The following is a 115343-nucleotide window of genomic DNA, read 5'->3' as shown; positions in this document are numbered from 1 at the left end:
GAAAAGGAATGGTTGTTTTGATGCCTTCAATCACAAACTCATCTAAGGCACGTTTCATTTTATTGATGGCCTCTTCCCTTGTTTGGGCTGTTGTAATGAGCTTAGCAATCATAGAGTCGTAGTTTGGCGGAATCACATAACCTGCATAAACATGCGTATCCAATCTAACACCATGTCCTCCTGGAGCGTGCAAAGTTGTGATACGTCCTGGTGATGGTCTAAAATCGTTAAATGGATCTTCGGCGTTAATACGACATTCAATAGAATGCAAGTTTGGTGTGTAGTTTTTTCCAGAAATTGGCACACCAGCTGCCACTAATATTTGTTCACGGATCAAATCGAAATCAATCACTTGTTCTGTAATTGGATGTTCTACTTGGATACGTGTGTTCATTTCCATAAAATAGAAATTACGGTGTTTGTCTACCAAGAACTCCACAGTTCCAGCCCCTTCGTATTTAATATACTCTGCTGCTTTTACAGCAGCCTTACCCATTTTATCACGCAAGGCCTTGGTCATAAATGGCGACGGCACTTCTTCGGTTAATTTTTGATGACGACGTTGTACAGAACAGTCACGTTCTGACAAGTGACAAGCTTTACCTGTAGAATCACCTACAATTTGAATTTCGATATGACGTGGTTCCTCGATGAGTTTTTCCATATACATATCGTCATTTCCAAAGGCAGCTTTGGATTCTGTTCTGGCAGACTCCCATGCATTCTGAAGATGTTCAGGTTTCCAAACGGCACGCATACCTTTTCCACCACCACCTGCTGAGGCTTTGAGCATCACAGGATACCCAGTTTCTTCGGCTAGTTTTTTACATTCCTCGAAATCTTCAATAATGCCTTCACTACCAGGAACACAAGGTACACCAGCTGCCAACATCGTGGCTTTTGCATTTGCCTTATCTCCCATACGATCAATCATCTCTGGAGAAGCACCTATAAATTTAATATCGTGCTCTTCACAAATCTTCGAGAACTTCGCGTTTTCTGACAAAAACCCATAACCAGGATGAATAGCGTCTGCGTTTGTAATTTCCGCAGCAGCGATGATATTGGATATTTTAAGATAGGATTCACTACTTGCAGGAGGCCCAATACAAACTGCTTCATCAGCAAACTTGACATGCAAGCTTTCTGCATCAGCTGTTGAATAAACAGCAACCGTTTTGATGCCCATTTCTTTACAAGTTCGAATAACACGCAGTGCTATTTCTCCTCTATTAGCTACTAATATTTTTTTAAACATAACGTCTTAAGATTTAAAATTTCAAATTCCAAACTCCATGATTATAGGAATTATGCTTTGGAACTTTAAATTTGGTTATGAAGGGTCTACTAAAAACAAAGGTTGATCAAACTCAACTGGAGAGGCATCATCTACTAAAATCTTAACGATTTTTCCGGAGACTTCAGATTCAATCTCATTGAAAAGTTTCATTGCCTCAATAACGCAGAGGACATCACCTTCACCTATAGAGCTACCTACCTCAACAAACACAGGTTTGTCTGGAGATGGCTTTCTGTAGAACGTCCCAATAATTGGTGACTTAATGGTAATGTATTTTGAATCTTCGGTAGCTGCTGGAGCAGCTTCGGTAGCGACAGGTGCAGCTGGTGCCGCAGGAGCTGCAGCAGGCATGGCTTGAGCTACTGGAGCATTCATTGGTATCTGTTGAACATAAGTGGTTGAATCCCCTTTGTCATCAGCACCAGTTCTAATAGTGATTTTAACATCATCCATTTCCAATTTAACCTCACTTGCACCTGATTTGGCGACAAATTTGATTAAGTTTTGAATTTCCTTAATATCCATAATTATTAGTCTTATTAATTAGTTAGTTTCAATTGATTAGGAATTGTAAGCCCATGTTAAATAAATAGAGCCCCAAGTAAATCCGCCTCCAAAAGCTGCGAATATAATTTTATCGTCTTTTTTTAGTTGTGATTCATAATCATGCAACAACAATGGCAGCGTAGCAGAGGTGGTGTTTCCATATTTATGGATGTTCATCATCACCTTTGTTGGATCCAATTCTACTCTGTTGGCTGTTGCTTCAATTATGCGCTTGTTTGCTTGATGCGCTGCCAACCAAGCGATATCGTCATTCGTTAATTGATTTCTTTCCATAATGCGTTCAGTCACATCTGCCATATTAAAGACAGCGTTCTTGAATACGGTTCTTCCTTCTTGGAATACATAGTGTTTTCCTTCTTTAAACGTATTTTCATTTATTGGATACGAGGATCCTCCGTAAGTCGCCTGAAGAAATTCACGTCCTTCTCCATTACTTCTTAATAGCTCGTCTTGTAATCCTAAACCTTCTTGGTTGGGCTCAAATAAAACAGCACCTGCGCCATCACCAAAGATGATACAGGTTGCTCTGTCTTTATAATTGATAAATGAAGAGTTTTTATCGGCTCCAATAAGTAAGACGTTTTTATACTTACCTGATTCTATATAGCGTGCAGCGACAGACATTCCGAATAAAAAACTGGAACATGCGGCTTCCAAATCAAAAGAGAAAGCATTGGTTGCACCAATATTCGTTGCTGTATAAGCCGCTGTTGATGCTGCTTTCATATCAGGTGTTGCCGTGGCAACAATAACTAGTTCGATATCTTTTGGATCAATCCCTTTCTTATTGATAAGGTCTTGAGCGGCTTTGATCGCCAAATAAGAAGTTCCTTTGCCGTCTTCCTTTAGTATTCTGCGTTCTTTAATTCCTGTTCGAGCGGTGATCCATTCATCATTAGTATCAACCATAGTCTCTAGAATTTGGTTAGTTAATACATATTCAGGAACATAAGCGCCTACTCCAGTAATTGCAGCTGTGATTTTACTCATATTGTATTTTTAAAATCGTCTCCAAAAAGACAAAAATCGTCAAAAAAAGGTAAAATTTTAATGAATTTACTAAATTTTGAACGAATACGATGCAAATTAAGTCGTTTTTAAGACTTTGAAAAATTAATCATAAAAAAAACGCTCATTGCTGAGCGTTTTATTATATGCGTGCATAATAGTTATGCTAAATTTTCTTCTTTTTCTGAGTTATCAATCAATACTTGACCTCTATAATATAATTTACCTTCATGCCAATGAGCTCTGTGGTAAAGGTGTGCTTCTCCTGTTGTAGGACACGTTGCAATAGTAGGAACTGCTGCTTTGTAATGTGTTCTTCGCTTATCTCTTCTTGTTTTAGAAATCTTTCTTTTAGGATGTGCCATTTTATATGTTATTTATCCGTTAATAGTTTTTTTAATGTATTCCAACGAGGGTCAATCTCCTCTGATGTTTCTTCTTTTTCTTCTAAGCCTTTTGGGCTTAATTCTTCTAGTTTTTTAAGTATGTCTGAGTCCAATGTGCCATCTTCTACTCCAGGATGCACCCGTTTGGCAGGCATAGACAATATGATTAACTCATAAATATATTGAGCAACATTTATTTCGTACTCGCCATGTGGCAATATCACGATATCTTCAAACTCATCATTATATTCATCTCCAAACTTAACAACCAACTTAAACTGGCCATCAACGGCTTGATTATAGGGCTCGTTTGTAAGGTCACAGTTGACATTAACACTTCCAGAAACTTCAAAATGCAACTCCAATAGTGTTGATTTTTTTTCTAAAAGCAATGTTGTCTCTACAGCTACATCATTAAAATCATCATACTCAAAATGTTCAAAGAACTTTTTATCAATCTGATAATCAAAATGGTGCTTTCCAACTTTGAGACCAACATACGGTATCGTAAATTCCTTCAAGGGCTTCATCATCGCATTCATTTTGAGCCTGCAAATATATAAATTTTAATTAATTAAACGAGGGTTATAAACAAAAAATGTTTATATCTTTTTAGGTGCCTTTTTTAAAGGGTTCTTAGAGTATTTTTTATATTCCTTTCTGTTTTTAAAGACTTCGATCGCAGTAAATACCGCTGCCTTGAACGACCCGTTATCTGCGTCTCCTTTACCCGCGATTTCAAAGGCAGTTCCATGGTCTGGCGACGTTCTTACTTTTGTGAGACCAGCCGTGTAGTTAACGCCATGACCAAACGCAATCGTTTTAAAAGGTATTAGGCCTTGGTCGTGATATGCTGCAATGATGGCGTCAAAATTTTTGTAGTTACCCGAACCAAAAAAACTATCGGCTGAGTAGGGACCATATACCATTTTTCCACTTTCCTTAATTTTTTGTAGGGTAGGTCTTAACACCGTATCATCTTCCTCACCTATTACACCGTTGTCTCCAGCGTGTGGGTTAATCCCCAACACGGCAATTTTAGGTTTACTTATGCGGAAATCAGATTTTAAGGAATTGTAAACAGTGTCTACTTTCTCATTAATAAGCTCCGTTGTAATATACTGTGGCACATCTTTTACGGGAACATGATCTGTAAGTAAACCCACTTTCAAAGTTTCAGTGACCATGAACATCAAGCTCTTTCCACCTAATTTTTCTGCTAGATAATCGGTATGTCCCGGGAATTTAAAGCTATCTGATTGAATGTTGTGTTTATGAATTGGCGCTGTCACCAAGACATCAATAACGTCATTTTTTAAGGCTATTGTTGCTGCTTCCAACGATTTTATAGCAAACGCTCCAATGGTTACATCTTCTTCTCCAAAATTTATAGTGACATTGTCTTTCCAAACATTCAGGACGTTTACTTTACCATCCAATATTTGGTCGGTATGATTAATTCCATGGAAATTAATACTGCTTTTAAAATGCTTCTTAACAAAAGACATGGTCTTGATAGATGCAAAAATTACTGGCGTACAAAACTCTAACATTCTGGTGTCTTCAAATGTCTTAATGACAATTTCAGAACCTATGCCATTAAGATCACCAATCGAAATTCCCAATATTATTTTTTTGTCTTTTTCCATTTAGATGTTATCTATTGTCCGTAATTTTATATTTGCAAATTTAACCAATTATTCGACACTATGTTTACAGGAATTATTGAAGATTTTGGCGTTGTCACCAACCTAGTCAAAGATCAAGACAATTTACATATCACTGTTCAAAGCGACATGACTCCAGCATTAAAAATTGATCAAAGTGTTGCGCATAATGGCGTTTGTTTGACTGTGGTAGCCATAGATGGTGAAAATTACACCGTTACTGCTATCCAGGAAACAATACGAAAAACCAATATTAGTGACTTAAAAATTGGTGATATCATAAATTTAGAACGTGCCATGAAACTCGGTGATCGCTTAGACGGTCACATTGTTCAAGGACATGTGGATCAAATAGGGACGTGCGAAAACATTAAAGAAGCCAATGGGAGTTGGTTGTTTACATTTAGCTACGACCAAAGTTTAGGTAATGTAACTATAGAAAAAGGTTCGATAACCGTGAATGGCGTAAGTCTAACCGTTGTCAATTCTGGTAATAACACGTTTAGCGTTGCAATTATACCCTATACTTATGAGCACACAAATTTCAAACAACTTAAAAACAACTCAAAAGTTAATTTAGAGTTTGATGTCTTAGGGAAATATATCAAAAGGTTATATGAAGCTAGACTGTAGTGATCTATTCTTCAGAGGTGTTCTTCAATGCTTTTTTGATTCCTAAGATACTACCTAAAATTAGAGCAATAGTCGTAAAACCATCAATTGGTAATCCAGGTGGTGGTGGTGGCATTGGAGGAGGTGGATCTCCACCTTGAGCAGCACATACAAAACTTATTAACACAAATAAGATAGAGGCTAGCATTTTCTTGTTTTGTATTCTCATTAGGCGTAAATGTATAAAAAAAAAGGTCTCAACAAAATTTTATAGCAAAAAAACATCCATAAAACGCAAAAAAAATCGACCAAATACCGATTGTAGGGGTTTTTGCGTTAAATAAATACTAAAACCAAATATATGCTTTTTTATGATATTCTAAAGAAAAAGTCAAAATTTTTAGTTTTAAATAATTGTTATGTTGCGTTTTACAGCTATACATACGTAACTTTTTTCAATGCGGTTTTAAAAAATAATAAATGACATTGCACTTTTATTTAGCGATGCATTTGGTCTAGGACCTCAATAACCTCCGTCTTTTTTCGAACAGAGACTGGAACGTTTTCTCCATTTTTAAGCATTAAGTAACCGCCATCCGTTTTTATAAAGGCGCTGATGCATTGCATATTAACCAAATGACTTTGATGCACTCTAATAAATCCACAAGGTTTTAAAAGGTCTGCAAAATACTTTAGTGTTTTAGTCACAAAAATCTTTTGACCGTTCTCCAAATAAAACATCGTGTTGTTGCTATCGGATTCACAACGCACAATATCATCTAAACTGACAATGATAATTTTATCAAGCGTATGTAAAGAAATTTTATCTGGTTTTTTTTCAGGTGCTGACAAAGTCTCCTTGAGAATTTCCAAGCGTTCCTTAGATGGTTGAATATGTTGCTTAGCCCTTTCAATCGCCGTTGATAATTCTTCATTTGAATAGGGCTTGAGTACATAATCAATAGCTGCAAATTTGAAAGCTTTAATCGCAAATTCATCACTAGCAGTGACAAATATAATCTTGGACTTTAGGTTTGGAAAAATCTCGAGAATATCAAAACCAGTACCATCACCTAACATGATATCCAAAAAAAGAATGTCTGGCTGAGTCTTTCTCAAGAGTTTTGCCGCCTCTACCACACTTTGTGCCGTATCAATGACGTTAATATCTGGATGCTGCTGCTTGATATCACTTTTTAAAAGTGCCAAGGCATCCTTCATGTCTTCTATTATAATTGCTGTCAACATATTTAATAATCGGTTTCTAATGGCAATTGAAATGATATCCTTGTACCACCTATAGTGCCATCCTCATTCTTTATTTCTGAAATTTTTAAAGCGCCTTTTCCTGAAATAGATTCAAGTCGTTCTTTGGTAACCGTAAGTGCCATTGACTGATGATCTGTTTTTTGTTTTTGCTCTTGTGATTTAAAGATTCCTACACCATTATCAATAATGGTTACGTGCAAAAAGTTAGATGCTTCTTTAAAATGCAAGGTCAGTTCACCATCTCGAGGACTATTTAAAATGCCATGTCTTATCGCGTTCTCAACAAACGGTTGTATGAGCATAGGTGGTACCAAAAGTTCCTCTGGATCAATTTGAGAATCTAATACGATGTCATAAGAAAATGAACGTTCTGACATGAGTTGCTCAACTTCAATGTAATGCTTTAAAGTGCTAATCTCTTGATCTAGACTTATAAGGTCTTTTCTAGAATTCACGAGTGTTTCCCGAAGTAAGGTTGCAAAACTATTAACTGTTTTATTCATTTTGTCGGGTTTTGACAAAGCCATCGCTTTAATTCCATTAAGGACATTAAAAATAAAATGAGGATTCATTTGCAGTCGCAAAGCTTTTTGTTCTAATGATAATAAATGGTTTTCTAATTTTAACCGCTCTTTTTCCTTGGCGTTTTTCCTTTTAAGCCTTTTAACGTATTGAAATACCAAGAAAGCAATAAAAAGACTAACCATGGCAATGATCACCCATTGAAACCATGGTTTTTTATACATAGGTGGTTCAATGTAAAATGAGAAGCTTATAGCATCACTTTGCTTCCACCTATAGTTTCTGGATTGTACCATAAAGTTATAAGCACCAAAATTAAGCTCTGCAAAATCTTGTGTTTCGTTAGTCGTCCATGGACTCCATTCATTGTTATTTAATTTGTAACGATATTCTACGCCATTGGGATGATCTAAATCTATCGTCTTATAGGAAAAGCTAATTTGTGTTTGTTCAGGAGGTAATTTTAAAACTTTGTCATTATTAGTCCAGGTCCCTAAGTTCAGGGAGTCTAAACTCTTATAGGCTACTTTTACATCCTCTAAATACAGTTCTGGTTTTTTCGTGTCTTGTGTGCTCTCCATTGGTCGATATTCAGTAAGACCATACAACGCGCCAAACCATAAATGACCTTTATTGTCTTTATCAACGGCATTTAAACAGGTTTCCATTCCTAAAAAACCGTCATTTCTTCCGAAGAAAAAAGCGTCCTTAATGATGTTGTCCTTATCGAGTTCTAACTTATCAACACCACGTTCTGTACCAACCCATAAATAGCCTTGGTTATCAAAAATGAGCTGATAGATATTTTCAGAAGTTGTTTTTTTAATACCTGTCAGTTTTTTAAAGTTGGAAAATTCATCATCTCTAGACCACCAAATACCTTTTCCAGCGGTACCAAGGAACACCGAGTTTTTATCGAACAGTATGGTATTAATTGGAGTGCTTTGATTCAACACATTCCCTAAATGCGTAATGTCGTTGTTTTTTAAATATCCTAAATGTCCATTCTGTGTCGAATACCAGAGTCTTCCTGTTGGATCTTTCACCATATCTTTTATGAATAAATCTTGAATTCCGTCTACTTTGGCATAGATCTTTTTAATCGTCAAGCTATCCGTTTTTGGGTTATAGTTAAATTTTACAATACCACTTGAGTAGGTGGCCGCATAAATAGCATCTTTATCTACATGAATTTTTCTAATCCAATCATAAGGAAAGCCATTTTCAGTATTTAATACTTTTGAGACAAACACTTCCTTGGGCAATTTCGACTTCCTGTTTTTTAGTGTATCAACCACAAGAGAGTCTTTAATATAGCTTCCGTGGAATAATAATCCGCGACCATCAGAACCAGCCCATAAGTTTCCTTTTTGATCAGAGGTGATGGTTTTTATTTTTACCTCGGAAAACGTTTGAGGTATGTCTATATCATGAACGCCAAAATTATCAATCCGCATCAGTCCGCTTTCAGAATTGGAAATCCAAATAGCATTGTTATCATGATGAACCGCATACACGCGATTGCCATTGAGTCCTGTTTCTGTATCAAAATGCTTAAAATTATTCTGAAAATACTTGTACAATCCACCACCTGAAGTTCCTATCCATATATTAGATTGCCGATCCTGAAATATTTGTCTAACGTTTGGTACTGAAAGTCCGTTAGCACTATTTAAAAAGAACATGTCGTTATATGACTCTGTATTCAAAACCGAAATACCCTGACTATCTGTAGCAAGCCACAACTCATCACTATTTAAAAGGGTCGTACTATTAATTCGTAAGGGCTCACGTAATAGCAATTGATCATCAAAACTAGAAGAATCAAAAATGATAGTTCCATCGTCAAACGTCGATGCAAAGATTTTTTGGTTCACTCCTAATAATGCTGTAAAATCATTCCGTTCAAGCTTTTCAAGCGTATTCGCTTTATCTTTTAGACTTTTGAAACGCCATAAACCATCTTGGCTCGCTATCCAATACTGTTGGTCGTAAAACATAAAATCCTTGATAGATATGTCATCGAGTTCTGAGTTCAGTTTAATTTTTTCTGCGGAAAAAGCCTTGTTGACTAAGAATATCCCATTTACTGTTAGGGCATATAAATTTCCTTGTACCACACATAGTTTGTTCACTTCTGGCAAATCGATATGCTCAAACCGGTTGTTTTTCAATTTTACCGAAACCCCTAATTGTGAACCTATATATAAAGTATTGTTATTAATGACCAGAGACGAAATATAATTAGATGCTAAACCATGAGTTTCATTAAACACCTTAAACTCGGTACCGTCAAAACGCGCTAAACCACCACCTTGAGTTCCAACCCACAGGTATCCTTTCTCGTCCTGGACAATTGCATAAACCTGTGATTGCGGCAAACCATCTTCGAGGGTATAGGCGCGTAATTGTTTGTTTTGGGTGAACGCTAAGCACAATATTCCGAAGAAAAAAGAAAGAAGAAGATATGTGGTTTTATTTTTCAACACAATTTATTTATGGTATTGCAACTTACAATTTTGAACGCATTTTATAAGGTTGAAGTATCTACAATTTTTATGAATGTCAAAAAGCGCTGCACTCCATAAGAAGGTACAGCGCTCAAAACATGAATTACAACATCAACTCATTATTAATTATCCAATTCGCAGGTAAACGCATAGCTTTCTTTATCTGACTTTACTTTTTCCAAAGCAACCAGTGTAGAGGTTTGCATGAGTTTATTATTCTTAAAAACGATAAACGAAGTGGTTTTTTCATCATTACAAGGTTCACCTTTGGTACTGCAAAGACTAATCACATCAACGCCGTAGGTATTGGCTTCTCTATCAATGAGATTGACTAAATCATGTGATAAATCTTCCGACTTTACAAATATCTTGTCAAGTTCTACGCCATTTCTTACAGCTCGAAGTTGGAAACGTTTGTATCCTTTATAATCTTTACCAGCCTCTCCAAATACAAATTTTATCTCAGGATTGATCTGACTGACCATGGTTTTTTGAGAGATGAGTCCTCCCCAGATCCAACCCACTTGCGGACCCATTTTTATTTTATAGAATCTGCTAGTCACGCCATTAATGGTTTGAGGATTTTCGCTTTTTGCCAATAATCTTACACGAGTTCCAATAGTAATGGTCGTTAATTTTTCACAGTGCACAGAGGCACAATCACGTAATGCCACATCATCTGCCATTAAATATTGTGTGGCTTTAGTAGCAGAGTTCGTGTACACATCAAATTCAACTTCTTTTGATTGTCCGTAGATATCTGAAGCGATTAAGAATACGGCTACTACCAATATGCTTTGGAAGATTCTCGCCATGGTGTTTTGATTTTTTTCAAGTGTTTGGGTGTTCTTTAAAGTTTTCATAGTATTCTGTTTTAATGGGTTTATACTTATTTGATACTTCAAAGATAGCTGGAGACTCCAGTGAAATTTGGACGCTTTTAGTATTCGTAGGGAATGGATTAGAATTCGTTCTAACCATAAAAAAAGCCTCACATTGCTGTGAAGCTTTAGTCTTATTAAAAGTGGTCCCACTTGGGCTCGAACCAAGGACCACCTGATTATGAGTCAGGTGCTCTAACCAACTGAGCTATGGGACCAATAAGGCTGCAATATTACTACATATTTTAATACTCTACAAGAAATTTACAGCAATATTATCCGTCGATATCTTGACATAACTCAATGAGAACGCCATTTGTCGCTTTGGGATGTAAAAATGCAATCAACTTATTATCTGCCCCTTTTTTGGGTGTCTCATGAATCATTGTAAATCCTTCGTCTGTTAATCGTTTGATTTCAGCTTTAATATCGCTTACCGCAAAGGCTATATGGTGAATGCCTTCGCCCTTTTTTTCAATAAACTTGGCTATCGGACTCTCCTCCGAAGTTGCCTGCAAAAGTTCAATCTTATTTGGACCCGATTTAAAAAAAGAGGTCATGACACCTTCACTTTCAACGGCTTCTATTTTATAATGTGGTTTACCAAAAAGTGCAGCAAATAGTTCATTTGACGCTTCCAGATCTTTAACGGCTATTCCAATATGCTCTATTTTCTTCATGTTATTTCGATTCATTTTCCGAAGAATTGTCGGAAATCATAGGATAAGGTATGGATTTTGTTATCAAAAATAAAATATTCATCTAATATCAGCTACTTTTGCAGATGATATTAAATAATAAGTATAAAGTCGTTATATTGAAATGAATACTGATGATGAAAACGGCTTAAATTTTTGATTATGGAAGAAACACAAAGACAAAAAAAAATAGGAGGTATCCTCCAGCAGGATTTAGCAGAAGTATTACAAAAGGCCGCAACCGATGGTGGCCTGAGAGGTGTTATTATCTCGGTAAGCAAGGTGAATGTAACCACCGATTTATCAATTGCTAAAGTATACCTGAGCATTTTTCCCAACAAGGATGGAAAAGAGCTACTCAAAGGGATTCGATCTAATACGCCTTTAATTCGTCACGAATTAGCACAGCGCACCAAAAACCAACTTCGTCGTATGCCAAATTTGGAATTTTTTATTGATGACTCCCTAGAATATATTGAAGGCATAGAAAAATCACTTAAAGGCGAAGACAATCCTATTAAAAACGAAACGCTATTAGATAAACGCAAAAAGAAATAGGTGAACGTTGCCCTCTACATAGCCAAACGCTATCTGTTTTCCAAGAGTAGTAATAACTCCATAAACATCATGACGCTTATTGCGGCTTCGGGCACTGTTATTGCCTCTGCTGCTTTGTTTATTGTCCTTTCAGGTTTTGCTGGTCTTAAAAATTTTAGTCTTGAATTTTCTTCATTTGTAGATCCCGATTTAAAAATAGCACCTTTAAAGGGTAAATCATTTACCCTGTCTGAAGAAGAATCTTTAGCCATCAACAACATTTCGGATATTGCTTCCTATTCTAAAACAATTGAGGAACGTGTGATTCTAGAGTTTGACAACAAGCGTCAAATCGTGACGATGAAAGGGGTAGATGAAAATTTCACAAAAGTCACGGCCATTGATTCTATGGTTTACTACGGAAATTGGCTCGAACACGGCACCGATCAAATCGTTACTGGTGGTGGTATTGCCAACAAATTATCCTTTGGTGTTCTAGACCTTACGCGACATCAAAAAATTTATGTACCTAAGCCTGGAAAGGGGCAAATAACCTCTGTAAAAGGGGCTTTCAATTCCATCAATGCCTATAATATTGGACTCTTAGATGTGAATGAAGATATTAATAACGAATATCTTTTCGCTGACATCGAAACCGCACGTTACTTACTGAACTACAACAATGATCAAATATCTTCCATAGAGTTAAAATTAAAAGTGAATGCTGATGAAGCTCAAGTGAAAACCAACTTAAAAGCCATCTTTGGAGATACGGTCATCATAAAAGACAGAACCCAACTCAATGATGCGCTTTACAAGATGCTAAACACCGAAAATGTAGCAGTATATCTTATTTTCACATTAGTAATTATCATCGCGCTTTTTAATGTGGTAGGCGCTTTAATCATGATGATTCTAGACAAAAAGGAGTCATTGAATACCTTATTTAATCTAGGTGCCACTACTAAAGAAATTCGACGAATTTTCTTTCTTCAGGGGAGTTTAATGACTGTTTTATCTGGAACGATAGGGTTGCTATTAGGTTTTGTGCTTGTTTTTCTTCAGAAACAATTTGAATTCATCATGCTTACGCGATCGTTACCGTATCCAGTCGCGTTAAAACCTATCAATTTTATGATTGTCATTGTTACGATTTTCGTTCTGGGAATTCTAGCATCAAAACTAGCCTCACAGCGCATTACAAAAGCATTGGTTAAGTCTTAAGCAAATTGGTAATCTTTGAATTTTTCCAATACCTCATCAAAGGCAGCAAATACATCTTTGGAATCATCACTAGTCACCATTTTCATGCGATACTCCTTGAAGTTAGGAATCCCTTTGAAGTAATTGGTATAATGGCGACGTGTTTCAAATACTCCTAGCTTTTCACCTTTCCAATCAATAGACATCTGAAGGTGTCTTCTAGCCGCATCTACGCGTTCAGACATGGTAATTGGCGCTAGGTGTTCTCCTGTTTCAAAAAAATGCTTGACTTGTTTAAAAAACCATGGGTTTCCGATGGTAGCTCTTCCTATCATACAGCCGTCTAAGCCAAAGCTATCGCGCATCAGCATGGCCTTTTCAGGTGAGTCTACATCGCCATTTCCAAATACAGGAATATGCATTCTTGGATTATTCTTTACAGCAGCGATGGGTTTCCAGTCGGCTTCACCTTTATACATTTGGGCACGTGTTCTACCGTGAATTGAAATGGCTTGACAACCAACATCCTGAAGACGTTCCGCAACCTCCACAATTTTGATAGAATCGTGATCCCAACCAAGTCTCGTTTTTACAGTCACTGGCAAGTTGGTGCGCTTGACCATTTCCGCAGTAAGGCTTTCCATCAAACAAACGTCCTTGAGAATTCCTGCACCTGCGCCTTTACTAACCACCTTTTTTACAGGACAACCAAAATTGATGTCAATAATATCAGGATTAGATTTTTCAACGATATCAATGGTTTGAAGCATACTCTCCATATTGGCACCAAAAATCTGGATGCCAACAGGACGCTCTTTTTCATAAATATCTAACTTCATAACACTTTTAGCTGCATTACGAATTAGACCTTCACTTGAGACAAATTCCGTGTAAACAACATCAGCACCTTGCTCCTTGCATAGGGCTCGAAACGGTGGGTCACTAACATCTTCCATCGGTGCCAAAAGCAATGGGAAATCAGGAAGCTCTATATCGCCAATTTTTACCAAACTCAATTTATTTTTTGCAAAATTACAGCTTTTTAAATTCTATTCAAGTGTCGACTGTTTAAAACCCACAAACCATAAATGCCCAAGAACAATTCGGCAACCGTTCCGAAGAGATATCCAGAGGAAGGTAGCCCATCTAATAATAAGCTTAACAGTCTGCCCAACCCAAGACCAAGCATAAAAACCATATTCGTGATGATGGCTGTTTTGAGATAATGAGGTTTTACAATCCCTAAAGCCCAAATCATTGAAAAGCCCAAATACAATCCCATAATGGCTTTGTGAAAGTTATACTCGTCCATGGTCTTAGGGAATAATTCAAATTGCAAATCTGGAAAGAACCCATATAGAAACGCCACAGGTATGACAATGACCAATGAAATTATCAAATGGATTTTTGTGATGATATCATTCTTAGTAATAAGCATCGTGTCTAAAACTCCAAGTCGGCCTCCACTTCTGAATCACCACGTTTAACAGTGACTTTCGTTTTATCGCCAGAGTCAAATACCGACAATGCGCGCATATAACTCATCATATCAGTAACTAGGCTATCACCTAATTTAATCACAATATCCCCTTTTTGTAAGCCTGCCTTCTGTGCTGGTTTATCTTCACTAACACCATCAATACGCATTCCTTTGCCATCAAACAAGTAATCTGGAATAACCCCTAAACCAACTTTAAACCTAGGAACATCTTCACTCTCATTTTTCGTTTTTCTAAAAGGCAGTTTTCCATTATCGTCTAAATCTGAAATGATATCAAAAATATAGGCAGAAATAGTATTCATACCCTCAAAATTTAATTTTTCAGTATCATCACTAGGCTTATGGTAATCCTCATGCTGACCAGTAAAAAAATGTAATACAGGCATCTCACTGTTATAAAAAGACGTGTGATCACTTGGACCAACACCCGATTCGTTTTCAATAATTTTGAATTTTGAATTGTTGGCATTTACAACCTGTTTTAAAATAGGAGAGGTTCCAACACCATAAACGGCAAGTGTGCTATCCTGTTTTAAGCGCCCTACCATATCCATATTGATCATGTAATTGGCTTTTGATAAATCTATGGTTGGGTTTTTAGTAAAATAGTTGGAGCCCAACAATCCCATTTCTTCACCAGAAAAAGCCATAAACAAATAATTATTGCCTGTGTTCGCAGATTTTAGCTTTTCAGCAAGATTCAACATGACGGCAACACCGCTGGCATTATCATCAGCGCCATTGTGGATTTCATTGTTTTCTCCTCTAAATAAAGACCCTTCAGCGCCATAACCTAAGTGGTCAAAATGCGCCCCAATAATAATGGTGTTTTCAGCCTTGTTATCCAAAAAAGCGACCACATTAGTTCCTGTGATTGTGCTATCGCCATCCTTAACTGTATAATTCACTTCTTGATGTGGATCTGTTTTCGGCTTAAAGGAGAAGGTTTGAAAATAACCATTGGTGCCTTTAGCGCCTATGCCTAATTCTTCAAATCGTTTAGCGATGTAATCAGCAGCCTTTTTCTCACCATCACTACCTGTCTGACGTCCTTCAAGTTTGTCATCAGCTAAAAAAGTTACGTCCTCCTTAATGGTAACAGATTTTACTTGGCTTTTAGGCTCTGATTTACAACCCATCAAAACCGTCAAAAAAAGTAGAAATATTAAGTTTTTCATGTCTATTAATCTTAATTTTGTACAAATTTAGTCAATAATACCATGAAACACCTATTACTTTCCATCATAACATTAACCATTCTAAGTTGTAAAGATCAAAAACAAGTAGTTACCGAAAAAAAGATAGAGACCTCAGTCGTTGAGGTAGAAGTTGACTCTTTGATCTATCCAGAAGAAACACATTTTAAGTCTATTCGTCAAGTGACTTTTGGAGGTGATAATGCTGAAGCCTATTGGAGTTTTGACGATAAGCAACTGGTGTTTCAGTCTAATAATAAAAAGTGGAACGTTGGTTGTGACCAAATGTTTTTAATGAATGCAACTGATACGTTTACGGATAGCATTGCTCCACCCATGATCAGCACAGGAAAAGGTCGTACTACCTGTGCTTACTTTCTACCCGATAATCAGCATATCATTTATGCGTCGACGCATTTAGAACAAGACGCGTGTCCCGAAACACCATTGCGTAAAAACGGTAAATACATTTGGCCAATTTACGATAGCTATGACATTTTTGTTGCCGATTTAGAAGGTAATATTGTCAAGCAATTAACAAGCGAACCTGGCTATGATGCAGAACCCACCGTTTCACCAAAAGGTGATAAAATAGTATTCACTTCTACAAGAAGTGGTGATTTAGAATTATACACCATGAACATCGACGGCACAGATGTCAAGCAAATTACCAACGAACTGGGTTATGATGGTGGTGCCTTCTTCTCTCCCGATGGAACTAAGTTGGTCTTTAGATCATCACGCCCAAAAACCGAAGAAGAAATCAAAGCCTACAAAGATTTGTTAGCCGAAGGATTAGTTGAACCTACTGAAATGGAACTTTATATCTGCAATGCCGACGGTAGTGATTTACGTCCGCTTACCGAATTGGGTAACGCCAATTGGAGTCCGTTTTTTCACCCTTCTGGAGAAAAAATCTTGTTTTCATCTAATTTTGAGGCGGATCGTGGTTTTCCTTTTAATCTTTATTTGATAGATCTCGATGGTAAAAACATCGAGCGCGTCACACACGGCGAAACTTTTGATGCCTTTCCTGTATTTTCTAACGATGGGAAGTATTTAGCGTTTTCATCTAACCGTAATAATGGTGGTGGTAGAGATACCAACCTGTTTATTGCTGAATGGCAAGATTAGACCAACACGTTTGTGCTTATTTAATACGATCACGCTCTTCTAAATCTATGCTGCGTGCATTTGTTTGAAGTTTTGTGTTTCCGAATTTATAACGGAAACCTAATCTTATATAGCGATCATCAATATCAACAAACTGTTTACTAAATTGGTTTTGGTATTGCGTACGAACTGCAAAGTCATGTTGATTAAACAAATCGCTCACCGATAATGAAATAGTCGCTTTTTTCTTGAAGAGACTTTTGGAGATGGCAAATTCTGAAAACAACCTGTTCTCAACAACTTGAAACCCTTGCAGGTTTTTACCTACCCAAGTGAGTATTAAATTGGCGTTTAGGCTATTGTCTTTAAGAAAATTAAAATCATTTTGTAAAACCGAATAGTTCGACCATTGATTATTGGTAACGACCCCTTGTCCAAAATCTGCTTGCTCTTCTATATTATAAAAGGATGTCACGGCATAAACAGACCAGCGGTCAGTGACATTGAAACTCGTTAAAAAATCAAATCCAAATTCGACAGTTTTATCAAAGTTCACGGAGATAAACTCAATAATATTGGTATCGTTATTTTGTCTTGGGATTTCATGGATAGCACCATCATAATTTTTATAATAGGCTTCTACCGTTAGAAGATCATTAAATAATGAACTTCCCAAAACATAATGATCTGTAAATGTTGGCACTAAAAAAGGATTTCCAGAAACCACATAATTTTCATTAATAAAAAACCGAAACGGGTTTAATTCAGCATAGCCTGGTCGAGCAATACTTCGCTTATAATTCGTGTATATACTGTAACCTTCTTTAATATTGTATTGAAAACTGACGTTGGGAAATAATTCTAAATAGTCTTGACTATTAGTTAAACCAGTAAGTGGAGATTTTCCTTCAAGATTTGTTTGCTCTACACGAAGTCCAGCATTCAAACTGAAAGTGTCCGTGTTTAAATCGTAATTCATATAACCAGCATAAATATACTCATCATAATTGAAGGCATCAGAATTAGCAGCATCCAAGGTCTCATTCCCTGTGTTTAAATTGATGTCAAATTGAGCAATATCGCTTTCCGTTTGAATTGAAGAAAATTTTAATCCTGTCTGAAAATTAGAATTATCATTGATAGGAAGGCTATAATCTACCTTCGTAGCAAGGATTCCTGTATCCTGATTTGCCAAGGTTTTAAAGGACGAGGCGGTTGTAAAGTCATTATTTTCATCAAAAAATTCACTCAAAACACGTTGGTTCCTTTCGTAATTGTAAGTCGTGACATGTGCGTTAAACGCTAGCTCACCTTTTTTGAATTGGTGGCTATAATCGAGATCAAATCCCAAATTGTATTTATTATCTCTAGATAAATTATCAGCAGTAAAACGAGATAAAAAATCGCCATTGACATCCGTAATATTTGTGGCATTCGCTATTTTATATTTAAAATAGGGCAAGTATAGCATGGTTGAAGAGAAGCTCAACGTATTATGATCATCAATAAAATAATCGAAATTAAGATTGAGGTTATGAGTTTCAGACCAAGTATTTCTATTAATGAGAGAACGCCAAGACTCGTCTAGGTTGTTTGAAACATCTAAATAATTAATGGTATTATCGCCATCTCTATTGATCTTATCTTTGGCGTAAGAATAATTCACATTAAAGCTAATGTCCTTATTCTTAAAAAAATGACTTGTTCCTGGATTGTATCTCGGAAAAACACCTTGCGTATAATTTGTAAAAATGCTTCCTCGATATCCTGTAATCAAATTTTTGGTCATGATAATATTGATGACCACACCACTTTCAGCATCGTAATTTGCTGAGGGGTTGGTGATCACCTCCACAGATTTAATGCTGTTAGCGGAAGATCCCTCCAATAATTGGTTGAGGTCGTCTGCGGATAAGTGTACTTTTCGATTATTGATATAAATAGTTGGTGTTGAATTTTTCACTGAAATGTCATCACCCATAACCAGCACACTTGGAGTGCTTTTGAGTACTTGAAGCATATTACCTTCAACCAATGCGGTGTTTTCAATGTCAAACACTAACCGATCTGCTTCTCTGGTCAATACAGGTTTCTTAACATTGATACTTACCTCATCTAATTGTTCCGAATCTTCAGCAAGCACAATAAATTTAAGGTCTAAATGCCCATTCAAATCAATAATTTGACGGTATTCCTTATAGCCTAAATAGCGCACATTAATAAGGTAAGTATTGGCTCGAAGATTCTTAATTTCAAAGAAACCTTTGTCGTCTGTTGAAGTCCCCTTTAACGCCTCACTTCCATCTTCCGTCATGATTATCACATTCGCAAACTCGATGGGTACGTTGTTCCTGTCTACAATGGTTCCTTCTACTGAAAAATCTTGACTATAGCTCAGTACTGAGCACATCAAAAAAGGAATTAAATAAAGTAGGGTTTTCAAATTAGTTAGGGTTTTATCTTGCAATATAACATTTGTTTTTAAAATGTATTTACGGATTTTCCACACTTATTAAGGTTTTTGTAAACATTAATAGCGTTTTATGCATAATAATTCAATTATATTTGCAAATCTTTATTGAGACGAATTTAGAGGTTATGAAGCACATTAGAAATTTTTGCATTATTGCACATATTGATCACGGTAAAAGCACACTTGCTGATAGACTGTTGGACTATACTGGTACTGTTACAGCAAGGGAAAAGCAAGATCAGCTTTTAGACAATATGGACTTAGAGCGTGAGCGTGGTATTACCATTAAATCCCATGCTATTCAGATGGAATATGTTTTTGAAGGACAAGATTATATTCTGAATTTAATTGATACACCAGGCCATGTCGATTTTTCTTATGAGGTATCTCGTTCTATTGCGGCTTGTGAAGGCGCTTTGTTGATTGTTGATGCTGCTCAAAGTATTCAGGCTCAAACCATTTCCAATTTGTATTTGGCCTTAGAGAATGACTTGGAAATTATTCCAGTATTAAATAAAGTGGATTTGCCGAGTGCCAATCCAGAAGAAGTAACCGACGACATCGTTGATCTTCTTGGCTGTGATCCAGAAGAGGTGATTCATGCCAGTGGAAAAACTGGTTTCGGTGTTGACAATATTTTAAAAGCCATTATTGAGCGTATTCCTGCTCCAAAAGGCAATGTGGATGAACCCCTTCAAGCACTGATCTTTGATTCGGTTTATAATCCTTTTAGAGGTGTCGAAACGTACTTTAGAGTGATTAACGGTTCTATTAAGAAGAACCAAGAAATTAAGTTTATTGCCACAGGAAAAACGTATGGAGCCGATGAGGTTGGAACACTTAAACTCAAACAATTTCCTAGACAAGAAATCAAAGCCGGAGATGTAGGTTACGTCATTACCGGAATAAAGGAGGCCAAAGAAGTTAAGGTAGGTGATACCATCACGGATGCTAAAAATCCAACTACTAACGCTATTGCGGGTTTTGAGGATGTGAAACCCATGGTATTTGCTGGAATCTATCCTGTTGATACTGAAGATTATGAAGAGTTGCGTGCCTCTATGGAAAAGCTACAACTGAATGATGCCTCTTTAGTTTTTACACCTGAAAGTTCTGCTGCACTTGGTTTTGGATTCCGTTGTGGATTCTTAGGAATGCTACATATGGAAATTATCCAAGAACGTCTGGAGCGCGAGTTTGATATGACCGTTATTACAACGGTTCCCAATGTGTCTTATCACGCTTTCACAAATAAAGATCCTGATGAGATTGTCATCGTTAATAACCCTTCCGATTTACCTGAGCCATCTACCTTAAATCGTGTAGAGGAACCTTATATAAAAGCAACGATTATTACAAAAGCCGATTTTGTAGGAAATGTGATGTCCTTGTGTATTGAAAAACGTGGCGTCATTACCAATCAAACCTATTTAACCACAGAGCGTGTCGAATTAAATTTTGACATGCCATTGGCTGAAATCGTCTTTGATTTTTATGATCGTTTAAAAACAGTCTCTAAGGGTTATGCCTCTTTCGACTACTCTCCTATCGGAATGCGTGCGTCAAAACTAGTACGTGTTGATATTTTATTAAACGGACAAACAGTAGATGCACTCTCTGCGTTGATTCATGCAGACAATGCCTATCATATTGGTAAGAAAATCACGGAAAAACTGAAAGAATTGATTCCTAGGCAACAGTTTGATATTCCAATTCAAGCGGCTATTGGCGCTAAAATTATCGCACGTGAAACCATCAAGGCGTTACGAAAAGATGTGACCGCTAAATGTTATGGTGGTGATATCTCACGTAAACGAAAACTGTTAGAAAAGCAGAAAAAAGGTAAAAAACGAATGCGTCAAGTAGGGAATGTTGAGATTCCACAACAGGCTTTTATGGCTGTTCTGAAGCTTAATGACTAACTTTCAATAGATAATAATAAACCGAAGCACAGCACTTCGGTTTTTTTTGTACTTTTAAATATGAGGAATTGGGGACACTTCATTGGTTGTGCTTTACTACTCGTATCTTATTTCAGCTCAGCCCAAATCTCGTCAATATCTGAAATTGATTCGATCTTAAAAAAAGCACATGGGTTTTTTAAAACGGATCAAGATAGCGCGCTTTATTATGCCAACATAGCCTATAACAAGAGTTTGGAACTGAACGATACTAGTGTAATTGCCAAGGCTATCATTCATAAAAACACTTACCTCATCACCCAGAAAAAATACGAGGAAGCTGAAGCGCTTTTTAACTACAACTTCAAACACATTGATGCGCTTTCTGAAACACTCAAGGGAGAAACGTATTATAATTTTGGTTCTGTAAAATACCTCAAAGAGGAATATGATCTAGCACTAGAGAACTATTTCAATGCGATACTTCACTATAAGAATGCCGAAGCTGAAAAAGGTCTGCAACGTTCCTATTTGCAAATTGGTGTGATCTACAGCAAACGCAATCGAAATGATTTAGCCGACTATTTTTACGAAAAATCAATGGCGTCTGGTGTTGACAGTCATCATATAGGAGCCAATGATAAGCTGCCAACTGCGCATCACGACAGTGAAAAGTTGGCCATGTCTAAAAAGATGTTGTCGGGAATTGATGATAAAGACCATTCGCGACTAGCTGCCATTATTTATTACAATATGGCGCAAAGTTACTTAGATCTAAAAGATTACGAAAATGTCATTGCCTATCACCTCAAATCCATAGCAGTCAAAGATCGTATACACTATAAATCACATCAGGATAAAAGTTACGCCTTTATTGGTGAGGCTCATTTTAAATTAGGAAACTACAGTGAAGCCATTGTCTATCTCAACAAAGCTTTAGAGGTTTCTAGTAAGCGTCAATTCAAGCTAAATGTGAGCAATCTTCTTTATAAGGCTTATGAACATGTAGGAGATTACAAAAACGCTTTGAGAGTTTCCGTGCTTCATAATTCCTTAAAAGACGCTTTAAACTTAAAAGAAGAAAATGAACGTATTGCTAAAATAACGGCAGAATTTGAAACCGAAAAACAGGCACAAGAAATTAAAATTTTGGCTGCCGACAATGACTTAAAAGCAGCGCAATTGAGCAATCAAAAAACGGTTTTAATCGCTGCAGGTGTTGGTGTGGTATTGCTGCTAATAGCCTTGTTTTTTGCTTATAAAACTTACCGAACGAAACAAAATCTTCAATTTTCGGAACTCACCCAAAAGCTGTTACAAATGCAGCTTAATCCCCATTTTTTATTCAATGCTTTAAATGGTATTCAATATTTTATCAAAAAAAATGACGTCACAAAATCTACAAAATATATCAGAAGTTTTAGTGGCTTGATGCGACATATCCTTGAAAATTCAGTTGAAAAATTTATCTCCATTCAGGAAGACTACGAAACAATTAAAGAATTCCTAGAACTACAACAATTAGTAACTAATCATACCTTTGATTATAACATACACATCGATGAATCTATTGATAAATCTCGTACTTGTATTCCACCTATGTTTACCCAACCATTTGTAGAGAATGCTATTATCCATGGTGTTTCCAACGTAAAAGAGGGACAAATAACTATCAATTATCTTTTAGAAGATACGCACGTTGTTGTTGAGATTATTGATAATGGCAAGGGCATTTCCACACCTAAAAATCAAGCTAATAGTTTACACAAATCTATGGGAACATCTATCACCAAACAACGGATGAATAACCTGTTAAAAATGGAGCGCTATTCCATTGATTTAGAAATTATTTCAGAGAACAATAACAACGAAAGTCAGGGTACCAAAGTAGTCCTTTCATTTCCCATTAAATACCTGTAATTCAATGACACACCGCTGTTTGATTATTGAAGATGACGCTTATACTGCCAAGGATGTAAGGGATACTATTGCGTCTCATTTTGATAATATAGAGGTGTTAGATATTGTCGATAACACCAGTGCCGCAAGGATAATCATTGAAACCCAGCATCCAGACATTGTTATTTCGGATATCAATCTAAAAGACGCTACCGTTTTCACCTTGTTACGGGAGTTTAATTCAATTGCATTTAAAATTATTTTTATCACCTCATATAGTAAATACGCAGTTGAAGCCTTTAAATTTAGCGCCTTAGATTTTTTGGAAAAACCGTTTGATGACGAAACCCTAATTTTGGCTGTACAAAACGCCATGTCTATCATTGATCAAGAAAATTACAACAAACAAATTCAGGCCTTTTTCCATAATTTTAAACCAAATCAAGATCGTAAAAAGCTCGTCTTGAAGAACATTGAAGCTATTCACATTGTTGATATTCAAGATATTGTCTACATAAAATCGGATAATAATTATTCTGAAATCTTTATCAATGACGGACGTAAAGTTGTGATGTCTAAACCTCTTAAATTTTACGAAACTCAACTTCAATCTTATGCATTTTTCAGAATTCATCAATCGTTTTTGGTGAATGTTAGTTTCGCTAAAACCTTTCACAAGAAAGACTCTGTTTTAGAACTCTCCAATCAATTGCAATTACCGGTCTCCAGTAATAAAACAGCCGCGTTAGTACAATGGCTGAGTCAACAGGGATAATTCTAATTGATACCTTTCAAATTCTCAAGTAGCGTATGTCAATTCTAAACACTTGCTTTTAAGAAGCATTTCTTCCCTAGTTTCATAATATCAAACAGACCAACTTTCAAATTCAAATATTATGAAAACCAAACCAATTTTTACCGTTTTATTGACCCTCATTGTCAGTTGTTTCTTTATAACATCAGCAAGTGGACAACATCTTATTGACAATGATCATCCACTTGATTTATTTGAGTTGGAGTCTGAAACTTTAGACATAAGAACGTATGAGGTGTCCCTTGATGACAACATTCAATACAATTTTGAAGATGCTCCCAAAAGCATCATGGCTAATGATGCTCAAGAACAAGCCGCATTTGTCCTTTCGATGCTTTCGTTTGGAGCAGGTGTCGGGTTTAATGATATTGAAACACTCTGGTGTTTAAGAGCAGAATATTATCTGAGATTGGCCTTACTTAATCGCTCAGCTGCCTATGGCAGTTTAGGTCTTGGCTATGATGGCTCCAGCGGTGATTTCTTCACAGCCACAGTTTTTAATGTGACCCTAAAAATGCTAATGTTTACACAACTCGTTAGACAATTTCAGCAAGTGCGTTTCATTTACGGGTTATTAGCTCAATATGGTTTTGGGAATTATAAATATGACGATGGATATAAACCAGACATTACGCGTTTAACCATTGGTGCTTTAGTAGGCTTTCAGATATTATTATCGCAAAGATGGTCCTTAATGCTTCAAAGCAATATTCTCAGCTATAGAGAGCAAACCACCAAATTTGACGGCGGAGAAGTCAAAGAAAATTCGACAGTTGGCTTATTTAACAAGCAGAACATCTTTTTCCTAACACTAGCTCTAAGTCTGGATTAACAAAACATTTTAAACATTTAAATTCAAAAAAAATGAAAACCATAAACATTCTCAGAAAAGCCATCTATCTCCTTACTTCTGTTTTACTAATTTCATTGAATTCCAGCTGTGCAGCAATTTTTGATGCTGAACTCAACGGTAATCAGAGCATTCCTTTTACACAGGAAGGGCTTCTCGATTTAAAGGCTATAAGTGATCGCTTGGATCAAGTTCAGAACAATCAGCTAGGAATTCGATATTATCCAAATCAATTTATTGACGCCTCTGCAGGATTTGGATTAAACGCAATTGAAGGTCAGAGCGAAACCTCCTTTTGTTTTGGCGCTGGCTATAATTATCGGTTATCTGAAGACAATTACAATCATGCCAGTTACGTAGGTGTTCATGGTGAGTACCTGAGTCAGAGCGCAGATCAAAGTGACCTCAGCCTTTTTCGAGTTGGCGCCAACTACACCTACTTCGATCGCATCACAAAAAATGGTGAAGTGGACTTAACATATGGTATTAAAGGCTATTATGAATCTGGAAATCAAGAGTTTTCAGGCTTCAAAGAAGCGATTACAGGCTATGGCGCCAATTTAGTTATTGGAGCAAATTATAATGTTTCTGACAATATCTCAATTGGTGTAGAGGTTCCATTTTTATCATGGTCTCAACGTACTTTTGAGTTTGATGGCGGAGACTTCGAGCAACAAAGTACTTGGCTAGGACTAAATAAAAACAATATGGTGATGGCAACGGCCAGATTCGGGTTTTAAGAATCGGCAACAGCTGTAACTTCATAAAACCTAAAGTATTAAAATTGATGACTTTGAATTTGGTCTTAATGAAGAGGTTTCGGTCTAACTTGAAGCCTCTTTGTTTTGCACATTTTCTACGTCAAATGGCTTTCCAAGATATACAAGTTGATAATCCTTTTTAATATCATTAATATTCGTGCTATATGATGAGATAATATGAAGTTCTCCCTTATTGTCTTTAATAAACAATGGAATGATATCTATGTCTTTGTTTGTAATTTCAATAAGACTCTCGTAATGTGCTTGATCTTCAAGCTCAATTTCCTGAATGGAAGGATAATTACGTGTCACTTCCATCAATCGGTTGTAATCATCGGTATGTGAAAACAAACCCTCTTTCGGATTATCCTCCGGGTTGTTCATTTCCGAAGCCGTCACTAGCCTAAAGGAACCGTTTTCACCAAAATCCTTACTAAACTTATTGATGGCATATTTATTAATTTCAGAATTACCAGTCATCGCCATCAAATAGCCAACATCATTTAACTCAATGTTATCCATTAAACTGTCTGAATAAATATTAGTACTTAAAGCTTCCAAACCTAACTCCTTCGCTTTAGCAATGTTGCTTTGGTTACTATCAATAAGCACCACATGACGGCCATTAGATTCTAAATAATGTCCGAGTAATCTCGATACTTTGGAGGCGCCAACAATTAAAATACCATTTGACTTGGTTAAAAATACACCGACTAATTTTGCAAATAAACGCGCAGTTGTCGCATTTAACAAGACGGTACCCAATACAATAACAAACACTAATGGTGTGATATATTCTGCATCGGCAACACCTTTACTTGCAAGCTTCAATCCGAAAAGAGAAGCAATACCGGCAGCTACAATCCCTCTTGGACCAACCCAACTCACGAATAGTTTTTCATTAAGTTTGAGTTTAGAACCTTGAGTGCTCAAAAATACACCTAATGGTCGGATTAAAAACACAACCACTGCAAACAGAATGGCCGTCTTCCAATTATAAATGAGTAATAATTCGTTAAAATTGATATTCGCGGCAAGGAGTATAAATAAGATTGAAATAAGCAAGACACTCAAAGACTCTTTAAAATACAGGATATCCTTGAGATAAGGCGATTTTGAATTACCCAGAACCATTCCCATCACTACAACGGCTAATAACCCAGATTCATGAGCAAATACATCTGATAGCACAAAAACACCCAATACTGCGGCTAAAGAGAATACATTCATTAAATAATGTGGTACCCACTTCTTATTTAAAATAAAGTTGACGGCATGTGCAAATGTAAATCCAAAAGTAGAACCAAAAAGGACAATTTTACCAAACTCAATAAGTGCTGTTTTTGTAAACTCTCCTCCAGCATCGACACTTATAAATTCATAAACCAATACCGCAACCAAGGCACCAATTGGATCGATGAGAATACCTTCCCATTTCAATACAGCAGACACATCTTTTTTCAAAGGAATGTTTCTCAAAATAGGCGTAATCACGGTTGGACCAGTAACTATAATTAGGCCAGCAAACAAAAAGGATATTTCCCAGCTTAAGTAGAATATAAAATGTGCGGCAACCGCTCCACCAAAAAACGTCACAATGGAGCCAATCGTTATCAGTTTTGTAATGACTGGGCCAACATTCTTAACCTCACTCAACTTTAGCGTTAAACCTCCTTCGAAAAGAATAATACTAATCGCTAACGACACAAAATAAAATAAACTTTCCCCTGGAAAAAGACCTTCGTTACCATTCCAAATAGGTTCTATCCATTTGGTACCATCACCTGAAAGAAATTCTGCGGCAATGGGTCCAACTAATAAGCCAATTAAAATAAGAGGTAAAATGGCAGGAATTTTAAATTTCCATGCAACCCACTGCGCTAATATACCTAAGATGATGATTCCTGCTAGTTCTAACATGCATTTTATTTTTGAAAGTTAAATATAAAAGAAACTATGATAACTCTTTCAAAAAATGACAGATTTCTACTACTCATAAGAAACCCACAGCTAATCATTCTTTTTACTAACTAAGCTCGAATTAATTTAATTTGGAAATTTACTGCATATAGTACGAACAACAAATACTGAGAATCCTGGAGCCTGATATAGCGCAAAGTCTTATGTGTCATCCTCGGTTTCAACTTTACCATACAACAAGAAAATTTAGAAAACATCAGAAATAAGGATCATCTGATTTTCAGTGCTAATACAATGAAAGATGCGTTATTTCTGGATGATTTCTTTTACCTTGAAACGAAAGAAGTTAGAGGTGTTTACAATGCAGTTCGAAACCATAACAAGAATTGAATTAATTGTAATAGCGTTTTGTAAAGGTGAATTTATTATCATAGAGGCGATTAGTACTTTTAGGTTGAGGTAAACACTTAAATTCTGTTATTTCTTAATAAACTGCTAAAAGGCATTTCATTGACCATGGTATTTATTATTTTGCAACTATGAATTTATATCCTATTAACGCTGGAAATTTTAAACTTGATGGCGGTGCTATGTTTGGCGTAGTTCCCAAGTCATTATGGACAAGAACTAATCCTGCCGATAACAATAACATGATAGATATTGCGGCACGCTGTTTGCTCATTGAAGATGGCAATCGATTGATTTTAATCGATACTGGTATGGGAAATAAGCAAAGCGATAAATTTTATGGCTACTACTATCTTTGGGGTGATGACTCCATAGATAAATCATTAGAAGCCCATGGTTTTCATCGTGATGATATTACCGATGTTTTTATGACGCATTTGCATTTTGATCATTGTGGTGGAAGCATCCAATGGAATAAAGACAGAACAGGTTATGAGCCAGCTTTTAAAAATGCCAACTTTTGGAGCAATAAAAATCATTGGGAGTGGGCTACTCAGCCAAACAGACGAGAAGCTGCCTCTTTTTTAGAAGAAAACATCCTACCCATGCAGGAGAGTGGTCATTTAAAATTTACAGCGCTTCCAGAAAAAGATGTCTTAAAAAACTCTGAATTAGGTTTCGATATTTTTTTTGCTGATGGTCATACTGATAAACAAATGATTCCTATGATTCAGTATCAAGATAAAACCATTTGTTTTATGGCAGATCTACTTCCTACTGTAGGTCATCTACCATTACCCTTTGTCATGGGTTATGATACAAGGCCTTTACTCACATTAGACGAAAAGGAACGATTTCTGAATATGGCTGCCGATCAAAATTTTTATCTTTATTTGGAGCATGATGCCCACAATGAGATTATTACCGTTCAACATACCGAAAAAGGTGTGAGACTTAAAGACACATTTAAAACTAACGATATTTTTAATTAAACATTATTATGAAATACTATTTTAAGCCCTTATTGTTTTCAATTTTCGCCGCAATTATTCTACTTGGCTGTGGAAGCTCTTCTGGTGTCATATCAACACCTATTGAAAATATAGACTCGTCACCGTTAAAGGTATCACCTCTTACGGATAGTGAAAAGAAAACGTGGTCTCATTTGGATTTAGCAACAGATACCATTCCGGGAATGAGCGTTGAAAAAGCCTATAAAGAGATTGTAAAAAATAAAAAAGGTCAAACGGTTATTGTCGCAGTTATAGATTCTGGAACAGATATCGATCATGAAGATTTAGACGATGTGCTATGGACAAATGAGGATGAAATTCCTAACAATGGAAAGGATGATGACAACAATGGGTATGTAGACGATATCCATGGCTGGAATTTTGTTGGAGATGGTTATAATGAACAATTGGAGTTTGTGCGTCTTTTGGCTTCAGGAGATAAAAGCAATCCGAGATATGCCGAGGCCGAAGCCGAATACAAGTCTGAATATCAGAAATATACTGGGTATAAAACGCAATATGAACAGATTCTAACACAAGTAAAAGCTGCTGATGATATATTAACCAGTCACTTCGGAAAAGCAGATTATACCAAAGAGGAGGTTGCTGCCATTAAAACTGAAGATCAAAAAATAGATCAAGCAAAACAGATTGCCCAGTACTTCTATAGTAATGATATTGAATCCCTAGCTTCCGCTAAAAAAGAATTGTCTGATGGTTTAGTGGAAATCAATGACCGCCTTAACTACAACCTTAATAAAAACTTCAGCGGACGTAAAACAGGAGATGATCCAAATGACATCAATGACATGCCTGGTTATGGTAACAATAATCCGAGACCCTCAATTAAAAGCGAAAGCCATGGAACTCATGTCACCGGAATTATTGCGGCAGAGCGCAACAACAGTATAGGCATGAATGGTGTAGCTAACAACGTTCAAATTATGGCCATCCGATCCACGCCTAACGGTGATGAATATGACAAAGATGTGGCATTGGCTATTAGATATGCTGCTGATAATGGTGCTAAGGTCATCAATGCAAGTTTTGGTAAGTCTTACTCGCCTCATGGCGAATGGGTACGTGATGCTATTAAATACGCTGCTGAAAAAGATGTCCTTTTTGTTCATGCAGCAGGTAATGATAGTGAAGATATTGACGTTGCTAAAAACTTCCCAAATGATGCTGTTGGTACAGGTCCAGAGGTAGCAGATAATTTTATCACTGTTGGTGCTCTTACTTATGATTATGGTTCTAATATGGTGTCAAGTTTTTCAAATTATGGAAAAGTCAATGTGGATGTATTTGCTCCTGGGAGTGATATCTACTCAACCATGCCAGAAAATGAATATGACTTTAACAGTGGTACATCGATGGCTGCGCCTAATGTAGCTGGTGTGGCGGCTCTAATTCGGTCTCAATACCCTAGTTTATCTGCTAGTCAAGTCAAAAAAGTTCTAATGGATTCTGGACTTCCTATCACGACCAAGGTTGCCATAGGTGAAAATAAAGACGTGAAATCCTTAGCTGAAATCTCTAAATCAGGAAGAATTGTAAATGCCTATAACGCATTAATTTTAGCATCTCAAATGGCTAATTCGAAATAATTCTACCCAAATAAATAAACTATGAAATTTAAATTAACCTCAATATTGTTTGTGTCTTTGATATGGCATTCTTTGAGTGTCAATGCACAAGAACAAACCATTATCTACAAATCAGATGGCTTTTGGCAACAGCAAGCTGATTATAAAATGGCTATAGATATGGATGTTGAGTCCTATCAATACGATGGAAAACAAACCATTACTTACACAAATAATTCACCAGATGTCTTAAATCGTGTGTATTATCATTTATACTTTAATGCCTTTCAGCCAGGAAGTGAAATGGATGCAAGATTGCAAAGTATTGTGGATCCAGATTCCAGAATGGCCAACAATATTGGAACTAAGGAAGCACCGGTATATGAGAGTCGTATTGCAAAACTCAAAGACGACGAGATTGGATTTATTAAGGTAAATAGCCTTAAAAAAGATGGTAAGCCTCTTGATTATACCGTTGAAGGTACAGTCATGATTGTAGATTTAAATGATCCTATTCAACCTGGTCAAACCGTCAATTTTGATATGGATTTTAAAGGACAGGTGCCTGTTCAAATTCGTCGAGCGGGACGTAATAATAAAGAAGGTGTGGCATTATCTATGACACAGTGGTATCCTAAACTTGCCGAATATGACAATGAAGGATGGCATGCCGACCCTTATATAGCGAGAGAGTTTTATGGCGTATGGGGAAATTTTGATGTTAAGATTACCATTGACAAAGATTATGTTCTTGGTGGTACAGGTTACCTTGAAAATGCAAACGACATTGGTTATGGCTATACCGATGAAAAAGTTAAAAAGCCCAAGGGTAAAACACTCACATGGCATTTTATAGCGCCAAATGTTCATGATTTTACTTGGGCAGCAGATCCAGATTACAAGCATGACACCATGCAAGTTCCAAATGGGCCTTTGCTTCACTTTTTATATAAGAAGACGATGCCTAAGGAAAATCTTGAGAATTGGAAAAAAATGCAGCCTAAAACCGTTGAACTAATGCAGTACTTTAGCGAGCATATTGGTACATATCCTTATGATCAATACTCCGTAATTCAAGGAGGTGATGGTGGTATGGAATATGCTATGTGTACACTTATCACAGGAATGCGCAGTTATGGTAGTTTAGTAGGTGTTACTGCCCATGAAATGGCACACACCTGGTTTCAATTTTTATTAGCCACTAATGAGTCTAAACATGAATGGATGGATGAAGGGTTTACAAGTTATATTTCAGACTTAGCAATGAAGGAGGTAATGCAAGAGCAAGGGAAACCATTGGAAAGGGCATTCAATCGATACCTTTCATTGGCGACTTCAGGATACGAGCAGCCATTAACAACACATGCCGATCGTTACAATTACAATCAAACCTATGGTATATCAGCGTATAACAAAGGTGCTGTGTTCTTAGCACAGCTTGGCTATGTTATTGGCGAAGACCATTTAAAAACAACGATAAAAAAGTATTATAAAGATTTTGCTTTTAAACACCCAAAACCTCTTGATGTCATTCGTACTGCTGAACGAGTCTCTGGACTAGAATTAGACTGGTATCTTATGGATTTTGCACAAACCACAAATATCATTGATTATGGTGTCACGAACATTGATGATAACAAAGTGACTTTAGAAAGAAACGGTGCCATGCCAATGCCTATTGATTTAGTGGTTACTTATACCGATGGCACTACAGAAGCCTTTTACATCCCATTGCGAATGATGCGTGGTGAAAAGCCTACATCAGCTACTGTGTTGGAAGATTGGGCTTGGGCATTTCCAAACTATACTTTCGAAGTTTCGAAATCTGTAGATTCAGTACACATTGATCCGAATAATGACATGGCTGATGTGAATAAAGAGAATAACGTCTTTTCGGTTTCAGAATAACTCATAGCCACCTTAACGGAAAGCCTCATCGAATGATGAGGCTTTTTTAATACCAAATTTCAGATTTGTAACTATTTGTCTTCGAAGTGCGTTCCCTATTATGTAATACGAGATATTTGAAACTTATTTGCCTATTTCTATATCCTAATAAATGAAAAATAGACTTTGCATAAAACCTTGCAATTCCCAAGTTCACTTTTAACCCGTTTTTATCGGAATTTAACCAAGAAATCCCAGGAAGAATCGCGAGTAAATTATCAAATTTTAAGCGTCTTAAAATTGCCGAAAGAAACAGTATGAAGGGTTGAATCGGTCTAATGATAAAAAAACCTTCCGCGCCTTTCGGTTGGTACAACGGCATAAATAATCTAGCGCTTACTGGTGATGTGATTTTTTTGCCGTCACATACAGCGAGCAATGTGCCCTTTTTTACTGGTTGAAAACTCTTGAAACCAGGTTCCATTGTAAAGGTTTCTCCTTGTTTGATTTGATGTAAATAAGTGACTTCAAAAATTTTAGCTATGGATTGCGCATTGCGCTGTAAGTTCTGGTAATGATTAAGAAATTGTGGACTGTTTTCTTTTGAGAGCATTTCAGTAAATACCAATGACAAATGAATAAAGGTAACACAGTTATCTACAGCTTCCTTCTCATCATGCTGACCTGATTCAAAACCCAATGACACGTAGCCTAGCTCATTTATATAACTCAATAGAGGACCATTTAAGTATTCTTCAATTCCTAAAACAATGGGTACGGGAAAAAGCTTTGAAAACTTTCTATTAATCAAAGCATCATTGATGGTAATAAATGGAAGTGTCTTACTAGAAGTCGTATGAAAATCTATAAAATAAAACGGTCCTGAATTTGAAGCAATAATAGCTTTCAATACCTGAAATACGTCGTTTCTCTCTATTTCTTCCGAATTCAATTCTGAATGACTTTGTCGGGCTTCTAGCTGTGATTTTGTCCATAATCTATTCAAATCTACATCCAAGTACCTTTGGTTTTTTTCTAGTGCCTTCAAATTACCGGAAACTCCATAAATAGTACCATTAATAATTTCAGGATTGAGTGTCTTTAAAGTGGCTTCCAGTGCAAAAACACCTGCGGTTTCATTACCGTGTAAACCGGCAAAAAAGACCATTGTAGGACCTTTAGAAGTTCCTTGCACATGATGAATAATACGACCGACTAATATGGTCTTATCAAGCGCTTTGTTTTTGACTAATGTCATAAAATTTATAAATCGTTCGTGGTGATTATTCCTATTAATTTTCTATTCTTAACCACAGGCAAACAACTGATGCGATTCTCAACCATAAGTGTTTTTGCCTCTTGTAATGATGCGTCTTGGTGAATAGTGATGACCTCATCTTGCATGAACATTTGGACGTTTTTGGTGCTTTCTTCAATTTCGTTGATATGATTTTTTATATCAGACCAGCTTAACAAACCAATAAGGTCTTTGTTCTTATCGATGACTGGTATATGATGAATGTGCTTCCATTGCATGATATGTAACACTAATTCTAAGCTGTCTTTGGCATCTACCGTGAGTAAGTCTGTGGTCATGACATGCAATACTTTTTTGTCGATATCAAATGTGGTATGGTCATTTTCATTTAACTCTCTCCAGGTTGAAACAGGAAAATCATGTTCCTGCTTTAAATACATATTAGCCGTTAAAACTTGCAGTGCCTCTTGGCGTTTTTTAGACTTCAGAAGGTTTCTATAACTTTTTATAAACCATTGGGAGCCATTGTTACTGTTGACTCTGTTTTTGATCACTGTTAAATAATATTCAGCGTCTTTTGGCGTGATTCCAACTTTATAAAGGCCTCTGTAAGCCATAGGTAAAAGTTCGTCCAGAATAAGTTCTTGGCTAGAAATGGTTTGGCCCTTCCAGTGAAATTGTGCTGCCATTCCATAGCGAGCGGCTGTAAAAAAATTGGTCTTCACATCCTTAAAATCCATAGTCTTATGTATATGATCTTCTGTTTTTGTTCGACCTACCATAATGCCTACCCAAAACATCATATTAGCTATCTCATCGGTCATTGTTGGTCCAGAAGGTAAGTATCTGTTTTCAATTCTAAGATGAGGCTTTCCATCTCCAACACCGTAGCACACGCGATTCCATCTATAAACAGTTCCATTGTGCAGACTTAAGGCCTTTAATTTTGGAATGATTCCTTGTTGTATCATTTCCATACTGTCTTTGGTAAATTCTGAGGTGAGAAGACTTCTAAATCTTGATATATTATCTTTAAAAATATCTGTAATGCTTCCTGTTTCCCAGTGATCTCCAAAACTCACGCGAGATTGCTTTTCATTCAGTAAAAATGAATTGGCTCTAGTGTCTACGCTTTGTGTGAATAGTGCGATTCGTGTTTCACTCCACAGTTCCTTTCCAAAGAGCATCGGTGAGTTTGTACAGACACTTAAAACTGGACCTGAAATAGCCTGAGCCCAATTATAGCTTTTAATAAAATCATCTGGATCTATTTGAAGATGGGTCTGAAAACTCGTATTGCAGCCTTCCAGCATCACGGTGTCATGTAGTAAATTCAGTTCATCAACGCCTTTAATGTGAATATCAAAGTCCTGTTTTCTGGATGCCTTAATCGCTTCATTCAACACATAATAACGCTGAATAGGCGTCATGTTTTCAATACCAATGTGCTTTAAGGATAACGTTGGCAGAATGCCTGTTAATGCAATTTTGGTGTTGAGGTTATTAGCTGCTGAAATTGCTTTTGATAACAACGTTTTCAACTGTTCATGTAAAAGGGAAAAACAATTAGAACCTAGTTCTAGTGGGTCTAAATTTATCTCGAGGTTATAATTTCCAATTTCCGTTGTAAAGTGCACATCATCGATTGCTTTCAAAAGTTCCAAAGCGTTATTGTTCGGTAAAAATTCAGGAGTTACTAAACAAAATTCCTGCTCCGCACCTATACGAATTGGTGTTTTTTCAATCATATCATGATCAATCATATAATCCAGAGCTTCAATATCCTTAGTAAGTTGATGGATATAATTGGCTTTATCCTTCTTTTTAGAAAGTTTAGTCACGTGTAAATGTCCCATAATAACGCGGTATTTATGTTATTAAAGTTACACCAATGTTAGCGCTTAAAATATGATTTTAATCATACAGCAATGGAATATATTGAGAAAGAATACCACAAATGTTTGAATTTTAATTACATTTATCACCACACTCATTATGGAATCTATAAATCAAAAAATAGCCGCGATAATTCACCATTTTCACTTTAATAATTATGCGTTTTCAAAACGTATTGGTGTTACTGGAACTACCATTGACAGTATTGTTAATGGGAGACCTCAAGCAAATGGTACTCGGAAAAAAACCAAACCAGGATATGATGTCCTTTCATCTATTATCAATGAGTTTGATATCAATCCTGATTATCTCTTCGGAAAAAGTAGCATCATGCTCAAAGCCGATCTACCTAAAAACCCAACATATTCTGGAATGCCGAAAATCATCGCCTCTTCAAACGATGATATCGAAAACATTATTTATGTTCCTGCAAAAGCTAGAGCGGGTTACTTAAATGGTTATGGTGATCCTGAATTTATGGAAAGTCTACCTAATTTTCATATGCCACAACTCCGCAATGGCACCTTTAGATGCTTTGAAGTTCAAGGGAATTCTATGCTATCCACTTTTTATGATGGTGATTTTGTATTTGGTACTTATGTAGAAGATTTGAAAGATCTTCGAGATGGTAGGGTTTATTTGGTCGTTAGTAAAAATGATGGTATTGTATTAAAACGTGTTATTAATCGCATAAAAGAAGAGGGTAGCCTTATTCTAAAAAGCGATAACCAAGATGGAAATTATCCAGATTTTAAAATTCCGGTGGAGGATATTCTCGAAATTTGGTATGTAACCATGTACGCATCAAAGCAAATGCCAGAACCTTCAGATGTTTATGATAAACTTAAAGATTTGGAACACAAAATCGCCAATCTCGAACATTTAATACCGAAAAACTAACATGTCGTTTTCTTACCCAAAAAAGGAAAAACTGAAAAGTCAAAAATTAATTGAGTTATTGTTTTCCGAAGGGAAATCTTTATCTGTTTACCCATTGCGCATGGTCTATCTCAAAACTGAATTTGACGAAGACACCCAATTCAAAACAGGGGTTTCAGTAAGTAAAAGACATTTTAAAAGTGCGGTCGATAGAAATCGCATCAAACGCCTGTTAAGAGAAGCTTACCGACTGAATAAAACCGTACATTTTAACAACATTTCGTCTTGTTATGCGTTAATGATTTTGTACATTGGTAAAGATGGAACAGATTTTGATTCCATAACTTTAAAAATGAATGAACTTTTAGCTGCTTTTTCTAAAAAAGTTGACTAATGATAAATGGTTGTAAATCATGAAAAAACTACTACAAAAAAGGCTAATCATCCCTCTTGTCGCCTTAACTATCTTCTTTAGTGGAACCGCTTTTAAAAGTGATTTCTTTGAGATTGCTAAACAGATTGAAATCTTTACAACGCTTTTTAAGGAGCTTAACATGAATTACGTGGATGAAACGAACCCGGGTGACCTCATGGATACCGCTATCAAAAGCATGTTGAATGATTTGGATCCTTATACGAATTATTACAATGAACAAGATGTTGAAGCTGCTAGAATTAATAACGCTGGAGATTACACAGGAATTGGAGCAAATGTATTAACACTTAAAGATAAATTAGTAATTGTTGAGGCTTACAAAGACTATGCTGCAGATAAAGCAGGTTTAAAGGCTGGTGACGAAATCATTAAAGTTGATAATGTCACAGTTGCCGATTTTAAGGATGATGCCGGAAACCTATTGCAAGGAGCTGCTGGAACCACCGTAAATGTGACTTATATCCGACAAGGACAAACGGAAACTACTACGATAAATAGAGAGGCTGTTGATATTCATGCCGTGCCTCATTTTTCAATGGTAAGTGATAATATAGGTTATATTGTTCTGAGAAAATTTAATGAAAAAACGTCTTCTGAAACCATTAGTGCCTTGCGTTCCTTAAAAAGTCAAGGTGCCGAAAAATTGATTTTAGATTTACGTGGTAATCCAGGAGGTTTACTGCGAGAAGCTGTAAATGTCACAAATATATTCGTGCCGAAAAATCAGTTGGTTGTGACTACTAAGTCCAAAGTAAAAAAATATAACAAAACCTATTACACACAAAAAGAGCCAGTCGATACGCAAATTCCATTGGTAGTTCTTATAGATGGTAGTAGTGCGTCTGCGAGTGAAATCGTTTCAGGTGCGTTACAAGATTTAGATAGAGCAGTTGTTGTTGGTGCACGTAGTTTTGGAAAAGGACTTGTACAACGCCCTAAAAAACTGACCTATGGTACCCAAATGAAAATAACCATTTCAAGATACTACACACCTTCTGGACGTTGCATTCAAGCATTAGACTATTGGAATCGTGATGAAAATGGTAAAGCAACACGTGTAAAACAAGAAAATTATAACGCTTTTAAAACCAAAAAAGGCAGAACGGTGTACGATGGTGGTGGTGTACAGCCTGATCTTGAATTAGATGCAACCAAACTCAGTACTATCACCAAAGCAATCATCAATGAAAATTTGATTTTTAAATATGCAACCGAATACTATTACAATCATCCTGCGCCTTCAGACTTAAAAACATTTGAATTACGGGATGCTGAATTCAATAGTTTTAAAAATTTCTTAATCGATAATGATTTTAGTTTTGAAACCGAAACCGAAAAAGCATTTGCTACAGCTTTAAATGTGGCTAAAGAAGAGCAACTAGCTGGCGAAATTAACGAGGACTATGCGAACTTAGTAAGCGCTTTGAATCAATATAAAAGCAAAGCTATTGACGCCAACAAAGCACAGTTATTATCATTACTTTCAGATGAAATCGTCAAACGATATTTCTATAGAGAAGGATTATATGAATACTATGTGGCGAACAATTTTGAAATTCAAAAAAGTGTGGAAATACTCAAAGATCCTACTAATTATTTAAGTTATTTGAACTGATAACAGACTTAATATTTGACGAAAACTTTAAAAAAACTATATTTAATTCCTGTTTTCGATAAAAAAATGAAGAACATACTATTAATATCATTTCTATTCACGCAACTTTTGATGGCTCAAGAGGAAATGCGTCATGAAGTGTATTTTGAGACAGATAAGTTTGAAGTGCCTCCTACTGAACACAATAGGTTGCTATTATTTTTATCCCAAATAGAGAGTATGGATATTGCAAAGGTTTCCATTTACGGATTTACAGACGATAGAGGTAGTGACAACTATAACTTAGTATTATCTCAAGAACGTGCCAATTCCATCAAAACTATTTTCTCAAATAATGAATTTGATGAGTCCGTAATTACCAACGTTGATGGAAAGGGTAAAATCTTATTGAAATTAGTAAAGGAAGATGATCTTAATAAAATTCGTGGTCTCAACCGAAAAGTAGAGATTATTGTGTCTTCAGTATTTCCTCCTAAACCAAAAGATTCTCCTGAAATTGTTGAAGCTAAAAAGCGTGAAGCCAAAGAAATTTTAAGAGGTGAATTGAAAGCTGGAGATAAATTTGAACTCAATAATATCCTATTTAAAACAGGCTACAGTAAATTACTACCTGAGTCTAAAGAAACACTCAAAGAGATTGCAGAAATCCTGGTAGAGCGAAAAGACATTTATTTCACCATTCAAGGTCATGTGTGTTGTACGAAAAACAGTCGTGATGCGATTGACCGTAAAACTAAAAAACGAAATTTATCTGTTGCTAGAGCTAAATATATCTATGATTATCTAGCAAAAAAAGGTGTTAGTACAAGACGTATGAAGTATGTAGGTATGCGTCGTAAATTTCCCTTAGGTGGTGAACCCAAATTAGATAGACGGGTGGAGATTTTAATTACCTATGTAGGCGATAGTAATTAATTCCTTCTAATCATACCAATATGTGGGATGCCATCCTCAAGATAGGGCTCTCCTACTTCAAAAAAATTAAGATTATTATAAAATGTCTTTAGGTAGGTCTGAGCTGATATTTTAATGTGACCGTCACCATAGGCGTCTCTTATCGCCTTTATAGATGCCTTCATTATAGCATAGCCATATTGATGATGGCGTTCATTTTCACGCACCACTACTCTACCAATGCTGGCGTTTTCAAAATAATCTCCTGGAGAAAACACGCGTGTATAAGCAACGAGATGAGCTTCTTTATAACCTAGAATGTGCAAGGCATTTTGATCTTTACCATCCATATCTTGATAGACACAATCTTGTTCCACTACAAAAACTTCACTGCGTAGTTGTAATAGCTGATACAGTTCTTGAGTAGTCAATTCTCCAAACGATTTGATTTTGATGTCTAATACCATAATTAAAATTTTAGACGATTAGTCCTGAACAATAACCTCTTTAGGATCTTCTTTATTGAATTCAGGTTGAATGGTGACATGATTAATATTAAATTGTTCATGTAAGATCGTTTCAATATCTGTAAGTAACTCATTAAACATGGTGGTTGTGATGTCTTCTTTAAGATCTAAGTGCGCTTCTAAGTGCAGTTCATTGTCACTCAAATTCCAAATATGCACATGGTGTAATTTACTCACTTTAGGCAATTTGTTGACGGCTCTCACAACTTCTTTGATATTAATGTCATCTGGAGTGAACAACATGAGCATTTTAGTAGACGTTTTTAACAAATCAAAACCTACCCAAATTAAATAGAGAGCTATCAGTAAAGTTAAAGCACTATCCACCCAAAATAACTGATAGTATTTCATAAGTAATCCTCCTATCAAAACAGCGACACTCGCTAACATATCTGTTAGTAAATGTAAATAGGCAGATCGCATATTAATATTATTTTTTGCATCGTTTTTCAACAATAACACACTAAATCCATTACCTAAAATAGCAATTAAAGACAACCAAATAACTAAACTAGAATCTATAGATTGTGGATTTTGAAAACGTTCAATTGCTTCAATAATCAGTAAGATGGCAACAATGATAAGTGTCGCAGCATTCACGAAAGCCGCTAAAATTTCCGCGCGTTTATAACCAAATGTTTTTTGTAGTGAGGCTTTTTTTTTGGAAAGCCTGTTTGCTACATAACTCACTATCAAAGATAAAACGTCACTAAAATTATGAAGGGCATCACTTAAAAGTGATAAACTACCAGATACTACACCACCAATGACTTGGGCCACCGTAATGATTATATTTAAAAGAATGGAAATTATAAGATTTCTTCCCTTTAAATCTTCGTGAGAATGATTATGGTTATGAGCATGTCCCATCTATGAGCAAGTCACAGGAATTTTATCAACGCGGTTTTGGTGTCTACCACCTTCAAACTTTGTATTTAAAAATGTATCTACAATTTGGATGGCTTGCTGTAAGGCTGTAAATCGCGCAGGAATACAACAAATATTAGCATCATTATGTAAGCGGGTTAACTCTGTAATCTCTTTAGACCAACAAATACCAGCTCTCACTTTTTGATGTTTGTTGGCAGTCATCGCTACACCATTAGCACTGCCACAAATCAGAATTCCAAAGGGTACTTTGCCTTCTTCGACATCTGTCGCTACGGGATGAACAAAATCTGGATAATCCACACTATCATTGGTGTCTGTACCATAGTTATTAACAGTATAACCTTTAGCTTTTAAATGTGCTACAATAGCTTGCTTATACTCGGTTCCAGCATGATCATTACCTATAGAAATTGTCTTCATATCAACGTGTTGTTTAAAACCCTAAAGTTACTAATTGCTGATAAATAATAGTGTCAAAAACATCATAACTTATTCAATTGATTTAGATTTAACTCACAATAGTCACTAAAGGCATTGTTAACTACTAAAGGGTTTTTATCTCATTACTTGTTAATATCTCATTGTAATTTGTAACAACTTTTTCTTGCGTTATTTAATTTATTTTTCAAACAAAAACAGGAATATAATAACCTAAAAAATTAGTCATTTTTTTTAGTGAAGTTATGAGCATCGAACTTAAAAGATACCAACATCAAAATTTTAAATAGTTATCAAATGTAAGTTGTCAACATCAGTTATAAACAGCTGTTAATAGCATTTGAAATTCGCTTAAAAATGAGGAATTTAAATGTAAAATTAATGTTAACTAAATATGAAGTAAAAGTCATAAGTCATATTTCAAAATAAAAGTTAAAAAAGTTATACCTCTATTAACAGCCTATAATCATCATCATTTATTTTTTAAAATTTTAAAAGAAAAAAGATGATATGTATATATATGTTGATAACCAAAATTGAAACTATAGAAAGTAGGATGTACAGATATTTTCGTTCCTAAATTTAGAAAATTAAAAAAATGATATTGCTTTCGTTAGCATTGTGAGGGTCGAGACAGTTTCAGATTAGTCAGGTTATCAACAAAGATTACTTTGTTATTTTAGTTGGTTTAACAATTGATGGAGATCTTATAGCGACTGAAGGAATGCATGATACACACGTTTAGATCACGGTACTTATGCAGATGAAGCTAATCCAATTCCGCTGAATTCCAATGAAGCATACGCTCATATTATGAGTCGTAAAAATATGTAAAGCCTTGTCTTATTTACATGGCTTTTTTTATTAAATTAACACTAATTAAACACTAATAAATAATTAAAGCGTAGATTTGTAGAAACTTAATAGCTTCTCTCCTCCTATTATTAAGTTGATTAAGAAAGAATTCCTAACACTTTTAGGAAACGAAAATGATTACAATTAAATAAATGACAAGAAAGAAAAAAAGGAAATCCTCAAACAAAAAGATTTCCAACCTTACAAATACTATTCTAAGTATTCTAAAAAAAGATAGAAACCAAACTTTTAACTATAAACAAATTGCTGCCAAGATTGGTGTTGATGATGCGAGCAGTAGAAATCAAATTATTAAAAAACTTCAGCAGCTAAAAGCGAAACAAGAAATTGAAGAAGTAGATCGTGGTAAATTTAAAGCGGTTGTTAATACAGAATACCATGTAGGAAAAGTTGATATGGCCTCTAGAGGATCTGGTTATATCATTAGTGATGATTTTGATGAAGATGTATATATAGCTTCCAATAATATGAACAAAGCACTTCATGGTGATGAAGTTGAATTTTACGCCTATAAGCGCAGAAAACGTGGTAAAATTGAAGGTGAGATTACCAATATTATCAAGCGTGCTAAAAGTGAATATGTGGGTGTCATACAAATCCATAAAAATTATGCCTTTGTTGTAGCCGACGGAAATAAAATGTACACAGATATCTTTGTACCTATTAACAAAATAAATAAGGCTGAGGAAGGTGATAAAGTTTTGGTTTCTTTAGAAGATTGGCCAGAAAAAGCGGATTCTCCCTATGGAAAAGTACTGAAAGTTCTCGGTAAACCTGGAGAACACAATACTGAGATCCATGCCATTCTGGCCGAGTATGGCTTACCAATGGAGTTTCCACATGAAGTCGAAGCATTTGCAAACACATTAGATACCTCTATTACCAAAGAAGAAATAGCCAAACGTCGCGATATGCGAAAGGATCTCACCTTTACGATAGATCCTAAAGATGCTAAAGATTTTGATGATGCTTTATCGTTTAAAGTATTAGATAATGGTTTGTTTGAAATAGGTATTCATATTGCCGATGTATCGCATTATTTGAAAGAAGATACGGTTTTAGATGATGAAGCTTATGAACGGGCGACCTCTGTTTATTTAGTAGATCGAGTCGTACCAATGCTTCCTGAAATTTTATCGAATGGTGCTTGTTCTTTAAGACCTCATGAAGAGAAATATACCTTTTCTGCAGTGTTTAAAATGAATGAAAAAGCCGAAATAAAAGATCAGTGGTTTGGAAGAACTGTGACCTATTCGGATGCGCGTTTTGCTTATGAAGAAGCTCAAGCCATTATTGAACAAAATAAAGGGTTACAATTGGTTGATGTATTAAAGCAACCTCAAAAGATTGATCAAACCATTCCGAAGGATGTATCCTTATCTGGAAACAGCTATCAAACAAGTCAAGATATTGCTCAAGCGACCTTGGCATTAGATCATTTAGCGAAGATCATGCGTCGTAAACGTATGAGTGCTGGTGCTATTTCCTTTGATAAAGTGGAAGTGAAGTTCAATTTAGACGAAGAAGCGAATCCTATTGGTGTGTTTTTTAAAACCAGTAAAGATGCGAATAAGCTCATTGAAGAGTTCATGTTACTAGCAAATAAAAAAGTGGCAGAATTTATAGGAAAACAAAATCCGAAAAAAACGTTTGTCTATCGTGTACATGATGAGCCTGATGATACTAAATTAGCAGCGCTTCAGAATGTGGTGGGTCGATTTGGTTATAAACTTAACTTTAAGGATCGAAAGAGTATTTCAAATTCACTAAACAACTTATTGAAGGATGTCAATGGGAAAAAAGAACAAAATTTAGTAGATACGCTTACCATTCGTTCTATGAGTAAGGCCGAATATACCACACATAATATTGGACATTACGGATTAGCTTTTGATTATTATACCCATTTTACATCACCCATTCGTCGTTATCCAGATGTCATGGTTCATCGCTTGTTACAGCATTATTTGGATGGTGGTAAATCAGCTAATGAAGAGGTTTATGAAGATAAATGTAATCATTCCAGTAATATGGAAAACTTAGCGACAAAAGCAGAACGAGATTCTATTAAATATATGCAAATCCGATTTATGGAAGACCATAAGAATGAGGAATTTGTTGGTGTGATTTCTGGTGTGACTGATTGGGGCATTTATGTAGAAATTATAGCAAATAAATGTGAAGGTATGGTAAGTGTGCGTGATATGAAAGATGACCATTACCAGTTTGATGAAGACCATTATGCTTTGATTGGTAAAAACTCTAAAATCATGTACCAATTAGGCGATGAAGTTGTTGTAAAAGTGAAGAGTACCGATTTGGTCAAAAAACACCTCGATTTTACGTTGATAGGAAAACATACATCTAACTAAATTGTAACGTTTACATTAAAAGTGATACTTATTTTAAAAAATAAACCATCATGATTTTAACCACAACAAATACTATTGAAGGCTTTAAGATTACCGAATATAAGGGTATTGTTACCGGAACTTCTTCAGAATTAAAAACAAAATTTTCATTCAAGTCTGATAAGAATATGAAAATTATTGAGGACTTAATGAATGAGGCTAAAGAGCAAGCCTTTCAGAAATTAAAAACGAATGCCATCAATTTAAATGCTAATGCTGTTGTTGGTATTAGCGTAGATATTGAAACGGCAGCTGGTTCGTACTTTTTTGTTTCTGTAACTGGTACAGCCGTTTCCGTTGCTTAAAGGTTATTTTCTTCTGAAGTGTAACAAATGTTGATTTATCACATCTTTATGATAATGATTAACGTAACTATTATAAACACGATTCAGATGAAAACTTTTTTAACACTTACCTTATTGCTCACAACAGTCTTACTTTCTGCTCAAAACCCAAAAGAACAATCCGTTGGAGATTTTAATGAAATTAAGGTTTACGATTTAATTGCCGTTAACTTAATAAAGTCCAACACCGCAAAGGTAGAAATAACAGGAGATGATATTGAAGATGTGGTTGTAGTGAACAAAGATGGCACCTTAAAAGTTAGAATGAAGACTGATAAAATTTTTAATGGTGACCGAACTTTTGTGTCTGTCTATTATACCTCTTTAAGTGTTGTGGATGGTAATGAAGGTGCATTTATAACCGCTAATGAACTTATAGAACAGAATCAAATTGAATTACGTGCACAGGAAGGCGCACATCTCAAAATAGGATTAGATGTGGATCGTGTCGATATTAAGGCTGTTTCAGGTGGCATCATAGAAACGAGAGGTAAAGCTATTTCACAAGATATCACACTAAACACGGGAGGTGTGTATGAAGGAAAGGCATTTGAAACTAAAAATACGACGGTGAATATTAAAGTAGCCGGAGAAGCCGATGTAAACGCCTCAAAATCTGTAGATGCAAGAGTGACGGCTGGTGGTGACATCAATATCTACGGAAATCCAGAAAGCGTAAAGGAAAAGACCACTTTAGGAGGTCGAATAAAGCGTATGAACTAATCAATTGTTCATTAGGTATGTTTGCCGCTTCTTTTTTATTAATTTTGTGGCAAAGCTATTTCCTATATGTTTGATGATATTTTAGCGGCAATCCCATTTGGAATCATTTTAGCATTTACCATAGGTCCTGTGTTTTTTGTATTACTCGAAACCAGTGCCACCAAAGGATTTAAAAGTGCTTTAATCTTCGATTTAGGTGTTATCTTAGCTGACATAATTTTCATTCTTTTAGCATTTTACAGCACCAATAACCTCATTGGTAAAATTAAAGATGATCCCAACTTCCTTATTTTTGGTGGTGTATTATTAGCTGTTTACGGATTTATTTCTTTTATAAAAACATCAAAATCTTTTCGCTCTATCGTTAAAGAATATCATCGTGTTGAGATTCAAAAAAATGCCTATGGAAAGCTCTTTATTAAAGGGTTTTTGCTGAATTTTATCAATATTGGTGTGTTGTTAGGCTGGTTAGGATTTATTGTTATTGGGAGCTCAATTACAGAATCCGATAATGGTGTCTTTATCTTTATTGTAACCATGCTCACCGTCTATTTTCTAACCGATTTGATAAAAATTGCCCTAGCGAAGCGATTAAAGAGCAAACTGACACCACGACTTATTTTTAAAACAAAAAAAATAATCGCCTTGGTAATTCTGGGCTTTGGAATTTTATTATTAACCCAAGGGTTATTCCCAGATGTTTATGAAAAAAGTAAGGAGCAAATTGAACGCGTAAATCCTATAGGAAACTAATAATAATTACATTTGAAAATATCCAACCGAATCGCGACATTACCATTAAGACTGGCACTTGTGTTATTCCTTTATGGTATCTTGTTTAGAGTTATGCACTGGCCTTACGGAGAAGAAATTATAGTGTTTTCTGGCGTTGCGATAATGATTTTATATGTTTTTAGGTTTTTGTTGAAAGCGGAAAAACAACGATTGGATTATGTAAAATTGGGACTAGTATTATTTTGGATGATGAGCTATATAGTCGATTTAACGCATCTTATAAGTGTCCCTTATATGTTTCAAATTATTTTATTAGGACTATTTATTTGGTGGTTCATTGAAGAAGGTCCTCGGTATTTTCTTAAACGCCAACTTAAAGACAATGGGTTTTTAAAATTCTTTTATTACGGGTTTGTTATTTCCGCTGTAGCTTTGATACTCATGGGCATATTGTTAAAAATTCAACACTGGCCTTATGGTTCAATCATTTTTACCTTAGGGATATTACTAGCGAGTTTGCTCTTAATTGTTGATTACTTCGTGATTAAAAAGACATAAAAAAAACCTCTAATAGGTAGAGGTTTTTGAATAGCAATGATATTTGCTTTAAAATTCACATAACACTAAAGTGAAATTACCATTCACAGTACTACCAAATTGCCCTCTAGCAACAACCGTACCTTCCATAATTCCAGCGTCTGCATCGTAACTAGTAATTTGAATCGTCCCACATTCTGCCAATTCAACTTCAGTAACGAGACCTGTTTCTGTATTCGTTATTCTGTTGAAGTTTAAGGTGTTTTCTCCAAATTCTTCCAAAGTAATTGTTTGGGCCTCTAAGGATGGAATTGGAAAAAGAATGATGTCTTGATCACCTGCAAACGTTGGGAAACTACAATCAGAATCTAAATTTTCCTTCACGTATATTTCTCCTCTTATTGACGTTGTCTCACCAAATGTTAATACTTTATAGAAGGCTTCTGGAGACACAAAATCAGTACCTCTAAAACTACCTTGTACAGCTTGATCTACGTAATCGACACATGAAGACCCACCATCTGAATCATCATCTGAACATGACATTACAATAGAACTTGAAAATAGCATTACAAATGCTAATAATTTAATCGCTTTCATTTTGAATTTTTTAAAATTAGATGGCAAATATGCTATTTTTAAACTAATAATAAGAAGTTTCATACAAGAATATCGTGAAATTTTAAGCTTTATGATAGACATTTTTGAGGAATGGACATAAAAAAAGAGATACTATCAGTATCTCTTTTTAAGAGGCATCTAGCGGATTCGAACCGCTGTACAAGGTTTTGCAGACCTCTGCCTAGCCACTCGGCCAAGATGCCAGTAAACTTGCTTTTACAAACAAGGAAGGCAAATGTATAAAAAATTACCATTTTACACCATAAACCCTTAGTTTTTTCGTCTTTCGGTCATTTTTATCGTTACGCTTTCAACATCACCGCCAATAGGTGGATTTAATTTACTCACACTCACCGTCGCCGTTGTTACTAAATGATCCTCTGCTAATATACGGTTTAATATACGTTTCGCAACGGTCTCTAATAATTTCGAAGGTTTTTGCATCTCCTCTTTGATGATTCTATTTAAAAATACGTAATCTACCGTATCGCTTAATTTATCCGTTTGAGCTGATGTCTGTAAATCGGCTTCGACTTCTAAATCCACCCGATAATCACTACCTATTTTGGTTTCTTCTTTTAAACACCCATGATAAGCAAACACACGAATGTTCTCAACTTTAATGATACCCATGCTTAGTTGGTAAAAAAGTCAAAGACGTTACTAATGGCACTGGTTTTGGTTTTAAAGAACTCAGTATATGTGCAGCGTTCACAAGTAACACTAGTGAATTTTTGGTTTTGAACATCAAAGATTTTAGATAAAGTGCCGCCTGTAGCACGCATCTGACCAGTTTTGTAAGTTCTGTTGTCGCATTTCGGACATTTGTAGTTCATATGTTCCATAAATTTAAAATTTCCATAAAATTACATAAACTGAAATAGAATTATAGCTTACAAAGCTCAGAATTACTTAATTTTGTGCTTTAATTTGTCCATATGACTGAAGAAACAAAATCACTCAATTTTATTGAGCACATCATAGAGGAAGATCTTAAGAATGGCTTAGCAAAAGATAAGCTGCGTTTTCGTTTTCCACCAGAACCTAATGGCTATTTACATATTGGCCATACCAAGGCCATTGGAATTAGTTTTGGCTTGGGTGAAAAATACCAAGCACCTGTAAATTTACGATTTGATGATACAAATCCAGCGAAGGAAGAACAGGAATATGTAGATGCCATTAAACGAGATATCGCCTGGTTGGGTTATGAGTGGGCGAATGAGTTGTACTCCTCAGATTATTTCGAAACGCTCTACAATTGGGCCATTCAACTAATTAAGGATGGGAAGGCTTATGTAGATTCACAATCGAGTGAAGCTATGGCAATGCAAAAAGGAACGCCAACACAACCAGGTGTTGACGGACCCTATAGAAATCGCAGTGTTGCAGAGAACCTCGATTTATTTGAACGTATGAAAGCTGGTGAATTTGAAGAAGGGACGCATATCTTACGTGCCAAAATAGACATGCAACATCCAAATATGCTGATGCGTGATCCTATCATGTACCGCATCTTGAAAAAGGACCACCATAGAACTGGAAATGAGTGGTGTATCTATCCAATGTATGATTGGACACATGGTGAAAGCGATTATATCGAACAAATCTCACATTCGTTATGTTCGCTTGAATTTAAGCCGCATAGAGAGCTTTATGATTGGTTTAAAGAGCAAGTGTATGTTTATGCGTCGGAAAGACTTCCTATGCTGCCTAAACAACGTGAGTTTGCACGATTGAATTTAAGTTATACCATCATGAGTAAACGGAAATTACTCAAATTGGTTGAAGATCAAATTGTAGCAGGTTGGGACGACCCGAGAATGCCAACTATTTCTGGACTAAGAAGACGTGGGTACACGCCTAATTCTATTCGAAATTTTATCGAAAAGGTGGGTGTTGCGAAACGTGAAAATGTGATTGATGTCTCTTTATTGGAATTTTGTATTCGTGAGGATTTAAATCAATCAGCACCAAGGGTTATGGCTGTTTTGGATCCTGTTAAATTGGTCATCACCAATTATCCCGACGACAAAGAAGAGTGGTTGGAGGCTGAAAATAATCAGGAAGATCCCTCTGCAGGTTTCAGAAAGGTGCCTTTTTCCAAAGAACTTTATATTGAACGTGCCGATTTTAAGGAAGAAGCGAGTAAAAAGTTTTTTAGACTGCAACTAGGTGGTGAAGTTCGATTAAAAAACGCTTACATTATCAAAGGTGAATCTGTTGTTAAGGATGCTGATGGACGCATTACTGAAATACATTGTAGCTATTCAACCGATACTGAGAAAAAGGTAAAGGGTACCTTGCATTGGGTGTCTATCAAACATGCAATTAAGGCAGAGGTTCGTGAGTATGACCGTTTATTTATGGACGAAGCGCCAGATAGTCATCAGGATAAGGATTTTATGGAGTTTCTGAATCCGAATTCATTAAAAACCATAGAAGCTTTTGTAGAGCCAAGTTTATTAGACGCTACCAATGGCGATCGTTTTCAATTTCAACGCATAGGATATTTCAATGTTGATAATGATTCAACAAAGGATCATCTAGTGTTTAATAAAACGGTAGGTTTACGAGATTCCTGGGCCAAACAAAAACCAAAGCCGCAACAACAAAACAAACAACCGCAACCACAACAAAAAAGACCTGCTATTGATGTCATCAAGCAATTAGGTAAAAAATACACAAACCTGCCGGAAGCCAAACAACAGAAATCAAAAACTGAGATTCTAAAATTGGCGGAAGAGGTGAGTTATGATGAGTTACAGCCGCTGTTTAACACGGCTGTTAAAAAAGTAGGTACGCGAATTGCAACGATTTTAGCGCTTAGTGTTTTGCTTAAAAATGGCCAAAATCGCAATGACGATATTGATGCTTTTATAGAAAAAGCAAAAGCGGATAGTCATGAGCTCTTAGTGGCAGAAGCAAGCAAGCTTTAAAACCATCATAACCTTTTTAATTGGTCCATATAACAATCCTTATATGGGCTTTTTTAATGCAGAGCCTTCGTGTAAATGTTAAAAAAAAGTGGAACACTTGCCATTTTCCATTATATTTATAGTACTAACTACAATCAAAACATATTATGGAAATGAATTATTTAGCAGTTGTTGTGGCTGCAGTGATCCCATTAGTCATGGGGTTTATTTGGTACAATCCAAAGGTATTCGGAACGGCATGGGCTCGTACAGCCGAAATGACTGAAGCAAAAATGAAAAGCGGTAATATGGCCGTGATTTTTGGTGTTTCACTCCTGCTGTCGTTCCTTCTTTCTTTTTTCGTGCACTTTTTGGTGATCCATGAAATGGGTGCATTTGGTATGGTAGAAGGGGATGTGTCTTCTGCAACTTACCAAGCATTTATGGAAGAGCATGCAGGAAAATATCGTTCTTTTAAGCATGGTGCCTTACATGGCGCTATGTCTGGAGTTTTCTTTGTATTACCTGTTTTAGGAATCAATGCTATGTTCGAGCGGAAAAACTGGAAATATATTTTAATTAATGCAGGCTATTGGATTATTACACTTGCTATTATGGGAAGTATAGTCAGTGGATGGACCGCTTAATTTTTTAAAAAATTTAACTTAATTAAAGGCTGAGAATTGTAATTTTCAGCCTTTATATTTGCTATTGATACACCTAAAGATATATCATTCGGTTGCTGAATTACCCCATTCTTGGGACCAACTTTCAGTTCAAGACCTCTTCTTAAAATCGAAGTTTTTAAAAGCTTTGGAGGATTCAAGTCCTTCGAATATTAGCGCTTATTATGTAGGTGTTTTTTCTTCGGAAGTCCTAGTAGGTATCGTAATTTTACAACGTGTTGAAATGTATATGGATGATGTCTTTAGGAAAACATCCCATCAGTTTTTTAAGCGCTGTGGAAAATTTTTTTTAAAGAAAATAGTCAAAGGCAATGCCTTAATCGTTGGAAATTTAATGCATACGGGACAGCATGGTCTATTTTATGATTCAGATAATATCAGTCAAGATGAATTTCTTCAGCAAGTGTCCAAAAGTATTAAAATACTCTCACAGCAAATTAAGGAAACAACCAGAAAGAAAATCAGAATCGTCGCTTTTAAAGACTATTTTGAAAAGGATCCAATACATAGAAATTTAGCTTTTTTTAAAACAGAACGGCTTTATAAGGCCCAAGTTCAACCCAATATGATTTTTGACGTCAAACATACTTGGCAGTCTCCAGCAGATTATGTGAGTGCATTTAATAAAAAGTACCGAAGACGCTATAAAACGGCCAGAAAGAAGTGTCAAGATTTAACGCGACAGGAATTAAGTTTAGAGGATATAAAAAATAGTTCTGATCAACTTTATAGACTGTATGAAAATGTGTCTGATAATGCAGGAATCAATTCTTTTAAGTTACATCAACAACATTTTCTTCATATGAAATTACAACTTGGTGGTGCATTTAAAGTTTTTGGGTATTATTTAGAGGAGCAATTAGTGGGTTTTTATACGTTGATTCTAAACGGTAGAGATTTGGAAACGTATTTTTTGGGTTATGATCAAAAGTTACAGCATCAGTATCAAATGTATCTAAACATGCTTTTTGATATGGCATTTTTTGGAATTGAACACCAGTTTGAGCGTGTCATTTATGCCAGAACTGCCATGGAAATCAAAAGTTCCATTGGTGCAAAACCTTTTCCTATGCATATTTACGTCAAACATACCAATAGTGTTATAGCAAATACGGTCTTAAAGCTTATTGTGAAGTACGGAAATCCAATTCGAGAATGGGAGGAAAGACACCCATTTCGTGTTTAAAATGGGTTAAAACTAGGTGTTTGTTTGAGTTTATGCGCTTTTTTCAATAACTTCAGTAAAAATCAAGACATATGAATAACGATAAACAACGAAAAGTATTAACTGAAATAGCGACCGTCACCAGAACTATTGAGGATTCGTATCCTGAATTACAGAAGTATTTGGATGAAACTCGAAGCACACTACCTCATGACAATGATGAAGGAAGTTTAGATTTAAAAGACCTTGAAAACTACTTGCAAGAACTGAAATCTATGATTTCAAAATACGAGAATAAGCATTAAAAAAAGCCTTGAAACAATAGGTGTCAAGGCTTTATTATAAATAACAAAGTTTGCTTACTCTTCTTTCTTCTTTTTAGCATTCTTCATCGCTTCACCAATTTGGTTGCTCGCCGTAAAACTAGCAACCATTTCATTAAGCATTTGACTACCTGCTTGAGGAGAATTTGGTAATAAGATAAGGTTGCTATTGGTTTCTTCACCTAAAGATTGCAACGTATCATAGTGTTGTGTTACGACAATAAGTGCTGAGGCTTCTTGTGAATTGATACCAACACGATTTAAGACTTCTACAGACTCTTCCAAACCACGTGCAATCTCACGACGTTGATCGGCAATACCTTGGCCTTGTAATCGCTTACTTTCAGCTTCTGCCTTGGCTTTTTCTACAATAAGGATACGTTGTGCGTCTCCTTCAAATTGTGCCGCAGTTTTTTCCCTGTCTGCAGCATTAATTCTGTTCATAGCGGCTTTTACTTGCGCATCAGGATCAATATCCGTCACTAATGTTTTGATAATGTCATAACCGTATTCCAACATCGCATCATTTAATTCTGCTTTAACAGCAAGCGCAATATCATCCTTTTTAACGAACACATCATCCAATCTCATTTTAGGAACCTCAGCACGCACAACATCAAAGACATAAGAAGTGATTTGATCATGAGGATAATCTAACTGGTAAAACGCGTCATATACTTTATTCTTAATTACACGGTATTGCACGGATACTTTGAGTCTTACAAATACATCATCCAAAGTTTTTGTTTCAATAATGACATCTAACTGTTGAATTTTTAAACTGAGTTTTCCAGCGATACGATCTACCAAAGGAATTTTTAATTGAAGCCCAGATTGCCTAATACTTTGGTATTTTCCGAAGCGCTCAATCACGGCAGCTGTTTGTTGTTTTACAATAAATAATGACGAAATCAATATGATTAAGCCGAAGAAAATAATTGGTATTAAAATAAATTGTCCCATAACAAGTTTTTAAAAATGGTTAGAAAAGAGTCTTATTTTGATGGATTCGATAATTTTGATTAATTTACCTATGGGTTCTATTGAAATCCTGGTAGATACAAATAATCAGTTACTAAATTAAGTTATATTTGCTCAAATCACACATTCAACTCATGCAAAAAAAGCAATTTATTCTATTAGTAGGTTTTTGTATTGGTTTTGTTACAGTTTCAGTAGCACAACATACACGATACACTATTAAAAATGGTATTGGCATCATAGGAGGCCTTACGCAATTTGATATTACTACAGATAACTTTAAAACAAAAACTGGGAATGGATTTACAGGAGGTATGATTGCAACTGTTGATATACCACATAAATGGTATACTGTAAGTTACGGACTTCAATTTTCACAAAACAACTTGGAAATTACAGGTCGCCCAACTCTTGCAACCATTACACAGGTGCCTGTAGATTATAAATTGATGGCTGTGCAAGCCACTTTTTTATTTCACTTAAAACTTTTGAGTGATCATTTAACACTTGATGTAGGACCTCAGTTGCAATATAACGGTCAGTTAGAACTAGAAAATGACAATCAACGTAATTTTGTGATTCAAGGCTATGATAACCTATTTGCTGAGGATATTAGTGGCATTTCACAATTTAATGCCAATGGCGTTATTGGTGCTTCCGCAGGCATAGGCAATTTTAAACTTAGAGCAACCTATAGCTACGGTTTTACAAACATTTTAGGGAAGCTTAACGACAATGATTTTAATCTCAATAATGGCGATCGTTTTGAGGGCCACCAAAATATGCTAGCATTTATGCTAATGATTACCTTTTAAATATTATTGAGCCATTAAAGCATCTATTCGCTTAATGGTTTCTGCTTTACCAATCATAAACATAATATCAAAAACATCAGGCCCTTGCAGCGCTCCTACAAGCGCTAAACGTAATGGCATCATAACTTTTCCAAACCCAATATTATTGGATGTAATCCATCCTTTTATGGTATTTTGCAAATGGTCTACCGTATAATCATCTAGACTTGACACTAATGATTTCAGTGTTCCCAAAATCTCGTTAGTATCATCTTTCATAGCCTTTTTAAAGGCCTTTTCATCATAGGCTGTTGGCGCCATAAAAAAGAAATGGCTCAGTTCCCAAAAATCGCTAATAAATGTCGCGCGTTCTTTGATTAAGGCAACAACCATTTCAATGTATTGAATGTCAATATCTGCCAAGAGAACGTTTGTTTTTTGAAATGCTAGCGCCAAAGCGTGATTCTCTTGTTCCTGCATATAGTGATGGTTAAACCATTTCGTTTTATCAGGATCAAATCGAGCGCCAGCTTTATTAACACGCGCGAGATCAAAGGCGTCTGTTAACGCGTCTAAACTGAAAATTTCTTGCTCAGTTCCTGGATTCCATCCCAAAAATGCTAAGAAATTAACCATGGCTTCCGGAAAATAACCGTCTTCTCTGTAACCTCGAGAAATATCACCTGTGTTAGGATCTTTCCATTCTAAAGGAAATACAGGAAATCCTAACTTATCACCATCACGCTTGCTTAACTTACCTTTTCCTGTGGGTTTTAGAATGAGTGGTAAATGTGCAAATTCTGGTGCATCCCACCCAAAAGCGTCGTATAGTTGATAATGTAAAGCTAGTGAGGGTAACCATTCTTCACCACGAATGACATGCGTAATTTCCATAAGATGATCATCTACGATATTCGCCAAATGATATGTAGGCATACCATCACTTTTAAACAAAACTTTATCATCCAAAATATTGGTGTCTATTTTGATATCACCACGAATAAGATCTTGCAAATGAAGTGTTTCATCTTGTGGTGATTTAAATCGAATCACATAATCCTCTCCTGCATCTAACTTCGCTCTAACTTCAGACGCTGATAGCGACAAAGAATTGCTTAACTTTAAACGGTTGTGCCAATTATAGATAAAGGTTTTACCCTTCGCTTCGTGATCTTTTCTATGGAAATCTAAGGTGTCTGCTGTATCGAAAGCATAATAAGCGTGACCTTTAGCGATGAGTTCTTCAGCATACGCTTTATACAGATGTTTACGTTCACTTTGTCTGTAGGGACCAAACTTTTCATTTTTATTAGGACCTTCATCAAAAGGAATTTGACACCATTCTAAGGATTCTTTGATATACGCTTCGGCACCTTCTACATAACGTGTTTGATCGGTATCCTCAATTCGGAGTACGAAAGTACCTTGATGCTTTTTAGCGAATAAAAAATTAAAAAGGGCGGTTCTAACACCTCCAATATGCAATGGTCCAGTTGGGCTTGGCGCAAAACGAACGCGAACAGGTTTGGTCATGATCTTCAATTTACGTTCGCAAAGATAAAACGATATTTAGGAATAGAAACAGTTAAGTTAAAATCATTTCCTTCGGAACGCGCTTGTTCATAATATGAAACCATAAAGGCGGAATCATGGCTAAAACCATAGAAGTAGGATAGCCATAGGGCATTTGCGGACTCTCAGCATGACATTCTAAAACTTGATATTTTTTTGAACTTTTATAATGATGGTCACTATGTCTTGTAAGTTCATACAGAACAATTCTTCCAATCACATGATTAGAATTCCATGAATGAATTTCCTTCACACGCTCATAACGTCCTGAGGGCATTTTTAATCGCTTAAGACCATAGTGCTCTATATAGTTGACAGTTTCAAGTAAAATAAACCCGATAATGGCTGAAGAAAAAGCGAAGAGTAACCCTGTTTTTCCGAAGAAGAAAAAAACAGTAATTAAGTAACTTAATTGTAGAAAATGATACCAAAACAAGTCATTTTTAATTGAAAAAAAGGATTTTTTGGTGTTTTTGAGTAATTTTTTCTGAATGCGCCAAGCGCTCACATATTGTCTAAAAGTGGAAGTGATCCAAAACGAATAAACCGATTGATTATACCTTGCTGTTGCTGGGTCTTCAGGGGTAGCGGCATGAAGATGGTGTCCGTAATTATGTTCAATATAAAAATGCATGTATAAAGACGGTAATAAAAGAGCTTTACCCAAAAACCGTTCATTTGATGATTGTCTATGTCCCAATTCGTGACCAACATTTATGCCATTAACACCGAGTACAATTCCCACAGACACGAGCATTCCAACAAATTCTAACCTTGTAATAGAAGTTGATGTTACCTCAATGAGAGCAAACACAACTAAACTGTAAACAATGGGTAAGTTGAGGTATAGTAGCCAGTCAAAAAGGCGCAAGTTTGTTTTCGAATCGATTTCTTCTGTGGTTAAGTTGCGGTTGTCTTTAGGAACTATTAGTTCTAGAATAGGTATGAAGACGAAAGCGTAAACAGGCGTTATATATGAAAAAGGTCCTTTTAAATAGACACCAATAAAAGCGGCTACTGGAATAGAAAAAGCAGCAAGATATTTAAGGTTTTTCATGATATGGAATTATTGGTGGTCTTTAATTTTAACACATCTCCTCGAAATTAACAGAATCTTACCAGAATTAAGCATTTACAGACAAAAATAAATTTTATATTAGTGAGTTAATTAGTTATATGGTGAGCAATTTCAAACAAATTCAAGGCAAATTAGAGCAATTTATTAAGCGCTTTTACACAAACGAGTTGTTAAAGGGCGCCATCTTGTTTTTTGCGATAGGACTGCTTTACCTTATGGTGACCTTGTTCATTGAATACGTCTTGTGGTTGGGACCAACGGCTCGAACCATTTTGTTTTGGGTGTTCATTGCTGTGGAATTAGCCTTGTTTACAAAATTCATCGCCTTCCCATTAGCGAAGTTATTTAAGCTTCAAAAAGGTATTAATTATGAAGAAGCTTCACAGATTATAGGGAATCATTTTCCAGAAGTCAATGACAAGCTGCTGAATGTGCTGCAATTGAATGAACGTGGTGCACAATCAGAATTATTAGAAGCGAGTATAGAGCAAAAATCCGCCGAATTAAGCCCAATTCCTTTTAAATTAGCGATTAATTTTAAGAAAAATGCCAAATACTTGAAGTATGCGGCAATTCCAGTCGCGATTTTACTATTGTCGGTTCTTACGGGTAAAATCAATTGGTTTAGCGACAGTTATGAACGTGTGGTTAATTACAAAACGGCTTATGAACCACCAGCGCCTTTTCAATTTTTTGTGATAAATAATGAGTTGAAGGCTATTGAGAACAAAGACTTTAAGGTGGTCGTCAATACCGCTGGAGATGTGGTGCCTGAAAACGCCCAAATACACTTTAATAACCAATCATTTTTTATGCAGCAAACGGCTCCTGGACAATTTGAGTTTGTTTTTGCGCAACCTAAGACAGCCTTATCATTTAGTTTATCTGCCAATGGCGTTGTTTCGAAAGACTATCAATTAGAGGTGATTAAAGTACCCACTTTGGTCAACTTTGAGATGATGCTTGATTATCCAGCTTATACTAAAAAACAAGATGAATTGTTAAAGAGTACTGGCAGTGCAACCGTTCCAGAAGGTACCAATGTGACCTGGAAAGTGACTACCAAGGCCACTGAAAGTGTTGCGCTTTATGCGACAGATACCCTCAATTTTGATTTGATATCGGAAGGACAATTTGAGACAACGAAGCGGATTTTCAGTACAACAGATTACAGTATCAGCACAAGTAACCAAGCGTTAAAAGATTATGAAAATTTGTCGTTTTCCATAAAGGCTATTAAAGATAGTTATCCTGAAATGAATGTCAAGATGGAAAAGGATTCTTTGGACAACCAATCACTGTATTTTTTTGGTCAAGTAAGTGATGATTACGGTTTGAGTAAGTTGCAGCTGGTATATTATCCAAGTGATAATCCTGATGCCAAATCTTTTGAAATTATTCCTGTTTCAAGATCTAATTTTGATGAGTTTGTTAGCGCTTTTCCGAATCAATTGAATTTAGAGGAAGGTGTTGATTACGAGCTTTATTTTCAGGTATTTGATAATGATGTGCTCCACAATTACAAATCGGCTAAAAGTTCGGTTTATAGTTATAGGAAGTTAACCAAAGATGAAGAGGAGCAAAAGCAATTACAAGAACAGAACGAAACGATTAAAGATATCAGCAAAACTTTCGATAAGCTTAAGGAACAGGACAACGATTTGAAAGAGCTTTCAAAAACGCAAAAGGAAAAGAAGGAATTGAACTTTAATGACAAAAAGAAGTTTGAAAATTTCATTAAGCGTCAGAAAGAGCAGGAGCAACTCATGAAAAACTTCAATAAAAAACTCAAAGAGAATATTGAAGAATTTCAAAATGAGGATAAGGAGAAAGATCAGTTTAAGGAAGATTTGCAAAAACGATTAGAGGAGAATGAAGAACAACTCAAAAAAGACGAAAAGCTATTGGAGGAGTTGGAAAAAATGAAGGATAAAATAAATAAGGAAGAATTTACTCAAAAACTTGAAGAACTTGCAAAGCAAAATAAAAATAAAGAGAAGAGTTTACAGCAGCTTTTGGAATTGACAAAACGTTTTTATGTGGCTAAAAAGGCGGAAAAGCTGATGAAAGAACTGGAGAAATTGGCTGAGGAACAAGAAAAGCTGTCTGAAGCAGATAAGGAGGAAAATACTAAAGAGGCACAAGAAGAACTCAATAAAAAGTTCGAGGACTTTCAAAAACAGATGGAAGAACTTGATAAAGAGAATCAAGAGCTTAAGAAGCCAATGGATTTACCTCAAGACAAACCTACAGAGGCATCTATTAAGGAGGATCAAAAAGCCGCAACGGAGGCTTTAGAGGAAATGGAAAAGCAAGATGCACAAGAAAAGGAACAGCAAGAACAAAACGCATCTACACCTGAAGCATCACCTTCAGGACCGCAGCAAAAGGCTAAAAGTAAACAAAAGCAGGCCGCTCAAAAGATGAAACAAATGAGTCAGAAAATGGGCCAAATGATGCAAATGGGAGGCGGACAGCAAATGCAAGAAGATATAGATGTGCTGCGACAAATTCTTGATAATTTGGTGTTGTTCTCATTTGATCAAGAGAACTTGATGAACCAGTTTAAAAGTATTGAAGTCAACCATAATGAATATGGTAAATTTTTAAGGAAGCAGAATAATTTAAGAGAACATTTTGAGCATATCGATGATAGTTTATTTTCACTGTCTCTTCGTCAGCCAGCGATTTCAGAACGCGTTAATACCCAGATAACAGATGTGTTTTACAATATTGACAAATCTTTGGGTCAACTTTCTGAAAATCAGATTTATCAAGGTGTCGCTTCGCAACAGTACACGATTACTGCGACAAATGAATTGGCTAGTTTTTTAAGTGATGTTTTGGATAATATGAATATGCAAATGAACCCATCTATGGGTCAAGGTCAGGGACAAGGCGATCAACAATTACCAGATATCATCATGAGTCAAGAAGAGCTCAATAAGAAGATGGAGGAAGGTATGAAGAAAGGTGAACAAGGAAAGAAACCCAAGGATGGAGAAAAGGGTGAATCTGGTGAAGGTGAAAATGAGCAGGAAGGTAAAGATGGTCAACCTAAAGGTGGTAAAGAGGGCAAGGAAGGGAAAGAAGGTGAGAAAAAAGGTCAAGGTGAAGGAGAAGGTCAAGGCGAAGGTGAGGGCGACAGCGAAATGCAAAATGGCGAATTGTATGAAATCTATCAAAGACAACAGCAGCTGCGCCAGGCCTTAGAAAATAGATTAGGCAAAGACGGTAAGAAGGGATTAGGAGGTGAACTCATAAAGCAAATGGAAGAAATAGAATTGGATCTAATTAATAAAGGATTTACCAATCAGACTTTGCAAAAAATGATGGATTTACAACACCAATTGCTTAAGTTGGAAAATGCGACTTTTATGCAAGGACAGGATAATAAGCGGAAGTCAGAATCTAATAATAAGGATTTTGACAATACGGTTCCAAACCAAATTCCTAAGGCTAAAGAATATTTTAATACGACCGAAATTTTAAATCGACAAGCACTACCTTTGCAACAGATTTATAAAAAGAAAGTGCAAGAGTATTTTAAAAAGTCGAATGATCAGTTTTAATTACGAAACCGATTTTCAATTAGAAAATCAGAAAGTGTTATCTGAATGGATTACAAACACCATTCAGAGTGAAGGTTGTAAAGCGGGCGAAATCAATTATATTTTTTGTGATGATGCCTATTTATACAAACTTAATCTAGAGTATCTAAATCACGATACACTCACCGATATTATAAGTTTCGATTATTCCGTAGGAAAAGAGCTACATGGAGATATTTATATTTCAGTTGATCGTGTCACTGAAAACGCGAAGGATTTTAAGGTAAGCTTTCATGATGAATTACATCGCGTGATGATTCATGGTATATTACATTATTGTGGTTATAAAGACAAAACGGATAAGGAGGCAGAATTGATGCGAAAAAAGGAGGATGATTATCTCAACACACTTTCCAAATAATATTAAGAATTCAACGTATATTTGCAAACTGAAAAATTTTAATAATCAATGTTCCACGTGGAACAATATATATAAGCATGTTTAACGAAGTATATGATGTCATTGTAGTTGGTGCAGGTCACGCTGGAAGTGAAGCTGCTGCTGCTGCTGCAAATATGGGAAGTAAAACACTGCTCATTACCATGAATTTACAGAACATAGCACAAATGTCCTGTAATCCCGCTATGGGTGGAATTGCAAAAGGCCAAATTGTACGAGAAATTGACGCCTTAGGTGGTTACAGTGGTATTGTAAGTGATACATCAGCTATTCAGTTTAAGATGTTAAATAAATCAAAGGGTCCAGCTATGTGGAGCCCTAGAGTTCAAAGTGACCGTATGCGTTTTGCTGAAGATTGGAGATTGTTATTGGAGCAAACTAGAAATTTGGATTTCTACCAGGAAATGGTATCTGGTTTGATTGTAAAAAACCATAAAGTTGTTGGTGTTAAAACATCACTAGGAATAGAAGTAAAGGCCAAAACCGTGGTTTTAACGAATGGCACTTTTTTAAATGGCTTAATTCATATCGGTGATAAAAACTTTGGTGGAGGTAGAGCAGGTGAACGTGCGGCAACGGGTATTACCGAACAGTTAATCGACTTAGGATTTGATTCTGGTCGAATGAAAACAGGGACACCACCACGTGTGGATGGAAGATCTTTAGATTTTTCTAAAATGATTGAGCAACCAGGAGATGAGCAACCCGAGAAGTTTTCTTATTTAGAACACATCAAGCCGTTGAAAGAACAACGTTCTTGTCATATGACTTACACGAGTCCGGAAGTCCATGATTTATTACGTGATGGTTTTGATAGGTCACCAATGTTTAATGGACGAATCCAAAGTACTGGTCCAAGATATTGTCCGTCAATTGAAGATAAGATCAATCGATTTGCAGATAAGGATAGGCACCAATTATTTGTAGAACCCGAAGGTTGGAATACGGTTGAATATTACGTCAACGGCTTCTCTACATCCTTACCAGAAGATGTCCAATTTAAGGCACTGAAATCAGTCGTAGGATTCGAGAATGTTAAGTTTTTCAGACCAGGATATGCGATTGAATACGATTATTTTCCGCCAACACAATTAAAGCATACTTTGGAAACAAAATTGGTGGAGGGTTTATTTTTTGCAGGTCAAATTAATGGTACAACAGGATATGAGGAAGCGGCATCTCAAGGGCTCATGGCTGGAATTAACGCAGCGCTTAAAGTTCAAGAAAGAGAAGAATTTATACTAAAGAGAAATGAAGCTTATATTGGTGTTTTAGTTGATGACCTTATTACAAAAGGAACTGAAGAACCGTATCGCATGTTTACCTCACGAGCAGAATATCGCACATTGCTTAGACAGGATAATGCCGATTTTAGGTTAACACCTAAAGGCTATGCATTAGGTTTAGCTAGTGAAAAGCGATTGCGAAGAATGGAAGAGAAGCAGGCCCAATCTGAAAATTTTGTAGAGTTTTTTAGACAAACAAGCATTAAGCCTGAGGAAGCGAACCCTGTTTTAGAATCAAAAAATTCGTCATTAGTGAAACAGTCTGATAAGATGTTTAAATTGTTTTCTAGACCTAATATTACCATTGATGACATGCGTCGTTTTGAAGCTGTGGAATCTTATATTCAGGAGCATAATTTAGACCGTGAAGTCATAGAGCAAACTGAAATACAAATCAAGTATTCAGGATATATTGAAAAGGAGAAAAACAATGCTGATAAGTTAAATCGTTTGGAGGATGTGAAAATCCCTAAGAATTTTGATTATACCATATTGAAATCTATGAGCACTGAGGCTATTCAAAAATTATCCAAAATACAGCCTGTGACGATCTCCCAGGCCTCGCGCGTTTCTGGTGTATCACCAGCAGACGTTTCTGTACTTTTAGTGTATTTAGGTCGATAGTTATTAGTTGGATCCAAAGTGTTCCACGTGAAACAATGGCCATATGTCTTTTAAAATATTATGAAACTGCATGAATTTATATCTGTGTTTCAGCTGAATATTTTCAAAAAAGGTATACAAGGTTTTAACTCTAAACGATACCTTTGATTTTTAATTATTGAATATTATTCGTGTGAAAAATCCTGCTGAGAATCCCTCTTATTTAAGCGTAAAAGACCACACCGTTTCTGGTGAGTTATTTCAATTAGTGCTAGATGCTGAATTGGACATGTTAAAGACATATCCACAACCATCAGCACAAGAACTTCCGTTGTATTATCAAAGTGAGGATTATATTTCGCATACAGATGCCAAAAGAAATTGGTTTGAGAAAATTTATCAATATGTCAAATCCATAGCCTTAAAGCGAAAATTAAAACTTATCAATTCCTTTGATCTTGAAAGTCAAAAACTCCTTGATATTGGATGTGGCACTGGAGATTTTTTAAAAATCGCTCAAGAACATGACTGGGACGTTTTCGGTATTGAACCAAATAAAGATGCTCGGGATTTAGCGAACACAAAAACGGGATCAGTAGTTTTTGAAACTCTAGAGATGTCACAATTTAAAGAACGTAGTTTTGACGTGATTACCTTATGGCACGTTTTGGAACATTTGCCGAATTTGGAAAATCAAATCAAAGCCTTTGAAAAATTACTCAAGCCTAAAGGACGCTTAATAATTGCGGTCCCAAATTTTAAGAGTTATGATGCTCGTTATTATAAAACACATTGGGCAGCTTATGATGTGCCTCGACACCTTTGGCATTTTTCCAGAACAGCTATCTCTAAGCTCATGCAGATGCACAAGATGGAAGTGATAAAAACTTTACCGATGATTTTTGATGCATTTTATGTGTCTTTACTTTCAGAAAAGTATAAAACTGGATTTATGAATCCTGTTAATGCATTTTGGAATGGTATGGTGTCAAACTTTAAAGCCAAGCGCAATGGAGAGTATTCTTCACTCATTTATATCATTAAAAAGACCTAATGCTTATTTTTAAATGTTTTAAGCGCATTTCTCTATGTCGCATGACGTTGGAGTAGGCTATTTTATAAACGCGTAAAAAAGGCGCAAATAAAGACTTAAAAAACTATAGTGAATAAAAATATAAATTCTTTTTTGCATAAATTATACTTATAGTAGTCTTTTTTTGCAAAAAAGCGTTTCACTTTTATACATTTGCAAAAAATAAATCAAAATCGAATATGAAAAAAATAGTAGGTGTACTATCGTTTATCTTAGTGTTGACTTCTTGTCAAGAACAACAAAAAATTGCTTTTGTAGATAATTCAAAAGTGGTTAACGAGTTTCAAAAGAAAGTGGACTTTGAGAAAAAGTTTCAAACGAAAGTTGACAAATTCAATAAAAAGGCAGACAGTTTAGATAAAGCTATTCAAATGGAAGCTCAATTATTTCAGACGAAAGCAGCTAAAATGTCTCAAAAAAATGCCGAGGCAGAATACCAGACCTTAGTTCAAAAAAAGCAAATGCAAGACTATCAATTAAAATCTGAAGAACAAAGTTTGCAAGCTGAAGGTCAAAAGCAAATCGATACCTTAATAAAAGAGGTGAAAGCATTTGTTAAAGATTATGGTAAAAAGAATGGTTATACCTATATCTTAGGTGCTAACGATGCTGGTAGCGTAATGTATGGTGCTGAAAGTAGCGATATAACCGACCTGATTATTGAAGCCTTAAATGCAGAATCTAAGAAAGACGAATAAATTGTAACGTCTTTAAACATTTTAACTTAGCCGATTATGATATTTAATCGGCTTTTTTATGCAGCAACCTCGTCAATTTAATTGAAAGATCTGTTAAAACGATTTTAGAGTTCCCATTGCGTTCAATGTGATAAATAGCATCTTGTATTTCATTGGAAATTTCCATGATATTATTACCGTGAACAAAAGGTGCAAATTTCTCTAATTTAAAAGAGGATTTTGGCTCCATAAAAACAAGCGCATCCGCTTTGTAATTCATCAAGAGGGCTTGTCTAAAAAAATCCAGACAAAAATTTAAAAACTGCTTTTGTGTTTCACGACCTGTTTTCGCAATAGTCTCACTCCAAGAAATTAAATCGTGAATGGCACTTTTGTTACCTTTTGCTTTAAATGCTGATCTAATCCAAAACACGAACCATTCTTCAAATTGGGTGTCTTCACTATCACTATAAACTAAATCACAGGCTTTGTTATAATTGCCATTAGCTTGATGCGCGATTTTAATGGCATCTGGCTCAGGGATTTGATAATTTTTAATAAGAGCATTTTTAATAACCTCTTCTGCTAAAGGCGGAAAATGTAAAACTTGACAGCGAGATCTTATGGTGTTTATTATTTGCTCTTCGTCTTCAGCAATAAGAATAAATATGGTTTTATTTGGTGGCTCTTCAATGAGTTTTAATAGTTTATTTGCTGCGGAAGTATTCATTTTTTCCGACATCCAAATGAGTATAACTTTATAACCACCTTCATAAGATTTTAAGGATAGGGCTTTGACGATATCGTGAGCTTCATCCACACCAATTTGCCCTTGTTTATTATCGATTCCTAAAATACGATACCAATCAAATAAGTTTCCATAAGGCTGCCGATCAATTAGTTGCCGCCATTCTTCCATAAAATGATTTGATACCGGATGCTTTTTTACTTTATCATTGGTAGCAACCGGAAAGGCAAAATGCAAATCAGGATGAGATAGGTTATTAAACTTCAAATTACAAGCCTCAATACCGTTGTTGTTTTCGCCATTACTGTTTTTACACAAGATATATTGTGCATAAGCAATAGCCATTGGCAATGTTCCTGAACCTTCAGGACCAACAAATAATTGCGCATGCGGAATACGTCCAAAATCACAACTTTTAGTCAGGTGATTTTTAATATGTTCTTGTCCTAAAATCTCAGAGAATAGCATACGGCAAACCTACATATTTTTTTTAAATGTTTCAGTATTGTCGTTATGCAATCGTTTTCGCTAAAAAACAGCTTTTTTCCGTCTCTTTTATTGGTTACATTTGTGTAATTTATTACTAAAACAACGAGAGATGAAAACCTTAAATGACTATAATTTTGAGAATAAAAAAGCGCTAATACGTGTAGACTTTAACGTGCCTTTAAATGATAACTTTGAGGTGACTGATGCTACTCGGATTGTTTCTGCAAAACCGACAATCATTAAGATTTTGGAAGATGGCGGCAGTTGTATATTAATGTCTCATTTAGGTAGACCAAAAGGAGAACAGCAGGAGTTTTCATTAAAGCATATTGTAAGCAAAGTTGAAGATGTTTTAGGAGTTAATGTGAAATTTGTTGAAAATTGCGTCGGTGCTAAGGCAGAGGAAGCTGCTGAAAATTTAAAGCCAGGAGAGCTATTATTGCTAGAAAACTTAAGGTTTCACCCTGAAGAGACGTCGGGTGACGTCAATTTTGCTAAAGCATTAGCAAAACTCGGCGATATTTATGTCAATGATGCTTTTGGAACAGCACACAGAGCACATGCCTCTACGACAATTATTGCGCAGTTTTTTCCTGAATCAAAGTGTTTTGGTCATTTATTGGCGCAGGAAATTGAGAGTATCAATAAAGTCATGGAAACCGGAGAGAAACCAGTTTTAGCAGTTCTCGGAGGAGCAAAAGTATCGTCTAAGATTACAATCATTGAAAATATTCTGGATAAAGTAGACCATTTGATTATAGGAGGTGGAATGACGTTTACTTTTATCAAAGCGCAAGGAGGACAAGTAGGTGATTCTATTTGCGAGGATGATAAAATGGCCTTAGCATTAGAGATCTTAAAACAAGCCAAAACTAAAGGCGTTCAAATTCATTTACCTGTAGATGTTATTGCGGCTAACGATTTTGCTAATGATGCAGATACCAAAGTGATGGATGTTACTCAAATTCCAAATGGTTGGCAAGGGTTAGATGCTGGACCACAATCTATAAAAAACTTCCATGATGTTGTCATGCAATGCAAAACTATTCTATGGAATGGGCCATTGGGTGTCTTTGAAATGGAGAATTTTGCTCATGGTACTATTGCTCTAGGAAATGCTATCGCCGAAGCCACTAAGAATGGTGCTTTTTCACTCGTTGGTGGAGGTGATTCTGTGGCTGCTGTTAAGCAATTTGGTTTTGAAAACCAAGTGAGTTATGTAAGCACAGGTGGTGGTGCTATGTTGGAAAGTCTAGAGGGGAAAACACTTCCTGGTATTGCCGCCATTTTAGAATAGATTCTAAACATGACGTCTTTTTTAGGTTTCAGAAGAATCTTACAGCGGTTGTTAAATTGTCTTATCAAACTTTCATTTTAACCAAAAAAATACGATTTTAGCTAACCTTATCGTTTAGATACAAATATGTAATCAATGAAACCAAAGCTAATTACTTTAACTCTCAGCGCTCTGTTGTGTGGCTATTTAAATTTTGGTCAGGACTCCATTCCGAAGTCGACCGAAACAAAGCGCATTACAGAATCTGAATTTGTTGAAGGAGAGACCTACGTTGTCGATACTATTATTGACGATAAAACCTATTTCAAAAAGCACCTTAATATTAAGCCTGTTATTGATTCCTCAAAAATTAAAAATTTAGAGGATCATAAGTTAGCCTCTGAAATGGATGAAAGATGGCTTGAAGAACTTTACAGCAATGTCTTATTTGATAGTATTTATGAGTCGGTAACTGAACTAAAATACGACCCTGTTGATTATCCTGAATTAACGACCGATACTTTAATCGCCAGACTGAATCGCTTGAATGCTAAAACACCATTCAATATTGCCTATAATCCTTCATTAGAAAGTGTCATAAAATCGTATTTAAAACACCGTCGTCATTCCTTGTCGAGACTCATGTCTTTAAGCGATTATTATTTCCCACTTTTTGAAGAATCTTTAGATAATCATGATATTCCATTAGAAGTAAAATATTTAGCGATCGTAGAATCTGCATTAAAACCTAGAGCGAAATCGCGCGTTGGAGCCACTGGTTTATGGCAGTTTATGTTTGGAACTGGTAAGGAATATGGATTGAATGTGAGTAGCTATGTCGATGAGCGTAGCGACCCAATCAAATCTACAGTGGCCGCGAGTAAATATTTGGCGAGATTGTATAAAATATTTGGCGATTGGGATTTAGCTTTGGCAGCCTATAATTCGGGTCCTGGAAATGTGACTAAAGCCATCAGAAGATCAGGAGGTTATGAAAATTATTGGAATATTCGACCGCATCTTCCACGTGAAACCGCTGGATACTTACCTGCTTTTTTAGCGACGATGTACATTTTTGAATATGCCGAAGAGCACGGATTTAAAAAAGAACGTCCAAATTATCACTATGTTGAAACCGACACGATTCACGTTAAGAAAATGATCTCTTTAGATCAGGTTTCGGAGCTTGTTGATGTTCCAATGGAGCAACTTCAGTTTCTGAACCCTTCCTATAAATTAGATATTATACCCTTTATTGAAGGAGAAAACTATACCTTGAGGTTGCCTAGAGAAGCGATTGGAAAGTTTGTTACTAATGAGACCCAAATTTACGCTCATGTTGAGGAAGAGTTAAAAAAGCGAGAAAAACCATTACCGCAGTTTTTTGAAGCCGACAGTAAGGTCAGATACCGAGTTAGGTCTGGTGATTATCTCGGAAAGATTGCAAGGAAATACGGTGTGAGAGTGAGCCAAATCAAAACATGGAATGGACTGAGAAGTAATAATCTGAGAATCGGACAACGATTAACCATTTATCCAAGAAAACCTGTGACAACGGCCATAAAAAATGTTAGCAGTGCACCAAAAAAGGTGGTAAATACCGATGGGAAATCAACATATCGCGTGCAAAAAGGGGACTCACTTTGGAGTATATCTCAAAAATTTCCTGGTGTTTCTGTTCAAAATATAAGAGAATGGAACGATATTAGTGGTAATAAACTAAAAATAGGAATGACGCTTATTGTATCTAAATAAGCACAAAAACAAGAATCAATGAAGAATATTTGGAGTATCGTATTTATAGTGGCCTTGCTTTACGCATGTAACGATAAAAAGGAGCAACGTTATGTTTCAAAATCATCAGGAAATATTAATAGCTTGGTGGTGGTTGCAGACAATCAGTTGTGGGAAGATGAAGTTGGAGAAGCCATAAGAGATATTCTTGCAGCTCCAATTGAAGGATTATCTATTGAAGAGCCACAATTTGCAATGAGCCAAATGCCACCGCAAGTATTTACTGGTTTTGCTAAAAACAATCGTACGGTATTAAAAATTGAAAAAGGGAAATCTGCGGGAACTAAAATTGCTACAGATGCATTTGCCAGACCTCAAACGATGGTAGTGGTCTCTGGACAAACCAACCAAGAGATCATTAATGAGATAAAAACGAATGCACCTAAAATTATTGATGCCTTTAAAAAAGAGGAAATCAAGGAAAAACAACGTCGTATATCTAAGTCGCTTTTTAATGATGACCCAATAAACAAGCAATTAGGATTATCTATGCGTTTTCCCTCAGCATATCGAATTGCAAAGCAGGAGGATGATTTTTTCTGGTTAAGACGCGATATTGAAACCGGAACCGTTGATATTATGCTTTATGAAGTGCCATTGAGCGCTATCAGAGATACTGATAGTACGGTGATAGATGTGGTAAGGGTTCGGGATTCCGTTGGAAAAATACATATTGAGGGACCTTTGGAAGGATCGTATATGGCAACAGAATCTGCGTTTACACCATTTATTTCAGAAACAATTTTAGACAATAAACCAACCTTTGAAACTAGGGGGCTTTGGGATGTTAAAAATGCCTTTATGTCAGGACCTTTTGTTAATTATGCCATAAAAGACGAGGTTAACAATAGGTACATTATTGCTGAGGGCTATGTTTTTGCGCCTTCGGTTGCGAAACGAAAATATGTATTCGAGCTTGAATCGATTATAAAATCCATTAGAATTAAATAAAAAAAAAGCCAACAATCAATGTTGGCTTTTTTTATTTAGAATATCATATAATTACTCTTTTTTGTCTTTTACTGAAGCATCATCTTCATCTTTGCTAGCTTCTTTAAATTCTTTGATACCGCTACCAAGACCTCTCATAAGTTCAGGAATTTTCTTTCCTCCAAACAATAGTAATACAACGACGACTATTAAAATAATTTGCCATGCTCCGAGAGCTAAAAAAATGCTTGTTGCAATCATAATGTTTAATTTTGAACTGCAAATTTAATAATTAAACTTCAAATTAAACGTTTAATCACAAACTTTAAGATACCCTTATAGAACTTGGCCTTATTTTATTTAATTTTGTGGAACGATGGCTCAAAAACCTAAAGAAAAAAAATTCAAAAAAAAACTACTACATAAGTACCGTTTGGTGGTGCTTAATGAAGACACTTTTGAAGAACGATTTGCGATTAAACTAACGCGATTGAATGTCTTTGTGATTGTCTCCTTAGGAACTATTTTACTCATTTCTGGAACCATCTTCTTGATTGCATTTACATCTCTAAAAGAATACATTCCTGGGTATTCTTCGACAGCACTTAAGATGAAAGCCACCGAATTAAATTATAAAACAGACTCACTTCAGAAGGTGATTGACCTCAATGAACAATACTACGCTTCTATAAAAAAAGTGCTCACTGGTGATGTGTCTACTGTAGAATTTAATAGAGATTCAATCATAGACGCCTCAACTATAGATCCTCAGGCATTGGATCTAAAACCTACAAAGGAAGACTCTTTGCTCAGAGAATTAGTTGATAAGGAAGATAAATATAACGTGTTTGAATCTACAATTTCGTCTTCAAACTTTGTCTTATTTCCTCCTGTGAACGGAACCATTTCTGAAGGTTATAATATCAAGGAAAAACATTATGCAGTCGATATTGTCGTTGCTAAGGACACGCCTGTTAAGGCAACAGCCGATGGTACCGTAATTTTTGCTGAATGGACGACTGAGACAGGATATGTAGTCATTATCGAACATAGTTATGAACTCATCTCTGTTTATAAACATAATGCCTCAATTACAAAGCAACAAGGAGATTTGGTAAAGTCTGGTGAGGTCATCGCTATGGCAGGAAACACTGGAGAATTGAGTACTGGACCACATTTGCATTTTGAACTTTGGAAACGAGGTTACTCCGTAAACCCAACAAACTTTATAGATTTTAACTAATGTCAATAATCAAATCGACACTCGCCAAGTTATTTGCTAAATATGTTCGAAGATCTATTGCTAAATGGTCTAACAGCCCAGTTGAAACGCAAGCCTCTGTTTTTAAGCACTTGATATCAGAAGCCAGTCATACGGTATTTGGAAAAGATCATGATTTTGAGTCGATTATAAGCCATGCAGATTTTGTAGAACGCGTACCTATTCGAGATTATGAAGATTTAAAACCGTATGTGGATAGAGTTGTCGCAGGCGAAAAGGATATCCTTTGGAAAGGACAACCCTTGTACTTCGCCAAAACCTCCGGAACTACCTCGGGCGCAAAATATATTCCTCTTACCAAAGAAAGTATGCCAACACATGTTGAAGCAGCCCGTAATGCCATCTTAATGTACATCGCAGAAACAGGTCGTAGCAAGTTTGTTAACGGCAAAATGATATTTCTTCAAGGAAGTCCCATATTGCAGGAAAAAAATGGGATACAGTTAGGTCGATTGTCTGGAATTGTAGCACATTATGTACCTAAATACCTGCAAAAAAACAGAATGCCTTCGTGGGAAACCAATTGTATTGAAGATTGGGAAACAAAGGTTGAAGCTATTGTTGATGAAACCTTAAATGAGGATATGACGGTTATTTCTGGAATACCATCTTGGGTTCAAATGTATTTTGAGAAGATTCAAAATAGGACAGGAAAAAAAGTAGGTGACGTTTTTAAAAATTTCAACTTATTCATTTTTGGCGGTGTCAATTATGAACCCTATCGTGCTAAATTTGAAAGTCTCATCGGAAGAAAAGTGGATAGCATCGAATTATATCCTGCTAGTGAAGGGTTTTTTGCGTTTCAAGATAAACAAGCTCACAAAGGCATGTTATTGCAGCTCAACTCTGGAATGTTCTACGAGTTTGTTGAAGCAGCCACTTTTTTTGACGATAACCCAAAACGAATAACCATTGCCGATGTTGAAATTGGAGTGAATTATGTTATGATTATCTCCACGAATGCAGGTCTTTGGGCTTACAACATTGGCGATACCATTCAGTTTACTTCCTTAAAGCCCTATCGTATTGTAGTTTCTGGCAGAATAAAGCATTTCATTTCGGCATTTGGAGAGCATGTTATTGGCAAGGAGGTGGAAGAAGCTTTACAAATAGCAACTTCTGAGTACACGTCTAACGTTTCGGAGTTCACGGTAGCACCTCAAATCAACCCAGATTCTGGATTGCCTTACCATGAATGGTTGATAGAATTTGAAGGAGAACCAAGTAACCTAGAAGCACTTGAAAAATCAATAGATAAAGCACTTCAGAATCAGAATAGTTATTATCAAGATCTTATAATTGGGAAGGTTTTAAGGCCTTTAAAGATTACTCAAATACAAAAGAATGGGTTCCAGGATTACATGAAATCTATAGGGAAGTTAGGTGGTCAGAATAAGCTTCCGAGACTTTCTAATGACAGAAAAATTGCCGACCAACTGCACGCTTTAAAATTGACTAAATAGTGTTATATTTGCTCGCTAAACAAAGCCTATGAGTCAAAAAAAACATCATGAAAGAACGAGAGCTCAAGAGAGTTCGAATGCCATTGAAAGAATGTACATTACGATGAGACATTTGTTTAATCGTGGGTTTTATAAACCGATGGGAGTTTCTGGTGAAACCCTTAGAGAGTCACTCTTACTTTTGCGACCTGAAATTTATGGATCAATTGCAGATGAAAAAGCAGAACTTGAAGGCTTGCTCTATGTTATCGATAGGCTTCCTGAAGGTATTGAAGAATGCACCTTTATAAATTTAACAAGTGATGAAGGTTACGGCAACTCACATTTCAAACCCATCATCCCACCAAAGAGACGCCGAAATTGTTATCGTATTGATGATGAGCAAATGAATATCGAGGTCACGCGAGGAAGGTCTGAAATTTATGATATTCTTACACATATCACCTTTTTGTTTGTAGAGTCCCATAAGATTAGTAAACGGGTTTTAATTGACGAACAAGGAACGACCACAAGAGATTGGGTGAAGCTTGAAAAGGCTGTACTTACTAAAAAGAAATTAACCCAACAAGAGCGTGAAATAGCCATAACACATACGGCGAATATTTTAGGAAGAACGTTTGAAGAACTTACCAGAGCGCATAGCCAGTTTACAACCAAAGCAAAGCCAGAACGACTACTTCACATCATATATTGGCTAGGTAAATTAGCCATTGAGGAAGTCATCAACAATAATAAAAGAACGGTCACTTTTAGTCCCGTTTTGAGAGAACGCCTTGGGCACCATATCCACGGCGAAATTTGGGCAGATCATATTAAAGCGACATTACATAAACATAATCTTTTACACCGACCAATTCATGTCATTAGTGCGAACATGCACAGCGTTATGAACTCATTGTTTGCTCCAATGGCATTAAAAAGTATGGTGGCTAAGAAGGACATTTTTGAAGTTTACGAAGCATTGAGTCAAAAGGAAAATGAGACCTTGCGCAATAAAATTTCCAATGAAGCGTTGCAGAAAGGAATGATTTACATCAAAGACACTTCAGGAACCAATATTGACGTACAAATTTTTGACACCAATCAAATTGATTTTTCAAAATCAGATATTGATGTTGGAAGTCATTTCAATGATGGTGAAAAACCTGTAATCTTTGTGATGGATTATGCTTTTGGTGAACAAGCCTACGAGACCATTGATGAGCTCCTAAAGCCTATAAAGGTGGATGGCGAAAAAGTACATCTCAATGTCGAGTCTGTCTCTATCATGGGGAAAGCAGGAATATTAGAAGGAGGTAAAGGCGACATTATGATTCCGTCTGCCCATATTTTTGAAGGGACAGCCGATAACTATCCGTTTGAGAATGAATTGAGTAAATCCGACCTAGAAGGTCAAGGGGTCGACGTCTATGAAGGCTCCATGATTACGGTATTAGGTACCTCACTTCAAAATAAAGAAATATTGAAATTCTTTTATAATTCAACGTGGAATGTCATAGGACTAGAGATGGAGGGCGCACACTATCAAAAGGCCATTCAAGCAGCTTCAAAGGTAAGAGGCAGTATTAACCCAAATGTGAAAGTTCGTTATGCTTATTATGCTAGCGACAACCCTTTAGAAACAGGGAGTACTCTAGCATCTGGTGGCTTAGGAACCTCAGGAGTGAAACCAACCTATTTAATTACACGTAAAATCTTACAACAAATATTCAACTAATTAGACACAAATCATGAGTGAAAATACAAATGATACTAAAAGAGAAGAAGAAGTAGACTTAATAGTTCTGATGAACTATATTGGTGGGTTTTTCTCTAAATTTTATAATTTTCTTAAATCGATTGTTATTTCGATTATTTCAATATTAGTTTTTATTCTAAAAGCGATTATTGATAACATAAAAATTATTGCAATAGTTATTATTGTTTCGGGTATATTAGGATACACTTTGGAAAAGCTGAGAACACCAACCTATAAGTCTTCCATGTTTGTGAAACCTTATTTTGATTCAAAGTATCAGTTAGTAAATAACATCAATTATTTTAACGCACTCATACAAAACAATGACCCTAAATCCCTAGCTGAAATTTTCACAATACCACAAGAGGATGCGGAAAAAATTAACAAATTTGAGATTTTAATAGGTCCTGAAAGCGAAAATGAAAAAATAAAGCAATATGATACCTATCTGAAATCCCTGGATAGCATCAGAGCTCAAGATATCAGCTATGAGGACTTTATTGAAAACAGAAACATCTATTCTTCTGATTTCTTTGAAATTGCTGTTGAGGCTCAAAAGAAAGATATCTTTAAAAGTTTAGAAGCTGGATTAAACGACTCGTTCAAAAACACCTATTCAGAAAAGAAGATGCAAAAGCGAGACTCCTTAATTTACATTCAACAAAAAAGTTTGCAATCTTCTTTGCGCTCTATAGACTCACTACAAGAGGTATATATTAGGGTATTAGAAGAAGAATCTAAAGCTAAGAGTAATACGATAAGTTTGAGTGAAGGCTTTTCGGTTCAACCAGATAAATCAAAAACAAAAGAATTTGAATTACTGAATAAACAATTGGAGATAAAAAGTGAAATGAGAGTTCTCGAAGAACGAAAAATAGAAGAGGACGTGTTTTATGATACCGTATCAGGTTTTCAAGAGGTAGGAAGTGTTTCCGATACTTTTCTTAAAAAGTATTCCTTAGTTTTCCCAATTATTTCCTTCCTGATTTTATGTGTTATTTTCGTAGTGAGAAGAATGGTCACTTTTGTAAAAAATTATGAATTACAATAAAAAAGTTTTAATTACAGGAGGCGCTGGTTTTATAGGTTCACATGTTGTAAGGTTGTTCGTTAATAAGTATTCCAACTATCAAATTTTTAATCTTGATGCGCTTACATACGCAGGAAATCTAGAAAATTTGAAAGATGTTGAAAACGCTTCAAATTATTCCTTTATAAAAGGTGATATCACCGATGAAGCATTTATAGAAGCGCTATTTGAGGAACACAATTTTGATAGTGTGATCCATTTAGCGGCAGAGTCTCATGTTGATCGATCTATAAAAGACCCGCTCGCGTTTGTAAAAACAAATGTGATCGGTACGATGGTATTGTTAAACGCTTTCAAAAGTCATTCAGGAGGTAACTATGATGGCAAATTGTTTTATCATATTAGTACTGATGAGGTGTATGGAACCCTAGGAGACACAGGCTTGTTTACAGAACATACGCCTTACGATCCTAACTCGCCCTATTCGGCCTCCAAGGCAAGCTCGGATCATTTTGTAAGAGCTTATGGAGAAACTTATAATTTGCCTTATGTGATAACCAACTGCTCTAATAATTATGGACAAAATCAGTTTCCAGAAAAATTAATTCCACTTTTTATAAATAACATTATAAACAATAAGGCGCTTCCAGTATACGGAGACGGTAATTACACACGTGATTGGCTATATGTGAAAGATCACGCAATAGCTATAGACTTAGTGTTCCATAAAGGAAAGCAAGGAGAAACTTATAATATTGGTGGCTTTAATGAATGGAAGAACATCGATTTAGTAAAGCTATTATGCCAGCAAATGGATGTCAAACTTGGTAGATCTGAAGGGACTTCGGAACAGTTAATCACCTTTGTAAAGGACCGTCCAGGGCATGATTTACGGTATGCTATTGACGCTTCCAAAATCAAAACAGAATTAGGCTGGGAGCCATCAGTAACTTTTGAAGAAGGCTTAAAAAAAACCATCGATTGGTACTTAGACAATGGAACTTGGTTAGATCATGTGACCAGTGGTCAATACCAATCCTACTACCAAAAACAATATAATTAATTAGAAAACTTGATGAAAGGAATCATACTTGCAGGAGGATCAGGAACGAGATTACACCCATTAACATTGGCAGTGAGTAAGCAATTAATGCCAATTTATGACAAACCCATGATTTACTATCCACTATCTACATTGATGTGGTCTGGTATAAAAGACATCTTGATTATTTCCACTCCGCATGATTTACCTTTATTTCAACAGTTATTAGGCGATGGTAAAAAATTTGGATGCCGTTTTGAATATGCCGTTCAGGAAGCGCCTAATGGTCTTGCCGAAGCATTTATTATAGGCGCTGATTTTATAGGGGATGATAAAGTAGCATTGATTCTTGGTGATAATATTTTTTACGGAACAGGGTTAGAGACCTTATTACAGGCCAATAATGATCCTGACGGTGGCATTATTTACGCTTACCATGTTCACGACCCTGAACGCTATGGTGTTGCTGAATTTGATGCTGAAGGAAATGTGATTTCTATCGAAGAAAAACCTAAAAAGCCAAAATCTAATTATGCCGTTCCAGGTATTTATTTCTATGATAATTCCGTCGTAGACATTGCAAAAAACATCCAGCCGAGTCATAGAGGTGAACTCGAAATTACGGATGTCAATAAGGCCTATTTAAAACAAGGAAAGTTAAAAGTTAGTGTTCTTGATAAGGGTACAGCTTGGTTAGACACCGGAACATTTAAGTCGCTCATGCAGGCATCACAGTTTGTACAAGTCATTGAAGAGCGTCAAGGACTTAAAATTGGCGCTATTGAAGAGGTGGCCTATAAAATGGGATATATTAATAAAACGGAGTTTAGCAACTTGATACAACCTCTTATAAAAAGTGGCTACGGAAAACATTTACTTAGTATTTTAGAAAGCTAAGCATGAAAAGAATTGACACAGCAATAAAAGATTGTTTTATCATTGAACCAAAGGTTTTTGAAGATGAAAGAGGTTATTTCTTTGAATCTTTCAATCAAAAAACGTTCAATGACTTGGCTGGATTTGAAGTGATATTTGTTCAAGACAATGAGTCTTATTCTTCCAAAGGCGTTCTAAGAGGCCTTCACTATCAATTAGGAGCACATGCTCAAGCTAAGCTCGTTAGGGTTGTGAAAGGCACTGTATTGGATGTTGCTGTCGACATTAGAGACGGCTCTAAAACCTTTGGCCAATATGTCGCTGTGGAACTTTCCGAAGCCAACAAAAGACAACTATTTGTGCCTCGAGGATTTGCTCATGGCTTTATTGTGTTAAGTGATACGGCACTTTTTGCCTATAAATGTGATAACTTTTATAATAAAGCGTCAGAAGGCGGTATTATTTACGATGATCCTTCGCTAAATATAGATTGGAGATTACCTCAAAATCAACTTATTGTTTCTAAAAAAGATGTAAGTTTGCCCAAACTTGTCAATGCAAAATTATGATACATGTTTTGGTTACTGGAGCTAACGGACAACTAGCCAGAAGCTTAAAGGATCTTAAAGAAAACCACACCAACGTACACTTAATTTTCAAAAACTCAAATGATTTGGATATTACCAATGCGGCTGCTGTAAATGACAGTATCATTGGTAAGAACATTGATTTTTGCGTTAATTGTGCAGCCTACACGGCTGTTGACAAGGCAGAATCTGATCAAGTAAACGCCTTTAATGTGAATCATACAGGTGTGAAAAATTTAGCAGTTGCTTGTGCTAAGGCTGATACGATTTTGATTCACATTTCTACAGATTTTGTATTTGATGGAGAAAAGTCGAAGGCGTATAATGAGTCTGACTCTACCAACCCAATCAATATCTATGGCCTATCCAAATTAAAAGGAGAAGAGGAATTACAGGAGCAGATGAACAATTATTATATTCTCAGAACCTCTTGGCTCTACTCCGAACATGCTAGTAATTTCATGAAAACCATGTTGCGCCTTTCAGAAACCAGAGAGGCGTTGAGTTTGGTTGCTGATCAAATAGGAACACCAACATATACAGCGGATTTGGCGGAGACTATTTTTAAAATCATTGAAAGTAACACGCAATTATTTGGCGTGTATCACTACAGTAATGAAGGTGTGGCCAGCTGGTATGATTTTGCGAAGGCCATCTTTGAAGAAACTAAGAAGCCTGTTAAAGTCACACCTATTAAATCCCAAAATTATCCCACTCCTGCAAAAAGACCTGCATTTAGTGTCATGGATAAGGAAAAAATAAAGACACAATTCCATTTGGAAATTCCGCATTGGAGAGATAGTTTAAAAATAGCCATTGATAAGCATATCAAATTACATATGTAACATCCAATGAGGATGGAACGTTAAAGCAATGAAAACCCTATGAAACTTGATAATAATTTAAAAATAGCCATTGAAGCCTCACTAAAAGCTGGAGCTGTCATCATGCAAGTATATGATACCGCTTTTGATGTTGAAATCAAAGATGATAAATCGCCTCTAACAGAGGCAGACAAAAGAGCTAATGATGTGATTAATTCTTTTTTAAAGCCAACGCCAATTCAAATTATAAGTGAAGAGAACAAACAAATTGATTACTCTGAGAGAAAGGATTGGGATACCTGCTGGATCGTAGATCCTGTAGATGGCACTAAAGAGTTTATTAAGCGTAATGGTGAGTTTACTGTAAATATAGCCATGGTAAATGCTGGTGTACCACAATTAGGGGTTATTTATGTTCCAGCTACAAAGACCTTATATTTTTCGGATGTAGTACAGAAACAAGCTTTTAAAGCGGAACTAGAATCTCACGACACGACCTTAGAAACCATTTTGGAGCTTGCCAAGCCTTTAACGGCGAAGGAACCATCCAGTCACGTAGAAGTCGTCGGTAGTAGATCACACATGAGCCAAGAAACTTTGGATTTTGTTGAAGGTTTAAAAAAATCGGGTAAAGAAGTAGACATTGTATCCAAAGGGAGCTCCCTTAAGTTTTGTCTGGTGGCCGAAGGCAAGGCAGATATTTATCCGCGTTTTGCGCCAACTATGGAATGGGATACGGCTGCAGGACAGGCTATTTGTAACGCTGTTGGTATTGAGGTTATATCTAAGGAAACCAATGCACCACTGCTATATAACAAAGAGAATTTATTAAACCCATGGTTTATTGTTGCTAAGAACTAACTCACCATGTCCACCTACAAAAAAGAATCTCATTTAAGAAGCTTGTTAAAAGGCATCTCCTGGCGAATTGTCGCAACTGCAGATACCATTCTTGTGGTATTGCTGATTACTTGTTTAACCGGTGAGTGTAGTATTGAAAGCGCCATAAAGATAGGATCTATCGAGTTTTTAATTAAGTTCGTTGTATACTATATTCATGAAAGGATTTGGCAAAAAATTCTATTGAATAAGGAGGTCACTAAAAAACAAACACTGCAAAAAACAATTTCTTGGCGTGTCATAGCGACAACCATGACGTTTTTAATTTCAGGATCGGTTTTAAATGCCTTTGATGAAATCGCATTATATATTGCCCTTACAGAATTATTTACGAAATTCGCACTGTATTATTTGCACGAAAGATTATGGTTGAAACTGCCACTAGGTAAGATCAGAACCTTTTTCTTTGGAAAAAAAAGCTAACATGTCAAAACATATTATTCCACACCACTATCAAATTTCAAAGGCGGATAGAATGGCATCCAATCAACATAATGCGTTTTTATTGTGGTTTACAGGGCTTTCCGGATCTGGAAAATCAACGATAGCCAATTTGGTTGAAAAAGCCTTGTTTGAACAAGGCATAAAGACCTATTCGTTAGATGGTGATAATATCAGAAAAGGAATCAATAACGATCTCACCTTCGCTCCAGAAGATCGCACAGAAAATATAAGGCGTATTGCTGAAGTGTCAAATCTGATGATTGATGCAGGTCTTGTGGTATTAGCTGCGTTTGTGTCACCCTATAAAAAAGACAGGGAGAATATTAGAACTATCGTTAAAGATGTTAACTTTGTCGAGATTTATGTGAATACCAGCGTCGAAGAATGCGAACGTCGTGACGTTAAAGGACTTTACAAAAAGGCCAGAGCTGGTGAGATAAAGAATATGACTGGGATTTCGGCGCCATATGAGGCTCCAGAGCAACCAGATATTGAAGTGAAAACCGAAAACGAATCGATTGAGGATTCGGTAAAAAGAATAGTAAATTATATAACACCAAAATTACAACTCACCAATGAGTAAGTATTATTTAAATTATTTAGATGAATTAGAGAGTGAGGCCATATATGTATTGCGAGAGGTTTGGGCTCAGTTTGATAATCCTGTCATATTATTTTCAGGCGGAAAAGACTCTATTCTTGTGACACATTTAGCTAAAAAAGCATTTTATCCTGCAAAGATCCCTTTTCCACTGATGCATGTGGATACAGGACACAACTTCCCTGAAACCATAAAGTTTAGAGATGATATCATCAATGATTTAGGGGTACAACTTATTGTAGGTTCTGTTCAAGAATCCATTGATGAAGGTCGTGTTGCTGAAGAAAAAGGTAAAAATGCCACGAGAAATGCGCTTCAAATCACAACATTATTGGACGCGATTGAATCCAATAAAATTGATTGTGCTATTGGTGGCGGAAGACGTGATGAGGAAAAGGCAAGAGCTAAAGAACGATTCTTTTCTCATCGAGATGATTTCGGACAGTGGGATCCTAAAAACCAAAGACCAGAGCTTTGGAACATATTTAACGGCAAGCATTTTGAAGGTGAGCATTTTCGAGCATTTCCGATTAGTAATTGGACTGAAATGGATGTTTGGAACTACATCAAACGGGAAAATATAGCTATTCCTTCCTTGTATTTTGCCCATGAACGTGAAGTGGTTTGGAGGCAAGACAGTTGGATTCCTAATTCTGAATTTTTAGTATTGGAAGACCACGAAGAGATCGTTACTAAGAAGATTCGATTTAGAACCCTTGGAGATATTACCATTACTGGAGGCATTGAATCTGATGCCGATACCTTAGAAAAAATTGCTGATGAGGTCTCAGGAATGCGTCAAACAGAACGTGGTAATCGAAGTGACGACAAACGATCTGAATCCGCTATGGAAGACCGAAAGCGCCAAGGCTATTTTTAATTAAAACCTATAATTTGTATTGCTAATTTTCGAATAGCATGTCAATTTTACAATTTTATTTATGTTAGATAACAATCAATTATTACGTTTTACAACTGCAGGAAGTGTAGATGATGGAAAGAGTACCTTAATAGGTCGTTTATTATACGATTCAAAATCCATTTTTGAAGACCAATTACAAGCTATTGAAAATACGAGTAAAAAAAAGGGACATGATGGTGTAGATCTCGCCTTGTTTACTGATGGACTAAAAGATGAGCGAGAGCAAGGAATTACCATTGATGTGGCTTACAGGTATTTTACAACACCAAAACGTAAATTCATTATTGCAGATACGCCAGGACATATTCAGTATACGAGAAACATGGTGACAGGAGCTTCTACAGCGAATGCTGCCATTATCTTAGTAGATGCAAGACATGGTGTGATTGAACAAACCAAAAGACATTCATTCATCGCTTCATTGTTGCAAATTCCACATGTGATTGTGTGTATTAATAAAATGGATTTGGTAGACTACTCAGAAGATGCCTACAATAATGTGATCAATCAATTTGAAGAGTTTTCTAGCAAATTATTGGTTCAGGATATTCGCTTTATTCCCATTAGTGCTTTAAATGGTGATAACGTTGTGAATCGTTCTGAAAACATGACTTGGTACCAAGGCGCTCCATTACTACACACTTTGGAAACAATGCACATTAGTAGCGATATCAATAAAGTAGATGCACGGTTTCCAGTGCAAACCGTCTTGCGTCCACAGAACGAAACACATAGAGATTACAGAGGTTATGCTGGTCGCGTGGCTAGTGGTGTTTTTAGAACAGGTGATGAAGTCATGGTAATGCCTTCAGGATTTACCTCAAAGATCAAATCCATAGATACGTTAGACGCTCAATTATCTGAAGCCTATGCGCCAATGTCTGTGTCTATGACATTAGAAGATGATATTGATATAAGTCGTGGTGACATGATTGTACGATCTAATAATAAACCTGAGCCTGTTCAAGATATTGAAGTGATGTTGTGCTGGTTACATAATGATCCAGCAAAACCGAGAGCCAAGTATAGTATTCGTCATACTAGTAATGAGCAGAAAGCCATGATCAAAGAAGTGATATACAAAATCAATATTGAGACTTTAGATCGAAACACGGAGGACAAGGACCTGAAAATGAATGATATTTCAAAAGTAAAAATCAGAACCACAAAACCGTTAATGGTCGATTCTTATAGAGAGAACAGAACCACAGGGAGTATTATTTTAATCGATGATACCACTAATGAAACGGTTGCGGCTGGGATGATTGTGTAATTATTTAATTTTTATATATATGAGAAGAGGACTAATGATGTTTATGTTGGTTTTGACGGCGGCCTTAGGCTGTAAAGATGAACCAAAAGCCAAAAATGAACCTGTATCGGAAACTGCTGAAGTTGAGAAAAAAGGACCTTTCTTCACCTTCAATATGTATGGTACTTTTGAAAACAATGATCAAATTTCTTTGTATTATTTAACACCAGATTCTGAAAAACTTACCGAGAAAAATGCACTTCATCAAGATATTAGAGGTTCTAAAACTGCTCAAAATGTAAATTTTGAATTGCCTGAAAAAATTCTACCAACGCGATTATTTATCAAACTTGGAAATGAAGGGAATCAAACAATTAAATTTGGTAGTATTGACTTAGGTTATGGAGACCATAAAATTAATATACCCGATAGTCTATTCTACCAGTTTTTTTCGCCTAATAAAAGTATAAACTTCAACAAGGAGAATTTTACGATAGAGACGAATAAAAATGGGAATCAAGATCCTATGTTTCATTCGAGATCCATTTTAGAGAATAAAATAGATATGACATTTTTTTAAATCAAGTTCAAACAGAATTGTTGAACATGATGTCATCATTTCTTGAAAAAATAGGTTTTGGTAAGAAACGCAGCATAGTATGAAGTTTAATTTAGTAACAAGGACAGGTCATCTATTGCAGACTTTGGGTTTAGATAAATTGTTACTGAATTCTGGAAGTGTCTTTATACGAAGAGCGTTTGGTCTTGCTTTAAGCTTCATTTGGGTTCTTGCCATTACTAATTTATTTGGAGCAGAAACTTATGGATTGGTAGCTCTAGGTCAAATAGTGATGAGTTTTGTTGGTATGCTTTTTTGCTTAGGTCTGGATACGGCCATAATAAAATTAGGAGCCACTAAAAGGCACTTCAACCAAGGAACTTTCCAATCAGATTTTGTTAAAAAGTCTCTAATCATCATTGTTGTCTCATCACTTTTAGGCAGTTTACTACTATTTTTGTTTCGAGACTGGTTGGCTGTTACAGTTTTTAAGAATCAGCAGTTTACAAACTATATTTTGTTGATAAGCTACTTCTCATTTTTGTTTATTCTGCATAAGACAACTGTGGGTTTTTTAACTGTTCAAAATAAATTTAAACGTTATGGCAATTATTTCTATTTTCTTCCCAATTTGCTCATACTTATATTTGTTTTAATCATTTATTATTTAGAGCTTCCAAGTTTTTACATTATGGCAGGGTATCTATGTGCTTTTGGGATCTTAGGAGTTATTTTACTTTTTCAAATTCTTCAAATACCGTGTAATTCAACCAATACCATTAGCTTCTCATCTCTATTAAAATTATCAACACCTATGATGATGAGTTCTGCTTTTTTGTTCATCTCGAACTGGACTGATACTTTTATGCTAGGGGCAATGGTAAGTAAAGAAGATTTAGGTATTTACAATGTGACTTATAAATTAGCGACCATTGCTTTGGTTGTTATAGCAGCTGTTAATACGGTTTTAGCTCCAAGAATTGCCGAACTTTATGACAGCAACAAGATTGGTCAAATTTATAAGGAGGTTCAAAAGGCGACAAAAGTAATTACCTATATTACCGTGCCGATAGTCTTGGTACTACTATTGTTTAGAGGTCCTTTATTACGACTTTTTGGGAATGAATTTGACCGAGGTGAAATCACACTTATCGTAATAGCGCTTGGGTTATTATTTAACGCGCTTTCTGGGAGTGTAGGTCAAGTGTTAAATATGACCAAACACCAAAACCAGTTAAGGAACTTTACGCTTGTGAGTGCTGTATTTAATGTGGTTTTGAATTATTTTTTAATTCAAGATCTTGGAATTTTAGGAGCTGCCATAGCCAGTTTGGTTTCAAATATTATCTTTAATGGATTAAGCATTCTTTATATCAAAAGAAAATTAGGCTTTTATACGTTTATCAATCTAAAAGAATTAAAGATTTGAGCGCAATAGAGACTCCATATAAACTCACCGTATCTAAAGACAAGATTTTAGGCTTTTTCTTGATTTTGGTTCTGTACTTTAGTAATAAACTTAGTCTTGAAACTAATTTTTTAGTAATAGCAGTTTTAGCAGTTGTTGCATCTCTTTCTTTTATTAAATCGATGAAAGTAAGCTCAAGAATCATATCTGCGGTGGCACCTTTATTGTTAATATTGATAGTGACAGTGTTCTCTGCCTTTTTGCACAATCCTTCAACATATGACTATGTTAGAGATTTAGTTTATATCTTAAAGCCAATCCTAGGCATTGTTTTTGGGTTTTATTTCGCGCAGCATTTCATTAATAAAACAGTTTTAATACAGGCTTTAATTTGGTACTGTTTTTTGGCAGGCTTATTTCATATCATAAACGTGGTGCTGAATGCAAATTTAAGTCAATGGGATACGGCTTATATACGATATATAGGTGGTAAAGACAGTATGATAGAAGCCTTCGGTTTAGCTTTTTTTATCGCATATCTCAGAAGGCCTGAGTTTCAAATATTCTCGAGGAGGTTTAATAAAGCGTATTTAATTATAGCAATTATCTCGATTATCTTTTATTTGTCGCGCACTACTTTTATTGGAGTGGTTTTATTTTTGATTTCATTTTATGGGTTTACAAAAGCCAATCAAAAACAGATCATCTATTTAGCAGTGGTGCTCGTGCTATCAATTTCGTTTATGGTGTCTCTACAGTTCATGGATATTAAGCGAGGAGCTACTGGATTTGAATCGTTTTTGTATAAACTCAAAATAGCACCCTCCGAAATATTTAATTCTGAAATTAATACGAATGATGTTTCTGACCTTTGGGACAATTGGAGAGCCTATGAAGCAAAAAGTGCTTTTGACACCTTAGCAAAAGAAGATAGTGTGACGCCATATATTACTGGAATGGGACTAGGATCAATGATAAATTTAGGGTTTGAAGCGCCCTTAGGAAACGAGAGGATGCAATATATTCCACATATACATAATGGCTATGTGTTTATTTTTTTTAAGGCTGGAATTATTGGTTTTTTATTATTGTTAATTTGGCTTACTTACCTTTATAGTTATATTTACAAAAAAGCAAAAATTAAGGAAAGTAAGTTGTTCAATAGAGCGATTTCTGGTCTAGGTTTGTATTTGTTTTTTTCTTCGCTAGTGATTACTGGAATTTACAATGTAGAAACCATTCCGGCATTATTACTAGGGTTGATGATAGGCTTGTCATATCATGTGCAACCCTTAAAATCAAAACACATAAAAATGATTGCTTAAATTTTCAGACGAAATGAAACCCAATTTTTTTATAGTTGGAGCAGCCAAAGCAGGCACTACCTCATTATATCATTATTTATCACAGCACGAAGAAGTCTTTTGTCCCAATGTGAAAGAGCCAAACTATTATGCCAGTGTGTCCGCTGAAAAAGCTTCTGTTTATGAAGAGCCAAAGGCTGGAAATTTTTACCATCGTAAAGTAATTAATAATTACAATACCTATCTAAGCTTGTACGAAGATGCGAAGAAAGAACCCATTTTGTTGGACTCCTCACCATCTTACCTTTGGGATAAAAATGCGGCCGCTCACATCTACAAGGATAATCCTAAAGCTAAAATATTAATTGTTTTGAGAAATCCTGTAGAAAGGGCTTTTTCGCATTATTTGATGGATGTTAGGTCAGGAATACAGGCGGAAATGGACTTTAAAAAAGCACTCGAAAAGGATTGTAAACACCAGCCTTACACATGGGGAAATGCCCATTTGTATGTGGGATTAGGATTATATCATGATCAAGTAAAACGTTATTTAGATATGTTTGGTCCGTCTCAAGTAAAAGTCATGATATATGAGGATTTATTCTCTAACCTAGAAAGTGGATTAAAGGATATTTTGAACTTCATAGAAGTTGATACCAATGTAGATATTAACATTCACCAAGCGCACAATACGTTTTTTATGCCAAAAAATAAGATTTACAGAAAATTAATTCAGTATAAATCTCATTTAAAGGTGTACAGTAACCGCCTACCTGAAAATGTAAAAAAGCGACTTAAAAAAAGTATGTTTGAGGATAGCACTAAACCGAGTTTGAGTCAAGAAACTTATGAAGCTATTTTTAAGTATTTCAATGAAGACCATTTAAAGACCAAACAACTTTTGCTGAAAGAATTTCAATTAGACGTAAATTACGATATTGTACCAAAAGTTTAGGGCATCATGAAGATAGGCATTTTAGGAACAAGAGGCATACCAAATCATCACGGAGGTTTTGAGCAATTTGCTGAGTTTTTCGCAGTTTACGCAGAAGCTGCGGGTCATGATGTGTATGTTTATAACTCCCATTGTCACCCCTATCAAGAAGCGAAATTTAAGGGTGTTAATATTGTGCATTGTTATGATCCTGAAGAAAAAATAGGAACGATTGGTCAATTTATTTATGATCTTAATTGTATTAGAGATGCGCGTAAAAGAACCTATGATGTGTTGCTGCAGTTAGGTTATACGAGCAACTCTATTTGGGGATGGGCACTGCCAAAACGCGCCGTTATTGTGACGAATATGGACGGTCTTGAATGGAAGCGAAGTAAGTATTCAAAAAGTGTACAAAAATTTTTAAAATATGCAGAGCGTTTAGCCATAAAGAGTAGTGACTATCTCATCGCCGATTCTATAGGGATCAAAGATTATTTGGAATCTACTTATCAGTCTAAAGCTAAATATATTGCTTATGGCTCCAATGTATTTAACCCTTCAAATGAAGACGTCATATCTGCGTATAAATTAAATAAGGAGGACTATTACTTACTAATCGCACGTATGGAACCAGAAAACAATATTGAAATGATATTAGATGGTTTTGTGCAAAGTAAATCACAAAAGCCTTTTTGCGTTATTGGCAATGTGGAATCGACCAAATTTGGACACTATTTAAAAGAAAAATTCGCTCATCATTCAAATATTCAGTTTTTAGGCGCCATCTATGACCTTAATACTTTAAACCATCTAAGACACCATTCCTTGCTGTATTTCCATGGTCATTCTGTGGGTGGTACCAACCCCTCGCTTTTAGAAGCTATGGGATCTGGAGCGCTTATAGCAGCTCATGACAATGTTTTTAATAAGACTATTCTAGAAAATGATGCCTTTTATTTTGCTGATGAGCACAGTGTCTCTCAATTGATAAAAACCACTGAGAAAAATAAGCACATAGATAAAGTAAAACGAAACACCTCTAAAATTGAGAATCAGTATCATTGGGAAACCATCAATAAAGCGTATATGGATTTTTTAATTAATTGTCATAATGAAAGTAGAAAGTAAATCTTACGAATTCTATTTTTATAAGTTGACACTTTTGCTACTGATAGCGATTCCGTTTGGTTATTTCTGGGGAAGCTTTGCTTTTGGAACTTGGGTTGTGTTTTGCGTTTTTTGGGGATATAAGACAAAAAGCTTAAGAATAAAAAGGGGATTTATGCCTCTTCTTTTATTTGCACTATATTCGTTTATCACGGTATTTTGGTCTCAGGATCAGCCGCAAACCATACATGCTATTTCAAGACAATTGCCCTTGTTTCTTTTTCCTATAGCAGGCATGTGTATGCCTAATCTTTCTAAGGAAAGCATCATAAAGTTGTTTCGCCAATACTCATTGTTTTTATGTGGTTTTGCAGTGGTATTAACACTGTTAGCTTTTTCAAAATATCACAAATATCAATTCCGAGGGTTTTTGTTTTATCATGATTTAGTAGCGCCTTTAGAATTAAATGCCATCTATGTATCTTACCTATTTTCTACCTTCTTCTTGTTTAATCTGAGCATGCTTGGTAGCGCCTCTTTAAAAAAACAATTACCCATAATTTTGATGTTAGGGACGTTCCTGGTGATGCTCAATTCTAAAATGATAATTTCAGTAACGGCTGTTTTAGCGGTTCTTTTGTTGGTTTTCAAAATAAAGAACCGCATTCAAAAACTTTCTATTTTCACAGTCTTACTCATGGGACTCATCCTAGTATTTAATTTTGCGAATCCCGTTAAAAACAGATTTATTACGGAGTTTGACACCGCTTTTACTGAGATTTTTAAAGCGGAATCTTTCGAGAAAGGTCGTGCTTACACGGGCTTAGAGGCCAGACTATTACAAATGCGAGTGTCTAGAGATATTATAGACACACCAGCCGAATTAATATTTGGTGTTGGACTCAGTGGTTCTCAAAAAGAAATAACAGCGATACACAAAAATTTAAACACACCTTTGGCGTTTCAATCTTATAATTTCCATAACCAATACATCCAAGTATTTACAGAATTAGGTCTTTTAGGACTGCTCTTGTTTTTATTAATGTTAGGAGTAGCAGTTAAAAAGAGCATAGAAATAAAACTCTTTTTACCATTTATAGTTATTAGTATGGCCTTATTTTTGTCTGAGTCTGTGATATGGAGACAGCGTGGTATCTTGTTTTTTGGAATCATGTACCTATTATTATTAACCACTAGCCGCTTGTATGAAAGCAAAAAATAATTTTGAAAAGTATAAATATTATGTTTTGAAACGCCAAGAGATTTTTTTTCATGGCCTTCAAAAGTCACAATTGAAAGGTAGAAACATAGGACCTAAAGTTGTTTTAAATTCCTTACCTAAATCAGGAACGCACCTTTTAGAGAGTTTGTTTTTTCAACTACCACTTATGCGACATTCAGGTAAAAGAACCTTGAAAAGTGAAACCCAAAGTCCGATTGAACCTAAATTAAAGGTGATATCTAAATTAAAAAAAGGACAGTTTTTATTAGCGCATATGCAGTTTGATGCCACCATAGTTGACACCGCCTTAAACAACGATGTAAAGATTATTCATTTAGTTAGAGACCCAAGAGATGTGCTGCTTTCCCACCTCAACTATATTCAAAACATGGATACGACGCAAAAATCACATCGTTTTATCTCTCAATACGATACGAAATTAGATAAACTCAAAGCTATGATTGTTGGGAAACCTCATGTTCTTGAGCCTTTCCCTGACGTATTAAAAAAGTTTCAAGATTGGATGAATCAACCAAATGTTTTGAGTGTTAAATTTGAGCATTTAATAGGCCCAAATGGTGGTGGAACTCAGGAAGACCAAATTCAAGCCGTTAGAAAGATTTTGGATTTTATCTCAATTGAGGTCAATACTGAAGAACTCGAACAAATATGTGGTAAGATTTTTTCCTCTAAAAGCTCCACGTTTAATAAAGGCAAAATAGGGAATTGGAAACGGGCTTTAACACCAGACGAAGCTAAGTGGTTAAATGAAGCCATCGGAAATGAAATTAATAATTACAACTATTAATGACGTTGTCCAGAAGATGATTGCATTCACGTGTTAATATCACGTCTCTTGGATCAACAGCCTTTGGATAAGACTTTTATTACAACTGCTTTAATACTTTTGCAGGAACACCACCAATAACAACATTTTCCGGAAAACGGCCTCGCACCACAGAGCCTGCAGCGACTACTGAGTTCTTACTGACATGACACCCGTCTAGGAAGGTCACTTTAGCGCCTACCCATATATTATCCTCTAACACAATGCCTTCAGAAGAAACACCTTGTTCTCTAATAAGCTTAGAACTATCTGAAAAATTATGATTTTCAGAATGAAAACTCACGTATGGTCCCATGATAACGTCACTACCTATTTGAACACCTCCAGAGCACCCAAAGAAGGCGTACTCTCCAACACCACTATTGTTCCCAATACGAAGACCTTTCCCATATTTAGACATGTGGCTCGTGATGCTCACCGTTGAATATGCTCCAATTTTAACCGTATCACCGAAAACCACTTTGTCTTTCGCGTAACAATCTAGTGTCACATATTTTTCAAGGGTACAATTTGCACCAAATGAAAAATTTCTTTTGTGCTTTACACGAACTCTTTTTCCAATAAATATTTTTTTCCGAAGAAACAGCAAGCCTCTAAGGCGCATGAGTAAACGCGTATATAAAAAACTAAGGATCAGCTGATCAGGAAGGTCACTGTCAGGCGTATAGCTTTTACCGTTTTTTTCAAGTAATTTCTTTAAAAGCTTTTTTAACATTCTTGAAATTAAAATTAATCCATAGTGCCAATTTAGACCATATCTTGGAAGCACTATTTAAGTGGATATCTACATATAAATGTAAGCTTTTTTTCAGCATGTGCTGTCTTTGCACACTATATCCACCATGATGAATATAACTAATTGATGGAACATACATAGCATGAAGTCCTAAATTGTTCACTCTTTTACAATAATCAATATCTTCGGCATACATAAAATACCGTTCATCTAAGCCATGTAGTTGTTGCCAAACCTTGCGCTTAGTCAAAAGAAAAGACCCTTCTATCCAATCTACTTTTAGTGGTGTTTCAGAATGGAAATCACCTGTTTTAAAACCACCTCTTTTTTCAAATAAAAGTGAAAGCTTAAATAATTTTATAGGCGAAGGAAATCTACCTGCAGAAAATCGATACGCTTTGTTCGATCCTAGCATTTTGATGCCTACAACGCCTACGTGGTCGTTTTTCAAAACGTCTATGGCTGGTGATGGATTATCCAAGAGTACTGTGTCGTTGTTTAACAGCAGTAAGTAATTACCGGTAGCATGCTTAGCACCAGCATTATTACCTCCTGCAAAACCGAGATTTTCTTTAGAATTGAAAAGTTTAATGCGATCGGCATGATGATCCTCTAAATAACGCATAGAATCATCTGTAGAATGATTATCCCATATAATGATTTCATAATCGATACCATCACACATTTTGTAAATCGATTCCAAACAATCAGACAGGTATTTTCTGCCATTGTAATTAACGATGATAATTGATAAATCCATGCGACAAATTTAAACGGATTTTAAGACTGACAAGAGTTCCTTAGCTGCTTTTTTCCAGCTGAAGGTCGCAGCTCTCGCTTTTCCTTTTGCTACCATGGTCTCGTATAGACGATCATCGTTTAAGAGTTTGTTCACCTGATTGGCAATATCTGTAATCTTATTTGGATCAACATATAAAGCAGCATCTTCGCAAACTTCAGGTAATGACGTGGCATTAGATACTACGGTTGGCGTGCCATAATACATAGCCTCTAAAGGAGGTAAACCAAACCCTTCTGCATAAGAAGGAAAGCAGAACACTTTCGCCATTTGGTAAAACTTTCCAATATCGCTATGAGACACAAAACCAACTTTGATTACTCTATCAGCGATGTCTAAATCTTCTATAAGTAGATTCCAGTCTAGCGTCTTATGGTCGTCTTTTCCAACAATCACCAACGCTATATTTTTTTCTATATCAGGCATGGCTTTCAGTAGATTTTGAATGTTTTTTCTAACATTCAATCGCCCTAAATAGAGTATAAAATCTTTGGGTAAATTATACGAAGCTAAAAAAGCGTCCTTATCAAAATCTTGTTCGTTGTTTTGGGAGTCTACCAAACCAATGCCATGGTGTACAACACTGATATGTTCCTTCTTTGTGAAGCCATGGGCAATCATACGTGCTTTTTCTGAATGTGAAATCGTAATGACGTGATCGGCAAATTTTGAAAGGTATTTCATGGGTCTAAAATAGATTCTTTCTACCCATGAAAAATACTCGGGAAAGTCCATAAATAGCGCATCATGAACATAGTTGACTATTTTTTTTGCTCCCCAAAAAGGTGTGTAATTTTGATATAAACAGATGTCTAAATTATCTTTTTTAGTGTAAAAAGGCAGAATGAGAAAATTGGTAAGGGCATTGATTTTGTTTGGGACATAAACTAAATGCACGTTGCTTCTTTGGATGGGAAATTCTAAAGCTTTGTCTCTTTTGTCCAAATAGATATAATAGTCGTTCAAAAGATCCATCTCCAGAAGATGATTAACAAGATTTTCTACAACAACTTTGCCACTCGGGTGACCATTAAAATACCATTTGGCATCTATTCCAATTCTCATTGATTTTAATCAAAATATTTCCTCGGCTAAAGTACTAAGTTTAAATTTAGTATTGTAGTCAAGCTACGTGTTTTTAATTTATATATTTGAATTTTAAAACACTATGAAACCCATTTATCATCTATATTGTTTGATTTGTTTAATGGCTTTTACCGTCATATCATGTTCCGAATGCTGTGAAGGCAATGCTTTTGAATTTCGCGCTAGAATTGAACTAACAGTTAAGAAAAATGACACCTTGGAACTAGTTTACACCAACCAGGCATCAAAAACAGCATCGATTGTTAAAATTGTTGAGGGTAAAGACGAACCACAGTTTGTGGAGTTTTGTTTAAATGAAGAACCTGTAGATTTGGCATTTCAATTCGGTAATGAACTAAAGGAATATCAATTAAAAATAGCAAGTCTTCTTTTAGAAAATAAAGACTATCAACTATTTATCAGGGAAGGGCATCAATTTCATATGTATTTTCAAGGCAATCAAAACATCACTTATCTAAAAGACACAAACACTTATCAATTTTCAAGGGCTGATGAGGTTACAAACACACCAGTTCTCAATGCTCGAAAGCCTATGAAAACAAGATTAAAAAAAAGACTTCAATTATGATTTTTACCTTAGTTTCAAATCATAGAAGGTCAAATGAATTAATGAAAAATAAAGCTATGGCAAAAGTTATTATTTCTATTTTTGCAGCATAAATAATAGTAAATGAAAATATCAGTAATAGGAACAGGATACGTTGGATTAGTAACAGGTACTTGCCTTGCAGAAACAGGGAATGAGGTGCTGTGTATTGATATAGATCAAAATAAGGTAGATTTAATGCAAAGTGGCGAGGTGCCTATTTATGAACCTCACCTTGATGTGCTGTTTGATAGAAATATCAAAGCAAATCGTTTAAAGTTTTCGACCTCATTGTCTGAAGGTCTCGAACATGGCGACATTATATTTTTAGCTTTGCCAACACCTGAAGATGAAGACGGTTCTGCCGATTTATCCTATGTATTGGGTGTGGCTAGTGATATTGGAAAGCAAATCAAGGATTATAAAGTCATTGTCGACAAAAGTACAGTGCCTGTTGGCACCTCAGATAAGGTAAAAGAGGCGATTGAAAAGGAAACCAACGTTAATTTTGATGTGGTATCTAATCCCGAGTTTTTAAGAGAAGGCTTTGCTGTTGACGACTTTATGAAACCGGAGCGAATTATCATAGGCTCAAGTTCAAACAAAGCGACAGCGCTCATGGAAAAGCTTTATAAGCCCTTTGTAAGATCAGGAAATCCAATCATCATAATGGATGAGCGATCTGCAGAGCTCACCAAATATGCCGCCAATTCATTTTTGGCAACCAAGATTACGTTTATGAACGAGATTGCGAACTTTTGTGAGAAAGTTGGTGCTGATGTTGATAAGGTGCGTGCAGGTATGGGAACAGACTCTCGTATAGGAAAACGATTTTTATTTCCAGGAATTGGTTACGGTGGTTCCTGCTTTCCGAAAGATGTAAAAGCACTTTTTAAATCTGGGCAAGATCATGATTATCACTTTGATATCTTACAGTCAGTTATAAAAGTTAACGATATTCAGAAGAAAATATTAATTCCTAAGATTGCCACACATTTTAATCAGGAATTAAAGGGGAAAACTTTTGGAATATGGGGACTTGCCTTCAAACCAGAAACTGATGATATTAGAGAAGCTCCTGCACTTTATATGATTGATGATTTGCTAGAAAAAGGTGCTACACTGCGTGTGTTTGATCCAGAAGCCATGCCGAACGTTCAGAAAAAGTTTGGAGATAAGCTTTACTATGCTAACAACATGTACGATGCGGCAGATGGTGTAGATGCCTTGATTATATGTACAGAATGGAGTATATTTAGAACACCCAATTTTAATTCGTTAAAATCGAAAATGAAACAGCCTAATATCTTTGATGGTCGTAACTTATACGATATTGAAGACATAAAAAGCGAAGGGTTTTTATATAAATCAATAGGAAGAGATACGATTAGTTAATGGAAAATGTACTTATTACAGGAGCTGCTGGTTTTTTAGGGTCACATTTATGTGATCGTTTTATAAAGGAAGGGTTTTATGTCATAGGTATGGACAACTTTATCACGGGTGATAAAAGAAATTTGGAGCATCTAGATGCCAACCCAAATTTTGAGTTTATCGAGCATGATGTCACCAAACACATCACCGTTGATAAGCCTTTAAAATATATTCTTCATTTTGCCTCTCCTGCAAGTCCAATAGATTATCTAAAGATTCCTATTCAAACACTCAAAGTTGGGTCGTTAGGAACTCATAATCTGTTAGGGTTGGCCAAGGCGAAAAAGGCGCGATTATTAATCGCTTCCACCTCTGAAGTTTATGGTGATCCATTAGTGCATCCGCAATCTGAAGACTATTATGGCAATGTGAATACCATTGGTCCGCGAGGCGTTTATGACGAAGCCAAACGCTTTCAGGAGTCGATTACTATGGCCTATCATAGATTTCACGGGTTAGAAACAAGAATCGTACGCATCTTTAACACTTATGGACCAAGAATGCGATTAAATGATGGTAGAGTGATTCCAGCATTTATGGGTCAAGCCTTGAGAGGTGAAGACTTGACAGTCTTTGGAGATGGTAGCCAAACACGATCATTTTGTTATATTGATGATCAAGTTGAAGGCATTTTCAAGTTACTCTTTAGTGATTACGCATATCCAGTTAATATTGGTAATCCTCATGAAATTTCAATTAAGGACTTCGCAGAGGAAATCATCAAATTAACGAATACATCACAAAAAATAATATACAAGGATTTACCAGTTGATGACCCTATGCAGCGGCAACCCAACATTTCCTTGGCCAAAAAACTGCTCAATTGGGAACCAAAAGTGCAAAGAGAAGAAGGGATGAAGAAAACATTTGAATATTTTAAAGGACTATCTGAAGAAGATTTGTTCAAAAGGGAGCACAGGGATTTTTCAAAACATATAAAAATATAAATTGAGCTTATTTAAACAAGGACGCTATTCTGGGTATTTGAGACCTATTTCATACTTAATTGACTTAAGTATCATCAATGGTTTTGCTATATTCTATTTTTTTAAGAATATAGACCCATTAGTCTTTTTAACTTTTTCCTTGTGTTCTTGGATTACCTTATCTATCTATTCCAATTTTTATGAAGTCTATCGTTATACGAGAGAAGTGAAAATTTTCTCCTTAACATTTAGGCAAATGGTTTTGTTCACCTTAATCATGTTTTCATTTTCTGGCTATTATCACAATTTAGATATTTATCCAATTACCATTTTTAAGTACATCATTGCTGTTTTTTTAGGCATCACGTTTTTTAAGTTTGCGATTTACTATTTACTACAAAAATACCGTGTGTCATTTGGTGGTAACTACCGAAGAACCGTCATTTTTGGTGCTAATAAAAAGACCAAAGCATTGGAGAATTTTTTTAATAAGAATCCCGAGTATGGCTATGTTCATGTGAACACGTTCAGTTTAAAGGACAAGAAAGAAAAAGCTTTAGATGCGCATTTCGACTACATAAAAAAAGAGGGTATTGATGAAATTTACTGCTCCATTTCAGAACTCTCTAATCAGCAGATAAGCGAGATTGCTGATTTTGCCGATAACAACCTTAAAATCTTAAAATTCTTACCAGATAATAAAGAAATCTATTCTAAAAAATTAAAGTATGAATACTACGATTATATTCCCATTTTATCTTTGCGGAATATTCCTTTGGAAGATTCATTTAACATGGTGATCAAGCGTATTTTTGATATTGTATTTTCAAGTTTGGTGATCGTATTTATTTTATCTTGGCTCACACCAATTATTGCGATTTTGATTAAGTTGGAATCCAAAGGCCCAATATTTTTTAAACAATCTAGGAACGGATTTAATTACAAGGAATTTGATTGTTATAAGTTTAGGTCTATGACACCCAATAAAGATGCACACTTATATCAAGCAACACGAGGCGATCAACGAATCACTAGAACAGGAAGGTTTATTCGCAAAACAAGTATCGATGAATTACCTCAATTTTTCAATGTGTTGTTTGGAGACATGTCTGTAGTAGGACCGAGACCACATATGGTAAGCCATACCAATATGTACGCTAAAAAAATAGATAAGTTTATGGTGCGTCATTTTGTGAAGCCAGGAATTACCGGTCTTGCTCAAATTAGTGGTTTCAGAGGAGAAATAGAAACTGATAAAGACATTATTGGACGTGTGAAATACGATATTTTTTATATTGAAAACTGGTCGCTTTTACTAGATTTAAAGATTATCACGCAAACATTTGTCAATGCTGTTAAAGGAGAAGATAAAGCCTATTAAAGCTTGCGCTTTAAAGATTCAATTTGTTGATCGAAGTCGAAATTAATCACTGCAGTCTGCTGAATTTCCTTTCTTTTTTCAGTGGTGATTTCTTCCCTTTTAATATCCGAAATGACCGCATTTAAATGGTTGTAATCTCCAGCGCTAGCCACCCAGCCTAATTGGTACTTTTCTATGACCGACTCACCTTCACCACCTCCAAAGTAAATCGTAGGTAATCCCAAACGTGCATACTCAAATATTTTTGAAGGCACACTACCATAAATTCGATGTAATAACGGAATAATGGTCACATCATATTGGATTAAAGCAGTATGTAACTCTTCTCGACTAACACGTCCATGAAATACAATAGGTAATTCAGGATGTTCCGTGATATAATTTTCAATCTTTGTCTGTTCTGCACCAGAGCCATAGATGTGAAATTCAATGTGGTCATAATTTAATTCATGACAAAGTCTATAAACTCCTTGAGCAATTCCTAAAAGACCTGCATACACAATCTTTAATTTTTCAGGCCTAGGATTGTCTATAAGCGTTGGCGGATTGAAATCTGGAAAGTTTCTATAAAGGAACGTCTTCTTTTTGGGGCATATGCTTTTAACATGACTTAAGATTTCTTCACTTTGTCCCAACACCAAATGGGCTTTTTTATAATTGAATTTTTCAATGCGCTCCAAGATGCTATAGCTAAAATTCTTCTTAAAAGCACCTAGTTCCAAACCAGCAATTGGCCAAAGGTCACTCACGTTCAGAATGAGATGTCTTTTTTTACGTCTTAGAAATAGCATGCAGGTAAAAGCGACCAAGAGTGGTGGTGATTGAACTATAACTGTTTTAGGAATTTTGTGCCAAATGAAAAACCATACCAAACTGAAACTGTAAGATAGCATAGCTAGTAATCGCAACAGCTTGTTTTTGGAGTTGCTGGCATATATCCAAAGCCGATGAACCCTTATACCGTTTTCTATGGAACAATCCTTAAATTTTCCTTTATAATCTTTAAAAATTTTTCCAGTGGGATAATTGGGCAGTGGTGTGATCACACTGATGTTATAGTCATTGTTTTGTAAACCATTCGCCAAATGATAAATCCTATTAGACGCAGCGCCAATTTCAGGAGGAAAATAACTCGTTATAATTAAAATGTCCTTACTCATAGGTCTCTTGGCTAACTCGTGATGAAAACTGCTTTAATTTGCCGCTTTTAGATCGTTTAAGTTCCTCTCGTCTTTCAAATGTTATTGTTAAACCTTTTTCAAGATAATTGGTCATTTCTTCAACGATTGTTGCTTTTTTTGCCTCTGTAAGTTCCTTATCACTTACATAAGTCACATGGAATAAATGTTTTTCCTTTTGCTCAATAATGAACTCTTTAACATGACCATCATCTTCAATGATACTTTTTGTGATGTAATAAAATGTGAGTCCAGCTGCTTTTTTTCCGCTCGGTAAAATGGCCATATCATTAGTTCTTCCAGTGAGCTTTTCTAAAATGGGCATTCTGAGGGTGCTATCCTTTGAAAGCACGCCAATGTCTCCAATATCATATCGTATAAATGGGTGTGCCCGATTGTAAAGAGAGGTGATAATAATTCGCCCTTCTTCACCATATGGAAGCACGCGATCTTCATCGTCTAATATTTCCACGTAGAGGGTTTCACTATTAACTTGCCATTGATGACTAGGATTTTGAAATGCAATCAAATCTAATTCTGAAGCACCGTATTCATTTATTACAGGCACACCAAATACTTGTTCTAGAAGCAATTTGTCTTGCTCAAATAACATTTCCGAAGTAACGATGCACGCTTTAAGGCTAGGACAAATAGCAGTTAGTTGAATGTGATGCCGCTTTAAGAATTTAGCAAACTGAACAATAGCACTTGTATAGCCATTAATGTAATCGAATGACGCGGTTTTAAATTTTTTTAGATGGGCTTCAAATGTCGCATCACTTAAATCAAATACTGAAAACCGAAACCGCTTACTTAATCCGTCTTTGAGACGTTCTTTGTAGTAACCTTTTTTATCGAGTGGAATTCCATAAAATCGTGCCTGTCTCGAAGTATTAAAATTTAAGTCGTACCAACCAAACCGATTCTGTATAACGGCCCAAGTCATGGCGTGGCAAAATTTATCTTTTGCAAAAATAAATGGATCGCCCGAAGATCCAGACGTCTTGTTAACGTAAACGTTTTTCATATGGAACCCTTTAGAAATACGCTTATCCAAAGGTTGTTGTAAATGACGTTTGGTTAGTATTGGTAAGTCTTTCCAATTATTAGAATCTCTTTCTCTTAGTAATGATTGATAAAAAGGATTGTTCGTAATGTGATGCTTCACAATTCCTTGCCTTTTTTCCTTTACAAATGTTTCAAAGGACTGGTCGTTTTTTTGCTGAATCATAGACAATTCAGCTTTTGCCTTTTGTAAAGGATAGCCATTAAGCCGTAATGAAAAATCAAAAAGGTTCAAAAAAACATGGGTTTTGAATGTGATGTAAAGTAAAGAAAAAAAAGTCTTGTTGCGAAGTTAAGTTAAAGCTGAAAAACGATTATTTTTACACAAACAAAACAGATAAGATGAGAATTTTAATTCTTGGTTCAGGAGGAAGAGAACACACCTTCGCTTGGAAAATAGCGCAAAGTCCTTTATGCGAAGCCCTTTTTGTAGCACCCGGAAATTCCGGCACAGCTGAAATAGCTAAAAACATAGACCTTAAGGTCACTGATTTTAATGCGATTAAAACCTGTGTTTTGGAGTATGAGGTTGATATGGTGGTGGTAGGACCAGAAGATCCGCTCGTACAAGGGATTCATGATTTCTTTTTGAAAGACTCACAATTACAAAATGTGGTGGTGATAGGCCCTCAAAAAGCAGCGGCTCAATTGGAAGGAAGCAAAGAATTTGCTAAGGAGTTTTTAATACGACACCAAATCCCTACAGCTGCTTACCAGAGTTTTAACGCTGAAAGCGTCGCGGACGGTTATAAATTCCTCGAAACTTTGAAGCCTCCTTATGTGCTAAAAGCGGATGGATTAGCAGCTGGTAAAGGCGTATTGATATTAAATGATTTGGAAGAGGCAAAAGTTGAACTAAAGCATATGTTGGTTGACGCCAAGTTTGGTGAAGCGAGTTCCAAAGTGGTTATTGAAGAGTTTTTGGATGGTATAGAATTGAGTTGTTTTGTTTTAACTGATGGAAAACACTATAAAATTCTACCCACTGCCAAAGATTACAAACGCATTGGTGAAGGTGATACAGGATTGAATACTGGTGGCATGGGAGCTATTTCGCCGGTGCCTTTTGCGACCAAAGAATTTTTAGATAAAATAGAAAGTCGGATTGTAAGACCAACAATTGAAGGCTTAGCTAAAGACAACTTACCATACAAAGGATTTGTCTTTATAGGTCTCATCAAAGTTGGTGAAGACCCAAAAGTGATTGAGTATAATGTAAGAATGGGCGATCCTGAGACAGAGGTCGTTCTACCTAGGCTTAAAACAGATCTTGTAGAACTATTTAAGGCGATTTCTGAAGAGCGTTTGAATGAAATAGCTATAGAAATTGATGATAGAGCAGCCACAACAGTCATGCTCGTGTCCGGAGGTTACCCTGAAGCTTATGAAAAGGGAAAGGAAATCACGGGTATTGATAAGATAAATGGCTCTATTCCATTTCATGCTGGAGCCGTCCTGAAAGAAGGAAAAATAGTGACTTCTGGAGGACGAGTCATGGCCATCACTTCATATGGCAGCACGTATAAAGAGGCCATAAAAAAATCCTATCAAAATATAGAAAAACTACATTTTGATAAGATGAATTATCGTAAGGATATTGGGTTTGATTTATAAACTTATAGATAAGAATGAGAAGTGACAGTTTTGTCTTCTTCATTATTATCATTAAATTTTTTAAGCTGTAACATCCAATACACCATGGCTACAATACCAATGATGATAAATATCCATGACAAGATATTTGCAGACCACCAATTTTCTAATTCCAAAGCTCTTAAAGCATCAAAAGGTGCAAATAAAAAATTGACGAATAAATCCTGTATAGCGTAAAAAAAGTCTTTCATTCTTGTGATTTTTTAGAAACTCATAACAAGCTTCAAGGGTATAATCATATATTTACAGTGCAAAATTACATATTTTTTTCATTTTAAGCTATATCAATGATTTCAAATTTATTTAGCAAATCAAAACCTATCAACTATATCGTGGTAAGCCTTATCTTACTGTTGGTTTTTGTGGGTGCTAGATATGACGTTTTAGTTAAGGAAGTCAGTGTCTTAAACTTGTCAAAACAGTTGGGCTTGTTTTTAGTAGCTCTGCTCTCTGTCTTTGTATTCGATTTTTTTGTTTCTCGTAATAGTCTCACTAAAAAGAATAGTTACAACATTTTGTTGTTTGTGCTGTTTTTTGCCATTTTGCCTCAAACCATTTCTAATTCTGAAATTTTATTCGCTAATTTTTTCGTGCTTTTGGCTTTACGCAGACTTATTAGCCTAAGAACGCAGAAGGATGTCAAGAAAAAACTATTTGATGCCTCTTTTTGGATTGCCATAGCAACCTTGTGTTATTTTTGGGCAGCCATTTTCATGATCCTGATTTTTGCAGCCCTTTTAATCTACGCCATAACAGATATTAAAAATTACATTATTCCTTTTGTAGGTGTAATTTGTGTCGCGGTTTTGGTGACCTCGTTTTTAATTATAAGGGAGTCAGATATTATCTTATTTGCCAACAACCTCTATGGAATTAGTTTGGATTTTAGTCCATTGAATTCCAAACAGATTATTATTGGCTCAACCTTGCTATTATCATTCGGGCTATGGTCCTTATTCTACTACGTAAAGAACATCAAATCTCAAATGAAAACGTATCGACCCTCTTTTAAACTGGTGTTGATTGCGGTGTTTTTAGGCTTGATAATTATCGCAGTAGCACCCTTTAAAACAGGGAGTGAGTTCATATTTATTTTTGCACCCTTATCCATAATAGTCACCAACTATCTAGAAGTTATCTCAGATAATTGGTTTAAGGAAACTTTATTGTGGGTTTTTGTATTAACACCAATCGCGTTACTAATCTTGTAGTTTTTGACCAAAAGCTAAATCTCCTGCATCACCCAAACCTGGAACAATATATCCTTTATCACTTAAAGTATCATCAATAGCAGCAATCCAAAGGTGTGTGTTTTTATCAAAGGATTTATTGACAAAATCAACGCCTTCCTGAGCGCCAATAACACTCACTAAATGAATATGTTTTGGTGTTCCAAATGGTTTTAAGGCTTCGAATGTTGCGACCATCGATTGTCCTGTAGCGAGCATTGGATCAGCTAGTATTAAAGTTTTTCCTTCCAAACTAGGGCATGCCAGATATTCAACAATAATCTCGAATGACTCTGGATGATGCTTGTGATGCCTGTACGCAGAAATAAAAGCATTTTCAGCATTATCAAAATAATTGAGCAAACCACTATGCAATGGCACACCGGCTCTTAAAATAGAACAAAGAACAACATCATCATCATATAAATGTGTGTGATTTTCACCCAAAGGGGTTGTGATCTTTTGAGGTTTATAATTTAAGGTTTTGCTTAACTCATAACATAAAACTTCACCAATACGCTCGATATTTCTTCGGAACCGCATACGGTCGGTTTGAATCTCGGAATCTCTTATTTCAGAAACAAAGGAATTTAAAATGGAATGTTCATGGGAAAGGTTATGAATGTGCATCGCTTGTAGTCGTTTATAAGGAAGCTAAAGTTAATAATAACTTCTATATTTGCACTTTAAAATCAAATATTATGTTCTCAGAAAACGCAAATAAAATTTTTCAGGAAGTTATTGACACTTACCATATCATCAATACGGTGGATCAGCCTTTTACAAACAAATATAATAAAGACACACATTTATTAGAACATTTGTTATATCGAAAGTCATGGATAGATACGGTACAATGGCATTACGAAGATATTATTCGCGACCCTCAAATTGATCCTGTAGCTGCCTTAAAATTGAAACGTCAAATTGATGCATCTAATCAAGACAGAACGGATATGGTAGAATATATTGACAGCTATTTCCTTGAGAAATATAAGGATGTCACACCAAAATCTGATGCGACAATTAATACGGAAAGTCCAGCTTGGGGTGTTGATAGATTGTCCATTTTAGCATTGAAAATTTATCACATGAATGAAGAGGCAACAAGAGAAGATGCTTCAGCAGCACACAGAGATGCTTGCCAGAAGAAGTTGGATGTGTTGTTGGAACAGCGCGTCGATCTTTCTACAGCTATCGATACCCTTTTAGAGGACATTAGCAATGGCGATAAGTATATGAAAGTTTACAAGCAGATGAAGATGTATAATGACGATGAACTCAATCCTGTGCTTCGTTCACAGAAATAGTTAACCGTTATTTATTCTGTACTATGGCATGTAAAACAGTTATAGAAACCTATTGAACTACCGCCAATGCCAAGTCATCAACATATATTAGTTATTCGACTCTCTGCGATGGGAGATGTCGCTATGACTGTTCCTGTATTACAGGCGTTGGTTCAGCAATACCCGAAAGTTAAAATCACCATTGTCACAAAACCTCAATTTAAACCCTTTTTTAAGACAATCACCAACGTGTCAGTCAATGAGGTTGATACACGAGGAACACATAAAGGGATATTTGGACTTTGGAAACTTTCAAGATCTCTCAAAAAATTACGAATAGATGCTGTTGCTGATTTACATAATGTTTTAAGAAGTAATTTCTTGAAATTATTCTTGTCTATAACACCAACAGTTCAGATTGACAAAGGAAGACAAGCCAAAAAAGATTTGGTGAACGGACGTGTATTTGAACAATTGAAAACGACACACCAGCGCTATGTAGATGTTTTTGAACAATTAGGGTTTCCTTTAGAGTTAAATGCATCACATACGCTTCCAAAAGCCACCTTGAGTTCTGAGCACTTAGACGTCATTGGACGAGATTCAAAACCATGGATTGGAATAGCGCCTTTCGCAGCATTTGATGGAAAGACCTACCCAATTGATCTCATGACGGAAGTGATAAAAGAATTATCAAAAACCTATAAAATTCTATTGTTTGGAGCAAAAGGGAATGAATCTGAAACGCTTCAAGAAATCGCTGATGAATTTGATAACGTCATTAATTTGGCTGGGATCTTTTCTTTTGAAAATGAACTTGACATTATAGCCAATCTAGACCTTATGATTTCTATGGATTCTGGGAACGCTCATATAGCAGCCATGTATGGTGTTCAAGTGATTACCATTTGGGGTGTAACACATCCTTTTGCAGGATTTATGCCGTTTAACCATGATACAGATTCAGCAGTGATGGCAGATAAATCTCAATTTCCTAAAATCCCAACATCAATTTATGGAAATAAACTTCCAGAAGGTTATAACCTTGCCATGCGTTCTATTACACCAAAGGCTATTATCTCTAAAGTAAGTCACTTTTTAAAATAAAAAAAGCCTCGTTCCAGAAGAACGAGGCAAGATTTAGAATTTTTAGATAATCCCTATGATTAAATTCTAATCGATGACGAAAGTATTTTGATTAATATTAGTTGTCAAGAATTTGTAAGAATATCTCACTGCTTTTCGATAAAAGGTTCATTTGCAGGGATTAAAAGCATATTTTTCAGACTATTGGTATTTTATACATCGTCATAATCCACAAAAAGAGTTGGTGTGGTTGGATGTGCTTGGCATGTTAATATTAGACCTTCAGCCAATTCGCCATCGGTTAAGATATTATTTTGGCGCATGGTTGCTTTACCTTCAGTAATACGCGCAATACAACTACTGCAAATTCCACCTTGACAAGAATAAGGAGCATCGATATCTTCATCTAGAGCCGCCTCTAATACAGATTGTTTCTGAGACATTTCAAAAGATGAGGTTTCATCATCTAAAAGTACCGTGACCTTTGTTCTACCGTCTGCGACACCATTGGTGCTCGAAGATTCTGTTTTCGCTGCCTTAAATAATTCAAAATGGATTCGTGATGGATCAACATCGTGATCTGTCAGAACATTTTTTACTGTATGTATAATGGCTTCTGGTCCACACAGATAAAAGGCATCCACATCAATATGCTTGTATTTATTTTTAACCACATAATTGACGGTACTCTTTTCTATCCGACCAAAAATGGCATCCTCTTCGTCTGCTTGACTAAAAACAAATTGTATCGAAAAACGATCCTTAAATGCATGTTGTAACTCTAAAAGCTCATTGAGAAACATCGTGTCTTTAGTCGTTTTATTGCCGTATACAAGAATGACTTTGCTGTAAATTTCTTCTTCCAATGCACATTTTATAATGCTTAAGACTGGAGTGATGCCACTTCCAGCGGCGAAGGCTGCAATATTTTTAGTTTTGGAATCATTGGGTTCAAAGATAAAACGACCTCTTGGAGGCGCGACCTCAAGAACATCACCTACTTTGAGTTCCGTATTTGCATACACTGAAAAAGTACCGTCTTCAACGCGTTTTACGGCTACTTGTAAAAGACCGCTCTTCGGTGAAACACATAACGAATAGTCACGTCTCACTTCATTGCCATTAATATGAGTTTTGATCGTGATATACTGTCCAGCCTTAAAGTTAAAGTCGTTTTTTAAGGTTGATGGTACTTCAAAACCTAAAGCAACTGCATTTTCGGTTAGTGGTGTTATGGATTGAACCGTAAGTTTGTGGTATTGTGACATAGATTTATTTTTTGTAAAAATAAGAAATCGAATTAGGAATTGTATTTTAGTTGTAACAAATTAAATGTAATACCTACTAATCACTTGTATTGATAAACCAACCAAATTACTTATGAAATTAAAACATTTTTTAAATCTAGAATGGAAGCAATTTTTTCGTTCTGCGAGTTTTAATAAAAGTATTGGGATTAAAATTTTGATGGTGTTTTTTGCACTCTACTTTATTGTCATGTTTTTGATGATGGGAGTTGCTTTGTATCCTATGCTCAAGGAAATTTATCCCGACCAAGACCCACTAGTCATTGTAAATAGTTATTTGTTTTTCTACATTCTTGGGGACATGCTTATGCGCTTTTTTTTACAGAAATTACCTGTGATGTCCGTAAAGCCATTATTAACATTGCCTGTGAAACGCCGTAAAGTCGTTCACTATGTTTTAGGTAAATCAGCGTTTTCATTTTTTAATTTTTTACCACTTTTTGCCTTTGTTCCATTCAGTATCGTATTATTGTTTCAAGGGTATCCTAAGGTGTCTATTTTGTTTTGGTTTTTAGCCATTGTCGTTACGACGTTAATCATCAATTTTCTCAATTTTATTATTGAAAGTTTTTCCTCGGAAAGAGAGTTGTCCTTTCTTCCTATCATTGCTTTTGCAGGAATTTTATTCGCTTTAAATCACTTTCAAATTATATCCTTTACTGACATTGTATCAAATGGATTCAACGCTATTTATAACAATCCACTTTTTATTATAGTGCCACTGCTCATACTTATCGGGTTGTATTTTGTGAATTTTAAGATGCTTAAATCTAAATTATATTTAGATAGTTCGTTAAAAACCAAAGCAACAGTCGTAAATGCCTCTTCCATGGAGTGGACCAAACGTTTTGGAGATATAGCACCATTCATGCAATTAGATTTAAAACTCATTTGGCGTAATAAAAGACCGCGATCTACTGTGTTTATTTTAATCATTGGATTGCTCTATGGATTGTTTTTTTACCCGAATCCACAATTCTCAGATTCTCCTATGGTATTTGGTTTTGTCGGTATTTTTGTCACTGGAATCTTCCTCATTAATTTTGGTCAATTTATACCAGCTTGGGATAGTGGCTACTATAAAATGTTGATGAGTCAGAATATTAAATATGAACAGTACTTAAAATCCAAATACACCTTGATGATCTTAAGTGTTGTCATCATGTTTGTTCTCAGCATTCCTTATGTTTATTTTGGATGGAAAATTTTGGCAGCTCATTTTGCTGCGGCCATTTATAATATAGGCGTAAACAGCTATGTTATTATGTTTGGTGGCTCCTTTAACCGAAAGAAAATAGACTTAAATCAGCGTGCAGCATTTAATTATCAAGGAACTGGTGCGGTTCAATGGATTATTGGGATTCCATTAATGCTACTTCCTGCCGCCATTTTCGGGCTAACTGCTTATTTTGTCAGCTTTGAAGTAGGATTACTAACATTAATTGTACTAGGTGTGATAGGGATATTATTACATCAAAAACTCATAAAATTTATCACCCAAAAATACTTGGATTCAAAATATAAAATGATTGATGCATTCAATCAAGACTAAAATGAAACTCATATGATAAGAACATACAATCTTTCAAAGGCATACGGAACTTCAACTGTATTGAAAATAGACAACTTAGATATTCCAAAAGGACAAAGTTTTGGTTTAGTTGGTAATAATGGTGCTGGTAAAACGACGTACTTCAGCCTCCTTTTAGATTTGATTAAACCTACAACAGGGAGCATCAAGAACAATGGGATTTTGGTTCACGAAAGTGAAGATTGGAAGCCTTTTACCTCAGCATTTATAGATGAAAGTTTCCTCATAGGTTATTTAACACCTGAAGAGTACTTTTATTTCATAGGTGATCTTCGCGGACAAAACAAAGCCGATGTTGATGGTTTAATTTCTCAGTTTGAAGACTTTTTTCATGGTGAAATTCTCGGACAGAAAAAATACTTGAGAGACTTGAGTAAAGGGAATCAGAAGAAAGCAGGAATTGTGGCTGCACTTATAGGAAATCCAGAAGTCATTATTTTAGATGAACCCTTTGCAAATTTAGACCCGACCACACAAATAAGACTGAAATCGATTATTAAAGATTTGGCAGAAAAAAAGGGTGTTACCGTGTTAGTATCCAGCCACGATTTAATGCATGTTACTGACGTTTGTGAACGAATTGTAGTATTAGAAAAAGGAGCGGTGGTTAAAGATTTAGCGACTAATGAAGCAACGCTTAAAGAATTGGAATTACATTTCTCGGGTTCTGAGTCTACAAGTAGTTTGCAGGACAACTAAAATCCAGCATTTTTCAGAGATAATTCAAAAAGATGCTTATTTTTACAGCATTGCATAATATATGCGATCGATTGTAGTTATAGTATTTACAAAAATGAATCCTTTTGAATACCTCTTTTAAAGTCTATATAACACTCTTATCTGTGGCCATTTTATTTTCGGGATGTTCTCGAAAAAAAGATACGTTTGTCAACCGAAACTTTCATGCCTTAGGGACCAAATATAATATTCTTTATAATGGTAATATTGCGCTCGAGAAAGGAAGAGAGACTGTTGATAATGCATCTACAGATAATTTTTGGGAATTACTGCCCATCGAGCGGATGCAAGTTTCGGAAGATATTATTCTTCCAGGTCAATCCAAGAATCAAGATTTTCAGCGTGCTGAAGAGAAAGCCATTAAAGCCGTTCAAAAGCACGGCATGAATATCAAAGGCAAAGAATACAATCCGCAAATTGATGAGGCGTATCTATTACTAGGTCAAGCACGTTATTTTGACCAGCGCTTTGTTCCTGCCTTGGAGGCCTTTAACTATATTCTTTACAAATATCCTGCAAGTGATAAGATTAATACAGCCAAAGTTTGGAGAGAGAAAACAAATATCAGGTTGGAAAACAATCAGTTGGCTATTAAAAACCTCAAACGTTTACTTGAACAAGAAGAACTAGAAGATCAGGATTTAGCCGATGCCAATGCGATTTTAGCCCAAGCATATATCAACACCAAGTCTAAAGATAGTGCTATGACGCAGTTAAAGGTGGCTGCAGAATTCACTAAAAAGAAAAAGGAGAAAGCACGTTTCAATTATATTTTAGGACAATTATATAATGAAATGGGTGAAAAAGATAGTGCGAATTTAGCCTTTGACAAGGTAATTGAAATGCACAGAAAAATTCCTCGACCTTATTATATTAATGCGCATTTAGCGAAGTCGTACAACTTTGATATGGCCTCTGGTGATAAACTAGCGTTTGAAGAATATTTAACAGACCTAGAGGAAAATAGAGAAAATCGTCCGTTTTTGGATAAAATCTATTATCGTATTGCTGAATATCACCGAGCCAATCAAAAGGACTCATTAGCGATAGCCTATTACAATAAATCACTGCGCACCAATCTAGGAGATAAGGAACTTATTTCTAGAGATTATGTAACGCTTGGTGATATGAGTTTTGATAATGCGGAATATAAGAAAGCTGGTGCTTATTATGACAGTACCATGCAGCATATGAAGCTCAATTCTAAACCGTATCGTGTGGTTAATCGCAAACGAGAGAATTTGGAAGATGTCATTTATTATGAGGATGTGGCTCAGGTGAATGATAGCATCTTGCGACTAGTTCATTTATCTGAAGATGCTCAAATGGCTTATTTTTCAGAATATACAGAGAAACTCAAGATTCAAGCTGAAGCGGAACAGGAAAAAGCAGAGGCGGAAGCCAGACGAAATTCGAATACCGGACAAAAGCAATCCATTGCCAACAATGTCGAAAAATCACTAAGAGCAGATCCTACTGCGACCAAAGGAAAGGCACAAGAATTCTATTTCTACAACCCAACGACCGTTGCCTATGGTAAAAATGAATTTATAAGAGTTTGGGGTGAGCGTGAATTAAAAGATAACTGGCGTTTATCAAACACGAAGTCGAGAGCTAATAACGCTTTAGACAATGTTACGGGTTCATTTGATGTCGCCAATGAAGAACAGTTCGATCCAGCGTTTTATATAGCGCAAATACCAACAGATCAAAAAGTTATTGATAGCTTGTCAAAAGATCGAAATTATGCTTATTATCAGTTAGGTATGATTTATAAGGAAAAATTCAAAGAGTATGAACTGGCCAAATCACGGCTAGAGACCTTATTGAGTAATAATCCAGAAGAACGACTAATTCTGCCTTCAAAATACAATCTTTACAAAATTTATGTCGAACTGGGCTTGGATAATAAAGCCAGTACCATGAAGCAGGAGATCGTTAACGGCTATCCAGATTCTAGATATGCGCAAATATTGCTGAACCCAAAATCTGAATTATCTCAAGATGAAAATAGCCCAGAGCGTCTTTACGAAGCGTTATATAAACAGTTTAACAATCAAGAATATGAGGCAGTAGTTTCAAAAACCGAAACCTATATTGATCGTTTTGAAGGCGATCCAATGGTTCCGAAATTTGAAATTTTAAAAGCGTCGGCCAATGGCAGACTGAAAGGGTTTGAAGCTTATAAAAAAGGCGTCAACTACATTGCGTTGACCTACCCGAATTCCGAAGAAGGCAAAAAAGCCCAAGAAATCATGACCAATGTGATTCCTATTTTTGCCAAAAAAGAGTTTGTGAGTAATGATAAAGCAAAACACTTTAACGTGCTATACCCTTTTAGTACTGATGAAAAAGACCAAATTGCTGATTTTGTAAAGGAACTCAATGAGGCCATTTCAAAAATCAATTATTTTGACCTATCAACCTCTGTAGATTTTTATGATTCTAAGACGACCTTTGTCGTGGTTCATGGATTGACAAGTGCTGAAGGGGCTGCAGGGTTTGCAGAAATACTTAAGGAAAACAAAAACAAAATAGATCGAACCTATCACTCAATTTCTTCGCCTAACTACGAAATTGTACAACGACATAAAAATTTAAACGACTACTTAGAATCTCAATAAATTAGACCTATGTTTTCAGATAAAAAAACAGGACGTATGGCTTCAGACACAACTTCACAACAGAACACGATCGCGAAAGGCACAGTTATAACAGGTGATATTATTAGTGATGGTGATTTCAGAATCGAAGGCTCTATTCAAGGAAATATTAAAACTCCAGGAAAGGTCGTTATCGGTAAAACGGGAACTATTAATGGCACTTTAAAAAGTGCCAACGCCGACATTGAAGGCAAATTTATGGGCAAATTGTTACTTTCAGATACATTAACCTTGAAATCTACGGCGCATGTAGAAGGTGAAGTTGAAGTTGGTAAATTGTCTGTGGAACCAGGAGCCACATTTAATGCAACATGTTTAATGAAAGGCGCCTTAAAAGAATTGAACAATGGAACCACAGGACAGCAAGCAGCCCTCGAAAAGGGAAAACCAGAAAAGGGACAAACCGCTTAATACCTATGCAAGATACTCCAGTATCGGTATTCAAATGTTTGCTATCATTGGTGTAGGAACGTTTATAGGTTACAAACTCGATGAGATGTACCCTAATGAACACAATCTTTACACTCTGGCTGGATCATTATCCTCTGTGATAATATCAATAATTTATATAATTAGACGTATTATTGCCGCTTCAAAAGAAGATCAATAAATGAATAAGCTTTTTAAAAAGAGACAAGCGAATTTTCTAGTCCAACTTTTAGTGTTAGCGGGATTGATGTTTGGGATTCATAGTTACCTAAATTATCACTTCGCAAGTGAGGTCGACTTGTTTTTTCCGCTGTGGCATATTTATCTCTTTCATATCATTACTGTAGTTATCGTTTATACCCTTATAAACTACAGAGAATCTATTGGTAAAACAGAAGTCTTCAACGCATTTATTCTAGGCATGCTCTTAAAAATGATATTGACTATGGTGTTTTTATTGCCTTGGATTTTGTCAAAGCCCGAACAGAAAGGCTATGACTTGGCTAACTTTTTTGTGCCCTATTTTATTTTCTTAACTTTTGAGGTCTACACCATTACCAAATTACTGCAAAAAAAGTAAGAAATATAGGTCATAATCAAGCTTGAAAACGCAGCATCAAATAATCATGAAATTATTATTTGACAATTAATATAATGTACGTACATTTGCACCGAATTTAAAGCAGCGTATTTTTAAGCGATACACGATGACATTAAACACTTTAAAAAACGTATTATTTTCGATGCTGTTTTTAGCAGTAACGTTTACTGGGAATGCCTCAGAAAATAATGACCCAAAAGAGGGAGAAGCGTTCGACGCCAAGGAAATGATCCTTCATCACGTTAAAGATGCTCATGAATTTCATTTATGGGATTGGAATGGAAAACCAGTGTCCTTATCCTTACCGATTATTCTTTGGACAGATAATGGTTTGACCACATTCTCTTCAAGCAAGTTTCATCATGATGATAGCGGCGAAGTCATCGTCGAGGCTAATGGTGGAAAGTTTGTGAAACTTCACGAAAAAATTTATCAGTTGGAGGGTAATGCTACAACCGTCAACTTTGATGCGGAGCATCATCCAACAAATGCACACCAACCTTTAAGCATATCTATTACAAGAAACGTCTTTATGATGTGGGTGTCTGTTATTGTGTTGTTGTTAATATTTATCACAGCAGCAAGAAGTTACAAGAAATCTAAAGATGGTGTTCCTACAGGAGTGGCTGGGTTTGTTGAGCCTTTAGTCGTCTTTGTTAGAGATGAAATTGCAAAACCAATGATTGGTGAGCATAAGTATAAAAAATACATGCCTTACTTGTTGACCATATTCTTTTTTATCTGGATCAATAATATTTTTGGATTAATTCCAATCCTTAACGGTGCTAATTTAAGTGGTAATATTGCGTTTACTTGTACACTAGCAGTTTTTACATTTATTATTACAACGATAAGTGGAAACTCGAATTACTGGAAGCACATCTTCTGGATGCCAGGCGTTCCAGTTCCAATGAAAATATTTTTAATGCCTATTGAAATTATCGGAATGTTTGTAAAACCTATTTCGTTAATGATTCGTTTGTTCGCTAACATTACAGCGGGACACGTCATCATATTAGCATTAATGTCATTAATATTTGTATTTAAGTCTGTTGCCATTGCACCAGTATCTGTAGCATTCTCATTGTTTATTACAGTAATTGAAATTATCGTAACAGCGATACAAGCTTATATATTTACAATTTTGTCAGCCCTGTATTTTGGTATGGCAACTGAAGAAGAACATCATTAATTAATTTAAATTTTATAACTATGACTATTACTGGAATTGCAGCTATTGGAGCTGGTTTAGCAGCTATTGGAGCTGGTGTTGGTATTGGTAAAATTGGTGGGTCTGCTATGGAAGCAATGGCTCGTCAACCAGAAATGCACGGAAAGATTCAATCGTCTGCATTAATTTTAGCAGCCTTCGTAGAAGCGGTAGCACTATTTGGTGTTGTTGTTGCTTTCTTACAAGGGTAAAAACAAGAAAACACAGAAGTAACGGTTGGTTGCTTCTGTGTCTTTAAAATTTAAGTTACTTAAAACAAAAAAGAAATGGATTTAATTACACCTGGATTTGGTCTTGTATTCTGGACGGCGATAACATTTTTGTTTTTGCTTTTGATCTTAAGAAAATTTGCCTGGAAGCCTATTCTTGGAGCTGTAAGCGATAGAGAAGAGGGTATCAAAAAGGCATTAGCTTCTGCTGAAAACGCTCGTAAAGAGATGGAAAACCTTACAGCAGATAATGAACGAATCTTAAAAGAAGCGAGATTAGAAAGAGAAGCCATGCTGAAAGAAGCACGTGAGCTTAAGGAGAAAATGATCGCTAATGCTGAAACTGAAGCACAAGAAAAAGCGAACAAAATCATTGAAAAAGCACAGGCTGCTATCGAAAGCGAAAAGAAATCGGCGATGGCAGAATTGAAAAACCATGTCGCTTCCTTATCTGTAGAAATTGCAGAAAAAGTTGTGCGTCAAGAATTAGCTAACAAAGACAAACAAATGGCTTTAGTTGAGTCTATGTTGGGTGAAGCAAAATTAAACTAAGAAATAATGGCAGGAGCAAGAGCAGCAATACGTTACGCAAAAGCAGTTTTGAGCTTGGCATCAGATCAAAATGCAGCGGAAGTTGTAAATGTTGATATGAAATCAATTGCATCGACAATTGCAGGCAGTAAAGACTTGAGCGATATGCTTCAAAGTCCTGTAGTGAGGTCCTCAGAAAAGAAAGCAGTATTGTTAGAAGTTTTCAAAGGAGCACAGCCTATAACATTGAATTTAATAGATACTTTGATTGACAACAAGCGACTAGCGCTTTTAAATGATGTAGCTACTAGTTATATGCGTTTGTATGATGAGTTAAAAGACACGCAGATTGCTAAAGTTACAACTGCCGTCCCATTAACAGATGAGCTACGAGTGAAAGTTTTAGCTAAAGTTAAAGAGCTCACTGGAAAGGATGTGGAAGTAGAAAGTATTATAGATGAAAGCATCTTAGGTGGTTTCATTTTGCGTGTTGGAGATATTCAATACAATGCAAGTGTTGCGAACAAATTGAACAAATTAAAAAGAGAATTCACATTAAATTAAGAATAGTTAGCTCAGTTAACATTCGTTACTGAGATCTAACGTCTAATATCTAAATAAAGATGGCAGAAGTAAAACCAGCTGAAATATCAGCAATCTTAAAACAACAACTTTCAGGTTTTGAAGCAGGAGCTTCATTAGACGAGGTTGGAACCGTATTAACTGCAGGTGATGGTATTGTACGTGCTTACGGATTGGCAAACGCACAATATGGTGAGCTTGTAGAATTCGATGGCGGATTAGAAGGTATTGTATTAAACCTTGAAGAAGATAACGTAGGTATCGTATTATTAGGTGCTGCAGTAGGTGTTAAAGAAGGGTCAACTGTAAAGCGTACGGGTCGTATCGCCTCTGTAAAAGTAGGTGAAGGCATCGTAGGTCGTGTGGTAGATACCTTAGGTAATCCTATTGATGGTAAAGGACCAATTACTGGTGAAACTTATGAAATGCCATTGGAACGTAAAGCGCCTGGTGTTATCTATCGTCAGCCGGTAAACGAACCATTACAAACAGGTATTAAGTCTATCGATGCCATGATTCCTGTAGGTAGAGGACAACGTGAGTTGGTTATTGGAGACCGTCAAACAGGTAAGACAACTGTTTGTATTGATACCATCTTGAACCAAAAAGAATTTTATGATGCAGGAAACCCTGTATATTGTATCTATGTGGCTGTAGGTC

At 35.8% G+C, this 115343-nt stretch carries 110 protein-coding genes and 2 tRNA genes (2 of these 112 cut by a window edge); 73 read left to right on the top strand and 39 right to left on the bottom strand.

The features are described 5' to 3' along the window. The 6 genes from accC to pdxA form a co-directional block, all read right to left on the bottom strand. Positions 1-1258: the 5' portion of an acetyl-CoA carboxylase biotin carboxylase subunit gene (accC, locus tag ACU8DI_RS04080; RefSeq protein ID WP_447111460.1), read on the bottom strand. It extends 95 nt beyond the left edge of the window; the window shows 1258 of its 1353 coding nt (coding positions 1-1258); it begins with the start codon at positions 1256-1258; its stop codon lies beyond the left edge, outside the window. A 75-nt stretch (positions 1259-1333) separates the two neighbouring features. Further along, positions 1334-1825, bottom strand: a complete 492-nt coding sequence (accB, locus tag ACU8DI_RS04075; protein ID WP_447111459.1) for an acetyl-CoA carboxylase biotin carboxyl carrier protein — start codon at positions 1823-1825, stop codon at positions 1334-1336. Positions 1826-1861: 36 nt separating this feature from the next. Beyond that, positions 1862-2857: a beta-ketoacyl-ACP synthase III gene (locus ACU8DI_RS04070; RefSeq protein WP_447111458.1), complete on the bottom strand. Its 996-nt coding sequence runs from the start codon at positions 2855-2857 to the stop codon at positions 1862-1864. A 179-nt stretch (positions 2858-3036) separates the two neighbouring features. Then, positions 3037-3240, bottom strand: a complete 204-nt coding sequence (gene rpmF / locus ACU8DI_RS04065) for a 50S ribosomal protein L32 (protein ID WP_447111457.1) — start codon at positions 3238-3240, stop codon at positions 3037-3039. Positions 3241-3248: 8 nt separating this feature from the next. Continuing rightward, the gene (locus tag ACU8DI_RS04060; protein ID WP_447111568.1) at positions 3249-3791 is read right to left on the bottom strand and encodes a YceD family protein; all 543 of its coding nucleotides are present in this window, start codon (positions 3789-3791) and stop codon (positions 3249-3251) included. 72 nt (positions 3792-3863) lie between these two features. Further along, entirely contained in the window at positions 3864-4910 is a 1047-nt protein-coding gene (pdxA, locus tag ACU8DI_RS04055) for a 4-hydroxythreonine-4-phosphate dehydrogenase PdxA (RefSeq protein ID WP_447111456.1), read from the bottom strand. A gap of 60 nt (positions 4911-4970) precedes the next feature. Here pdxA and ACU8DI_RS04050 point away from each other — a divergent pair, with 60 nt between their 5' ends. Further along, positions 4971-5561 carry a riboflavin synthase gene (locus ACU8DI_RS04050; protein WP_447111455.1) on the top strand — a complete coding sequence of 197 codons (591 nt, stop codon included), beginning with the start codon at positions 4971-4973 and terminating at the stop codon, positions 5559-5561. A gap of 4 nt (positions 5562-5565) precedes the next feature. Here ACU8DI_RS04050 and ACU8DI_RS04045 read toward each other — a convergent pair whose 3' ends face one another. From ACU8DI_RS04045 to mce, 6 genes are all read right to left on the bottom strand, one after another. Beyond that, entirely contained in the window at positions 5566-5769 is a 204-nt protein-coding gene (locus ACU8DI_RS04045) for a PID-CTERM protein-sorting domain-containing protein (protein ID WP_447111454.1), read from the bottom strand. 269 nt (positions 5770-6038) lie between these two features. Continuing rightward, positions 6039-6788 (bottom strand): LytR/AlgR family response regulator transcription factor, encoded by a 750-nt coding sequence (locus tag ACU8DI_RS04040; RefSeq protein ID WP_447111453.1) that lies wholly within the window; start codon positions 6786-6788, stop codon positions 6039-6041. Positions 6789-6790: 2 nt separating this feature from the next. Next, entirely contained in the window at positions 6791-9817 is a 3027-nt protein-coding gene (locus ACU8DI_RS04035) for a ligand-binding sensor domain-containing protein (RefSeq protein ID WP_447111452.1), read from the bottom strand. 146 nt (positions 9818-9963) lie between these two features. Beyond that, positions 9964-10704 carry a hypothetical protein gene (locus tag ACU8DI_RS04030; protein WP_447111451.1) on the bottom strand — a complete coding sequence of 247 codons (741 nt, stop codon included), beginning with the start codon at positions 10702-10704 and terminating at the stop codon, positions 9964-9966. A gap of 162 nt (positions 10705-10866) precedes the next feature. Beyond that, a tRNA-Ile gene (locus tag ACU8DI_RS04025) sits at positions 10867-10940 on the bottom strand. A gap of 57 nt (positions 10941-10997) precedes the next feature. Further along, on the bottom strand, positions 10998-11402 hold the full coding sequence (mce, locus tag ACU8DI_RS04020) for a methylmalonyl-CoA epimerase (RefSeq protein WP_447111450.1): 405 nt from the start codon (positions 11400-11402) through the stop codon (positions 10998-11000). A gap of 180 nt (positions 11403-11582) precedes the next feature. On the opposite strand from mce, the gene rbfA reads away from it, so the two are divergent. Then, complete coding sequence (gene rbfA, locus ACU8DI_RS04015; RefSeq protein WP_447111449.1) at positions 11583-11978, top strand: 30S ribosome-binding factor RbfA; 396 nt, start codon at positions 11583-11585, stop codon at positions 11976-11978. Further along, positions 11979-13181 (top strand): ABC transporter permease, encoded by a 1203-nt coding sequence (locus ACU8DI_RS04010; RefSeq protein WP_447111448.1) that lies wholly within the window; start codon positions 11979-11981, stop codon positions 13179-13181. On the opposite strand, the gene dusB is transcribed toward ACU8DI_RS04010, so the two are convergent. The 3 genes from dusB to ACU8DI_RS03995 are packed head-to-tail and all read right to left on the bottom strand — an operon-like array spanning position 13178 to position 15839. After that, a complete protein-coding gene (dusB, locus tag ACU8DI_RS04005) occupies positions 13178-14170 on the bottom strand; it encodes a tRNA dihydrouridine synthase DusB (RefSeq protein WP_447111567.1) in 993 nt (330 codons plus the stop codon). The two genes, ACU8DI_RS04010 and dusB, sit on opposite strands and share 4 nt — an antisense overlap. Before the next feature lie 32 nt (positions 14171-14202). Next, the gene (locus tag ACU8DI_RS04000) at positions 14203-14598 is read right to left on the bottom strand and encodes a DUF4345 domain-containing protein (protein WP_447111447.1); all 396 of its coding nucleotides are present in this window, start codon (positions 14596-14598) and stop codon (positions 14203-14205) included. 5 nt (positions 14599-14603) lie between these two features. Beyond that, positions 14604-15839, bottom strand: coding sequence for a M28 family peptidase (locus ACU8DI_RS03995; RefSeq protein ID WP_447111446.1), 1236 nt, complete (start codon positions 15837-15839; stop codon positions 14604-14606). 42 nt (positions 15840-15881) lie between these two features. On the opposite strand from ACU8DI_RS03995, the gene ACU8DI_RS03990 reads away from it, so the two are divergent. After that, positions 15882-16991: a TolB family protein gene (locus ACU8DI_RS03990; protein WP_447111445.1), complete on the top strand. Its 1110-nt coding sequence runs from the start codon at positions 15882-15884 to the stop codon at positions 16989-16991. A 16-nt stretch (positions 16992-17007) separates the two neighbouring features. On the opposite strand, the gene ACU8DI_RS03985 is transcribed toward ACU8DI_RS03990, so the two are convergent. Next, complete coding sequence (locus tag ACU8DI_RS03985; protein ID WP_447111444.1) at positions 17008-19413, bottom strand: TonB-dependent receptor domain-containing protein; 2406 nt, start codon at positions 19411-19413, stop codon at positions 17008-17010. A 155-nt stretch (positions 19414-19568) separates the two neighbouring features. On the opposite strand from ACU8DI_RS03985, the gene lepA reads away from it, so the two are divergent. From lepA to ACU8DI_RS03960, 5 genes are all read left to right on the top strand, one after another. Then, positions 19569-21365 carry a translation elongation factor 4 gene (lepA, locus tag ACU8DI_RS03980; RefSeq protein WP_447111443.1) on the top strand — a complete coding sequence of 599 codons (1797 nt, stop codon included), beginning with the start codon at positions 19569-19571 and terminating at the stop codon, positions 21363-21365. Between the two features lie 60 nt (positions 21366-21425). After that, positions 21426-23264, top strand: coding sequence for a tetratricopeptide repeat-containing sensor histidine kinase (locus tag ACU8DI_RS03975; RefSeq protein WP_447111442.1), 1839 nt, complete (start codon positions 21426-21428; stop codon positions 23262-23264). A gap of 4 nt (positions 23265-23268) precedes the next feature. Then, the gene (locus ACU8DI_RS03970; protein ID WP_447111441.1) at positions 23269-24018 is read left to right on the top strand and encodes a LytR/AlgR family response regulator transcription factor; all 750 of its coding nucleotides are present in this window, start codon (positions 23269-23271) and stop codon (positions 24016-24018) included. A gap of 121 nt (positions 24019-24139) precedes the next feature. Beyond that, complete coding sequence (locus ACU8DI_RS03965; RefSeq protein WP_447111440.1) at positions 24140-24889, top strand: hypothetical protein; 750 nt, start codon at positions 24140-24142, stop codon at positions 24887-24889. Positions 24890-24921: 32 nt separating this feature from the next. Beyond that, positions 24922-25647, top strand: a complete 726-nt coding sequence (locus ACU8DI_RS03960; protein WP_447111439.1) for a hypothetical protein — start codon at positions 24922-24924, stop codon at positions 25645-25647. Positions 25648-25731: 84 nt separating this feature from the next. Here the strand turns inward: ACU8DI_RS03960 and ACU8DI_RS03955 are convergent, their stop codons facing one another. After that, complete coding sequence (locus ACU8DI_RS03955) at positions 25732-27588, bottom strand: cation:proton antiporter (RefSeq protein WP_447111438.1); 1857 nt, start codon at positions 27586-27588, stop codon at positions 25732-25734. Between the two features lie 539 nt (positions 27589-28127). On the opposite strand from ACU8DI_RS03955, the gene ACU8DI_RS03950 reads away from it, so the two are divergent. The 3 genes from ACU8DI_RS03950 to ACU8DI_RS03940 are packed head-to-tail and all read left to right on the top strand — an operon-like array spanning position 28128 to position 32503. Further along, complete coding sequence (locus ACU8DI_RS03950; RefSeq protein WP_447111437.1) at positions 28128-28988, top strand: MBL fold metallo-hydrolase; 861 nt, start codon at positions 28128-28130, stop codon at positions 28986-28988. 8 nt (positions 28989-28996) lie between these two features. Then, the gene (locus ACU8DI_RS03945) at positions 28997-30616 is read left to right on the top strand and encodes a S8 family peptidase (protein WP_447111436.1); all 1620 of its coding nucleotides are present in this window, start codon (positions 28997-28999) and stop codon (positions 30614-30616) included. A 21-nt stretch (positions 30617-30637) separates the two neighbouring features. Continuing rightward, complete coding sequence (locus tag ACU8DI_RS03940) at positions 30638-32503, top strand: M1 family metallopeptidase (protein ID WP_447111435.1); 1866 nt, start codon at positions 30638-30640, stop codon at positions 32501-32503. Between the two features lie 46 nt (positions 32504-32549). On the opposite strand, the gene ACU8DI_RS03935 is transcribed toward ACU8DI_RS03940, so the two are convergent. Both ACU8DI_RS03935 and ACU8DI_RS03930 read right to left on the bottom strand, forming a co-directional pair. Further along, entirely contained in the window at positions 32550-33740 is a 1191-nt protein-coding gene (locus ACU8DI_RS03935) for a succinylglutamate desuccinylase/aspartoacylase family protein (protein WP_447111434.1), read from the bottom strand. A 5-nt stretch (positions 33741-33745) separates the two neighbouring features. Beyond that, entirely contained in the window at positions 33746-35596 is a 1851-nt protein-coding gene (locus ACU8DI_RS03930; RefSeq protein ID WP_447111433.1) for a CBS domain-containing protein, read from the bottom strand. A gap of 139 nt (positions 35597-35735) precedes the next feature. Here ACU8DI_RS03930 and ACU8DI_RS03925 point away from each other — a divergent pair, with 139 nt between their 5' ends. From ACU8DI_RS03925 to ACU8DI_RS03910, 4 genes are all read left to right on the top strand, one after another. Next, positions 35736-36536 carry a S24 family peptidase gene (locus ACU8DI_RS03925; RefSeq protein ID WP_447111432.1) on the top strand — a complete coding sequence of 267 codons (801 nt, stop codon included), beginning with the start codon at positions 35736-35738 and terminating at the stop codon, positions 36534-36536. Between the two features lies 1 nt (position 36537). Beyond that, the gene (rnpA, locus tag ACU8DI_RS03920) at positions 36538-36909 is read left to right on the top strand and encodes a ribonuclease P protein component (protein WP_447111431.1); all 372 of its coding nucleotides are present in this window, start codon (positions 36538-36540) and stop codon (positions 36907-36909) included. A gap of 19 nt (positions 36910-36928) precedes the next feature. After that, on the top strand, positions 36929-38566 hold the full coding sequence (locus tag ACU8DI_RS03915; RefSeq protein ID WP_447111430.1) for a S41 family peptidase: 1638 nt from the start codon (positions 36929-36931) through the stop codon (positions 38564-38566). Between the two features lie 66 nt (positions 38567-38632). Continuing rightward, positions 38633-39481 (top strand): OmpA family protein, encoded by an 849-nt coding sequence (locus tag ACU8DI_RS03910; RefSeq protein ID WP_447111429.1) that lies wholly within the window; start codon positions 38633-38635, stop codon positions 39479-39481. On the opposite strand, the gene ACU8DI_RS03905 is transcribed toward ACU8DI_RS03910, so the two are convergent. The 3 genes from ACU8DI_RS03905 to rpiB are packed head-to-tail and all read right to left on the bottom strand — an operon-like array spanning position 39478 to position 41298. Then, positions 39478-39927, bottom strand: coding sequence for a GNAT family N-acetyltransferase (locus ACU8DI_RS03905; protein ID WP_447111428.1), 450 nt, complete (start codon positions 39925-39927; stop codon positions 39478-39480). The genes ACU8DI_RS03910 and ACU8DI_RS03905 overlap by 4 nt on opposite strands. Before the next feature lie 18 nt (positions 39928-39945). After that, complete coding sequence (locus tag ACU8DI_RS03900; RefSeq protein WP_447111427.1) at positions 39946-40857, bottom strand: cation diffusion facilitator family transporter; 912 nt, start codon at positions 40855-40857, stop codon at positions 39946-39948. After that, positions 40858-41298, bottom strand: a complete 441-nt coding sequence (gene rpiB / locus ACU8DI_RS03895; RefSeq protein ID WP_447111426.1) for a ribose 5-phosphate isomerase B — start codon at positions 41296-41298, stop codon at positions 40858-40860. A 1025-nt stretch (positions 41299-42323) separates the two neighbouring features. Between rpiB and ACU8DI_RS03890 the strand changes: the two genes are divergently transcribed. The 5 genes from ACU8DI_RS03890 (at position 42324) to ACU8DI_RS03870 (ending at position 46963) form a co-directional block, all read left to right on the top strand. Continuing rightward, positions 42324-44564, top strand: coding sequence for a ribonuclease R family protein (locus tag ACU8DI_RS03890; protein WP_447111425.1), 2241 nt, complete (start codon positions 42324-42326; stop codon positions 44562-44564). A gap of 50 nt (positions 44565-44614) precedes the next feature. Further along, entirely contained in the window at positions 44615-44908 is a 294-nt protein-coding gene (locus ACU8DI_RS03885; RefSeq protein ID WP_447111424.1) for a YbjQ family protein, read from the top strand. A gap of 87 nt (positions 44909-44995) precedes the next feature. Next, positions 44996-45670, top strand: a complete 675-nt coding sequence (locus tag ACU8DI_RS03880; protein ID WP_447111423.1) for a head GIN domain-containing protein — start codon at positions 44996-44998, stop codon at positions 45668-45670. A 66-nt stretch (positions 45671-45736) separates the two neighbouring features. After that, a complete protein-coding gene (locus ACU8DI_RS03875; protein ID WP_447111422.1) occupies positions 45737-46423 on the top strand; it encodes a LysE family translocator in 687 nt (228 codons plus the stop codon). 12 nt (positions 46424-46435) lie between these two features. Continuing rightward, complete coding sequence (locus ACU8DI_RS03870) at positions 46436-46963, top strand: hypothetical protein (RefSeq protein WP_447111421.1); 528 nt, start codon at positions 46436-46438, stop codon at positions 46961-46963. 48 nt (positions 46964-47011) lie between these two features. Here the strand turns inward: ACU8DI_RS03870 and ACU8DI_RS03865 are convergent, their stop codons facing one another. The 4 genes from ACU8DI_RS03865 to ACU8DI_RS03850 all read right to left on the bottom strand — a co-directional run bounded on the left by ACU8DI_RS03865 (position 47012) and on the right by ACU8DI_RS03850 (position 48408). Next, positions 47012-47542: a hypothetical protein gene (locus ACU8DI_RS03865; protein ID WP_447111420.1), complete on the bottom strand. Its 531-nt coding sequence runs from the start codon at positions 47540-47542 to the stop codon at positions 47012-47014. 153 nt (positions 47543-47695) lie between these two features. Continuing rightward, positions 47696-47766: transfer RNA gene (locus ACU8DI_RS03860), tRNA-Cys, on the bottom strand. 67 nt (positions 47767-47833) lie between these two features. Then, complete coding sequence (gene folB, locus ACU8DI_RS03855) at positions 47834-48196, bottom strand: dihydroneopterin aldolase (protein ID WP_447111419.1); 363 nt, start codon at positions 48194-48196, stop codon at positions 47834-47836. Between the two features lie 2 nt (positions 48197-48198). Next, the gene (locus ACU8DI_RS03850) at positions 48199-48408 is read right to left on the bottom strand and encodes a zinc ribbon domain-containing protein (RefSeq protein WP_447111418.1); all 210 of its coding nucleotides are present in this window, start codon (positions 48406-48408) and stop codon (positions 48199-48201) included. Between the two features lie 93 nt (positions 48409-48501). Here ACU8DI_RS03850 and ACU8DI_RS03845 point away from each other — a divergent pair, with 93 nt between their 5' ends. From ACU8DI_RS03845 to ACU8DI_RS03830, 4 genes are all read left to right on the top strand, one after another. Further along, positions 48502-50502, top strand: coding sequence for a glutamine--tRNA ligase/YqeY domain fusion protein (locus tag ACU8DI_RS03845; RefSeq protein WP_447111417.1), 2001 nt, complete (start codon positions 48502-48504; stop codon positions 50500-50502). Between the two features lie 152 nt (positions 50503-50654). Continuing rightward, entirely contained in the window at positions 50655-51128 is a 474-nt protein-coding gene (locus ACU8DI_RS03840; RefSeq protein WP_447111416.1) for a DUF1761 domain-containing protein, read from the top strand. Between the two features lie 64 nt (positions 51129-51192). Beyond that, positions 51193-52353: a GNAT family N-acetyltransferase gene (locus tag ACU8DI_RS03835; protein ID WP_447111415.1), complete on the top strand. Its 1161-nt coding sequence runs from the start codon at positions 51193-51195 to the stop codon at positions 52351-52353. Between the two features lie 71 nt (positions 52354-52424). Beyond that, positions 52425-52637: a hypothetical protein gene (locus ACU8DI_RS03830; RefSeq protein WP_447111414.1), complete on the top strand. Its 213-nt coding sequence runs from the start codon at positions 52425-52427 to the stop codon at positions 52635-52637. Positions 52638-52691: 54 nt separating this feature from the next. On the opposite strand, the gene ACU8DI_RS03825 is transcribed toward ACU8DI_RS03830, so the two are convergent. Then, positions 52692-53618, bottom strand: a complete 927-nt coding sequence (locus ACU8DI_RS03825; RefSeq protein WP_447111413.1) for an SPFH domain-containing protein — start codon at positions 53616-53618, stop codon at positions 52692-52694. A 152-nt stretch (positions 53619-53770) separates the two neighbouring features. Here ACU8DI_RS03825 and ACU8DI_RS03820 point away from each other — a divergent pair, with 152 nt between their 5' ends. Further along, positions 53771-54451 (top strand): hypothetical protein, encoded by a 681-nt coding sequence (locus ACU8DI_RS03820; RefSeq protein ID WP_447111412.1) that lies wholly within the window; start codon positions 53771-53773, stop codon positions 54449-54451. Between the two features lie 3 nt (positions 54452-54454). Here the strand turns inward: ACU8DI_RS03820 and gltX are convergent, their stop codons facing one another. Together gltX and ACU8DI_RS03810 are read right to left on the bottom strand one after the other, a co-directional pair. Further along, positions 54455-55963 (bottom strand): glutamate--tRNA ligase, encoded by a 1509-nt coding sequence (gltX, locus tag ACU8DI_RS03815; RefSeq protein ID WP_447111411.1) that lies wholly within the window; start codon positions 55961-55963, stop codon positions 54455-54457. A gap of 52 nt (positions 55964-56015) precedes the next feature. Further along, positions 56016-57059: an alkane 1-monooxygenase gene (locus ACU8DI_RS03810; protein WP_447111410.1), complete on the bottom strand. Its 1044-nt coding sequence runs from the start codon at positions 57057-57059 to the stop codon at positions 56016-56018. A gap of 119 nt (positions 57060-57178) precedes the next feature. Between ACU8DI_RS03810 and ACU8DI_RS03805 the strand changes: the two genes are divergently transcribed. The 5 genes from ACU8DI_RS03805 to ACU8DI_RS03785 all read left to right on the top strand — a co-directional run bounded on the left by ACU8DI_RS03805 (position 57179) and on the right by ACU8DI_RS03785 (position 64771). Further along, on the top strand, positions 57179-60652 hold the full coding sequence (locus ACU8DI_RS03805; protein ID WP_447111409.1) for a DUF4175 family protein: 3474 nt from the start codon (positions 57179-57181) through the stop codon (positions 60650-60652). After that, a complete protein-coding gene (gene ybeY, locus ACU8DI_RS03800; protein ID WP_447111408.1) occupies positions 60639-61052 on the top strand; it encodes an rRNA maturation RNase YbeY in 414 nt (137 codons plus the stop codon). Before ACU8DI_RS03805 ends, ybeY begins: the two co-directional genes overlap by 14 nt. A 77-nt stretch (positions 61053-61129) precedes the next feature. After that, positions 61130-63001, top strand: coding sequence for a tRNA uridine-5-carboxymethylaminomethyl(34) synthesis enzyme MnmG (gene mnmG / locus ACU8DI_RS03795; RefSeq protein ID WP_447111407.1), 1872 nt, complete (start codon positions 61130-61132; stop codon positions 62999-63001). Between the two features lie 172 nt (positions 63002-63173). Further along, complete coding sequence (locus ACU8DI_RS03790; protein ID WP_447111406.1) at positions 63174-64034, top strand: class I SAM-dependent methyltransferase; 861 nt, start codon at positions 63174-63176, stop codon at positions 64032-64034. A 218-nt stretch (positions 64035-64252) separates the two neighbouring features. Continuing rightward, positions 64253-64771 (top strand): OmpH family outer membrane protein, encoded by a 519-nt coding sequence (locus tag ACU8DI_RS03785; protein WP_447111405.1) that lies wholly within the window; start codon positions 64253-64255, stop codon positions 64769-64771. Positions 64772-64814: 43 nt separating this feature from the next. On the opposite strand, the gene ACU8DI_RS03780 is transcribed toward ACU8DI_RS03785, so the two are convergent. Beyond that, positions 64815-65966, bottom strand: coding sequence for a DNA polymerase III subunit (locus tag ACU8DI_RS03780; RefSeq protein WP_447111404.1), 1152 nt, complete (start codon positions 65964-65966; stop codon positions 64815-64817). Positions 65967-66096: 130 nt separating this feature from the next. Between ACU8DI_RS03780 and ACU8DI_RS03775 the strand changes: the two genes are divergently transcribed. The 3 genes from ACU8DI_RS03775 (at position 66097) to ACU8DI_RS03765 (ending at position 70008) form a co-directional block, all read left to right on the top strand. Further along, positions 66097-67284, top strand: coding sequence for a phosphoglycerate kinase (locus tag ACU8DI_RS03775; protein WP_447111403.1), 1188 nt, complete (start codon positions 66097-66099; stop codon positions 67282-67284). A gap of 135 nt (positions 67285-67419) precedes the next feature. Further along, positions 67420-69018 (top strand): LysM peptidoglycan-binding domain-containing protein, encoded by a 1599-nt coding sequence (locus tag ACU8DI_RS03770; RefSeq protein WP_447111402.1) that lies wholly within the window; start codon positions 67420-67422, stop codon positions 69016-69018. 18 nt (positions 69019-69036) lie between these two features. Continuing rightward, positions 69037-70008 (top strand): DUF4837 family protein, encoded by a 972-nt coding sequence (locus ACU8DI_RS03765; RefSeq protein WP_447111401.1) that lies wholly within the window; start codon positions 69037-69039, stop codon positions 70006-70008. A 51-nt stretch (positions 70009-70059) separates the two neighbouring features. On the opposite strand, the gene tatA is transcribed toward ACU8DI_RS03765, so the two are convergent. Further along, complete coding sequence (gene tatA / locus ACU8DI_RS03760; RefSeq protein ID WP_447111400.1) at positions 70060-70248, bottom strand: twin-arginine translocase TatA/TatE family subunit; 189 nt, start codon at positions 70246-70248, stop codon at positions 70060-70062. 115 nt (positions 70249-70363) lie between these two features. On the opposite strand from tatA, the gene ACU8DI_RS03755 reads away from it, so the two are divergent. From ACU8DI_RS03755 to ACU8DI_RS03660, 20 genes are all read left to right on the top strand, one after another. Next, positions 70364-71230 carry a M23 family metallopeptidase gene (locus ACU8DI_RS03755; protein ID WP_447111399.1) on the top strand — a complete coding sequence of 289 codons (867 nt, stop codon included), beginning with the start codon at positions 70364-70366 and terminating at the stop codon, positions 71228-71230. Continuing rightward, positions 71230-72732: a GH3 auxin-responsive promoter family protein gene (locus ACU8DI_RS03750; RefSeq protein WP_447111398.1), complete on the top strand. Its 1503-nt coding sequence runs from the start codon at positions 71230-71232 to the stop codon at positions 72730-72732. Before ACU8DI_RS03755 ends, ACU8DI_RS03750 begins: the two co-directional genes overlap by 1 nt. Before the next feature lie 28 nt (positions 72733-72760). Beyond that, on the top strand, positions 72761-74449 hold the full coding sequence (locus ACU8DI_RS03745; protein ID WP_447111397.1) for a DUF6909 family protein: 1689 nt from the start codon (positions 72761-72763) through the stop codon (positions 74447-74449). Positions 74450-74462: 13 nt separating this feature from the next. After that, positions 74463-75521 (top strand): hypothetical protein, encoded by a 1059-nt coding sequence (locus ACU8DI_RS03740; protein ID WP_447111396.1) that lies wholly within the window; start codon positions 74463-74465, stop codon positions 75519-75521. Beyond that, a complete protein-coding gene (gene rfbB / locus ACU8DI_RS03735; RefSeq protein WP_447111395.1) occupies positions 75508-76563 on the top strand; it encodes a dTDP-glucose 4,6-dehydratase in 1056 nt (351 codons plus the stop codon). Before ACU8DI_RS03740 ends, rfbB begins: the two co-directional genes overlap by 14 nt. Before the next feature lie 12 nt (positions 76564-76575). Then, on the top strand, positions 76576-77439 hold the full coding sequence (rfbA, locus tag ACU8DI_RS03730) for a glucose-1-phosphate thymidylyltransferase RfbA (protein ID WP_447111394.1): 864 nt from the start codon (positions 76576-76578) through the stop codon (positions 77437-77439). Between the two features lie 2 nt (positions 77440-77441). Beyond that, on the top strand, positions 77442-77987 hold the full coding sequence (gene rfbC, locus ACU8DI_RS03725) for a dTDP-4-dehydrorhamnose 3,5-epimerase (protein ID WP_447111393.1): 546 nt from the start codon (positions 77442-77444) through the stop codon (positions 77985-77987). Further along, positions 77984-78850, top strand: coding sequence for a dTDP-4-dehydrorhamnose reductase (rfbD, locus tag ACU8DI_RS03720; protein WP_447111392.1), 867 nt, complete (start codon positions 77984-77986; stop codon positions 78848-78850). The genes rfbC and rfbD overlap by 4 nt, the downstream gene beginning before the upstream one ends. Positions 78851-78889: 39 nt before the next feature. Then, positions 78890-79690, top strand: a complete 801-nt coding sequence (gene cysQ / locus ACU8DI_RS03715; RefSeq protein ID WP_447111391.1) for a 3'(2'),5'-bisphosphate nucleotidase CysQ — start codon at positions 78890-78892, stop codon at positions 79688-79690. 6 nt (positions 79691-79696) lie between these two features. Beyond that, the gene (locus ACU8DI_RS03710) at positions 79697-80152 is read left to right on the top strand and encodes a DUF2061 domain-containing protein (protein ID WP_447111390.1); all 456 of its coding nucleotides are present in this window, start codon (positions 79697-79699) and stop codon (positions 80150-80152) included. A gap of 1 nt (position 80153) precedes the next feature. Further along, positions 80154-80756, top strand: coding sequence for an adenylyl-sulfate kinase (gene cysC / locus ACU8DI_RS03705; protein WP_447111389.1), 603 nt, complete (start codon positions 80154-80156; stop codon positions 80754-80756). Then, positions 80749-81654, top strand: a complete 906-nt coding sequence (cysD, locus tag ACU8DI_RS03700) for a sulfate adenylyltransferase subunit CysD (protein WP_447111388.1) — start codon at positions 80749-80751, stop codon at positions 81652-81654. The genes cysC and cysD overlap by 8 nt, the downstream gene beginning before the upstream one ends. A gap of 61 nt (positions 81655-81715) precedes the next feature. Continuing rightward, positions 81716-82969 carry a sulfate adenylyltransferase subunit CysN gene (cysN, locus tag ACU8DI_RS03695; protein WP_447111387.1) on the top strand — a complete coding sequence of 418 codons (1254 nt, stop codon included), beginning with the start codon at positions 81716-81718 and terminating at the stop codon, positions 82967-82969. A 19-nt stretch (positions 82970-82988) separates the two neighbouring features. Continuing rightward, positions 82989-83528, top strand: a complete 540-nt coding sequence (locus tag ACU8DI_RS03690; protein WP_447111386.1) for a hypothetical protein — start codon at positions 82989-82991, stop codon at positions 83526-83528. A gap of 79 nt (positions 83529-83607) precedes the next feature. Next, positions 83608-84936: a flippase gene (locus ACU8DI_RS03685; protein ID WP_447111385.1), complete on the top strand. Its 1329-nt coding sequence runs from the start codon at positions 83608-83610 to the stop codon at positions 84934-84936. Positions 84937-85097: 161 nt separating this feature from the next. Then, entirely contained in the window at positions 85098-86240 is a 1143-nt protein-coding gene (locus ACU8DI_RS03680) for an O-antigen ligase family protein (RefSeq protein WP_447111384.1), read from the top strand. A gap of 13 nt (positions 86241-86253) precedes the next feature. Further along, a complete protein-coding gene (locus ACU8DI_RS03675) occupies positions 86254-87174 on the top strand; it encodes a sulfotransferase family protein (RefSeq protein ID WP_447111383.1) in 921 nt (306 codons plus the stop codon). 6 nt (positions 87175-87180) lie between these two features. Then, a complete protein-coding gene (locus tag ACU8DI_RS03670; RefSeq protein ID WP_447111382.1) occupies positions 87181-88284 on the top strand; it encodes a DUF1972 domain-containing protein in 1104 nt (367 codons plus the stop codon). A gap of 154 nt (positions 88285-88438) precedes the next feature. Then, entirely contained in the window at positions 88439-89485 is a 1047-nt protein-coding gene (locus tag ACU8DI_RS03665) for an O-antigen ligase family protein (RefSeq protein WP_447111381.1), read from the top strand. After that, positions 89469-90293: a sulfotransferase domain-containing protein gene (locus ACU8DI_RS03660; protein WP_447111380.1), complete on the top strand. Its 825-nt coding sequence runs from the start codon at positions 89469-89471 to the stop codon at positions 90291-90293. Before ACU8DI_RS03665 ends, ACU8DI_RS03660 begins: the two co-directional genes overlap by 17 nt. Before the next feature lie 79 nt (positions 90294-90372). On the opposite strand, the gene ACU8DI_RS03655 is transcribed toward ACU8DI_RS03660, so the two are convergent. From ACU8DI_RS03655 to ACU8DI_RS03645, 3 genes are read right to left on the bottom strand one after another with little or no spacing between them, the layout of a single operon-like run. Next, positions 90373-91047: an acyltransferase gene (locus ACU8DI_RS03655; RefSeq protein ID WP_447111379.1), complete on the bottom strand. Its 675-nt coding sequence runs from the start codon at positions 91045-91047 to the stop codon at positions 90373-90375. After that, entirely contained in the window at positions 91016-91828 is an 813-nt protein-coding gene (locus ACU8DI_RS03650; protein ID WP_447111378.1) for a glycosyltransferase family 2 protein, read from the bottom strand. The genes ACU8DI_RS03655 and ACU8DI_RS03650 overlap by 32 nt, the downstream gene beginning before the upstream one ends. 9 nt (positions 91829-91837) lie before the next feature. Beyond that, complete coding sequence (locus ACU8DI_RS03645; protein WP_447111377.1) at positions 91838-92932, bottom strand: glycosyltransferase family 4 protein; 1095 nt, start codon at positions 92930-92932, stop codon at positions 91838-91840. A gap of 103 nt (positions 92933-93035) precedes the next feature. Here ACU8DI_RS03645 and ACU8DI_RS03640 point away from each other — a divergent pair, with 103 nt between their 5' ends. The 4 genes from ACU8DI_RS03640 (at position 93036) to ACU8DI_RS03625 (ending at position 97301) form a co-directional block, all read left to right on the top strand. Then, on the top strand, positions 93036-93542 hold the full coding sequence (locus ACU8DI_RS03640; protein ID WP_447111376.1) for a hypothetical protein: 507 nt from the start codon (positions 93036-93038) through the stop codon (positions 93540-93542). Between the two features lie 102 nt (positions 93543-93644). Further along, the gene (locus tag ACU8DI_RS03635) at positions 93645-94955 is read left to right on the top strand and encodes a UDP-glucose dehydrogenase family protein (protein WP_447111375.1); all 1311 of its coding nucleotides are present in this window, start codon (positions 93645-93647) and stop codon (positions 94953-94955) included. Beyond that, positions 94955-95941 (top strand): UDP-glucuronic acid decarboxylase family protein, encoded by a 987-nt coding sequence (locus ACU8DI_RS03630; protein WP_447111374.1) that lies wholly within the window; start codon positions 94955-94957, stop codon positions 95939-95941. Before ACU8DI_RS03635 ends, ACU8DI_RS03630 begins: the two co-directional genes overlap by 1 nt. Position 95942: 1 nt before the next feature. Further along, positions 95943-97301, top strand: coding sequence for an undecaprenyl-phosphate glucose phosphotransferase (locus ACU8DI_RS03625; RefSeq protein WP_447111373.1), 1359 nt, complete (start codon positions 95943-95945; stop codon positions 97299-97301). Here ACU8DI_RS03625 and ACU8DI_RS03620 read toward each other — a convergent pair. Together ACU8DI_RS03620 and ACU8DI_RS03615 are read right to left on the bottom strand one after the other, a co-directional pair. Continuing rightward, the gene (locus ACU8DI_RS03620) at positions 97298-98461 is read right to left on the bottom strand and encodes a glycosyltransferase family 4 protein (protein WP_447111372.1); all 1164 of its coding nucleotides are present in this window, start codon (positions 98459-98461) and stop codon (positions 97298-97300) included. The two genes, ACU8DI_RS03625 and ACU8DI_RS03620, sit on opposite strands and share 4 nt — an antisense overlap. After that, a complete protein-coding gene (locus ACU8DI_RS03615) occupies positions 98454-99779 on the bottom strand; it encodes a phenylacetate--CoA ligase family protein (protein WP_447111371.1) in 1326 nt (441 codons plus the stop codon). The genes ACU8DI_RS03620 and ACU8DI_RS03615 overlap by 8 nt, the downstream gene beginning before the upstream one ends. A 107-nt stretch (positions 99780-99886) precedes the next feature. On the opposite strand from ACU8DI_RS03615, the gene purD reads away from it, so the two are divergent. Beyond that, the gene (purD, locus tag ACU8DI_RS03610; protein ID WP_447111370.1) at positions 99887-101158 is read left to right on the top strand and encodes a phosphoribosylamine--glycine ligase; all 1272 of its coding nucleotides are present in this window, start codon (positions 99887-99889) and stop codon (positions 101156-101158) included. A gap of 2 nt (positions 101159-101160) precedes the next feature. Here purD and ACU8DI_RS03605 read toward each other — a convergent pair whose 3' ends face one another. Further along, positions 101161-101388, bottom strand: a complete 228-nt coding sequence (locus ACU8DI_RS03605) for a DUF6341 family protein (RefSeq protein WP_447111369.1) — start codon at positions 101386-101388, stop codon at positions 101161-101163. A 96-nt stretch (positions 101389-101484) separates the two neighbouring features. Here ACU8DI_RS03605 and ACU8DI_RS03600 point away from each other — a divergent pair, with 96 nt between their 5' ends. Continuing rightward, positions 101485-102408 carry a DUF6427 family protein gene (locus ACU8DI_RS03600; protein ID WP_447111368.1) on the top strand — a complete coding sequence of 308 codons (924 nt, stop codon included), beginning with the start codon at positions 101485-101487 and terminating at the stop codon, positions 102406-102408. On the opposite strand, the gene upp is transcribed toward ACU8DI_RS03600, so the two are convergent. Continuing rightward, the gene (gene upp, locus ACU8DI_RS03595; protein WP_447111367.1) at positions 102397-103056 is read right to left on the bottom strand and encodes a uracil phosphoribosyltransferase; all 660 of its coding nucleotides are present in this window, start codon (positions 103054-103056) and stop codon (positions 102397-102399) included. The genes ACU8DI_RS03600 and upp overlap by 12 nt on opposite strands. Positions 103057-103127: 71 nt before the next feature. On the opposite strand from upp, the gene ACU8DI_RS03590 reads away from it, so the two are divergent. Both ACU8DI_RS03590 and ACU8DI_RS03585 read left to right on the top strand, forming a co-directional pair. After that, positions 103128-103736 carry a DUF4254 domain-containing protein gene (locus tag ACU8DI_RS03590; protein WP_447111366.1) on the top strand — a complete coding sequence of 203 codons (609 nt, stop codon included), beginning with the start codon at positions 103128-103130 and terminating at the stop codon, positions 103734-103736. 66 nt (positions 103737-103802) lie between these two features. Beyond that, entirely contained in the window at positions 103803-104822 is a 1020-nt protein-coding gene (locus ACU8DI_RS03585) for a glycosyltransferase family 9 protein (RefSeq protein ID WP_447111365.1), read from the top strand. A 191-nt stretch (positions 104823-105013) separates the two neighbouring features. Here the strand turns inward: ACU8DI_RS03585 and ACU8DI_RS03580 are convergent, their stop codons facing one another. Continuing rightward, positions 105014-106069 carry a 2Fe-2S iron-sulfur cluster-binding protein gene (locus ACU8DI_RS03580; protein WP_447111364.1) on the bottom strand — a complete coding sequence of 352 codons (1056 nt, stop codon included), beginning with the start codon at positions 106067-106069 and terminating at the stop codon, positions 105014-105016. 112 nt (positions 106070-106181) lie between these two features. On the opposite strand from ACU8DI_RS03580, the gene ACU8DI_RS03575 reads away from it, so the two are divergent. The 11 genes from ACU8DI_RS03575 to atpA all read left to right on the top strand — a co-directional run. Continuing rightward, on the top strand, positions 106182-107660 hold the full coding sequence (locus ACU8DI_RS03575; protein ID WP_447111363.1) for a DUF5687 family protein: 1479 nt from the start codon (positions 106182-106184) through the stop codon (positions 107658-107660). 12 nt (positions 107661-107672) lie between these two features. Next, the gene (locus tag ACU8DI_RS03570) at positions 107673-108398 is read left to right on the top strand and encodes an ABC transporter ATP-binding protein (protein ID WP_447111362.1); all 726 of its coding nucleotides are present in this window, start codon (positions 107673-107675) and stop codon (positions 108396-108398) included. A 104-nt stretch (positions 108399-108502) separates the two neighbouring features. Further along, positions 108503-111061: a type IX secretion system periplasmic lipoprotein PorW/SprE gene (gene porW / locus ACU8DI_RS03565; protein ID WP_447111361.1), complete on the top strand. Its 2559-nt coding sequence runs from the start codon at positions 108503-108505 to the stop codon at positions 111059-111061. Between the two features lie 9 nt (positions 111062-111070). Further along, the gene (locus ACU8DI_RS03560; RefSeq protein WP_447111360.1) at positions 111071-111511 is read left to right on the top strand and encodes a bactofilin family protein; all 441 of its coding nucleotides are present in this window, start codon (positions 111071-111073) and stop codon (positions 111509-111511) included. Next, positions 111447-111710 (top strand): AtpZ/AtpI family protein, encoded by a 264-nt coding sequence (locus tag ACU8DI_RS03555; protein ID WP_447111359.1) that lies wholly within the window; start codon positions 111447-111449, stop codon positions 111708-111710. Before ACU8DI_RS03560 ends, ACU8DI_RS03555 begins: the two co-directional genes overlap by 65 nt. Continuing rightward, positions 111711-112109, top strand: coding sequence for a hypothetical protein (locus ACU8DI_RS03550; protein WP_447111358.1), 399 nt, complete (start codon positions 111711-111713; stop codon positions 112107-112109). It begins immediately after the preceding gene. Between the two features lie 127 nt (positions 112110-112236). Further along, positions 112237-113322 (top strand): F0F1 ATP synthase subunit A, encoded by a 1086-nt coding sequence (gene atpB / locus ACU8DI_RS03545; protein ID WP_447111357.1) that lies wholly within the window; start codon positions 112237-112239, stop codon positions 113320-113322. A 20-nt stretch (positions 113323-113342) separates the two neighbouring features. After that, positions 113343-113552: an ATP synthase F0 subunit C gene (gene atpE, locus ACU8DI_RS03540; RefSeq protein ID WP_034042296.1), complete on the top strand. Its 210-nt coding sequence runs from the start codon at positions 113343-113345 to the stop codon at positions 113550-113552. A gap of 75 nt (positions 113553-113627) precedes the next feature. Beyond that, positions 113628-114122 carry a F0F1 ATP synthase subunit B gene (locus ACU8DI_RS03535; protein ID WP_447111356.1) on the top strand — a complete coding sequence of 165 codons (495 nt, stop codon included), beginning with the start codon at positions 113628-113630 and terminating at the stop codon, positions 114120-114122. Positions 114123-114128: 6 nt separating this feature from the next. Continuing rightward, positions 114129-114665: an ATP synthase F1 subunit delta gene (gene atpH, locus ACU8DI_RS03530; protein WP_447111355.1), complete on the top strand. Its 537-nt coding sequence runs from the start codon at positions 114129-114131 to the stop codon at positions 114663-114665. A 59-nt stretch (positions 114666-114724) separates the two neighbouring features. After that, positions 114725-115343 carry the 5' end (the start) of a F0F1 ATP synthase subunit alpha gene (gene atpA, locus ACU8DI_RS03525; RefSeq protein WP_447111354.1) on the top strand. Its footprint extends 962 nt past the window's final position, so only the first 619 of its 1581 coding nucleotides appear in the window; its start codon is at positions 114725-114727; its stop codon lies beyond the right edge, outside the window.

This window comes from Psychroserpens sp. BH13MA-6 (assembly GCF_052983595.1).
The sequence above is the reverse complement of the archived record's forward strand: the minus strand, read 5'-3'. Positions and strand labels throughout refer to the sequence as shown.

Coding starts and splice junctions, on each gene's coding strand:
- accB (WP_447111459.1), bottom strand. CDS start 1,825: ATGGATATTAAGGAAATTCAAAACTTAATCAAATTTGTCGCCAAATCA.
- ACU8DI_RS04070 (WP_447111458.1), bottom strand. CDS start 2,857: ATGAGTAAAATCACAGCTGCAATTACTGGAGTAGGCGCTTATGTTCCT.
- rpmF (WP_447111457.1), bottom strand. CDS start 3,240: ATGGCACATCCTAAAAGAAAGATTTCTAAAACAAGAAGAGATAAGCGA.
- ACU8DI_RS04060 (WP_447111568.1), bottom strand. CDS start 3,791: ATGAAGCCCTTGAAGGAATTTACGATACCGTATGTTGGTCTCAAAGTT.
- pdxA (WP_447111456.1), bottom strand. CDS start 4,910: ATGGAAAAAGACAAAAAAATAATATTGGGAATTTCGATTGGTGATCTT.
- ACU8DI_RS04050 (WP_447111455.1), top strand. CDS start 4,971: ATGTTTACAGGAATTATTGAAGATTTTGGCGTTGTCACCAACCTAGTC.
- ACU8DI_RS04045 (WP_447111454.1), bottom strand. CDS start 5,769: ATGAGAATACAAAACAAGAAAATGCTAGCCTCTATCTTATTTGTGTTA.
- ACU8DI_RS04040 (WP_447111453.1), bottom strand. CDS start 6,788: ATGTTGACAGCAATTATAATAGAAGACATGAAGGATGCCTTGGCACTT.
- ACU8DI_RS04030 (WP_447111451.1), bottom strand. CDS start 10,704: ATGAAAACTTTAAAGAACACCCAAACACTTGAAAAAAATCAAAACACC.
- mce (WP_447111450.1), bottom strand. CDS start 11,402: ATGAAGAAAATAGAGCATATTGGAATAGCCGTTAAAGATCTGGAAGCG.
- rbfA (WP_447111449.1), top strand. CDS start 11,583: ATGGAAGAAACACAAAGACAAAAAAAAATAGGAGGTATCCTCCAGCAG.
- ACU8DI_RS04000 (WP_447111447.1), bottom strand. CDS start 14,598: ATGCTTATTACTAAGAATGATATCATCACAAAAATCCATTTGATAATT.
- ACU8DI_RS03995 (WP_447111446.1), bottom strand. CDS start 15,839: ATGAAAAACTTAATATTTCTACTTTTTTTGACGGTTTTGATGGGTTGT.
- ACU8DI_RS03990 (WP_447111445.1), top strand. CDS start 15,882: ATGAAACACCTATTACTTTCCATCATAACATTAACCATTCTAAGTTGT.
- lepA (WP_447111443.1), top strand. CDS start 19,569: ATGAAGCACATTAGAAATTTTTGCATTATTGCACATATTGATCACGGT.
- ACU8DI_RS03975 (WP_447111442.1), top strand. CDS start 21,426: ATGAGGAATTGGGGACACTTCATTGGTTGTGCTTTACTACTCGTATCT.
- ACU8DI_RS03970 (WP_447111441.1), top strand. CDS start 23,269: ATGACACACCGCTGTTTGATTATTGAAGATGACGCTTATACTGCCAAG.
- ACU8DI_RS03965 (WP_447111440.1), top strand. CDS start 24,140: ATGAAAACCAAACCAATTTTTACCGTTTTATTGACCCTCATTGTCAGT.
- ACU8DI_RS03960 (WP_447111439.1), top strand. CDS start 24,922: ATGAAAACCATAAACATTCTCAGAAAAGCCATCTATCTCCTTACTTCT.
- ACU8DI_RS03955 (WP_447111438.1), bottom strand. CDS start 27,588: ATGTTAGAACTAGCAGGAATCATCATCTTAGGTATATTAGCGCAGTGG.
- ACU8DI_RS03950 (WP_447111437.1), top strand. CDS start 28,128: ATGAATTTATATCCTATTAACGCTGGAAATTTTAAACTTGATGGCGGT.
- ACU8DI_RS03945 (WP_447111436.1), top strand. CDS start 28,997: ATGAAATACTATTTTAAGCCCTTATTGTTTTCAATTTTCGCCGCAATT.
- ACU8DI_RS03940 (WP_447111435.1), top strand. CDS start 30,638: ATGAAATTTAAATTAACCTCAATATTGTTTGTGTCTTTGATATGGCAT.
- ACU8DI_RS03935 (WP_447111434.1), bottom strand. CDS start 33,740: ATGACATTAGTCAAAAACAAAGCGCTTGATAAGACCATATTAGTCGGT.
- ACU8DI_RS03930 (WP_447111433.1), bottom strand. CDS start 35,596: ATGGGACATTTACACGTGACTAAACTTTCTAAAAAGAAGGATAAAGCC.
- ACU8DI_RS03925 (WP_447111432.1), top strand. CDS start 35,736: ATGGAATCTATAAATCAAAAAATAGCCGCGATAATTCACCATTTTCAC.
- rnpA (WP_447111431.1), top strand. CDS start 36,538: ATGTCGTTTTCTTACCCAAAAAAGGAAAAACTGAAAAGTCAAAAATTA.
- ACU8DI_RS03915 (WP_447111430.1), top strand. CDS start 36,929: ATGAAAAAACTACTACAAAAAAGGCTAATCATCCCTCTTGTCGCCTTA.
- ACU8DI_RS03910 (WP_447111429.1), top strand. CDS start 38,633: ATGAAGAACATACTATTAATATCATTTCTATTCACGCAACTTTTGATG.
- ACU8DI_RS03905 (WP_447111428.1), bottom strand. CDS start 39,927: ATGGTATTAGACATCAAAATCAAATCGTTTGGAGAATTGACTACTCAA.
- ACU8DI_RS03900 (WP_447111427.1), bottom strand. CDS start 40,857: ATGGGACATGCTCATAACCATAATCATTCTCACGAAGATTTAAAGGGA.
- rpiB (WP_447111426.1), bottom strand. CDS start 41,298: ATGAAGACAATTTCTATAGGTAATGATCATGCTGGAACCGAGTATAAG.
- ACU8DI_RS03890 (WP_447111425.1), top strand. CDS start 42,324: ATGACAAGAAAGAAAAAAAGGAAATCCTCAAACAAAAAGATTTCCAAC.
- ACU8DI_RS03885 (WP_447111424.1), top strand. CDS start 44,615: ATGATTTTAACCACAACAAATACTATTGAAGGCTTTAAGATTACCGAA.
- ACU8DI_RS03880 (WP_447111423.1), top strand. CDS start 44,996: ATGAAAACTTTTTTAACACTTACCTTATTGCTCACAACAGTCTTACTT.
- ACU8DI_RS03875 (WP_447111422.1), top strand. CDS start 45,737: ATGTTTGATGATATTTTAGCGGCAATCCCATTTGGAATCATTTTAGCA.
- ACU8DI_RS03865 (WP_447111420.1), bottom strand. CDS start 47,542: ATGAAAGCGATTAAATTATTAGCATTTGTAATGCTATTTTCAAGTTCT.
- folB (WP_447111419.1), bottom strand. CDS start 48,196: ATGGGTATCATTAAAGTTGAGAACATTCGTGTGTTTGCTTATCATGGG.
- ACU8DI_RS03850 (WP_447111418.1), bottom strand. CDS start 48,408: ATGGAACATATGAACTACAAATGTCCGAAATGCGACAACAGAACTTAC.
- ACU8DI_RS03845 (WP_447111417.1), top strand. CDS start 48,502: ATGACTGAAGAAACAAAATCACTCAATTTTATTGAGCACATCATAGAG.
- ACU8DI_RS03840 (WP_447111416.1), top strand. CDS start 50,655: ATGAATTATTTAGCAGTTGTTGTGGCTGCAGTGATCCCATTAGTCATG.
- ACU8DI_RS03830 (WP_447111414.1), top strand. CDS start 52,425: ATGAATAACGATAAACAACGAAAAGTATTAACTGAAATAGCGACCGTC.
- ACU8DI_RS03825 (WP_447111413.1), bottom strand. CDS start 53,618: ATGGGACAATTTATTTTAATACCAATTATTTTCTTCGGCTTAATCATA.
- ACU8DI_RS03820 (WP_447111412.1), top strand. CDS start 53,771: ATGCAAAAAAAGCAATTTATTCTATTAGTAGGTTTTTGTATTGGTTTT.
- gltX (WP_447111411.1), bottom strand. CDS start 55,963: ATGACCAAACCTGTTCGCGTTCGTTTTGCGCCAAGCCCAACTGGACCA.
- ACU8DI_RS03810 (WP_447111410.1), bottom strand. CDS start 57,059: ATGAAAAACCTTAAATATCTTGCTGCTTTTTCTATTCCAGTAGCCGCT.
- ACU8DI_RS03805 (WP_447111409.1), top strand. CDS start 57,179: ATGGTGAGCAATTTCAAACAAATTCAAGGCAAATTAGAGCAATTTATT.
- ybeY (WP_447111408.1), top strand. CDS start 60,639: ATGATCAGTTTTAATTACGAAACCGATTTTCAATTAGAAAATCAGAAA.
- mnmG (WP_447111407.1), top strand. CDS start 61,130: ATGTTTAACGAAGTATATGATGTCATTGTAGTTGGTGCAGGTCACGCT.
- ACU8DI_RS03785 (WP_447111405.1), top strand. CDS start 64,253: ATGAAAAAAATAGTAGGTGTACTATCGTTTATCTTAGTGTTGACTTCT.
- ACU8DI_RS03780 (WP_447111404.1), bottom strand. CDS start 65,966: ATGCTATTCTCTGAGATTTTAGGACAAGAACATATTAAAAATCACCTG.
- ACU8DI_RS03775 (WP_447111403.1), top strand. CDS start 66,097: ATGAAAACCTTAAATGACTATAATTTTGAGAATAAAAAAGCGCTAATA.
- ACU8DI_RS03770 (WP_447111402.1), top strand. CDS start 67,420: ATGAAACCAAAGCTAATTACTTTAACTCTCAGCGCTCTGTTGTGTGGC.
- ACU8DI_RS03765 (WP_447111401.1), top strand. CDS start 69,037: ATGAAGAATATTTGGAGTATCGTATTTATAGTGGCCTTGCTTTACGCA.
- tatA (WP_447111400.1), bottom strand. CDS start 70,248: ATGATTGCAACAAGCATTTTTTTAGCTCTCGGAGCATGGCAAATTATT.
- ACU8DI_RS03755 (WP_447111399.1), top strand. CDS start 70,364: ATGGCTCAAAAACCTAAAGAAAAAAAATTCAAAAAAAAACTACTACAT.
- ACU8DI_RS03750 (WP_447111398.1), top strand. CDS start 71,230: ATGTCAATAATCAAATCGACACTCGCCAAGTTATTTGCTAAATATGTT.
- ACU8DI_RS03745 (WP_447111397.1), top strand. CDS start 72,761: ATGAGTCAAAAAAAACATCATGAAAGAACGAGAGCTCAAGAGAGTTCG.
- ACU8DI_RS03740 (WP_447111396.1), top strand. CDS start 74,463: ATGAGTGAAAATACAAATGATACTAAAAGAGAAGAAGAAGTAGACTTA.
- rfbB (WP_447111395.1), top strand. CDS start 75,508: ATGAATTACAATAAAAAAGTTTTAATTACAGGAGGCGCTGGTTTTATA.
- rfbA (WP_447111394.1), top strand. CDS start 76,576: ATGAAAGGAATCATACTTGCAGGAGGATCAGGAACGAGATTACACCCA.
- rfbC (WP_447111393.1), top strand. CDS start 77,442: ATGAAAAGAATTGACACAGCAATAAAAGATTGTTTTATCATTGAACCA.
- rfbD (WP_447111392.1), top strand. CDS start 77,984: ATGATACATGTTTTGGTTACTGGAGCTAACGGACAACTAGCCAGAAGC.
- cysQ (WP_447111391.1), top strand. CDS start 78,890: ATGAAACTTGATAATAATTTAAAAATAGCCATTGAAGCCTCACTAAAA.
- ACU8DI_RS03710 (WP_447111390.1), top strand. CDS start 79,697: ATGTCCACCTACAAAAAAGAATCTCATTTAAGAAGCTTGTTAAAAGGC.
- cysC (WP_447111389.1), top strand. CDS start 80,154: ATGTCAAAACATATTATTCCACACCACTATCAAATTTCAAAGGCGGAT.
- cysD (WP_447111388.1), top strand. CDS start 80,749: ATGAGTAAGTATTATTTAAATTATTTAGATGAATTAGAGAGTGAGGCC.
- cysN (WP_447111387.1), top strand. CDS start 81,716: ATGTTAGATAACAATCAATTATTACGTTTTACAACTGCAGGAAGTGTA.
- ACU8DI_RS03690 (WP_447111386.1), top strand. CDS start 82,989: ATGAGAAGAGGACTAATGATGTTTATGTTGGTTTTGACGGCGGCCTTA.
- ACU8DI_RS03685 (WP_447111385.1), top strand. CDS start 83,608: ATGAAGTTTAATTTAGTAACAAGGACAGGTCATCTATTGCAGACTTTG.
- ACU8DI_RS03680 (WP_447111384.1), top strand. CDS start 85,098: ATGAAAGTAAGCTCAAGAATCATATCTGCGGTGGCACCTTTATTGTTA.
- ACU8DI_RS03675 (WP_447111383.1), top strand. CDS start 86,254: ATGAAACCCAATTTTTTTATAGTTGGAGCAGCCAAAGCAGGCACTACC.
- ACU8DI_RS03670 (WP_447111382.1), top strand. CDS start 87,181: ATGAAGATAGGCATTTTAGGAACAAGAGGCATACCAAATCATCACGGA.
- ACU8DI_RS03665 (WP_447111381.1), top strand. CDS start 88,439: ATGCCTCTTCTTTTATTTGCACTATATTCGTTTATCACGGTATTTTGG.
- ACU8DI_RS03660 (WP_447111380.1), top strand. CDS start 89,469: ATGAAAGCAAAAAATAATTTTGAAAAGTATAAATATTATGTTTTGAAA.
- ACU8DI_RS03655 (WP_447111379.1), bottom strand. CDS start 91,047: ATGTTAAAAAAGCTTTTAAAGAAATTACTTGAAAAAAACGGTAAAAGC.
- ACU8DI_RS03650 (WP_447111378.1), bottom strand. CDS start 91,828: ATGGATTTATCAATTATCATCGTTAATTACAATGGCAGAAAATACCTG.
- ACU8DI_RS03645 (WP_447111377.1), bottom strand. CDS start 92,932: ATGAGAATTGGAATAGATGCCAAATGGTATTTTAATGGTCACCCGAGT.
- ACU8DI_RS03640 (WP_447111376.1), top strand. CDS start 93,036: ATGAAACCCATTTATCATCTATATTGTTTGATTTGTTTAATGGCTTTT.
- ACU8DI_RS03635 (WP_447111375.1), top strand. CDS start 93,645: ATGAAAATATCAGTAATAGGAACAGGATACGTTGGATTAGTAACAGGT.
- ACU8DI_RS03630 (WP_447111374.1), top strand. CDS start 94,955: ATGGAAAATGTACTTATTACAGGAGCTGCTGGTTTTTTAGGGTCACAT.
- ACU8DI_RS03620 (WP_447111372.1), bottom strand. CDS start 98,461: ATGAGTAAGGACATTTTAATTATAACGAGTTATTTTCCTCCTGAAATT.
- purD (WP_447111370.1), top strand. CDS start 99,887: ATGAGAATTTTAATTCTTGGTTCAGGAGGAAGAGAACACACCTTCGCT.
- ACU8DI_RS03605 (WP_447111369.1), bottom strand. CDS start 101,388: ATGAAAGACTTTTTTTACGCTATACAGGATTTATTCGTCAATTTTTTA.
- ACU8DI_RS03600 (WP_447111368.1), top strand. CDS start 101,485: ATGATTTCAAATTTATTTAGCAAATCAAAACCTATCAACTATATCGTG.
- upp (WP_447111367.1), bottom strand. CDS start 103,056: ATGCACATTCATAACCTTTCCCATGAACATTCCATTTTAAATTCCTTT.
- ACU8DI_RS03590 (WP_447111366.1), top strand. CDS start 103,128: ATGTTCTCAGAAAACGCAAATAAAATTTTTCAGGAAGTTATTGACACT.
- ACU8DI_RS03585 (WP_447111365.1), top strand. CDS start 103,803: ATGCCAAGTCATCAACATATATTAGTTATTCGACTCTCTGCGATGGGA.
- ACU8DI_RS03580 (WP_447111364.1), bottom strand. CDS start 106,069: ATGTCACAATACCACAAACTTACGGTTCAATCCATAACACCACTAACC.
- ACU8DI_RS03575 (WP_447111363.1), top strand. CDS start 106,182: ATGAAATTAAAACATTTTTTAAATCTAGAATGGAAGCAATTTTTTCGT.
- ACU8DI_RS03570 (WP_447111362.1), top strand. CDS start 107,673: ATGATAAGAACATACAATCTTTCAAAGGCATACGGAACTTCAACTGTA.
- ACU8DI_RS03560 (WP_447111360.1), top strand. CDS start 111,071: ATGTTTTCAGATAAAAAAACAGGACGTATGGCTTCAGACACAACTTCA.
- ACU8DI_RS03555 (WP_447111359.1), top strand. CDS start 111,447: ATGGAACCACAGGACAGCAAGCAGCCCTCGAAAAGGGAAAACCAGAAA.
- ACU8DI_RS03550 (WP_447111358.1), top strand. CDS start 111,711: ATGAATAAGCTTTTTAAAAAGAGACAAGCGAATTTTCTAGTCCAACTT.
- atpB (WP_447111357.1), top strand. CDS start 112,237: ATGACATTAAACACTTTAAAAAACGTATTATTTTCGATGCTGTTTTTA.
- atpE (WP_034042296.1), top strand. CDS start 113,343: ATGACTATTACTGGAATTGCAGCTATTGGAGCTGGTTTAGCAGCTATT.
- ACU8DI_RS03535 (WP_447111356.1), top strand. CDS start 113,628: ATGGATTTAATTACACCTGGATTTGGTCTTGTATTCTGGACGGCGATA.
- atpH (WP_447111355.1), top strand. CDS start 114,129: ATGGCAGGAGCAAGAGCAGCAATACGTTACGCAAAAGCAGTTTTGAGC.